Consider the following 112060-nt stretch of genomic DNA (forward strand, 5'->3'; position numbering starts at 1 on the left):
ACCGCATCGGTCGTGAGGCGCAGATGACCGCGCCCCGGGTCCCCCACGACGAGCACGCCGTCGGCGACGATGAGCGGACCATAGCGCTTCATTCCGCGGACGGCGCCTCACCGAGCGCATCCGGGCCCTCTGTCACCAGCAGGTGGAACTGCGCGGCGTCGAGGATCCGGATGCCGAGTTCCTCGGCCTTCCCGAGCTTCGATCCCGCCCCCGGACCCGCAGCGACGTAGTCGGTCTTCTTCGAGACGCTCGACGCCGCCTTGCCTCCCGCCTGGATGATCGCTTCCTGGGCGCCGTCGCGCGTGTAGCCGTCGAGCGATCCCGTGGCGACGACGGTCAGGCCCTCGAGCACTCCGCCCGCAGCGACGGCGGCGCCGGGACCGGGATGGCCGGGCGTCGCCCACTGCACGCCCGCCGCCGCCCACTGGTCGACGATCTCGACGTGCCAGTCGACGTCGAACCACGCCAACAGCGAGTCGGCGATGATCCCGCCCACTCCCTCGACCGCCGCCAACTCCTCGCGGGATGCCCCGCGGATCGCATCGAGCGACCCGAACCACTGGGCCAGCGCACGCGCGGCGACCGGTCCGACGTGACGGATGTTGAGCGAGACGAGCAGGCGCCAGAGCTCCTTGGTCTTCGCCTTCTCCAACTCGGCCAACAGGGTCACCGCCTGCGAGGACGGCTGCGGCCCCTCGACCCCGGCCTTCTTCTCCGCCGCCGTCGGGTTGCGGCGGAACGGTGCGCGCGTCTTGACGATGCCGTCATCGTCCTGCTTCGGCAGGCCCGTCTCGGCGTCGCGCACGAAGAGTTCGATCGGGACCAGTTGTTCCAGCGACAGGTCGAAGAGCCCGGCCTCGGTCACGAGCGGAGGCACGGCCGGCGAGGTGGGCTGCGTGAGCGCGGCCGCCGTGACCTCGCCGAGCGCCTCGACATCGAGCGCACCGCGCGATCCGATGTGCTCGACCCGACCGCGCACCTGCGCGGGGCACGAGCGAGCGTTCGGGCAGCGCAGGTCGATGTCGCCCTCCTTCATCGCCCGGAGCGTGGTGCCGCACTCGGGGCAGACCTCGGGCATGACGAACTCACGCTCGGAGCCGTCCCGCCGCTCGACGACGGGTCCCAGCACCTCGGGGATCACGTCACCGGCCTTGCGCAGCACGACCGTATCGCCGATCAGCACGCCCTTCGCCTTGACGACGTCCTTGTTGTGCAGAGTGGCCTGCCGCACGACGGAACCGGCCACCTGTGCGGGAGCCATCACCGCGAAGGGCGTGGCACGGCCGGTGCGACCGACCGAGACGACGATATCGAGCAGCTTCGTCTGCACCTCTTCGGGCGGATACTTGTAGGCGATCGCCCACCGGGGCGCACGGCTGGTCGCCCCGAGCTCGTCATGGAGCTCGAGCTCGTCGACCTTGACCACGATGCCGTCGAGCTCGTGCTCGATGTCGTGACGGTGCTCGCCGAAGTACTGAACGAAGTCGGTGACCTCGTCGATGCTCGCGCAGACCTTCGTATGCGGGCTCGTCGGAAGGCCCCAGGTCGAGAGGAGCTCGTACACCTCGCTCTGGGCCGAGACCGGAGGACTCTGCCAGGCGCCGACCCCGTGCACGTAGAGGGCGAGGGATTCGATGCGCAACAGTCCTGCCTCGAGCTCGAGGCCGTCCTTCTTGTCGATCTGCTGACGCAGCCCTCCACTGGCGGCGTTGCGGGGGTTGGCGAACGACGGGAAACGACGAGCCGCCGCCGAGCGCGCCTTCTCCTCGTCGAAGGGCCGCTTCGCACCGGTGCGGGCCTCCCAGCGCGCGAGCGCATCGGCGTACGCGCGTTCGCGGAAAGACGCCTGCGCGGCGTTCAATCGCTCGAACGCGGCCACCGGGATGAAGACCTCGCCGCGCACCTCGACGATCGCGGGATGCCCTTCGCCCTCGAGACGCTCGGGGATCTCCGGCAGCCGCAACGCGTTCTCGGTCACGATCTCGCCGACCCGGCCGTCGCCGCGCGTAGCCGCGGAAGTGAGGACGCCGTTCTCGTAGCGGAGATTGATCGCCAGGCCGTCGATCTTCAGCTCGGTGAGCCACGCGACGTCGCGACCCGCAGACGCGCGCGTCTTCGCCGCCCACTCTCTGAGCTCGTCCAGGGAGAACACGTTGTCGAGACTGAGCATCCGCTCGGCATGCTCGATCGTCGCGAGCCCGGTCGTCTCGGCCGCGCCCACCATCTGCGTGGGGGAATCCTGACCCTGCAGCTCGGGATGCAGACGCTCGAGTTCTTCGAGCCGATGCATCCACCCGTCGTAGGTCGCGTCGTCGACCAGCGAGCTATCGCGACCGTAATAGGCGTCCTTCGCCTCGAGGATGCGGGTGGTCAGCTCCTCGGCCTCGGTACGGGCGTCTTCGAGCGAGATGATGTCGGGCACCCGGCAAGTCTACGAGCGGGCACTGACATTCGGATGTTCCGCTCAGGCGTCGACCGGAACCGCCGAGACCGTCCGGTCGATGGTGAACTGGCCGAGCACGCGCGTACCGACGTAGAGCACCGCGGTCTGCCCGGGGGCCACGCCGTCGAGCGGCACGACCGGCACGACCCGGACACCGTCGGCATCCACGGAAGCGGAAGCCTGGACGGGCTCGGCATGGGCGCGGATCTGCACGTGGCAGTCGAACTCGGATACCGTCGGCGCTGCCCCTGCCCAGCTGAATCTCGCGCCCGAGATCTCGCGGATCGCGAGTGCCTCCTTGGGACCGACGACGACGGTGTTCGACACGGGGCGGACCTCGAGCACGAAGCGCGGCTTGCCGTCCGAGGCCGGGACGCCGAGCTTCAGGCCTCTTCGCTGTCCGACCGTGTAGCCGTGCGCGCCCTCGTGTGACCCGACGACGGCGCCGCTGCGGTCGACGATCTCGCCGGTCGCGGTTCCGACCTTCTCCGCCAGCCAGCCGCGCGTGTCGCCGTCGGGGATGAAGCAGATGTCATGACTGTCGGGTTTCTGGGCGACGCTCAGACCGCGCTCCGCCGCCTCGGCACGCACGAGCGCCTTGGACGGCGTCGTGCCCAACGGGAAGTACGTGTGCGCGAGCTGCTCGGCCGTGAGCACGCCCAGCACGTAGGACTGATCCTTCGCATTGTCGGATGCGCGGTGCAGCTCGAGCCCGCCCTCGCCGTCGACGAGTGTGGCGTAGTGCCCCGTGCAGACCGCATCGAAGCCCAATTCGATGGCCCGCTCCAGCAGAGCCGCGAACTTGATCTTCTCGTTGCAGCGCATGCACGGGTTGGGAGTGCGACCCGCCTGGTACTCCGAGATGAAGTCGTCGATCACGTCGTCGCGGAACCGCTCCGAGAAGTCCCACACGTAGAAGGGGATGCCGAGTCTGTCGGCGGCACGGCGCGCGTCCATCGCGTCTTCGATCGTGCAGCAGCCGCGGCTGCCGGTGCGCAGAGTGCCACCGGCACGCGAGAGCGCGAGATGCACCCCCACGACCTCGTGGCCGGCCTCGACCGCGCGCGCCGCGGCCACGGCGGAGTCCACTCCGCCACTCATCGCCGCCAGGATTCGCATGGATCCAGTCTACGAGCGCGCGGCTGTGCCGGAGCCGGATGCGCGGAGATAGGCGTCTCCGATCACCTCCACGACGGCAGAGACGTCGTCGTCCGTGGAGGTGCGCCCCAGGCTGAATCGCAGGACGCTCCGCGCATCCTGCTCGCTCCGCCCCATCGCGCGCACCACATGCGAGGGCTCCGCGACACCCGCCTGACACGCCGACCCTGTCGAGGCGGCGACGCCCGCGGTGTCGAGCAGGAAGAGCAGGCTCTCCCCCACCGCCCCGGGAAAGAGTACGTGCGCGTTGCCCGGGAGACGATCGACCGGATCGCCGAGCAGGACGGCCTCGGGCACTCGCGCTCGGATGCCGTCGACGAGCCGGTCCCGCAGCGCGGCGAGTCGGATCGCTTCGGCAGGCCGCTCGCGTTCGGCGAGTTCGAGCGCGGTGGCGAAGGCGACGGCGCCCGGGACGTCCTGAGTGCCGGCGCGGAGGCCGCGCTGCTGCGCCCCGCCCCGCAGCAGCGGAGCCATGCGCGCGGTCCGCGCGACGATCAGCGCACCGACGCCGACCGGGGCACCGATCTTGTGTCCGGCGAGGCTGAGCGCCACGAGCCCGGCCCCCGTTCCGGCGTCACCGCGGAGTCGCCGGAACGACAGGGGCAGATGGCCGAGCGCGGCGACGGCATCCAGGTGCAGGGGCACGCCGGCCTCGGCGGCCGCGGAGGCCAGCGCCGCGGCGGAGTTCACCGTGCCCGCCTCGTTGTTCGCGACCAGCGCGGTGGCGAGGGCGGCTCCGGGGAGCACCTCCGCGAAGCGCTCCGGATCGATGCGCGCCGACGGGGTCAGGGCGACGGAGCGCACGACCGCCCCCTCGCTCTGGAGCGACTCCACGGTGTCCATCGTCGCGTGATGCTCGCCGTCGGGCAGGACGATCGCGTCGCGACCCTGAGCGCGGGCGCGCCAGCTCCCCTGGAGCGCGAGATTGATCGACTCGGTCCCGCCCGAGGTGAAGACGATCTCGATCGGGTCGGCGTCGAGCACCCTGGCGACCCGTTCCCGCGATTCCTCGAGGAGCCGCCGGGCGTCCTGTCCGGCGCCGTGCGTCGACGATGCATTGCCGACCGTGTCGCTCGCGGCGAGCCATGCATCACGCGCCTCCGGTCGCAGCGGAGTCGTCGCGGCATGGTCGAGATAGTGCATCTCTCCACTCTCCCTCATTCCGACGGGCGTCGGCGCGCAGATCCCGGTTCTGCTGGTTCGACACCCGAGCACAGCACTCTAGGGTGTATTCATGCCCGAGACCCGAGACTTCGCCGCGCCCGGCGGCACCGCCCTCGACGATCTCGGCGTGCGTCTGCACGACGGGGTCGGCACCCTGCGCGTCTGGTCGCAGAACGCGTCATCCGTCGAACTCGTGGTATTCGACGCGACCGATCTCGATTGGGTGACCGATCAGGTCTTCCTCGAGCGTCTCCCGGGCGGCGTATGGGAGGTCACGACGCCGCTCCTGCAGCCCGGAACCCGCTACGCGATCCGCGTCGGCGGCCCGCACGGCCCCGGCAACACGTTCAACCCGGAGACACTGCTCCTCGATCCCTACTCCCGCGGCCTCGCCCAGGGCGACGGGTACGAGGAATGGCGCTCGGTGGTGATCGTCGACGGCTTCGACTGGGGCGATTCCCGCAAGCCGCGCGTCCCCCTCGACCGGACGATCATCTACGAGGGCCATCTCAAGGGGCTCACCAAGCGCCAGCCCGATGTGCCGCCCGTCCTGCACGGCACCTACGCCGGGCTCGCCCACCCGGTGATGATCGACTACTTCCACACGCTCGGCATCACCTCGATCGAACTCCTCCCCGTCCATGCCTTCGTTCCCGAACCGCGCCTGCTCGAGCGCGGGCTGACGAACTACTGGGGCTACAACACCCTCAACTTCTTCACACCGCACACCGCTTACGCCTCGGAGGACGCCCGCAAGAAGGGGCCGGAAGCGGTCCTGGCGGAGTTCAAGGGAATGGTCCGCCTGCTCCACGAAGCCGGACTCGAAGTCATCCTCGACGTCGTCTACAACCACACGTCCGAGGAGGGCATCGGTGGGCCGCGTTCCAGCCTGCGTGGCCTCGACAACGCCAACTACTACCGGCAGGACGCGAACGGCGTGTACATCGACACGACCGGCTGCGGCAACACCCTGAATACGTCGACCGATGCCGGTGCACGCCTCGTGCTCGACTCCCTGCGCTACTGGGCCGCGGAGATGCAGATCGACGGATTCCGCTTCGACCTCGCGACGTCCATCGCCCGCGGGGTCGACCACACCTACTCCCCCGAGCATCCGCTCTTGACCGCCATCGCGAACGATCCCGTGCTGCGCGACACCAAGCTGATCGCCGAACCCTGGGACGTGGGGCTCGGTGGCTGGCAGACCGGGAATTTCCCGGCCGGATGGCACGAGTGGAACGACCGCTACCGCGACCGCGTTCGCAACTTCTGGCTGAGCGACATCGACTACGCGCGGCGGGCATCGGCGCCGGTCGGCATCGGTGGATTCGCCACGCGTCTCGCCGGGTCTTCGAACACCTTCGACGAGAAGCGGGGGCCCCTCGCGAGCGTCAACTTCGTCACCGCCCACGACGGTTTCACCCTGCACGACCTCGTCTCCTACGACGTCAAGCACAACGAGGCGAACGGCGAGCACAATCGCGACGGTGCCGACACGAACCGCGCCTTCAATCACGGCGTCGAGGGTCCGACGGACGACGCCGCGATCCTCTCCGCCCGACGCAAGGCGATGCGCAATCTCCTCGGGACCCTGCTGCTCTCGGCCGGAATCCCCATGCTCACCGCGGGCGACGAGGTGGGTCGCACGCAGCGGGGCAACAACAACGCGTACGCGCAGGACTCGGCGCTCACGTGGCTGTCCTGGGACTACGAGCCGTGGCAGCTCGACCTGCACGCGCATGTCGCGCGTCTGATCCACCTGCGCTCGCAGAACCCTGCGCTGCGACCGAGCCGCTACGCGCGCCTCGGTGAGCACATTCCGAACGCCTCGGTCATGGAGTGGTTCGACCAGAACGGCGAGACGATGGAGAGTGATCAGTGGGCGGATCCGGGCAACCGGACGCTGCAGTACGTCGCGGCATCCACGCCGGACGCCGAGGACGCGAACCGCATCCTCCTGATCGTGCACGGCACCGAGTCCCCGATCGACGTGCGGTTGCCGGAGGAACTCGAGGGCGCCACGCGCTTCGTCTCGCTGTGGTCCAGCGCGGACGAGCGTCCGTCGGAGGACCGCGAGGTGTTCGCGCCCGGTGACGTCCTTCCCTTCCCCGGCACCTCGATGCGACTTTTCCTGGTCGAATGATGTCGGGTCGCGACGCGCTTGTCCACCCGGTATCGGAGGTCTGACCGGCGCGGTACATTCGGGATGTGTCTGCACGCGTCGGAAGTTCTCCCTCGGCTCTTCGGAGCCCCGCCCAGATTCCGCTGCGTCCCCGCGCGGATGAACCGATCATCGACGGGGTGACCACCGGAAGACTCCCCCTCACGAACACGCAGCCCTCGGTTCCCGGCGGGTTCCCGCCCAAGGCGTTCGCCGGAGAGGTCGTCCCGTTCAGTGTGGTCTCGTTCCGTGAGGGTCACGACATCATCGGCGTCCACCTCCGGCTCACCGCGCCGGACGGCACCGAGAGCCTGCACCGGCTCGCTCCCCGTCAAGACGGCACCGACACCTGGGCGGCGGAGATCGCCCTCGATGCCCAGGGATCGTGGACGTACCGATTCGAGGCTTTCTCCGACGACTTCGCGACGTGGGCGCACGCCGCAGAGCTCAAGGTCGCTGCCGGGGTCGACGTACCTCTGATGGCGACGCTCGGAGCCGAGATCCTCCAGCGCGCGCTGGCGGAGCGCGATCGTCCGGCGGCAGAGCGCAAGCTTCTGACGGCAGCGGCGTCCTCCCTCGCCACGGGGGATGCCGAGACGACCTCTGCACTGTCGACGGATGCCGACCTCGCACGCGTTTTCTCCGATCGCCCCGTCACGACCCTTCGTTCCGCAACGCCGGATCATCGGCTCGTGGTCGACCGCACCGCCGCCGGCGTCGCATCCTGGTACGAGTTCTTCCCCCGCTCCGAAGGCGCCAGGCGCCTGAAGGACGGAACGGTGAAGAGCGGCACCTTCCGCAGCGCGACGAAGCGGTTGTCCGGGGTCGCTGCGATGGGCTTCGATGTGCTCTACCTCGTACCGATCCATCCCATCGGCACGACGAATCGCAAGGGGCGCAACAACACGCTGACCACCGAGCCGGGAGATCCGGGGTCTCCGTACGCCATCGGCGCGGCCGAGGGAGGGCACGACGCCATCCACCCCGAACTCGGCACCGCCGCCGACTTCCGCGCGTTCGTCCGCGCCGCGAAGAAGGAGGGGCTCGAGGTCGCGCTCGATCTCGCCTTCCAGGCGTCTCCCGATCACCCGTGGGTCTCTGCACACCCCGAATGGTTCACCACGCTGCCCGACGGCACGATCGCGTACGCCGAGAACCCGCCGAAGAAGTACCAGGACATCTACCCGCTGAACTTCGACAACGACCCGGCGGGCATCTACGCCGAGATGCTCCGTATCGTGCAGCACTGGGTCGCGCAGGGCGTGAAGATCTTCCGCGTCGACAATCCGCACACCAAGCCCCTGCAGTTCTGGGAGTGGCTCATCGCGACCGTGAACGCTCTGGACCCCGACGTCATCTTCCTGGCCGAGGCGTTCACCCGACCCGCCGTCATGCGCGCGCTCGCCGCCGTGGGCTTCCAGCAGAGCTACAGCTACTTCACGTGGCGCAACACCAAGGCCGAGCTCGAGGAGTTCCTCACCTCGGTGTCGCACGAGACCAGCGACTACATGCGTCCGAACCTCTTCGTGAACACGCACGACATCCTCACCGAGTACCTGCAGTTCGGCGGGCGTGCGGCCTACCGCGTGCGAGCCTGCATTGCCGCGACCGCCGCACCGCTGTGGGGCGTGTACGCCGGTTACGAGCTTCTCGAGAACGTCGCCCGGCCCGGGTCCGAGGAGAACATCGACAACGAGAAGTACGAATACAAGTTCCGCGACTGGGACGGCGCCGAAGCCCGAGGCGAGTCCCTTGCTCCACTCCTGCGCCGGCTGAACGAGATCCGCCGACAGCATCCCGCGCTCCGCCAGCTCCGGAACTTCGACGTGCACTGGAGCGACGACGACCACGTGCTCGTCTACAGCAAGCACCTGGATGCGGCATTCACCGGCACTGACTCCCCCGACACGCTGATCGTCGTCGCCAACGTCGACCCGCACTCCGTCCGCGAGACCACGGTGCACCTCGACACCTCACGCTGGGGTGTTCCCCTCGGCGAGCAGTTCGACGTCGAGGATCTGCTCACGGGAGCGGTCTGGACCTGGTCGGATCACAACTACGTGCGCCTCGACGCCTTCGCCGAGCCCGTGCACATCCTGAAGGTGAGGCACCGCCCATGACTTCCATCGATGACCTGACGGCATCCGCCGAGTGGCAAGCGGTGTCTTCGGGCACCCACCATGACCCGCACGCCGTCCTCGGTGCTCACCCGCGCAAGGATGGTGCCGACCGCACCGTCACGGTGATCCGTGCGCGCCGACCGCTCGCATCGTCCGTCGCGGCCGTCTTCGGTAACGGCCAGCGGCTCGACCTCACGCACGTCGCCCAGGGGATCTGGGAGGCGCAGCACGATGGTCCCCCCGTCCCCTACCGCCTCGCGACGGCATACGGTGACGACGAGGAAACCGTCACCGGCGACCCCTATCGCCACACGCCCACCCTCGGCGACGTCGACATCCATCTGATCGCGGAGGGCCGGCACGAACGACTCTGGCACGTGCTCGGGGCGCACGCCCGCGACATCGACGGAGACGCGGGGGTCGCGTTCGCGGTGTGGGCGCCCAACGCCACCGCCGTGCGCGTGGTCGGCGATCACAACGGATGGAGCGGCGAGTCCCACGCGATGCGCTCCATGGGGGCCAGCGGTGTCTGGGAGCTGTTCGTGCCCGATCTCGAGGTCGGCACCCGCTACAAGTATCAGATCCGCACGCGCTCCGGCGAGTGGATCCTCAAAGCCGACCCGATGGCACAGTGGGCCGAGGTACCGCCGGACACGGCGTCGGTCGTCACGGCATCGTCTTACGGCTGGGGCGACGGTGCATGGATGACCCGGCGCGCCGCCACGCACGCCGTCGCGCAACCACTCTCCGTGTACGAGGTGCACATCGGCTCCTGGCGGGGCGGTCTCGGGTACCGAGACCTCGCCGAGCCGTTGATCGAGCACGTGACGGCGACGGGGTTCACCCACGTCGAATTCATGCCGGTGGCCGAGCATCCGTTCGGCGGGTCCTGGGGCTATCAGGTGAGCGGCTACTACGCGCCCACCAGCCGGTTCGGCACGCCCGACGACCTGCGGTATCTCATCGATCGTCTGCACCAGGCGGGCATCGGTGTGATCATGGACTGGGTCCCCGGTCACTTCCCGAAGGATGCCTTCGCGCTGGCCCGCTTCGACGGCCAGCCCCTCTACGAGCACCCGGACCCGCGTCGTGGCGAGCACCAGGACTGGGGCACCCTCATCTTCGACTACGGGCGCCCGGAGGTGCGGGGGTTCCTCGTGGCCAACGCACTGTACTGGTTCGATGAGTTCCACGTCGACGGCCTGCGAGTCGACGCCGTCGCATCGATGCTCTACCTCGACTACTCGCGCAACGAGGGCGAGTGGGAGCCGAACATCCACGGAGGTCGCGAGAATCTCGAGGCCATCCGGTTCCTGCAGGAGGTCAACGCTACGTCGTACCGCCTGCACCCCGGAATCATGATGATCGCCGAGGAGTCGACGAGCTTCCCCGGGGTGACCGCACCGACCGACCATGCCGGCCTCGGATTCGGGTTCAAGTGGAACATGGGCTGGATGAACGACTCGCTCCAGTACATCGGCCGCGACCCGATGTACCGCGCGCATCACGAGGGCGAGATGACGTTCTCGTTCGTCTACGCCTTCGGCGAGAACTATCTGTTGCCGATCAGCCATGACGAGGTCGTCCACGGCAAGGGCAGCCTCGTGACGAAGATGCCCGGCGATCACTGGCACAAGCTCGCCAACGTGCGCGCCTTCCTCGGCTACATGTGGGGCCACCCCGGAAAGAAACTGCTCTTCATGGGCCAGGAGTTCGGGCAGCTCGGCGAGTGGTCGGAATCACGCGAGTTGGACTGGTGGCTCCTCGACCAGCCGTCGCACGCCCAGCTGCAGGATTTCGTCGCTTCTCTCAACGCCACGTATCGCGTGCAGGCGCCGCTCTGGGCCCGCGACAGCGATGCCGCGTCGTTCTCGCGTCTGGGGGCACCGAGCTGGGATCCGAGCGTGATCGCGTTCGAGCGTCGCGACGCGCACGGCGGTCGCGTCGTCGTCATCAGCAACTTCTCGGGTATCGAGCACGTCGGCTATCGCCTCGAGCTCCCCCGAGAAGGCGTGTGGGAGGAGATCCTCAACACGGATGCCACCACGTTCGGCGGTCGCGGATCGGGGAACCTCGGTGTCGTCGTCGCCCATGCGGAGGACGGCGGTCCAGCGATCACGACGATCACCCTGCCGGCGCTGTCGACGCTGTGGCTCCGTTACCAGGCCGAGCCGCACGTGCCGAGCGTCACGCGCGGCTAGGGGAAAAGTCTCCCCGGGCGACGTTCAGAAGAGGAGCGAGGTCAGTCGGTTCCGCGCCGAGACGACGCGCGGGTCGCCGGCCCCGATGAGGCCGAAGAGCTCCACGAGACGCTCGCGCACGGGTGTGCGCTCGTCCGACGGCAACTGCGCGAAGAGATCGAGGAGTCGACCGAAGGCATCGTCGACGTGCCCGCCCGCGAGATCGAGGTCGGCGACGTCGAACTGCGCGGAGACGTCGAGCGGTGCCGCTGCTGCGGCAGCACGAGCGGTCTGCAGGTCGAGCGACTGCACGCGATCGAGCAACCGCACCTGTCCGAGACCCGCGATAGCGTCCTCATCGCGGGGATTCTCCGCGAGCGCCTTCTCGTACGCGACGATCGCGGCGGCGTAGTCGCCCGCTTCGATCGCGGCGAAGGCTTCGGCGTGGAGCGGCGGCAGTGCGGGTTCCTCGGGAGTCGCGTCCTCCGCGGCCGGCGCGGCGTCGACCGCCAGCGAACCGGTCACGCCGTTCTGCGCGGCGAGCTGAAGCAGCTGCGCGAAGACCGCGCGAACCTGCTCCTCGGGAACGGCGCCGTTGAACATCGGCACGGGCTGTCCGGCGATGAGCGCGACGACCATCGGGATCGACTGCGCACGGAAGCTCTGCGCCAACTGCGGATTCGCATCGACATCGACCTTCGCCAACAACACACGCCCGCCCAGCTCACGGGTGACCTTCTCGATGATGGGGCTGAGCTGTTTGCACGGTCCGCACCACTCGGCCCACAGGTCGACGACGACGGGCACCGTGCGCGAAAGTTCGAGCACCTGCCCGAAGGTCTCGTCGGTCGCATCGATCACGAGATCGGCGAAGGGCGTGCCCGCGGCCGGCGCCGCCGGCCCGCCGGCAGCGGCGGCGGCCGGGCGGTTGCGCAGGCTCGACAGGTCGACGGCACCACGCAGCGCCGCAGGAGACAACTCGGTCACTTGATCACCTCTACGGAAACGAGATCCTGACGCGATGCCAGGAGTTTGATCTGCTCGGTGGATCCCTGCGCGGGAACCGAGAAGAAGAGCTGGAACTCATAGGTCGTCACGACGCCTTTCGCGGACTCCGAGACGCCGGTGAGAGCGTTGGCCTTCGCGTTGTCGCCGAAGCGGATGACCGCGTCGGCGGAGGTCGGCTTGACGGTCTCGGCGTCGGTCAGCGTGATCCCGACGATCGCCCCGCTGTCGAGGGTCGTCATCGAGACGGCCGGGGTATCGGTCGGCGCCATGTCGAAACTGACTTCGGACGTCTCGGCCGCTCCGTTGTCGACGAGGTTCTGTACCACCGTCTGCCGGCTATCGCGGATCGAGGTCGCGAGCTTCTGCGAGAGTTCGTCGAAGAGGCCGTTGGAGGCGCTCTTCTCCCCCGTGTCGACGACGTCCGCGAACGCGGCGGCGAGCTCGCCGGGAGCGATGCTGAGGAAGGCGGAGTCGTCCGGGACGAGCGCGGTGCCGAGCCAGGCGGCGGCGACGTCCGGGAGCACCGCATCCGCCGACATCTCCGCGATATTCGTCACCTTGTAGTTCGACCAGGGATCCTGCTGCGTCATCGTGAGCAGGACGGGTGGGACGGTCTCGTCGTCCGCGCTCTTGGAGAGCAGGAGCGTCGTACGGGGCCACCGATCGGTCGCCTCGGGGAGCACGACCTCCACGTCATCCGTGGGGATCGCGGCGGGAACGGGGGAATCGGCGATCGCGGTGCGCAGCGCATAGTCCGTCGTGCGGGCCGTGAGCGCCGGCCCGTCGAGCCGTGTCTTGGCGAGATCGAGATCGCGGTTCGTGTCGGCCTCGACCAGCGTGGACGAGATCTCGCCGAGGATGCGTTCGGCCTGGGCCTCGGTGACGGCGGGAGGCTTCTGATTCTCGGGGGCAATCACGGTCGGAGTGGGCGACGGGGTCGCCTCGGGAGCGCCCAGTTGCGGCCACGAATCCGACGAGCATCCGGCCGCGAGCACCGCGGTGAGCCCGAGGATCGGTACGACGAGAAGACGGCGACGGCGACGAGCGGGATCTGCGGCCTTCATCGTCGACTTCCCCTCGGTCTTCTCGTCGGTTTTCCCGCCTGCGGGGACGTCGGCCTCATCGACGATCTCGGCATCCTGGACGTCATCGTCAGCGGCCCGCGGCTTCGCCGGGGACGCGCTGCTCTCGATCGCCGCGCGTTCGCCCGCGGGAAGGGAAGCGAGATCGATGGGCTCGGTCACCGGGAGCGGCCCCGGTCCCTTGCGGCGTGGGCCACGACCACGACGCTGGTGACGGATGCCGAGCACGTAGAGGATCAGCCCCACCAGCAGCAGCACACCGCCGCCCACCATGAGCGGTCCCGCGGCCGGGGTGGACGTGTCCAACGGCCAGGACGCCACGATGTCATCGGGCGCGTTCTCGGTCCCGTCGTAGGCGACGAGCACGCTGACGCCCTCGGGGAGACGGAGGTTGTCGAGCGACAGCGAATCGGTATCGCTGAAGGAGTTCAGCCACAGGTCGGATCCGGCCGGGTTACGACCGCCGGCGGCGGGGTCGTCCTCGGCGGTCGGCTCTTCCGTCGCGGCGTCTCCCGAATCGACCGCATCATCCTCGGCGTCAGGCGCGGCGATGTGCTCGACCTGGAAGGATCCGTCGTCGTCGACGGTCACCTGGTTGTAGTCGGAGTCGGCGAGCCATGCCTCCATGTCGGCGGTGCGTCCATAGGCCGAGAAGATCTCTCCGTCACCCTGGATCAGCAGCGTCTGCGCGCCGGGGTGGGCGCGCAGCACATCCCCGTCGAGCAGGATGAACGGCGCAGGCTCTTCGATCTGCACCTTCTCCTGCACCGAATCCGGCCCCATGAAGATGGTGCGCTGAGCGATGCCGGCACCGATCAGGGCCGCGGCCAGGACGAAGGCCACGACGGCCCATACGAAACGCACGAATAGTCTCCTCACGCATCCCGCACGATCGGCCGGGACGCAACACTCGACATTTCAGACTAGCGAAACCACCTGTGTGTTGCCCACAAGGGTGATTCCCAGAGTGAGCGACGGCACGTCGCGCGGGCGGGCCCCTCGTCGATCGGTAGCCTGGCAGCACCCCGACACGAGGAGTCGAGATGAAGATCCACAATCCCTTCCGCACCGCCCTGGTGGCGACGCTCGGAGTGGGCCTCGGCATCCTCCTGATCGGAAGCCTGCAGAACCTCTCGACCGTGCTGCTCTACGTCGGCACCGCGCTTTTCCTCAGCCTCGGTCTCGATCCGGTGGTCGCTTTCCTCGAACGACGGAAGCTCCCGCGCTGGCTCGCGGTGCTCGTGACGATCCTCGGAGTGCTGGGCGTCTTCGCCGGAATCGTTCTGATGGTGCTCCCCATCCTGGTCGACCAGATCAGCCAGCTCGTCCGCCGCATCACCTTGTTCTTGCAGAGCACCTACATCGGAGATGTGAAGGACTGGATCAGTAACGTCTTCCCGGGCCTGCAACCGTCGTTCATCGATGACACGTTCACACGAGCGACCGACTGGCTGCTCGAGAACTGGGGAACGATCACCGAGAGCGTGATCGTCGTCGGTACGTCGATCATCACCGGGCTGTTCGGCGCCTTCATCGTCCTGATCCTCACGGTGTATCTGACGGCATCCACTCCGTCGCTCAAGCGTGCCGTCTACCAGCTCGCACCGGCATCGAAGCGTGAGCGCTTCATCGATCTGGCCGACCAGATCACCGATTCGGTGGGTTACTACGTCATGGGTCAGGTCTCGCTCGGCGTGATAAACGGGGTGCTGAGCACGATCTTCCTCTCGATCATCCAGGCGCCCTTCCCCGCCGTGCTCGCGGTCATCGCGTTCTTCTTCTCGCTCATCCCGCTCGTGGGAACCCTGACCGGCTCCACGCTCATCGTGCTCATCTGCCTGATCCCGGGTCTCGGTTCCCCCGCGACCGCGATCGCGGCCGGCATCTACTACCTGATCTACATGCAGATCGAGGCGTACGTGATCTCTCCGCGCATCATGAGCCGCGCCGTGTCGGTGCCGGGAGCGGTGGTCGTAGTCGCCGCCCTCGCCGGAGGCAGCCTGCTGGGGCTCCTCGGAGCGCTCATCGCGATCCCCGTCGCGGCGAGCATCCTGATCATCTACCGCCAGGTACTCATCCCCCGTATGAACGAGCTCTGACGCCGCTCAGCGCGCGGGTGGCCACTCGGTCGGCAGCGGAAGTGCCGTCGGGTGGACGGCTGCGACGATCTCGGTGAGCACGCGCCGCGTCTGCGACTCCCCCACCCAGAGGTGCTTGCCGCCGTCGACGGCGATCAGCGTCGCATGCGGGATCGACGCGAAACGTTCACGCGCCTCCTCGGGCCGGAGGTAGTCGTCGAACTCGGGGACGAGGATGACGACCGGTCGATCGAACCGGGCCCACGCGGCGACCTCCTCGTCGGTCGCCCGGTGCAGAGGCGGCGAGAGCAGGATGACACCCTCGATATCGTGCTCGCGTCCGTACTTGAGAGCGAGCTCCGTGCCGAAAGACCATCCGAGGAGCCAGGGGCGTGGCAGCCCCCGCTCACGGACGAAGTCCACCGCCGCGGCGACATCGAATTGCTCCGCCGCACCGCCGTCGAACGCCCCTTCGCTCGTGCCACGGGGTGACGTCGTTCCCCGCGTGTTGAACCGAAGAACGGCGAGGTCGGCGAGAGCAGGAAGGCGCGCCGCGGCCTTGCGCAGAATGTGCGAGTCCATGAATCCCCCCGCGGTGGGGAGCGGATGCAGGGTCACGAGCGTCGCGACGGGTTCCGCGGCTTCGGGGAGAGCGAGTTCGCCGACGAGGGTGAGTCCGTCGGCGGTACGCAGCTCTATGTCTTCACGCTGTGCGGGTAGTTCGAGCGGTCCACGGATCTCGATGGTCACGATTGCCTCCAACAGTGTGTGTGCCAGTGCCTGCGCGCGGCGAGGTCAGCGGCATCGCCGAGCACTCCATCGGCCCGCCAAGCCACGAGATGGGCGGTACCCGGTTCGATCGTGCGGGAGCACCCGGGGCATACGTAGGCCTTCTGAGCCTGGATCGCCGATACGGGCTGCACGGTCCACTCCGCACCGCGACGGGTCTCGGTGCGCTTCCACCCCGCGAGGAGGCGTTCGAAGGACTCGTCGGCCTCAGATCGCGGAGGAGGCCGCCTGCGGGAGCGGGGCATCGTGCCTGCTCACCACCAGTGGTTGTTGATCCAGAAGTTGTAGGCGCCGGCCCAGCTGCCGTAACGCCCCGTCGCGTAACCGCTCGCCCAGCGCAGGTTGTCGACCGGATCGTAGCCGTTGCCCGGTACCTTGCTGCAGGGCAGGGCCTGCACGAGGCCGCAGGCACCCGAACTGCTGTTGGTGGCGTTCGGGTTCCAACCGCTCTCGCGCGACACGACGTAATCGACGTAGCCCCAGTCGCCTTCGGCGATGCCGGCGGCAGCCATCCAGTCCGCCGGGGCTCCGCCACCTGTGTAGAAGAGCGGGGCCGCGGGGGCCGTCGCTCCCGAGTTCGAGTCGGAGGCCGTCGTCGGCGTGGGCGTGGGCGTCGGCTTCGGCGTCACGTAGACCTCGAAGGACCCGCGCTCGACCGGAGCGATCTCGGCACCCTCGACCGTGACGGTCAGATTCTGGGTGTCTTCGAGTGCGACGGAGTAGGCGCTGTCCGGCGTCTCCTGCTCGGGCGGATCCGCGAGGGCGACGGCGGTCGGTGCGACCATCGCGGCCGCGAAACCGACGACGGCGAGCGACGCGAACGCTGCGACCACTCCGCGGCGACGCGACCATCGACGAGTACCACGATGCGCGGAATTCGCCGTCGCCACCGGTACCGGCGAGGCGTCACGTCGTGCGGGTGTCATGTCGTTTCGGGAGTTCACGATGGTCGACAGTCTACGCAAGACTGCCTGGGACGGCCATGAGAAGGTCAGCGGACGGCGAGGATCACGTCGATCGTCGCGTCGATCAGGGCGTCCACCTGCTCCTCGCGGTAACCGCCGCGCTGCATACGGAAAGCCGCCGACCGCAGCTGTTCCGCACTCAACGCGTCACCGTCGCGAAGGTAGCGCACGATGCGCGTCGCCACGTGGTCGACCTCGTCGACGCGGTATCCGAAGGTGAGCGCACCCGTGCGGGCGAAACGATGGCGGCGCGGTCGCGCGAGGTGGTCGAGGATCACCTGAGCCTCGTCGCGTGCCTGCTCGACCCAGACGCCGGCGCCCTCGGATCGCACGGCACGGTCACGCTCTCGCGCCGCGAAAGCGTCCTCGACGCGGCTCAGGGCTGCGTCGACGTCACCCACCACGTAGCCACCCTTCACGAGCGGGAACGAGGCTGTGCGCACATCGGCCGCGCCGAGGTCTCCCCCGTGTTCGAACGCTGCGCGAGCCGAAGCGAGAAAGGTGTCGACCGCCGCGGGGTGATAGCCCTTGACGCGCCCGGTGGTGACGGCGAAGGCCGCGCGGGAGGGCTGTTGCTCTTCGGTCTTCTGGTCGTTCATGACAGCACCACCCAGGGAGAGAGGAGGAGGTAGAGGCAGAGGGCGGGGACCGTGGACGGCAGGATGCTGTCGAGCCGATCGAGCAGACCGCCGTGTCCCGGTAGCCAGGAGCTCATGTCCTTGATTCCGAGATCGCGCTTGAGCATCGACTCGCCGAGATCGCCGAGCGTCGCCGACAGCAGGATGGCGGCACCGAACACGAGCCCACCCCACCACGGCAGTTCGAGCAGATAGATCGCGAGCAGCACACCCGCGGTCAGCGAGGCGACGACCGCTCCGGCGAACCCTTCCCAGGTCTTCTTGGGGCTGATCCTCGGAGCCATCGGATGCCGCCCGAAGGCGAGGCCGGCCGCATAGGCGCCGGTGTCGGCCGCGACCGCGATGGCGATGAAGCCGAGCACCCACCACTGGCCGCCCTCCTGCCCGAGCAGGATCAGCGCGACGGCTGCGAGGAACGGAACGTAGACCTGCACGAAACCGCCGATGACGGCATCCGCGAGTACATCACCGTAGGTGCGGCCGTCCTGGGCGAACATCTGCGCGATGAGCCTCCACACGACGACGAACGCCACGGCGAGGAAAAGCACGATCCAGCACAGCCAGATATCTGCGAAATAGCCGGAGAGCACGAGCGCGGCGGCAGCGACCAGCTGCGGGACCACGTCGATGCGGCGCCCCGACGCCCGGAGCGCCCGCGCGAGCTCATAGACCCCGAGCAGGGCAGCGGCCAGGGCGAACGGGACGAAGAGCACCTTGATGAACAGGAGGGAACCGAGAAGGGCCGCTCCGAACGCGAGGCCGATGAGGATCGCGAGCACGAGGTCGCGACCCGTGCGCTGCTTGATCCGCTCGTTGGCCTGGTCGATCTGATCCCGGGCATGCGAGACGTGACTGCCGAACTCGTCGCGCTTCGCGCGCCACTGTTCACGGATCGCATTGTGGTCCGCCGTGTCGATCATGTCGGGAATCACCGCAGCCGGCCCTTCCGGGAGAGGGGGCCGGGGCGGGACGAGCGAGGCGTCGAAGCCGGGAAAGGCCTCGTCCGCCAACGGGATGCCCGAGTCCGGCGTCGTCGCGTCTCGCGCCTCACGGCGGGTCAGCGGCGCACCGTCCTCGGAATCTCGCGTGTCAGACATCCGTCCTCACACCTCGAGGAGTTCTGCCTCTTTGCGCTTGAGCGCGTCGTCGATGAGGTCGACGTGCTGGCGGGTGAGAGCATCGAGCTCCTTCTCGCCACGCGCGATCTCGTCTTCACCGACCTCGCTCTTGAGCGCATCGAGGTCGTCCTTCGCCTTACGGCGGATGCCGCGGACGTGGACCTTCGCGTCCTCGCCCTTCGACTTGACGAGCTTGACGTACTCCTTGCGACGGTCGGCGGTGAGCTCCGGCATCGTCACGCGCACCAGATTGCCGTCGTTCGTCGGGTTCGCCCCGAGATTCGGCATGTCGCGGATGGCCTGCTCGATCGCCTTGAGCGCCGACTTGTCATACGGCGTGATGACGAGGGTGCGCGCCTCCTGGTTGACCATCGAGGCCAGCTGGCCGATCGGGGTCGGCGTTCCGTAGTAGTCGACGAGGACCTTCTGGAAGAGCTGGGGATTTGCGCGACCGGTGCGCACCGTGGAGAAGTCCTCCTTGGCAGCTTCGACCGCCCGGTCCATGCGGGTGGTGGTTTCAGCGAGGACGTCCGCGATCACGGTGACTCCTATCGTCGGGGTGTTCTGCAAATTCTATCGGGCGAAGCCTTCTCCGCCGCGTCACACACTCAGGTCGTGACCAGGGTACCGATCGGCTCCCCGAGGAGGGCGCGCGTCACGTTGCCCGCGGGCTCCATGCCGAAGACGCGCATGTTCATGTTGTTGTCCATGCACAGGCTGAACGCGGTCGAATCGACGACCTTCAGGCCCCGCTGCAGCGCGTCGCTGTAGGTGACTCGCTCGATGCGCTCGGCATCCGCGTGCTTGTTGGGGTCTGCCGTATAGATGGCGTCGACGCCGTTCTTCGCGACGAGGACCTCCTCGGCGCCGATCTCGAGTGCGCGCTGAGCGGCGACCGTGTCGGTCGAGAAGTACGGGAGGCCGGCACCCGCGCCGAAGATCACGACACGGCCCTTCTCGAGGTGGCGCTCCGCCCGGCGAGGGATGTAGGGCTCGGCGACCTGCGTCATGGAGATCGCGGACTGCACACGCGTCGCCGCCCCGGCCTGCTCGAGGAAGTCCTGCAGCGCGAGCGCGTTCATCACGGTTCCGAGCATGCCCATGTAGTCGGCGCGCCCGCGGTCCATGCCGCGCTGGCTCAGTTCGGCACCGCGGAAGAAGTTGCCCCCACCCACGACGATGGCGACCTCGACGCGGTCGACCGCTGCGGCGATGTCCCGTGCGATCTGGCCGACGACATCCGGGTTGACACCCAGCTGACCGGCGCCGAATGCCTCTCCGGACAGCTTGAGAAGGACGCGGCGGCGTCCGGTGCGTTCGGTCATGGGTGTTGTCCTCTCGTCCCGATTCAAGATAGTGCCTTCTGGGCATGAAGAAGGGGTTCGGATCTCACCGATCCGAACCCCTTCGACTCTGCTAAGCGCCGACCTTGAAGCGCGCGAAGTCCGTCACGGTGATACCGGCGTCCTTCGCCACCTGGGCGACGGAGAGCTTGTTGTCCTTGGCGTAGTCCTGCTCCAGCAGGGCGACCTGCTTGATGAACGCGGAGACGCGGCCTTCGACGATCTTGGGCAGAGCCGCTTCGGGCTTTCCCTCGTTGCGCGAGATCTCGGTGACGATCTCCCGCTCCTTCTCGACGGCATCAGCCGGAACGTCCTCACGGGAGAGGTACGACGGGTTGGCGAACGAGATGTGCTGCGCGATGCTGCGAGCGGTGTCCGCGTCGTCACCCGAATAGGCGACGACGACACCGATCTGCGGCGGCAGGTCCTTGCTCGTGCGGTGCAGGTAGACCTCGACGTTGTCGCCGGCGATCGTGCGCACGCGACGAAGCTCGACCTTCTCGCCGATGATCGCAGCCTCTTCCGAGATCAGCTGCTCGACGGACTGACCCGCCGCGTCGGCAGCAAGGGCTGCCTCGACCGAGTCGGCCTTGACCGCTGCGGCAGCGTCGGCGACCTTGTCGGCCAACGCGATGAAGCGGTCGTTCTTGGCGACGAAGTCGGTCTCGCACGCGAGCTCGATCAGCGTCACGGCACCGGCCTGCTCGCGAGCGACGACGAGTCCCTCGCTGGTCGAGCGGTCAGCGCGCTTCGCGTTGCCCTTCGCACCCTTGAGACGCAGGATCTCGGTGGCCTTCTCGACGTCTCCGTCGGCCTCCTCGAGCGCCTTCTTGGTGTCGACCATTCCCGTACCGAGCTGCTCACGCAGCGCCTTGAGGTCAGCGATGGTGAAGTTGGCCATGTGTGGTGGCTCCTTGCTTCGTGATGTGTGTGGTGGTCGCGGGATTACTTGGCGTCTGCGGCCTCGGCGGCGGCGACCTCAGCGGTCTCCTCACCGGAAGCGGCGGCGATCGCCTCGTCGTGAGCCTCGGCACCGGCCGCGTCGGCAGCGGTCTCGTCGGCAGCGGGCGTCTCGACGACTGCGGCCTCGTCGGCAGCGGTCTCGACGGCGGCGGCGTCGGCGGACTCCTGCACCGGAGCCTCGAGGAGCTCGCGCTCCCAGTCGGCGAGCGGCTCGGCGTCACCCGTCTCGGGGTTGTGCTTCTGCTGCAGGCCCTCGGCCGCGGCGTCGGCGATGATACGCGTCAGCAGCGAGACCGAACGGATCGCGTCATCGTTGCCGGGGATCGGGTACTGGAAGTCGTCCGGGTCGGCGTTCGTGTCGAGGATACCGATCACGGGGATGCCGAGCTTCTTGGCCTCATCGATCGCGAGGTGCTCGCGCTTGGCGTCGACGACCCAGATGGCCGACGGCGTCTTGGTGAGGTTGCGGATTCCACCGAGCGACTTGTGCAGCTTGTCGAGCTCGCGCTTCTTGAGCAGGAGCTCCTTCTTCGTGAAGCCGCTGTTCGCAGGGGTCTCGTAGTCGAGTTCCTCGAGCTCCTTCATACGCGCGAGGCGCTTGGAGATCGTCTGGAAGTTCGTGAGGAGCCCACCGAGCCAGCGCTGGTTGACGAACGGCTGGCCGACGCGGGTGGCCTGCTCGGCGAGGATCTCCTGTGCCTGCTTCTTGGTGCCGACGAAGAGGATCGTGCCGCCGTGGGCGACGGTCTCCTTGACGAAGTCGTAGGCCTTGTCGATGTAGCCGAGCGACTGCTGCAGGTCGATGATGTGGATGCCGCTGCGCTCGGTGAGGATGAAGCGCTTCACCTTCGGGTTCCACCGACGGGTCTGGTGTCCGAAGTGCACGCCGCTGTCGAGCAGCTGGCGGATGGTGACCACAGCCATGGTCGTCTCCTTGTTCTGGCGCGGTGCGCCGTTGAGGTTTTCGCCGATCGTTCGATCGGACTTCCTGGTGCCCGGCGCACACCCGCCTTCCGAGGAAGGACCTGTGGGAGTGGATGCCACGACCGGAGTCGCTCTGGGCACGCGTAGTCACCCCGATTTCGAGGTGCCCGTCCAGCATACAGGACAACGACCACCGGTCCTGCTCTCCACAGACGACACCGTCGAGCACTTCTCCCCCGCCTCCGGGCCGGGAACTCGCCCCTGCACCTCGGTCGCCGCAGCGACCCGCAGACTCTCGGGATGACCACGCCCCGAGGCATCGTTCTGATCGCCGCTCTCCTCGTCGCTCTCGCAGTCGGTGGGTCCAATCCTGCGATCGCCGCCGGTGGGGCCGGCTCCTCCGTCCAGCCGGACTCGTCGGAGAACGAGGCCGCCTGGCGCTGGCCCATCGACGGGCCCCGATCCGTGACAGCGCCGTACCGAGCACCCGCTCACGCCTATGGGGCCGGCCATCGCGGCATCGACATCGCCGGCGTCGTGGAACAGGAGGTGCGAGCACCCGCGGACGGCATCGTGGCCTTCCGGGGAACCGTCGTCGACCGTCCGCTGCTCACGATCGACCACGGCTCCGGATACGTGTCGACCTTCGAGCCGCTCGATTCATCCCTGAGTCCCGGCGATACCGTCACAGCGGGAGACGTCGTGGGGGTCGTCGCGCAGGGTGGGCACAGCGTGGTCGGGACGCTGCACGTGGGTGTGCGTCTCGACGGTGTGTACCTCAATCCGCTCCTGCTGTTCGGCACACCGCCCAGAGCAATCCTTCTGCCGTGCTGCGCCGGTTCGTGACGACCGCTCAGGCGCGCGGGTGCGCGAGTCGGTAGGTGGCGCTCAGCCGCTCGGCGGAGACATGCGTGTAGATCTGCGTGGTCCCGAGGCTGGCGTGGCCGAGGATCTCCTGCACGGCGCGCAGGTCGGCGCCGCCGTCGAGGAGATGAGTCGCCGCCGTGTGTCGGAGTGCATGCGGACCGACCGTCGTCGTCCCCACGAGGGGTCCGAGCACGTCCGCTACCAGTGAGTAGACCGCGCGCGGCCCGATGCGGCCCCCACGGCTGCCGAGGAAGACGGCGGGGCCGGCAGCATCACTCCGGGCGACGAGCGCCGGCCGCGCGCGCCGCAGGTACGCGTTCAACGCCTCACGGGCCGGCACCCCGAAGGGCACGACGCGCTCCTTGGCGCCTTTGCCGAGCACGCGAGCGGTGCGGCGATCGACGTCGAGATCGTCGATGTCGAGTCCGCAGAGCTCGGAGACGCGGATGCCCGCGCCGTAGAGCGTCTCGAGGATCGCATGGTCTCGAAGAGCGATCGGGTCTGATCCCGCGTTGGCGCGGATGCGGTGCTGCTCCAGAAGCGAACTCATCGCGTCTTTCGAGGCGACGACCGGCAGGCTGCGACCGCGCTTCGGAGCGATCAGGCGCAGGCTCGGATCGTGCGCGATGATCTCGTGCTCGGTCGCCCAGGCGAAGAGCGATCGTGCGGCGGCGGCGCGGCGCGCCAATGTCGACCGCGCGTCTCCTCGCTGAGTCGCATTCCACAACCAGTCTCGGAGCACGTCGAGATCGACATCGTCGATCGCGATGTCTCCTGCCGACGCCGTCAGATCACGCAGGTCCGAGCGGTAGGCGCGCACGGTGGCCGCCGATAGCCGGCGCACCCGCTCGAGGTACTCCGTGAAGGCCTGAACGGCGGCGGCGAGCTGCATGGCTCCAGCATGCACCGCATGCCGGTGCAGGCGATCGCACCTCGCCGTCGCCGACCGATCACCGGGTCGCCGCGCGCACCCATCCCGCATCCGACCGTTTCAGGACGCCCTCCAGTTCGAGCAGACCGAGCAGCGCTCGCACCCGGTCGGGGTCGAGACCGCTGCGCCGACAGATCTCCATGGCGTCGAGAGGCCTTCGCGACCCCAGCGCGTCGAGCAATCGGGTGTGATCGGGATCCGTGGGGCGGGAGGCCGACGCCTCCCGCGCGTCGTCGCCCCAGAGTTCGCGGACCTCTGCCGCGCTGGTCACACAGCGCGCGTCGTACTCTCGGAGAAGGCGATGGCACCCGGCTGAGGCCGCTGAGGTCACCGGGCCAGGGACGGCTCCGAGTGGTCTCCCCAGCGCCGCCGCATGGCCCGCCGTGTTGAGGGATCCACTCCGCCACCCTGCTTCGATGACGATGGTCGCCTGACTCAGTGCCGCGATCAGGCGGTTGCGCGCCAGGAAGCGCCACTTCGTCGGTGCGGCACCGCACGGCAACTCGCTGACGACCGCTCCGTGCGCGACGATTCGCGTGAAGAGCTCCTGATGCCCGGAGGGGTAGGCGCGATCCACACCGCCTGCGAGGAACGCGATGGTCGGTCCACCCACTCCGAGAGCCGCCCGATGTGCGACGCCGTCGATGCCGTATGCGCCACCCGAGACGACCGTGGCGCCACCCGCAGCCAGATCCCCGGCGATCTCGGCGGCCACGTGCTCCCCGTACCCGGTCGCGGCGCGGGCACCGACGATGGCCACCCGCGGGGTCGCCGTCAGCAGTCGGGTGTCACCGCGGACCCACAGGGCCGGGGGCGCGTGGTCCCCCAGGTCGTCCAGCGATCCCGGCCACTCCGGGTCGCCGGGGATCACCAGGCGTGCACCGACCTGGTGCGCACCGCACAACGCGTCGACCAACGCTCGGGTCTGCGCACGCGGCTGCCAGCGCGCCCTCCCTTCCGCCAACGCTCGACGCGCCCGTACGGAGCCCTCCACTCGGCCATCCGCCACACTCGGCGCGTCGAGTGCCAGCTCCAGGGCAGCGACGGCACCGAGTTCACGGATGAGCGCGCCCGCGACACCGTCGCCCGGTTCCGCGAGCACCGACCAGGCCGCGCGGGCGATCGCCTCCGTCGACGGTCCGGTCTCACCGGATCGCAGGGCGGACGCTGCGCGTGCGACCTCCGGGTCGTCGATCATCGCGCGAGTCACGGCGTCATCCCTCTCTTGAGCAGCAATGCCCGACCGACCTCGTCCTGTCGAGGACGTTCGAGTCCGGCGAGGTCGGCCATCGTCCACGCCAGCCGCAACACTCTGTCGTAGCCGCGCAGGGTCAGCGCTCCCCGCTCGAGTGCGCGATCGAGCGGCTCGCGATCCGCGGCGTCCAGTCGGAACTCGCCCTGCCGGAGCCACGTGCCGGGGATGTCGGCGTTCCGCGACCACGGCGTTCCCGTCCATCTCGCGGCCGCACGGCCCCGCGCATCGGCGACGCGTCGTCGAGCGTCCGCCGTGGAGAGCTCGGCGCGGCCACCCGCCGTCGCGCGCGCAGCGGCCACGCGCGCGACACGCAGTTCGATGTCGACACGGTCGCGCAGCGGCCCGGAGAGACGGGTCGCATATCGCCTGATCGCCTGCGCCGGACATGTGCATTCCGCGCCCCGCACTCCATAGTTGCCGCACGGACAGGGATTCGTCGCGAGCAGGAGTTGGAAGCGCGCGGGGAACCGTGCGGTGAACCCCGAGCGGATGACCTCGATCGCGCCGGACTCCAGCGGCTGGCGAAGCGCGTCCAGAGCCACCCTGGTGAACTCGGCTGCCTCGTCGAGGAACAGCACGCCGCGGTGCGCGCGCACGATCGCACCGGGGCGTGCGCCCCGCGATCCGCCGCCGACCAGCGCGGCGACGGATGCGCTGTGATGCGGTGCCTCGATCGGAGGAGTCCGGTCGAGGGAGACCACCCGGTCCCCCATCAACGAGCGGATCGAGGCGACCTCGAGGGCTTCGCCTTCGGTGAGCGGTGGGAGGATTCCGGGCAGACGTCGCGCGAGCATCGTCTTGCCGGCGCCGGGGGGACCGCTGAGGAGCATGTGATGTCCGCCCGCTGCGGCGACCACGAGCGCTTCGACCGCCGACTCCTGACCCACGATGTCCGCGAGGTCCAGCGACTCGCTCAGCTCCTCTCCTCCCGTCGGGGTCTCCCCGACGGGAGTATCGGGGATCTCGACGTCGGCCCCGTGCCACACCGCCACCTCCGCGAGCGAGCTGGCCCCGCGCACCTCGATCCCGGTCACCAATCGTGCTTCGGCGGTGTTGGCCTGCGGCACGATCACCCGCTCGAACCCTGCCCTCGCCGCCGCGAACACGGCGGGGAGAACTCCGGCCACCGGCCGGACACGACCGTCGAGACCGAGCTCGCCGATGTGCACGGTGCTGCGGATCGATCGCGGTGAGATCGCATCCCCCGCAGCGAGCGTGGCGACGGCGACCGCGAGATCGAAGCCCGATCCGTGCTTCGGGAGGCTGGCCGGCGACAGGTTCACCGTCATCCTCCGCCGCGGCAGGTCGAGTCCGGAGTTCTTGCAGGCGTTGTGCACGCGTTGCACCGCCTCGCCGAGCGACTTGTCGGGGAGTCCGATGATCTTGAAGTCCGGCGTCTGGTTCGACAGGTCCGCCTCGACCTCGACCATGTGCCCGTCAACTCCGGTGATGGCGACCGCCCAGGTGCGCGTGGTGCTCATACGAGATCCGCCACGTGCTCGAGCGACCCGGCCGCCGGGTCAGGACCCACGATCCCCACCACGTCGAGGCGGATGCGACGCCCCCGCGCTTCAGAGGGGTGCGCGACGGCCCATGCATGGGCGAGCCCCCACATCCGCCGCTTCTTGCGTGCGTCGATCGCTTCGAACGGATGACCGTACCCGATCGTCCGACGCGTCTTCACCTCGACGAAGACGAGATCCTCGCCCTGGAGCGCCACGATGTCGATCTCACCTTGCGCGCAACGCCAATTGCGCTCCAGGAGTGTGTACCCGGCGCCGACGAGATGTCGCGCCGCCCGTTCTTCCCCGGCTCTGCCGAGGTCATCCTTCGCTGCCATTCCGCCAGCATGCCGATCGGGGCGCCTGCGGAGCGGGGCGTTCTCCGGACATCCACCGCACGGCGAAAAGCCGGCGCTCAGAGGTCAGTCGTGCAGGAGAGGTGCGGTTTTCGATTTACTCGCCGTCGAGCGAGAGTTCCTGGGGAATTTCGAACTCCCGACGCTGCAGCTCCTCGACGTTGACGTCCTTGAAGGTCAGCACACGCACGGCCTTCACGAATCGATCGGCGCGGTAGATGTCCCACACCCACACATCGCTCATCGAGATCTCGAAGTAGAAGTCGTGCTCGGTGTCGCGCCGCACGACGTTGACATCGTTCGCCAGGTAGAACCGACGCTCGGTCTCGACGACGTACTGGAACTGCGAGACGACGTCTCGGTACTCGCGGAACAGCGCGAGCTCGAGCTCGCGGTCGTAGTCGTCGAAGGCTTCCTCATCCATGGTGCTTCCATCCTAGGGTCGCAATGGCCCACGTGCGGCACCGCACCCGGCGCTCAGAACAGAGCGGGAGCATCGGTGATCGCCCACGAGGCGCGATGCAGCGGGGAGAGACCGAGCGTGCGGATCGCGTCTCGGTGCTCGGTGCTGGCATATCCCTTGTTGCGATCCCACTGGTACTGGGGGTACTCGGCATGCATTTCGGCCATGTGCGCGTCACGAGCGACCTTCGCGATCACGGATGCGGCCGAGACCGATGCGCAGTCCCGATCGCCCTTGATCACGGGGCGCACGTCGAGTGCGGAATGATGCACGGCCGAGAGATAGTCATGGTTGCCATCGAGCAGCACGACCGCGCCCACGGTCGACGTTCCCTGCGCGACGACGGCATCGACTGCACGCGAGGCGGCCAGACCCAACGCCCGGATGATGCCGACCTCGTCGACCTCCGCGGCGCTCGCCCATCCGACCGACGAGGCGCGCACCCACGCCGTCGCCCGCTCCGCGACGTCGGGCCGACGTCGCTCGGTGACGAGCTTGGAGTCGCGGAGCCCCTCGGGCACACGGCGTCGCGCGCCGGCGGCATCCATCACCGCCGCACCCACCGCTACCGGTCCTGCGAGCGCTCCGCGACCGACCTCGTCGAGCGAGATGATCAGGGAACAGTCGCCGAGGATGCGCCGCTCGAGCGCGAGGGTCGGGGAAACCACCGTCATTCGTCGTCCGGAACGCTGTCGAAGGCCTGGTGGTGTCCGTCTATCGCACCGATCCGACCGAAGGGCCAGGTCGTCAGGAAGGCCTTCCCCACGACGTTCGACAGGGGGACGAAACCACCACTGGGAAGCTCCTGATGCGCTCTCGAGTCCCGCGATCGAGTGCGATTGTCGCCGAGGAGCCACAGTGAGTCCTCGGGCACGACGACGTCGAAAGGCTCGTTCGAGGCCGCGGTGTTGCCGTCGGGGAGGTTCAGGTAGTCGAGCTCGTCGATCGGAGCACCGTTGATCGTGATCTGACCGAGCGCATTGCAGCACACCACATGATCGCCGGGGAGACCGATGATGCGCTTGACGAGATGGTCCTGCGAATCGGAGGCGGAGATGCCGATGAATGTCAGCACGCCGTCGATCGCCTGCACGAGCGGCGGGGATGCCGGCGGCTGCGGCTGATCGCCGAGCCATCCGCCCGGGTCCTGGAAGACGACCACGTCACCGCGCTCGTACCCCGTCCACCGAGGTGTGAGCTCATCGACGAGGATCCGGTCGTTGACCATGAGCGTTCGCTCCATGGATGCCGACGGGATGTAGAACGAGCGGACGATGAAGGTCTTCACCACGAACGATACGAGCGCGGCGATCAGAATGATGATGAGCACGTCGCGCAGGAAGACCAGAAGTCCACGGCGCCGCCTCGTGCCCGTGGCGGGCGCGGCGGAGGGTTCAGAGGTCATCGGCTTCCTTCGTCAGTCGTGCGTGCCATCGAGCGGCAGTAACAAGGTTCGCATACGGCGGAGAAAACACAGCACCCCAGGACATCGTGTCCTGGGGTGCTGTGGAGATGCGACGACTCAGCGGTCGCGCTTCTCCTTGATCTTCGCCTTCTTGCCACGCAGCTGGCGCAGGTAGTAGAGCTTCGCGCGACGGACGTCACCGCGGGTGACGACCTCGATGTGGTCGATCACCGGCGAGTGCACCGGGAAAGTACGCTCGACGCCGACCTGGAAGCTGATCTTGCGGACCGTGAAGGTCTCACGCACGCCGTCGCCCGAGCGGCCGATGACGACACCCTGGAAGACCTGGATACGCGAGCGGCTGCCCTCGGTGATGTTGACGTGCACCTTGACGGTGTCACCGGGGAAGAAGTCCGGAATGTCCGAACGGAGGGAGGCCGCGTCTACGGCGTCGAGGATCTGCATGATCGTCTCTTTCTGCACTCGCCTCAGGTCGCATGCATGGTGGAAGGAACAAGAATGGGTGTGCACCGTACGGGGCCGAAGCATCCGCGGGTTCCCCTGAGGCAGAACCGGTCACGGCACAAACATCCATTCTGCCATGAATGAACGCAGCCGCCAAAACACGCGTCTCAGGCGAGCGGGTCCTTCTCCTGCACGATGATGACCTCGCGCGGGCGGGGCTCCGGCGCCGAGTCGTCGGATGCCGGGAACGAGGACCAGGCGATCGTCTCGCGGAACCGCGCTCCGTTCTCCTTCGCCTCCTTCCAGAGCTGCCAGCCCTGCAACCAGACGAGGGCGAGGCCGACGATCACCGCGGCGGTCAGCAACCACGGGAAGGCCCTGGGGATGAAACATCCGACCGCGATGGTGAGTCCGTGCCAGAGTGTGAACCCTGCCACGTCCCACCACGACACGGCACGGTCGGTGCGCACCGACGGGCGCGAGCGGGTGAGGAGCGTGAGCAGGAGCTGCCCGAGGAACACCGAGGGAATCGCGATGAAAAGCACCCAGAGGATGGCCCATCCTCCCTGGAACACGCCCCATCCGACGAGGAGCCACAGGGGCAGGAGGAAGGCCGCCGGCAGGAGCCAGCGGAAGAACGCCCGTCGCAACCACATGCTCCGATGGTATGCCGATGGGCGGCGCCTCGCAGGGCTGTTCGCTCTGAGCGCGGGAAAGCCGCATCCGCCCGGATCGGGGAGAATGGACGAGGACGAGAGGACTCCCCCGAATGATCGAACTGCGCACCCCTGCCGAGATCGACGAGATGCGCGCCGCCGGCCGCTTCGTCGCGGAGACACTGGCCACATTGCGCGCCGATACGAAGGTCGGGACCAACCTCCTCGCCATCGATCGTCGCGCCCATGACCTGATCCGTCAGCGCGGTGCAGAGTCCTGCTATATCGACTACCACCCCTCCTTCGGTGCGAGCCCCTTCGGGAAGGTCATCTGCACTTCGGTGAACGACGCAGTGCTTCACGGCCTCCCCCATGACTACACGTTGCGCGACGGCGACCTCGTCTCGCTCGACTTCGCCGTATCCGTAGACGGGTGGGTGGCCGACTCCGCCGTGTCGTTCGTGGTCGGCGCCCCGCGCGACGAGGACCTCCGGTTGATCGACACGACCGAGCGCGCATTGGATGCCGCGATCGCCGCGGCCGTCGTCGGCAACCGGATCGGCGACATCTCGGCGTCCATCGCGGCCGTCGCCCATCGCGAGGGGTACTCGATCAACACCGACTTCGGCGGGCACGGAGTGGGACGCACAATGCACGGTGATCCCCATGTGGCGAACGACGGTCGCGCCGGCCGCGGATTCCCGCTCCGGGACGGACTCGTGCTCGCGCTCGAGCCCTGGTTCCTCGCGACGACCGACGAGCTGGTGACCGACCCCGACGGCTGGACTCTGCGCAGCGCCGATGGTTCGCGCGGCGCGCACTCGGAGCACACCGTCGCGATCACCGCGGAAGGCCCCATCGTGCTGACCGACCGATCGTTCCTCGGGGTCGACTGAGCATTCCCGGCGGTTACGCGATTCGGCGGTATCTGTAGACCTCGGTGAGCTGCGGGAGTTCCAGCTCCGTCTGCCCACTCGTGTCAGGGTCTTCGTCGAGGACTCTGTCGATCGCCGCGAGCATCGCGGCCTTCGTTCGGCCGTCGGCGACGAGGAGGCTGCTGACGGTGCCCCACCGGCGCAGGTAGTCGTCGCGGGTGATCTCTTCGGACCATGCGACCACCGCACGCGAGTCGAACTCGAAACCGGGAAGATCCTCGGCGGCGCTCCCGGTCGTCTGGTCGTTCTCCCCCACAGCCGGATGAGCGATGCGGTGCGCAGCGCGGTCCCAGGCGCAGGTGGGATCGGAGTGGTTCCAGACCAGCCCGAGGACGCCGCCGGGCGCGAGGACGCGAGCGATCTCCGCGCACGCCGCCTCGGGCTCGAACCAATGGAACGCCTGCGCCACCGTGACCGCGTCGACCGAGGCATCAGAGAGGGGGATGCTCTCGGCCGTGCCGAGATGCGCGGCCACATCGACCAGCTTCGCCCGCAGCACGTCGAGCATCGGCTCGGACGGCTCGACCGCCTGGACGTAGGTCGCGCGACCGACCAGGAGTTCGGTGAACTTGCCGGTTCCGGCAGCGAGATCCAGCGCGGTACCGACCTGCTCCGGCAGGATCAGGTCGGCGGCGGCATCCGGAAAACCCGGTCGATAGCGGTCGTACTCCACCCCGATGGTCTGAAAGGAATCCGCGAGCGTTCGATCCACCATCCTCGGACGCTATCACCGAAAGGATCGAGCTTCACCGCCCCCTCAGTCGGCGTCGTCGACGAGCAGGTCGGGTCGACGCGCACGGGTGCGCTCGAACTGCTGCTCACGGCGCCACTGCGCGATGCGCGCATGGTTGCCGCTGAGCAGCACCTCCGGAACGGCGCGCTCTCGCCAGACCGCCGGCTTCGTGTACGAGGGGTACTCCAGCAGCCCGTCCTCGTGCGATTCCTCCACAAGGCTCTCGGGATTCCCGACGACACCCGGCACCAGGCGTCCGACGGCCTCGATCATCGCCATCGTCGCCACCTCGCCACCGTTGAGCACGTAGTCGCCGAGACTGATCAGACGCACCTCGCCGAGGGCAGCGGCGTACTCGAAGACCCGCTCGTCGATGCCCTCGTACCGGCCACAGCCGAAGACGAGGTGTTCGCGCGTCGCGAGATCGCGCGCGGTCGCCTGCGTGAAGACCTCACCGGCCGGCGACGGGAAGATGATCGTCGGACGTTCGGTTGCGCCGGCGACCTCATCGAGCGCGAGCCCCCAGGGCTCCGGCTTCATGACCATTCCGGCGCCGCCGCCATACGGGGTGTCATCGACCGTGCGGTGGCGGTCCGACGTCCAGCCGCGGAGGTCGTGGACGTTCAGGTCGAGGATGCCCGCGTCGCGCGCCTTGCCGAGCAGGGAGAGCGTGAGACCGTCGAAGTACGACGGGAAGATGGAGAGGACGTCGATGCGCACGGGAGTGACCTCTCAGCGGCTACTCGGCCACCGGGGAATCCTCGGCGGCCACCGAGTCGTCGGATGCGGCTGATTCGTCGTCGGCATCCGGGAGCTCCTCGAAGAGCCCCGGCGGCGGGGTGACGATCACTCGTCCCGCGGGGACATCGACGGTCGGAACGATCGCCGAGACGAACGGCACCATGATCTCCGTGTCGCCGGATCTGACGATGAGGAGATCCTGCGCAGGAAAATGCTCGATGCGCTGGACGCGACCGACCACGGCGCCGTCGCGAACGACATCGAGGCCGACGAGCTGGTGGTCGAACCATGCGTCGTCCTCGGTCTCGTCGACGTCTTGGTCGATCCAGAGGATGGCCCGCACGAGGCCTTCCGCGGCGGTGCGGTCGTCGACATCGTCGAAGAAGGCGACCGGATTGCCGTTCATCACCCGGTACTCGCGAACCGTGATGGTCTTGCCGTGCCACGGAGACGCCTCGGGCACCTGCAGAGTGAACTCGGCTCCCGTGACGAAGCGACGCTCCGGGTTGTCGGTGTACAGCTCGAGCTTGAGCCCGCCCTTGAGGCCATGGGCCTTCACGAGGCGCCCCACTCGGAGCTGGTTCTTGCCCTGTGGGGTGTCCTGCGGCACCACGTCAGTCGTCCGCGACATCGACGCGCACGCGACGGCCGTCGGCCAGGGCGGCGACGAGCGTACGGAGCGCCTTCGCGGTGCGGCCGCCGCGCCCGATCACGCGTCCACGGTCATCGGGATGCACACGCACCTCGAGGAGATCGCCTCGCGGCGACGTGGATCCGGTGATACGCACATCCTCCGGGTGATCGACGATCCCCTTGACGATGTGTTCGAGCGCGGCGGCGAGCACGACGGATTACTCTGCGTCGGCGGCGGGAGCCTCGGCGGCCTCCGCGTCGGCGGCGGCGGCGGGAGCCTCCTCAGCGGGAGCCTCCACCTTCTTCTCCGCCTTGGGCTTGACGACGGACTTCTTCGAGGAGTCGACCTCGAAAGCGGCCTTCGGCTCGGCGACCTTGAGGGTCGACTTCGCGTCGGCATCGCCCTTGAACTTGCCCCAGTCACCCGTGATCTTGAGGATCGCGGCGACCTGCTCGGTCGGCTGCGCGCCGACGGAGAGCCAGTACTGCGCACGCTCGGAGTCGACCTCGATGAACGAGGGCTCCTCGGTGGGGTGGTACTTGCCGATCTCCTCGATCACGCGACCATCGCGCTTGGTGCGCGAGTCGGCGACGACGATGCGGTAGTACGGCGCACGGATCTTGCCCAGGCGCTTGAGACGAATCTTGACAGCCACGATTCTCCTGAATTGTGTGGAAGGAAACGAACTGGTCGCCTGGAGAGTGGGGTGCACATCCGGCGGAAGCTCAAAGAGGAGGACGGAAGCTGGATAGAGGGTCGAGCATGCCGTCCGACCTTCTATTCTGCCAGATGCCGGGCCCGGGCGCGAAACGTGACGACTCGGGCTGTGCCGTGTCGCGTCGGCCGCGTGCCAGAATGTGCACGTGACGCTCGAGTTCGCCCCTTCAGCCCGCTCCACCGTCGGCTTGGAGTGGGAGATCATGCTCGCCGATCCGGCGTCCGGTGATCTGGCCGGACGAGCGCCCGAGCTCCTCGCCGTGCTCGAGGAACAGAGTGCCAGCGAGCGCCATACCGTCACCGGCGAGCTCCTCACCAACACGATCGAAGTGACGAGCGGGGTGGGCGATTCCGTCGCTCACGCCGTCGACGACATCGCTCGGGCGATCGCCGCGGTGCGCGAGGCCACCGACCCGATCGGGATCGAGTTGCTGTCGGCCGGTAGCCACCCGTTCGCGCAATGGTACGACCAGCAGGTCACCGACAAGACGCGCTACCACACGCTGATCGAACGTACGCAGTGGTGGGGCCGCAACATGATGATCTGGGGCATTCACGTCCACGTCGGCGTCGACGATCATCGCAAGGTGTTCCCGATCATCAACGCGCTCACCGCATACCTCCCTCACCTGCAGGCGCTGGCGGCGTCGAGTCCGTTCTGGGCCGGTGAGCGCACCGGATACGCCTCGAATCGCGCGCTGGTGTTCCAGCAGCTGCCGACCGCCGGGCTCCCCTGGCCCCTGCACGATTGGGCGCAGTTCGAGTCCTACATGGACGATATGGTGCGCACCGGCGTCATGAAGGACGCCTCGGAGGTCCGATGGGACATCCGTCCCGCACCCCGCTGGGGCACGATCGAGGTGCGCGCCTGCGACGGGATGTCGACGTTGCCCGAACTCGCCGCCGTCGCCTCACTCGTGCAGGTCCTCGTCGAGCACTTTTCGCGAGAACTCGACGAGGGACGCGCACTCCCCACCCTGCCGTCGTGGTTCCACCGCGAGAACAAGTGGCGCGCGGCCCGCTACGGACTGGACGCGCGGGTGATCGTCGACCAGTCCGGCACGCAGCGCGACGTGCGCGACCATCTCGCTGAGACCCTCGACGAGCTCGGGCCCGTGGCACGAGCTCTCGGGTGCGAACGGGAGTTCGCCAGCGTCGGTGCGATCCTGCGCGACGGAGCCAGTTATGCGCGGCAGGTGGCGGTGGCCGACGCCGCGGAGGGCGACCTCGGGGAGGTCGTGCAGCATCTCATCCGTGAGTTCCGGTCCGGCCCGGAGGCCTCGACGCACGAAGGCTGAGCCTCAGTCCTCCGCCAGACGGCGCGCGAGTCCCTCGTCGAGGACGACATCGGTGATCAGATCCGCGGCGATCGCCGCCCGGACGCTGGCGAGCTTGGGGATGCCGGACACCACGCAGACCCGTCGGGGTACGCGTCGCAGGCGATCGAGCGTCGGACCGGTCGCCCGCGCATTGAGGCGGATGTCCTTCCAGGAGCCATCGGCTCGGAAGAAGACGGTCGCCACGTCGCCGATCGCGTGGTCCTCCCGCAGGCTCCGGTAGTCGTCGCGTCCGAGGTAACCGCCGACGTACACGCGGCTCGGCACCTCGGCCGCGGGCGATCCGAGGCTGAAGACGGCGATGTCCATCTTGGACTGCAGATCAAGCACGCGTCGCGTGCTCCGCTCCCGCCACATCGCCTCGCGCGTCGCCGGGTCGTCGAAGAACGCCGGGACCGGGAACTGCTGAACCTGCGCACCGAAGGCGCTGCCGAAGCGCTGCAGGATGTCGCTCGAGTACTCGACGCCGCTGGTCTGGGTGTTGCCCGCGCCGTTCAACTGCACGAATGTCGTGTTGTGCGTCTCCTTCTGCGTGAGACCCCGACTGACCGCGCTGATGGTCGACCCCCACGCCACGCCGATGATCATGTTGGAGTCCACGAACTGCGACAGCAGACGCCCCGCGGTCAACGCCACCCGCTCGAGACGCTCGACCTCGCTGACGATCTCGGGCATGGGCACGACGTGCGCCACGACCCGATGGCGATCGCGGATCCGCTGCTCGAGCATCCCGAGGCGCTCGAGCGGCGAGTTGATGCGGATGTCCACCAATCCGCTCTCGCGTGCGTAGCTCAGAAGCCGAGAGACCGACGAGCGGGAAGTGCCGAGCTCGCGCGCGATCACCTCCATCGTCTTGTCCTGCATGTAATAGAGCTGGGCCGCGGTGAGCGCGGCGACCAGCCTTCCGTCACGCGGATGTGCACTGTGATCAGCCAAGACCGCCTCCTTGCCCTCGATCCTTGCACATATGTGCACTGGGCTTGCGCGCAGCGGACGAGAGGTCGATGCTGGGGGGCAAGCAAGGAAGCGAGCTCGAGAATGATCGAATCGACACACTCATCGGCCGAGCGCGACGACGTACGCGCGCTCCGCGAATCCGGACGTACGACGGTGCTGCTGATCGGCGGCGGCATCAACGGAATTTCGACATTCCGTGACCTCGCCCTCCAGGGCGTCGATGTCGTGCTGGTCGAACGCGGCGACTTCGCCTCCGGGGCATCGTCGGCGTCCAGCCACATGATCCACGGCGGCATCCGCTATCTCGAGAACGGCGAGTTCCGCCTCGTGCGCGAATCCGTCGAAGAGCGCAACGGCCTCCTGCGCATCGCTCCGCATTACGTGAAGCCGCTGCAGACGACGATCCCGATCTACTCGACGTTCTCGGGCATCCTCTCGGCGCCGTTGCGTTTCCTGACGCACAAAAGCGGCAAGCCTCAGGAGCGCGGAGCGTTCCTGATCAAGATCGGTCTGACGATCTACGACACGTTCTCCCGCGACGGCGGCAGCGTTCCGCGCCACCGCTTCCTCGGCCGCAAGCGCTCGCTGGCCGAGCTGCCCGCGCTCGACCCGAACATCAAGTACACCGCCACGTACTACGACGCGTCTATGCACGACCCCGAGCGCCTCGCCCTCGATGTCCTGCAGGACGGACGGTCGGCGCACCCCGGCGCGCACGCACTCAACTACATCGAGGCGATCGCCCGAGACGGCGAGAACATCGTGCTGCGCGACCGCGAGAGCGGCACGGAGTTCTCGGTCAAGGCCGACGTGGTCGTCAACACCTCCGGCCCCTGGACCGACCTCACCAACGACGCCCTCGGCACCGACACGCGATTCATGGGCGGCACCAAGGGGTCGCACATCGTGCTCGACCACCCGGAGCTGCTCGCCGCCACGCGTGGGCGCGAGATCTTCTTCGAGCACTCCGACGGCCGCATCGTGCTGATCTACCCCCTCAAGGGCAAGGTCCTCGTCGGAACGACCGACATCGATGCGGATCCCCGTGAGGCCGCCGTCTGCACCGAGGAGGAGGTCGACTACTTCTTCGACCTGATCCACCACGTCTTCCCGCAGATCGCGGTCGACCGCGAGCAGATCGTCTACCGGTTCTCCGGCATCCGCCCGCTCCCCCGCCACGAGGACACCGCGCCCGGTTTCGTCTCGCGCGACTACCGGATCGAGGTCGACGAGAAGGGTGCTGTCCCGCTCGTGAGCCTGGTCGGCGGCAAGTGGACGACCTTCCGTGCCCTCGGCGAATCGCTCTCCGACGTCGTGCTCGGCCTGCTGAACCGCACCCGCACGGTCTCGACCGTCGGCCGCGCCATCGGCGGTGGCCGCGACTTCCCCCGCACCGAGAAGGCGAAGCGCATCTGGATGCAGGAGAACCTTCCCGGCGCCGGAGACCGTGCCGAGAAGCTTCTCGCCCGTTACGGCACCCGCGCCGCACAGGTCTGGGAGTACGTCGAGCAGGGAACGGACGCCCCGCTCGCCGGCGGCGACCTCTCCACGCGCGAGCTCGAGTGGATGGTGCAGAACGAGCTCGTCGCGCGCCTGCAGGACGTCATCCTGCGTCGCACCAGCATCGCGTTCACCGGTCATGCCGATGCCGAGGTTCTCGATGAGATCGCCGACGCGCTCGCTCCGCTACTGGACTGGGACCGTTCGAGGCACGATGCTGAACTCGAACAGACCCGCCAGCTGCTGAACGAGCGGCATGGCCTCGACATCTCGTCCCGCACCCGCGGCTGACGAGACGGAACCGTCGCCTCCCCGCGACGTAACCCAAGAAGTGTCACGGCAGGGATGGCGTGACACGTAAGAAAGGTCAAAGAAGACATGCCTGATGTCAATCTCGGTCTCTATTTCCTGTCGGAGTTCGTCGGCACGGCGATGCTGGTCCTCCTCGGATGCGGTGTCGTCGCCAACGTCGCCCTCGCGAAGAACAAGGGCTTCGGCGGCGGCTTCCTGATGGTCAACTGGGGATGGGGCCTCGCGGTGTTCGCGGGTGTCATCGTCTCGGCGTACTCGGGTGCGATCCTCAACCCGGCCGTGGGTATCGGTCTGGCGATCGCCGGCAAGATCACCTTCACGATGTTCCTCGTCGCCACCGCCGCAGAACTGCTCGGTGCGATCCTCGGTGCGATCGTCGTCTGGCTCGCCTACAAGCAGCACTTCGATGAGGAGCCGGAGGCCGCCAACAAGCTCGGCGTCTTCTCGACCGGCCCCGCGATCCGCTCTTACGGCTGGAACCTCGTCACGGAGATCATCGGTACGTTCGTCCTCGTGTTCGTGATCTTCGGATTCGCCGACTACGGCGACATCGAGGTCGGCGTGCCCGGAGGCCTCGGACCGCTCACCGCGCTGCCCGTCGCGCTGCTCGTCGTCGCCATCGGCGCCTCGCTCGGTGGACCGACCGGCTACGCGATCAACCCGGCGCGTGACCTCGGGCCCCGCATCGCCCACGCGATCCTTCCGATCAAGGGCAAGGGCTCGAGCGACTGGAGCTACTCGTGGGTGCCGGTCGTCGGACCGCTCATCGGTGGCGCGATCGCGGCTTTCGCCGCTCCCGCACTCCTCGGCCTCGCAGCCTGACGCCACCCGAATCCCACTTCAAAGGAGAACACACCATGGCTGACTACATCCTCGCCATCGATCAGGGAACCACATCGAGCCGCGCGATCATCTTCGACAAGAAGGGCAGCATCATCGCGACGGGCCAGAAGGAGCACGAGCAGATCCTGCCGAAGGCCGGCTGGGTGGAGCACGACGCCTCGGAGATCTGGCGCAACGTGCAGGAGGTCATCGGCCTCGCACTGAGCCGCGCCGACCTCACCCGTCACGACATCGCGGCGGTGGGCATCACCAATCAGCGCGAAACGGCCGTCGTCTGGGACAAGACCACCGGCAAGCCCGCCTACAACGCGATTGTCTGGCAGGACACCCGCACGCAGGCCATCGTCGACCGGCTCGCGGCCGACGGCGGAGTCGAGCGCTTCAAGCCGATCGTGGGGCTCCCCCTGGCGACGTATTTCTCGGGCACGAAGATCGCGTGGATCCTCGAGAACGTCGAGGGCGCTCGCGCGAAGGCCGAGGCCGGGGACCTCATCTTCGGCACCACCGACAGCTGGGTGCTGTGGAACCTCACCGGCGGCGTCGATGGCGGAGTGCACGTGACCGATGTCACGAACGCCTCGCGCACGATGTTCATGGACCTCGAGACGCTCGAGTGGCGCGACGACATCCTCGAGGCGTTCGGCGTGCCGCGCTCGATGATGCCGGAGATCCGCTCCTCTTCCGAGGTGTACGGTGCGGCGGAGGACTCCTCGCTGCTGCGTGAGACGCCGATCGCCGGCATCCTGGGTGACCAGCAGGCCGCGACCTTCGGACAGGCGGCGTTCCAGACCGGTGAGAGCAAGAACACCTACGGAACCGGCTGCTTCCTCATCTTCAACACCGGCGAGGAGATCGTCCACTCGAAGAACGGTCTGCTCACCACCGTCGGTTACAAGCTCGGCGACGCTCCGACCCACTACGCGCTCGAGGGTTCGATCGCCGTCACCGGATCGCTCATCCAGTGGCTGCGCGACCAGCTCGGCATCATCTCCTCGGCCCCGGAGGTCGAGGAGCTGGCGGAGAAGGTCGAGGACAACGGCGGCGTGTACATCGTCCCGGCGTTCTCGGGCCTGTTCGCACCGTACTGGCGATCGGATGCTCGTGGAGCGATCGTGGGCCTCACCCGCTACGCGAACAAGAACCACATCGCACGCGCCGCCCTGGAGGCCGTGGCCTTCCAGACCCGCGACGTACTCGACGCGGTGAACGCCGACGCCGGCGTCGACCTCACGGAGCTCAAGGTCGACGGCGGCATGGTCGCCAACGACGCTCTGATGCAGTTCCAGGCCGATGTCCTGGGTGTGCCGGTGGTCCGACCGGTCGTCGCGGAGACGACCGCCCTCGGTGCCGCCTACGCCGCCGGTCTCGCCGTCGGGTTCTGGAGTGGCCTGGACGACCTGTCCGCCAACTGGCAGGAAGACCGTCGCTGGGAGCCCTCCATGGAGAGCGACGAGCGCGACCGTCAGCTGCGCCTGTGGCGCAAGGCCGTCACCAAGTCGATGGACTGGGTCGACGAGGACGTCAAGTAACGACCGATCACCGCGAGGGGCGGGTCCGGAGGGAACTCCGGGCCCGCCCCTTCGCTGCTCTCAGACGGATGCCTCCCGATCGAGCGCCGTCAGCAACGCACGCGCGACACGCCGAGGCGAGCCGAGATCCCAGGCGACGTACTCCGTCCGCCGCGGGCCATCGACGACCTTGACCGTGCTCACCACGGTCGCGCTCGCGGGAACCGCCCCCGGGGCGAGGAGCGCGACCGCGAGTCCCTCGGCGACCAGATCGAGCATGACTCCGGCCGTGTCGACTTCGAACGCGACGTCGCGATCGACTCCCGCCGCGCGGAAGGCGACGTCGCTCTGGGCACGCCCCGACGTCCCGGCCGGGAAGTCCACGAAAGTGTCCGTCGCGAGCTCTCGGAGGCTCACTTCCGTGCGCGCCGCGAGTCGGTGCCCCCGCGGAAGCACCAGGACGTGATGATCCACGGCGATCTGCCGGTATCCGACTCCGCGGGGCTCGATCCCGGGATGCAGCCCGAGCAGCGCGACATCGAGATCACCGCGCCGGATCTTCGCGACGAGATCGTCGCTGTTCCCCATCTCCATCTCGACTCGCACGGCGGGGTGCGCGGCTCTAAAGGACGCGAGGAGGTGCGGGACGCGGACAGCGGTGACCGTCGGGATGAGCCCGATCCGCACGGTGCCCTCCAGATGATCGGGCTCGGCAACCACCGCATCGACGGCCTGCTGTGCAGAAGCGAGTGCGCGGCGTGCCGGTGCGAGGAATGCATCCCCTGCCTCGGTCACCCGGACACCCCGGCTCGACCGCGTGAACAGTCGCTGTCCGAGCTCCCTCTCCAGTGCAGCGATCTGATGACTCAGCGCGGACTGGGTGACGAAGCAACGCTCAGCGGCTCGGGTGAAGCTGAGCGTCGCGGCCACCTCGACCACATAGCGCATCTGCTGGAGCTCCATCCTTACATGATCTCATGTCATGGGTCGCATGGGCAGAATGCCTTGGACTCATACTCGCCCCGCGCTCATGCTGGGAGCATGGCCCGTCTGCGCATCCTGCTCCTCACCGCTCTCGCACCGATGGCCTGGGGGTCGACCTACCTCGTCACGACGGAGATGCTGCCACCGGGGCATCCGCTCTTCGCCGGACTCGTCCGGTCCCTGCCCGCCGGCGCCCTCGCGATCCTGCTCTCGCGCAGACTCCCCCGTGGCGCCTGGTGGGGAAAGGCGGTGGTGCTCGGCGCACTCAACATCGGTGCGTTCTTCCCCCTGCTCTTCCTCGCCGCCGAGCGCCTTCCGGGAGGGGTCGCTGCGGCGGTGGCTGGCGCTCAACCGCTGATCGTGCTCACGCTGGGTGCGCTCGTCCTGCGCGAACGCATCCGTCCGCTCGCCGCGGCCGCGGCGCTCGGAGGCGCGGTGGGCGTGGCGCTCATCGTTCTCGGGCCATCGGCGGGGCTCGATGCCTGGGGAGTCCTGGCGGCACTCGGCGGCGTGACGGCGACCGGCGCCGGGATGATCCTGACGAAACGCTGGGGACGACCGGAGGGTGTGGGTCCGATCACCTACGCGGGCTGGCAGCTCGGCACCGGAGGCCTCGTCCTCCTGCCGCTCGCGCTCCTGATCGAGGGGAAGCCACCGGTGATCGACGCGACGGCCGCGCTCGGCTACACCTGGCTCGCGACGGCGGGGGGCCTTTTCGCCTACACGCTGTGGTTCGGAGGCATCCAGAAACTGCCGGTGATCGCGCCCGGACTGCTCGCGTTGCTCTCCCCGGTCGTGGCTACGCTCCTGGGCGTCCTCGTCGTCGGCGAGTCCTTCACCGCCATCCAGGGTGTCGGGATCGCGGTCGTCCTCGCCGCCTTGGTCGGCGGACAGCTCGCAGCGACGCCCGCGCGGGCCGTCAGCTCTTGCCGAAGAGCTTCTGGATCTCGGCGAGATCTGCTTCGCTCGGCGCCTTCGCGCCGCCGCCCAGACCGAAGCCCGAACCGGTCGGCTGCGCGCTAGCGATCGCTCCGGAGTTCTCGGCCGCGCGCTTGGCCGGGTTGCCCGAGCGCGATCCGCTCGCCGACTTGCCCTTCTTGCCGCGCTTGGATGATGCGCCGGGCCGTCCCATTCCGGGAACCGGGCCCATGCCGGGGATGTTCGGGGTGCCGCCGCGGGCGACCGTCTTCATCATCTTCGCCGCCTGTTCGAAACGGGCGACGAGCTGGTTCACGTCGGTGACCGTCATGCCCGAACCCCGGGCGATGCGCAGACGACGCGAGCCGTTGAGCACCTTGGGATTGCGGCGCTCGCCCGGCGTCATCGACCGGATGATCGCTTCGGTCCGATCGATCTCGCGCTCGTCGAAGTCGTCGAGCTGCTGCTTCATCTGGCCCATGCCGGGAAGCATCCCCAGCATCTTCTTCATCGAGCCCATCTTCTTCATCTGCTGAAGCTGCTCGAGGAAGTCTTCGAGGGTGAACTGCTCGGTCGCGAGCTTCTCGGCGACCTTCATCGCCTCTTCCTCGTCGAACGCCTGCTGCGCCTGTTCGATCAGCGTGAGGATGTCACCGAGGTCGAGGATACGGCTCGCCATACGATCCGGGTAGAAGGGCTCGAGGTCCTCCAGGCGCTCACCCGTGGAGGCGAAGATGATCGGGCGACCGGTGATCGACGCGACCGAGAGCGCGGCTCCACCGCGCGCATCGCCGTCGAGCTTCGAGAGCACGACACCGGTGAAATCAACGCCCTCCTGGAAGGCCTTCGCCGTGTTGACGGCATCCTGACCGATCATCGCGTCGATCACGAACAGCACCTCGTCGGGCTGGACCGCGGCACGGATGTCGGCCGCCTGCTTCATGAGCTCGGCGTCGACGCCGAGTCGTCCGGCGGTGTCGATGATCACGACGTCGTGCTGTTGGCGGCGCGCGTGCTCGACGCCGTCGCGCGAGACCTTGACCGGATCGCCGACGCCGTTACCCGGTTCGGGGGCGTAGACGGTGGCTCCGGCCTGCTCTGCGACGACCTGCAGCTGGTTGACGGCGTTCGGACGCTGGAGGTCCGCAGCCACGAGCAGAGGCGTGTGCCCCTCGCCCTCGAGCTGCTTGGCGAGCTTTCCGGCGAAGGTCGTCTTTCCCGAACCCTGGAGACCGGCGAGCATGATCACGGTGGGAGCCGTCTTCGCGAACTGCAGACGACGCTGCTCGCCGCCGAGGATCTGCACGAGCTCCTCGTTGACGATCTGGACGACCTGCTGGGCGGGGTTCAGCGCCTTGTTGACCTCGTCGCCGAGCGCGCGCTCGCGCACCTTCGCCGTGAAGTCTTTGACGACCGCGAGTGCGACGTCGGCGTCGAGGAGTGCGCGGCGGATCTCGCGCACGGTGCCATCGACATCGCTCGCGGTGAGTTTTCCCTTCGTGCGCAGATTGCGGAAGGTCTCGGTGAGCCGATCGGAGAGCGTGCCAAACGTAGCCATGGTGCTCCGATTCTACGCGAGTCGATCGACTCGGATCGTCTGCTCGGCTCGGCTCTTCGAATCAGCGGGACCAGCGGAGGTCACCGATGACGTCGAGCGCATCGCGGAGGACGTTCTCCGGTGCCGCGCGGCCTGCCCCCTGCTCCGCCCATACCCTCAGCGACGAGAGCACCGCGGCGGCGTGGGCCGCGCCGAGGATGTCGGCACGGATCTCATCGATCCCCGAGGTGCGGGCGGCCTGCGCGATCGCCGCGCCCAGCCGCGCCTGGCGCACACCCGCATCGCGCGGGAGCTCGTCTTCGAGGCCCATCGCCGCGACGTTCCGCAGTGCGAGGGCCAGCGGGTCGGGCGCGAACTCCCGCACCGCTGCGAGCAGGATGGCGCGCACATCCGCGTCGCTCGCGTCACGATCGAGGACGTCGAGAGCGTCGGATGCCTCTGCGATGCGCGTGTCGAGGCCCGACCAGAGCACGTCGCTCTTCGACGCGAAATAGTTGAAGAAGCTCGACCTGCTCACCCCTGCCCGCCGGGTGATCTCGGCGATGGAGGTCGACTCGTATCCCTGCTCGAGGAAGAGTTCGCAGGCGGCCTCGGCGAGGGTCTCGCGAGACGACGCCTTCGGGCGTCCGGCACGACCGGTGGACTTCATGCCTTCACGGTACCGCGCTGCGCCGATGTACCGCCGCGCGCACGACGAGGCGTATTGTTGGACGCACTACAACAATGACTCGACGGGAGATCGGATGCTCGACATCGTGACGGCCGGACTCGCTCCGGACCTCGTCCCCTATGCCCAAGGATGGGAGCTTCAGCGCCGCATCCACACCGACGTGGTCGACGGCACGCGCCCCGACACGCTCATCCTGCTCGAGCACGAGGCCGTATACACCGCCGGCAAGCGGACCGAGCCGCACGAACGCCCCGCCGACGGAACGCCCGTGATCGACGTCGACCGCGGCGGAAAGATCACTTGGCACGGGCCGGGGCAGCTCGTCGGATACCCCATCGTCCGACTCGAGGAGCCGCTCGACGTCGTCGCCCACGTGCGGCGCCTGGAGCGTCTGCTGATCGACGTCCTCGGACCGCTCGGCGTCGACGGCCACCAGGTCGAGGGCAGGAGCGGGGTCTGGGTCCGCCGCCCGCTGTCCGAGGACAAGGTCGCTGCGATCGGCGTACGTGTGCAGCAGGGCGTGACGATGCACGGGTTCGCAATCAACTGCGACAACTCCCTCGCCGGCTTCCGCGACATCATCCCGTGCGGCATCACCGACGCCGGCGTCACCACCATCAGCGAGATCGTCGGGGCGGACGTCTCCCCCACCGATGTCCTCGCCTCCGTGATCCGCACCTTCGCCACCGAATACTCAGGAGTCGCCGCATGACCGCCGTCCCCGAGGGGCGCAAGCTCCTCCGCCTCGAAGTACGAAACGCCGAGACGCCGATCGAACGCAAGCCCGAATGGATCCGCACCAAGGCGAAGATGGGCCCGGAGTACACGGCCCTGCAATCGCTCGTGAAGAGCGAAGACCTGCACACCGTGTGCCAAGAGGCCGGCTGCCCCAACATCTTCGAGTGCTGGGAGGACCGGGAGGCCACCTTCCTCATCGGGGGCTCGCAGTGCACGCGACGTTGCGACTTCTGCCAGATCGACACCGGCAAGCCCGCCGACTACGACATCGACGAGCCGCGTCGCGTCGCCGAGAGCGTGGTTCGGATGAACCTCCGCTACGCGACGGTGACCAGCGTCGCGCGTGACGATCTGCCGGACACGGGAGCCTGGCTCAACGCGGAGACCGTCCGCAAGATCCACGAACTCAACCCGAACACCGGGGTCGAGCTGCTGGCCAACGAGCACAACGCCGATCCGGCGTTCCTGGGTCAGATCTTCGATGCGCGCCCCGAGGTCTTCGCGCACAACGTCGAGACCGTGCCGCGTATCTTCAAGCGCATCCGCCCGGCGTTCCGCTACGAGCGCTCGCTCGACGTGATCACGCAGGCGCGAGACGCCGGCCTCATCACCAAGTCGAACCTCATCCTGGGCATGGGTGAGGAACCGGAAGAGGTCGTCCAGGCGCTACAGGATCTGCACGACGCCGGGTGCGACATCATCACCATCACGCAGTACCTGCGCCCGTCGCCACGCCATCTCCCGGTCGCGCGCTGGGTGAAGCCGGCGGAGTTCGTCGAGTTCAAGGACGAGGCCGAGCGCATCGGTTTCCTCGGCGTGCTGGCCGGGCCTCTCGTGCGATCGTCGTACCGTGCGGGCCGACTGTGGGCGCAGTCGATGGTGTCGAAGGGACGAGAGATCCCGGCGCACCTCGCCCATATCGCCGACAGCGCGGATCTGGGGTTCGCCCAGGCCGTCTGAGCAGAAGACCGTCGCGTCAGTCGGCGCTCATCACCGACTGCACGCCGCCGTCGGAACCGAGGTTCACCAGGAGGACGTCATCGGTGGTGCCGGCGTCGAGCGCGTACTCCAGCACCGCGAACGGCTCGGATCCACCGTGCTCGTCCGCGAGGATCGTCATGCTCATGAGCCGGAGAGAACGGATGATGTCGACGGCCGCATCGCCCGAGACGTCGACGAGGACATCGGGCAGATCGTCACCGTAGGCCTCCTGCTGCTGCAGGATGTACTCGGTGACCTCGCTCGTGCGGTCGTCGACCTCCGACAGCATCCCGCGACGTGCCGTGTCATCGACGTTCTCGAGCCCGGCGATCAACGAGGCGGCGATATCGAGCGCCTCGGACGACACGTCGTCCTGATCGGGCGCGGTCAGGTCGACGGTGACGCTCTGGTCGCCGAGTTCGACCGTCTCCGACCAGAAGATCGATCCGTCCGGCCCTGAGGAGAGGAGCCCGAAGTAGTCGTGTTCGATCGCCATACCGCTATGAAACCAGCCTCATGCTCGCGACGGTAGTCCCGTCGTCATCCGACAAGTGATTGCACGAACACGTGCGGGGTGAATCCGGTCAGGTCGTCGATGCCTTCGCCCTGGCCAAGGAGCTTCACGGGGATGCCGGTGCGCTCCTGAACCGCCAGAACGAAACCGCCCTTGGCGGAGCCGTCGAGCTTCGTGAGCACGAGTCCCGTGACCCCCGCATGCTGCAGGAAGGACTCCGCCTGCATCACACCGTTCTGACCGGTCGTCGCGTCGAGCACCAGCAGCACCTCGCTGATCGGCGCCTGCTTCTCGACCACACGCCGGATCTTGCCGAGCTCGTCCATCAGACCGCCCTTGGTATGCAGACGGCCGGCCGTGTCGATGATCGCGATCTCGATGCCCTCCCGCTGGGCGTACTCGATGGTCTGGAAGGCGACGGATGCCGGGTCCTGGCCCTCCTGCTGGGGCCGGACGATAGCCGCTCCCCCGCGCTGAGCCCAGGTGGCGAGCTGGTCGACGGCCGCCGCGCGGAAGGTGTCGGCGGCGCCCACGACGACGCTGCGCTGGAATCCGCGCAGGAACTTCGTGAACTTGCCGATCGTGGTCGTCTTCCCGACACCGTTCACGCCCACCACGAGCACCACAGCGGGGCGCTCGGTGAGCTTGAGCGTCGTGTCGAACTTCGCGAAGTGCTCCTCGAGGGTCTCGCGCAGCATCCGCTGGAGGTCCTTAGGGTCGGTCGTGCGGAACCGCTCGACCTTCGCCCGGAGCTCTTCGACGATCCGCTCGCTGATGTCGGGACCGAAGTCCGCCGTGATCAGCGCGGTCTCGAGGTCGTCCCAGGTCGTCTCATCGATCGTGGGCTTGACGAACATGCCGCGCAGTGCGCGACCGAGGGACCAGGACTTCTCCGCCATCCCCCCAGCCTACGGGTCGGGAGGCATCGCAGAGTCCGCCGCCGCCCCGGCGATTCGCGCCGAGAGCTCAGCTCGCCGCGGACGCGCGATCACCCACGCGCTGCCCGACCACCGCGGAGACCCCGTCCTGACGCATCGACACGCCGTACAGCGCGTCGGCGATCTCCATCGTGCGCTTCTGGTGCGTGATCACCAGCAGCTGCGAGGTCTCCCGCAACTGCTCGAACACCGTGAGAAGTCGTCCAAGGTTCGCGTCGTCGAGCGCGGCCTCGACCTCGTCGAGGATGTAGAAGGGACTCGGACGAGCCTTGAAGATCGCCACGAGCAGAGCGACGGCTGCGAGTGAGCGCTCTCCACCCGAGAGCAGGGAGAGTCGTTCGATCTTCTTCCCGACCGGGCGCACGGCGACCTCGATCCCGGTCGTGAGCATGTTCTCGGGATCAGTGAGCGAGATGCTCCCCGTACCGCCGGGGAACAGCAGCGGGAAGACCTCGCCGAACGCCTGCTGGGTATCCGCGAACGCGCTCGCGAAGATGGTCTGCATCCGCTCGTCGAGGTCGGCGATGATCGTCATCAGGTCTTGACGGGTCTGCGTGAGATCCGCGAGCTGTTCGGTGAGGAACGCGTGACGCTGTTCCAGCGCGGCGAACTCCTCGAGCGCGAGGGGATTCACCCGGCCGAGTTGTGCGAGCTTGCGTTCGGCGTCGGCCAGTCGTCGCTGCTGGATGCGGCGGTCGAACGGGATGGTCAGGTCGACGTCGATCTCGTGGTCGTCCGAGACCTCGGCGATGTCGCGTGGAACGGGCTGATCGGGGCCGTACTCGGCGACGAGGATGTCTTCGTCGAGCGCGAGCTCGGAGGCAACGCGTTCGAGCAGCCCGGTCAGGTGGAGCTTCTTCTCGTGGATCTGCAGTTCGAGGCCGTGCACGCTCTCGGTGAGCCCGGCCAGGCGTTCCCGCAGTGAGGACTCCTGTGCCCGCAGTGCGGTGAGCTCCTGATTCTGGGCCGCCCGAGCCGTCTCGGCCTCCGCCAACGCCACGCGCGCCTCGGTGACCGAGCGGTCGAGCGAGTCGAGAACGCGCGGCAGCTCTTCGGCGACACCGGCGGCCGCCTCACGCTGCGCGCGGCGGATCACGGCACGGCGGGCGGATTCGGCCGCTGCGTCGCGCTCCTGCTCGCGCTGACGTTCCAGGGCGGTCACCCGCGACTGCGCAGCGCGTACGCGCTCACGGAGCGTCTCGACTTCGAGCCGCGCCCGCACCTCGCCCTCGCGCGCCGACTCCAACGCCTCCAGCAGCCCGTCACGAGCCGAGGCATCGAGTACGGGACGTGGAGCGGAGACGGCATCGTCGAGTGCGGCCCTCGCGGACTCCGCCTTGGCCTCGGCATCCGCCACCGCAGACTGCGCCTGTGCGAGACCGGTCTCGAGACGCTCGCACTCGGCGACCGCGGCCTCATGGCGCACCGTGATGCGGTTCACCTGCTCGGCATGCGTGGCCAGCGCCGCGTCAAGCTCGCGAAGGGCACGCAGGGCGTCCTTCGACTGGCGCCGTGTCGTCTCGACGGCCTCGTTCGCCTCTTCCCGTGCCTCCCGGAGCGAATCCACGATGACCTGCACCTCCGCGAGCCGCTCGGTGGCGGCGTCGCGCTCGGCCGCGAGCTCGAGGCGTGAGCGTTCGCCTCCCGACCCGGTACGCAGACTGTGGGCGGTGACGACGTCTCCGCCCACGGTGACGATCGTGGTCGATTCGTCGTCGAGCGCATCCAGCGCGGTGCGCGCCGCGCGGGCGGCATCGAGATCGTCGGCGATGAGGACATGAGAGAGGATGCCGAGCACTCCCGCGGGCGCATCGACCGCGGAGACGGCCGGGGTGACCCCACTCAACTGCGGGAGTTCGACCGAGCGTCGGGCGGTCTCTGCCGCGACGAAGTCGACCACTCCTCTCCGCTGATCGGCCGCTTCGGCAGCCAGCGCGAACGCATCGGCGGCTGTATCGACGAGCACGCCCTCGGCGAGGGGTCCGAGCACGGCAGCGACTGCGGCCTCGAAGCCCGATCGGACCTGGACCGCGTCGCCGACGAGCCCCCGGATACCCGGGCCGCCCGCCTTCACGATCTCGGCGGAACCTCCCGACAGAGCCAGCGCGCTCCCGAGAGCCGCCGCCTTGGCCGTCAACGAGTCGACCTCGCGCTCGGCGGCGTGCAGCCGCTCTCGCAGAGTCTCGCGCTCTGCCTCCGCCGCGGTCGCCGCACGCTGCGCGCTCTCGTACGCCGCGGAGTACTCGGCCGCAGAGCCTTCGGGCGCCTCGGCATCCTCGATGTTCTCGAGCGCCTCGGCCGCTTCCCGTCGCCGTTCGTTGGCGGCCTCCAGCGCATTCTCCTGCCGGAGCACCGCCCCGCGTACGGCCGCCAGCGCGGAGGCGGCCGCGTCAGCGGTGCCGCGCAGCTCCGAGAGGCGCATGTCGTACTCGGACACCAGAGCGCTCTGCTCCGCGATGTCGACGTCGAGGGTGTCGAGCTCGGCGCGTGCGTTCACGACCTCGCGGCTGGCCGCGACGGCCGCGTCCTGGGCATCGCCGAGGCCGGCCGAGATCTCGGTGATGTCGTCCTTGGCCTCGTCGATCGTCGCCTGCGTCACGGTGACCGCGGTCACCGCGGCATCATCGTCCTCGGTGCCGAGAAGAGCGAGGCGCTGATTGGCGAGCGTGTAGAGACCGCGCATGCGCTCCTGCACCTGCTCCAGCCCGAACGCGACGCTGCGCGCCTGATCGACGGCGACGGAGTTCTGATCCTGTTCGAGCCGGTGGATGCTCGCCCGCACGGTCTCGGCCTGGTCCGAGAGCACGAGGCGCTCGGTGTGTCGTTCGTTCTCCGTGCGCGTGTGGTCGGCCAGGGCGGTGCGCAGGGCCACGACATCGTCTGCGAAGATGCGCGCCTTCGCGTCACGCACGACGGCGGCGATCGACTGCGCTTCACGGGCGATCTCGGCCTGACGGCCGAGCGGCTTGAGCTGGCGGCGTATCTCCCCCGCGAGATCGCTCAGACGCGTCAGGTTCGTCTCCATCGCGTCGAGCTTGCGGACCGTCTTCTCCTTGCGCCGACGGTGCTTGAGGATGCCGGCGGCCTCTTCGATGAACCCGCGCCGATCCTCGGGTGACGCCTGCAGGACGGTGTCGAGGCGCCCCTGCCCGACGATCACGTGCATCTCACGACCGAGTCCGGAATCGCTGAGCAGCTCCTGCAGGTCGAGGAGCCGGCAGCTGTCGCCGTTGATGGCGTACTCGCTCGATCCGTTGCGGAAGAGCGTGCGACTGATCGTCACCTCGGCATACTCGATCGGGAGCGCACCGTCGCTGTTGTCGATGGTCAGCTGAACCTCGGCACGTCCCAGGGGGCCACGCGTCGACGTGCCCGCGAAGATGACGTCCTCCATCTTCCCGCCGCGGAGGGTCTTCGCGCCTTGCTCCCCCATCACCCAGGCGAGAGCGTCGACGACATTCGACTTACCGGAACCGTTCGGACCGACGATGCACGTCACACCGGGTTCGAAGACGAAACTCGTCGGTTGCGCGAACGACTTGAAGCCCTTGAGGGTCAGGCTCTTCAGATGCATCGGGGCACCGCTCGTTCGGGGAGAATCACGCCCATACGTTACCGGAAACACGGGATTCCGCCGGGAGAGCGCGCGGAAAGAACCGGAGAACGACACGCGCGACACGCCGTGAAACTGGGAAAATGCTTGACTCGACGTCCGGAGGTTCGCTAGCTTAGGCCACCGACGCCTCAAGAAGGGAGGTTACCGATGATGAACATTCAGCTCTCCGCACAGACCAACGGTCTGGTCGCGCACGCTTCCACTGCGCTGCGCCTCGCGTACTCGGTAACCGATCTCGGCGTCGATGGCATCGCTGTCTCCTAGAACAGCACCCGCCCTCGACTGATCCTCTCGGCGGATCCGTCCGCGCCGACCGCCCTGTGCGCCGCCGCCGATCGTCATCGATCCGCGACTCACGCCTCTCGGCATCCGCTTCTCGCGCTCTCTGCGCGTCCGTCCGTCCGGTCATCCGGTCGTCGACGCCGCGCTCTCCGCATTCTGCACACCCCTTTCGAAGGAAACCACCGTGAACATCACGCTGTCCCGCAACATCACCCACCCACCGGATACTCAGGACCGGACGGTCCTGCATATCCCCGAACCCGACGAACTTCGCGCGCTGTCGCTGGGCGATCGCCTGTCACTGCGGATCGGCCTCTGGCTGCTCCGCCGGGCGCAACGACCCCGCCGGCCGAAGCGCGAGTTCGCTCCGGCTGCGCCGCTGTTCCTCCACGAACTGCACCGTAGCCCACAGGAGAGCGCGGCGATCCTCGCGTACCACCTCCAGCGCCAGATGCATTGAGAAGGAGAATCTGATGAGCATCCCCCTCAGCGCCGGCGCGACGCTGCATCCGCTCGTGGTTCCGACCCGAGCGGATGCAGCGGACGCGGGCGAGTTCCGTGAACTCGCCCGCGTCCGCAACCTCGTCTACCGCGAACTCACCGGACGCGACGAGCAGGATCTGTCGCCGGCCGAGCTCCTCCCCCGATTGCGATCTCGTGAAGAGCAGACGACGCTCGTGTGGGCCGTTCGGCTCTCCGACGAGATCATCGGGCGCGTCGTCGTCGATCTCCCTCACGAGGCGGGGTCACGTGTGGCGATCGCGACCATCGAGCTACGCCCGCTCGCCTGGGGGCGCGGCATCGGGCGGGCGATCCTCCCTCACGTCGAGGAGGCGGCGCGTGCACACGGTCGCAGTGTCATCCAGAACTGGACGGAGCAACCCACCGCTGACGGCGCTCGCCTCGAATCGCCTACTGGGTACGGCAGCGTCCCGAACGACCACGTCGCCCGCTTCCTCACCCGCAGCGGCTTCGCGCTCGAGCAGGTGTACAGGATCAGCCTGCTCGACCTCGATGACCTCGCCCGCGCGCGGAGCGACGACCTCCTCGCCGAGGCGGAGGCCGCATCGAGCGGCTACCGGATCGTGCGCTGGACGCTGCCCACACCGGCCGAGCACCTCGACGGCTACGCCTGGTTGAAGTCGCGCATGTCGACGGATGCCCCGTCGGCCGACCTCGACGCCGATGAGGAGGCATGGGACGCGGCGCGCGTGCGCCGCATGGAGCGACGACAGGCCGAAGCCGGTCACACTCTTCAGGTCACCGCCGCCCAGCACATCGTCACGGGCGAACTCGCCGCGTTCACCGAGCTCGGCACAGGTACGGGCGGATCGACCACCACGATCCAGCACGACACGCTGGTGCTGCGCGAGCACCGCGGGCATCGGCTCGGGCTGCGGGTGAAATGCGCAGCGCTTCAGAGCTGGAGCGGTATCGCACCGACATCCGTCCGAGTCATCACCTACAACGCCGAAGAGAATCGGCCGATGCTCGCCATCAACGAAGCGATCGGCTTCACCGCGTGCGCCTACGAGGGCGCTTGGAAGAAGGAACTGACATGACCGCCCCGACGACGATCATCCCCCTCGCCGTTCCCCCGACGCTCGACGACGCCGACGCCGCGGGGTTCCTCGCCTACGGCGAGCTCGGACACCGGGTGTGCGACGAGATGGTCGGACTGCCCGATCTCGCACCGACGGCCGCGCAGATGCTACCCGCGTGGCAGGACACGACCGACACACTGCACACGGGCTTCCTCGCCCGACGCGGCGACCGCATCGTCGGTGCCGTCACCGTCGACTACGCCCAGGAGGCTGGGGCGCGGGCAGCCGAACTCGATCTGCTCGTGCCGCAGGAGCACTGGGGAGAGGGTGTCGAGACCGCGCTCCTGGATCGCGCGGAGCGAGAAGCGCACGCGAGCGGACGCGACATCCTCCAGATCTGGAGCCTGCACCGCCCGATCGAGGCTGATCGGATGCTGGTCCCGAAGACCGGGTGGGGACGAGTACCCGCGATCGCACTGACGGACCTTCTCGAGGCGCACGGCTACCGACTCGAGCAGGTCGAACGCAACAGCGAACTCGATCTCACCGCCAACCCGGCGCCGCTGCGCACCGCTCTGGAACAGGCCGAGAGCCGTGCCGGTTCCGACTACCGCCGCATCGAGTGGAACCTGCCGACCCCGTCGGAACTGCGTGAGGGCTATGCCGAAGTGCTCGCACGGTTGGTGACCGATGCGCCCAGCGGCGACATGGAGTTCGACGCCGAGGAGTGGGATGCCGCACGCGTCGCACGGCGTGATGCCCGCCTCACGAGCGCCGGCCAGATGGTCTCCGTCGCCGCGGTGGAACACGTGCCGACCGGCGCGATCGTCGCCTACAACGAGCTGCTCATCGGTGAGGACCGCACGGGCGTGACGCATCAGTTCGGTACACTCGTCGCTCGCGAGCACCGCGGGCATCGGCTCGGCACCATCGTCAAGTGCGCGAACCTGCTGCGGTGGCGCGAACTCGCGCCGGCCTCGACGCGCGTCTCGACCTTCAACGCCGAGGAGAACCGGCCGATGCTCGACATCAACGAGGCGATCGGTTTCGTGCCGGTGTCGTATGCCGGGGCGTGGCAGAAGAAGCTCTGAGTGCGGCCCGCCGGGTCAACGACGCCGCTGGCAGCGCGGGCAGTAGTGCGACGAGCGGTTCATGAAGGCCTCGCGTCGAATCGGTCCGCCGCAGCGCGGGCACGGCTTGCCCTGCCGCCCGTAGGCGTTCAACGAGTGGGCGAAGTAACCCGCCTGACCGTTGACGTTGACGTACTGCGCATCGAAACTCGTGCCGCCCTCGGCGAGGGCCTTGGCGAGCACGGATCGAACCTCGCCGAGCAGCCGGCGCACGGCCTGCGTCGACAATCGGTCGGCCGGGGTCTCGGGGTGGATGCGCGCGGCCCACAACGCCTCGTCGGCGTAGATGTTGCCGATGCCGCTGACGACCGTCTGGTCGAGGAGGACCCGTTTGATCGCGCTGCCGCGTTTTGCCAGAGCCGAGCGGAAGATCACGTCGTCGAAGAACGGATCGATCGGGTCGCGTGCGATGTGCAGCACCTGGGACGGCACGGCGCTCGAGCCGTCAGCGACGAGTGCGTCGACGGCGAGCGACCCGAATGTGCGCTGGTCGGCGAACACGACCGCCAGTTCGCCGTGCGTCGGATGCTCGATGTGCAGACGAATGCGCTCGTGACGCTCGGCCGAGGCGTCCGGGGCGCGCAGGAGCATCTGGCCGCTCATCCCGAGATGCGCGACCAAAGCGGAATCATCGGACTCGAGTGGCAGCCACAGGAACTTGCCGCGCCGCGAGGCGGTCATGACCCGGCGTCCCTCGAGACGACGCACGAAATCCGCAGCGCCGGCAGGATGCCGGGTGAGTGCGCGCTCGTCGAACACGCTGACACCCGTGATGATCGCGCCGGTCATGGCGGGAGCGAGCCCCGCTCGGACGACCTCGACCTCGGGAAGCTCAGGCACGTTCGCTGAGGAAGCGCCAGGCGCTGAGCGCCGCAGCCATCTCGGCCGTCTTCTTGCTGCTGCCCAGGCCGTTCATCCGTACATCACCGACGACGACCGTCGCCGTGAAGCGCCGGTCGTGATCCGGGCCGCTGGCGACCACGCCGTAGACGGGCGGCGTCGCACCGATGCGCGCTGCGAGCTCTTGCAGGCTCGTCTTCGGGTCCATCGCCGCGCCGTAGCGCTCGGGGTCGTCGAGCAGCGGTCGGGTCAGTCTCAACACGAGTTCGGTCGCCGCATCCGGACCCGCCGAAAGGTAGGTCGCGCCGATGACGGCTTCCATGGTGTCGGCGAGGATCGAGTCCTTGTCGCGACCGCCGGTCTGCTCTTCGCCGCGCCCCAACAGCAGGTGGCTGCCGAGGTCGATCCCTCGCGCCACCTCGGCCAGCGCCACCGTCGACACGACGCTCGCTCGGCGCTTGGCCAGCTGCCCCTCATCGAGTTCGGGGTGCGTCGTGAACAGCATCACGGTCACCGCCTGCCCGAGCACCGAGTCCCCGAGGAACTCGAGACGCTCGTTGTGCGGGATGCCGCCGTGCTCGTAGGCGTAGGAACGATGAGTGAGCGCCAACTCCAGAAGCTCCGCGTCGATATCGACGCGGAGCTTGGCTGGGAGAGGTCGCTTCGCCTCAGGGACCTCCGTCACGATGACTCGCGACTCAGACGTCAGCGACCTTGCGGCCCTTGTACTCGAGGAACAGCTCGGTGCCCTGCGAGTCGGTGACGACCTTCGCCTGGTGCGGACGGCTGTAGACGACCTTGCCGTTCTCGATCGTCTTCACGAGGGCGACGGGCGCCGCCTTCCACTGCGCGCGGCGCGAGCGGGTGTTCGAACGGGAAACCTTGCGCTTCGGGGGGTTACCAGCCATGACTAGCTCTCTTCTTTCTCGGCGGCGCGGCTCTGTGCCGTTCCGTCTTGGTCTGTGATCTGCTGGAGCGCACTCCATCGAGGATCGATGGGAGCGGCCTGCTCCGTTCCGGTGCTCGCGGTCAGCCTTTCGCCCGTTTCCGGGTCGAGACCCAGGCAACCCGGCTGACACACCGGCTGAAATGGAAGCGCCAAAACGGTCGCATCCCTGACGAGAGTTTCAAGATCCACGTGGTCGTCTTGAACCTCGAAGTCAGTTTCTTCCTCACCAGGATACGCGAAAAGCTCCTGGAACTCGACTTCGACGGGCCGAGCGATGTCGGTGAGGCATCGACCGCACACGCCGACGTACTCGGCGTCGGCCGCTCCGGAGACGAGAATCCCCTCGTGCACGGACTCCAGGCGCACGTCGAGGTCGAGGGTCGAGCCCTTCTCGAAGGAGACGATCCCCTCGCCCCACTGCTCGGGAAGCGTCACCGCGAAGGTATGCTCGCGCATCTCCCCCGGCCGCCGGACGATGTCGCGGACGGGCAGGATGAAGGGGCCGTTCAGTCGGGATCGCACCCGACAATGCTACCGGCCCTCACCCAGGCGGGGCTGGGCGAACGCTCCGTTTCAGATCCCGCGGGCGCCCGTGTCGAGGAACTCCGCCACCGCCGGCGGGACGAACGGGGAGATGTCGCCTCCGAGCGAGGCCACCTGACGGACGAGAGAACTCGACACCAGCGCGTGAGCGGGATCGGGCAGGAGGAACACGGTCTCGATGTCGGCGAGGTGACGGTTCACGATCGCCATCGGCGACTCGTAGGCCACGTCGATCTGAGAACGGATGCCTTTGACGAGAACTCCCGCATTCACGTCGCGCGCGTAGTCGACGAGCAGACCCATGCTCCAGGAACCGATGATGATGTTGCCGGGCATCCCGTCGTCGGCGATCGACCGCTCCAGCAACGACATGCGCTGCGCGATCGGGAGCATCGCCTCCTTGCCGGGGTTGTGCACGACGAGCACGTGGAGCTCGTCGAACAGGGTCGCGGCCCGCCGGATCACGTCGAGGTGTCCGAGCGTGGGCGGATCGAAGGAACCGGGGACGACGGCGATCCTGCTGCTCATGCCCACCAGCCTAGGGCACCTCTTCGATGAGCTCGCCGGAGCCGACGGCGAACTCAGTTCTTCGCGAGCGCGGCTCTGTCTTCGTCGCTCACACGCCGGAGGATCGCATCGCGCAGACCCGCGTGTCGCACGAGGTCAGGATCCGACGCGAGGATCTCCTCGCCCAGCTCGCGAGCGCGCACGATGAGGCCCGCGTCCTTCACGACGCGGAGGAGCTTGAGCGACGAGCGCACACCCGCCTGGGCGGCGCCGAGTACGTCGCCCTCGCCGCGCAGCTCGAGATCGACCTCGGCCAGCGCGAAGCCGTCGAGCGTAGCTGCGACGGCGTCGACGCGCTCTCGGGCGACGGAACCGGACTCGGCCTCCGTCACCAGGAGGCAGAGCCCCGGGACGCCGCCGCGACCGACTCGTCCACGCAGTTGATGGAGCTGGGACACGCCGAAGCGATCGGCGTCGAGCACGATCATCGTCGACGCGTTCGGAACGTCCACACCGACTTCGATCACGGTCGTCGCGAGCAGCAGATCGATCTCGCCGCGCGCGAACGCCTGCATGACCGCATCCTTCTCGTCGGACGGCATCCGTCCGTGCAGGACCGCACGTCGCAACCCGCCGAGTGTGGGATGGGTCGCGAGCGCCTCATCGAGCTGCACGACGCCCCAGCGCGGGCCGTTCGCACCTTCCGAGGCGACCGCCGGCTGCTCCCCCGCCTCGCCGGTCTTCTTCGCCGTGTCGATGGCCGCGCACACCGCGAAGACCTGGCGCCCCTGGGCGATCTCCTCCGCCGCGCGTTCCCAGACCCGGTTGAACCACCCGGGATGCTCGGCGAGCGGAGCGACGAACGACTCGATCCCCGCTCGTCCCGCCGGCATCGTCCGGATGACGGATGTGTCGAGGTCGCCGAAGACCGTCATCGCGACCGTGCGCGGAATCGGCGTCGCGGTGAGCACGAGTGCGTGCGGGCTCGAGCCCTTCGCCCGCAGTGCCTCGCGCTGCTCGACGCCGAAGCGGTGCTGCTCATCGACGACCACGAGCCCCAGGTCGGCGAACGTGGTCTTCTCGCCGAGGAGTGCATGGGTGCCGACCACGATCAACGCCTGGCCGGAGGCGACCCGCAGCGCGGCCTTGCGTCGCTCGGCAGCCGGCATCTGGCCGGTGAGGAGAGTCGGCATCACCAGCGGTGCCAGTTCGCGACCGAGCATCTTGGTGATCGAACGCAGATGCTGCCCGGCGAGCACCTCGGTCGGGGCGATGAGCGCCGCCTGTCCACCGCTCTCGGCGACCTGGAGCATCGCCCTCAGGGCGACGAGCGTCTTCCCCGAACCGACCTCGCCCTGCACCAGCCGGTTCATCGGCCACGCGCCGACCAGATCTTCGGCGACCTGAGCGCCGACCGTCTGCTGGTCGGGCGTGAGCGTATAGGGCAGCGCAGCGTCGAAGCGCTCGAGCAGCCCTCCCGGGGATGCGGCGCGCGGAGTCGCCGAGAGCGCGCGCACCGCGTCGCGCTGCTGGAGCAGAGCCGTCTGCAGAGTCAGCGCCTCGTGCATGCGCAGTGTGCGCACGGCAGGATCGATGTCGTTCTTGGTGCGGGGGCGATGGATGAGTTCGATGGCCTCGCGCGCGGTGAGGAGTTCCTCGCGGGATCGCACGGATTCCGGGAGCGGATCGGGCACGTCGACGAGCGCATCGATCACCCGACCGACGAATCTCGCGATCTGCCAGGTCTGCACCGTCGACGTCGCCGGGTAGATCGGAATCGGCACCGAAGCGCGGGCATCCGCACTGCGTCGAGCGGAATCCTCGTCATCGAACAACTCGTATTCGGGGTGCGCGAACTGGGTCACGCCGTTGAACTCGCCGACCTTGCCGGAGAACACGCCTCGCCGACCCACCGCGAGATCGTTCGAGCGCCACTCCGCCTGCCCGATGTTCTTCGCGAAGAACGTCAGCGACATCCGGCCGATGCCGTCGCCGATCACGACGTCCACCATCGCACCGTTGCGGTTGCGCATGCGACGGAAGCTCGATGAGAGCACCTCGGCGACGATCGTCACCGTCTCGCCGAGCGGCAGCTCGCGGATCGGAGTCAGCTCGCCCGGATCGGCATAGCGTCGCGGATAGTGCGAGAGAAGATCGCCCACCGTGCGCATCGAGAACGCTCGATCGAGCGTCTTCGCGGTCGTCGTACCCAACGCGTCGTCGAGCGACGAATCCAGGGTGAGCGACATGCATCGAGTCTAGGGAACGCCACCGACACCCGCGTCACTCGGGCTGTCGTATCGTGAACGGGTGACGAGGATCATCGCCGGTACGGCCGGAGGAACGCGCCTGGAGGTGCCGGATGCGGGCACCCGCCCGACGAGCGATCGGGTGCGCGAGTCGCTCTTCGGAGCGCTCGAGTCGTTCGGCGCCATCGATGAGGCCCGGGTGCTCGATCTGTACGCCGGTTCCGGCGCCTTGGGCCTGGAGTCGCTCAGCCGTGGTGCTCGGAGCGCCGATCTGGTCGAACGGGGGCGCGCCGCCGCGTCGATCGTGCGCAGGAACTCGGCGGCCGTCGCACGCGCCGGCGGAGTCGCCGTGGCCCGCGTGCACGAGAGCGCCGTGCATCCGTTCCTCCTGCGTTCGCAGGGCCCGTTCGACCTGGTCTTCACCGACCCGCCCTATGACCTCGACGACGAGGCGATGACGGCGGATCTCGTCGCGCTCGCGCCGCTGCTCTCCCCCGACGCACTGGTCGTTGTCGAGCGCGCACGCCGGTCGACCGCGCCGGATCTCGACGCCGCGGGGCTCGAGCTCGTGCGCGAGAAGACATACGGCGACACCACCGTGTGGTGGGCGCAGCCCCGCGAGGAACTGATCGATGATCAGCCCGCGGCGGAGTCCCAGTCGCGGTAGGGATCCCAGCCGCTGATGTCCACGGGCTCCCCGTCGCACAGCACCGCGCCATCGGATCGCTCGACCACGCGTCCGATCACACGGAAACCCGGGGCGAGCATCCCCTCGGGGAACGTGGCCAGCAGCGCGTGGTCCTCGCCTCCGGCCAGGGCGCGACGCGCATCCGGACCGAGCGCATGCCCGTCGAGGGCGAGGGTGACGCCGGAGGCATCCGCCAGGCGACCGGCGTCGAGCGCGAGCCCGTCGGACACGTCCATCATCGCGGTCGCACCCGCCACGGCGGCCATCGGTCCGAGACCGATCGGCGGCGACGGTCGCAGCTGGGCGGCGACCGCGGCCGCCTCACCGTCGCCGAGCCTCGACGGATCGACGGGGGCGGGCGTCTCGCCGTCGCGGAAACGGCCGAACAGCACCGCCAGCCCGAGGGCCGCCAGGCCCAGCTCGCCGGCGATCGCGACGGACTCGCCCGGTCGGGCACCCGAGCGTGTGACGGCAGGGCGCCCCTCGAGGTCTCCGAGGGCGGTGACCGCGACGGTCAGCACATCCGAGACCGTCAGATCGCCGCCGACCACGGCGCAGCCCGGCGCGAGCGCCGCACACGCTTCGCGGAAGCCGTCGGCCAGCCGCTCGACGAACGACAGCCGCAGATCGCGGGGAACGGCGAGGGCCACCAGCAGTGCCGTCGGACGAGCTCCCATCGCGGCGACGTCGGCGAGGTTGACCGCGGCCGCCTTCCAACCGAGGTCGTAGCCGGAGGTCCAGGCGAGACGGAAGTCCGGACCGTGCACGAGGGTGTCGGTCGTCGCGACCACCGAACCCGATGGGACGGAGATCACCGCCGCGTCGTCTCCGGGACCGAGGATCGTGTGCGACCCGGGCGGTGTGCGCGACAGGATGGCCCGCAGGATGCTCCCCTCCGAGAGCTCACCGAGCAGGGGGTCGTGGTTCTCGGGTCGGGAGGGCATGAACTCAAAGGTAGCCTGGAAGCATGCCCCTCTTCCGTCGCCTCGCTGCTGCCGTCGCGGTCACCGGAGCCTTTGCGGTCGCCCTCGCCGGATGCTCGACGACGATCCACCTCGAGCCCGCAGACGACGCGAACAACCCGGCCTGCGCGAATGTGTCGGTGCTGTTGCCCGAGAACGTCGCCGGCTTCGACCGCGTGTGGACGGATGCCCAGGCCACCGGAGCCTGGGGAGATCCGACGATCGTGCTCCGATGCGGCGTCGCCCCGCCCGCGCCGTCGGATCTCGTCTGCACCACGATCGGCAGCGTGGACTGGCTCGTGCTCGACCAGGAGGAGGAGCGTCAACGCCTGGTCACCTACGGGCGCGACCCCGCCGTCGAGGTCATCATCCGACGCGGTGCCGAGATCGACTTCCGCACGGTCGTCGAGAAGCTGTCCGCCAGCATCCAGCCCGGACTCGAGCGGGCGACCGCGAGCTGCACCGATCGCGTGGAGTCCCCCGCCGGCTGAGCGTGATCTCCTAGACTCGCGGCATGAATCCGCAGCCCGCGAACCGCACCGCCGTCATCGCCGCCGTCCTGGTGGGCGTCGGCGCTCTCCTCAGCTCCCTCGCCGGCTACCTCTTCGTGCTCGGCGGCGTGCCGAACGTCCCGAGGGTCTGGATCCTGCCCGATCCGATCGGGTGGGGCTTCGGCCGCGGAGGCTCTCCGCTCCCGGTTCTGGGCATGCTCCTGGCTCTCGTCGTGCTGAGCGGTCTGACCTGGCTGTTCGTGAGACTGATCGTCCGCGGAGCTCTTCCCGGACGCGGCGCCGCAGTCTTCTTCGGCACCTGGGGTGCCGTGATGATCGCGTCCGCGGCCGCCGGTCTCGTCCGGGCACCGGCAGACGCTTCCGCAGCAGCAGTACCCGCCGCAGTACCCGGGCACTCACCTGCACCCCGGCCAGCCTCATCCGCCGACAGCGGGCTGAGGCATCGCCCGTCGCCGATCAGCGACGCAAGCCCGCCTCGATGAGCTCCGAAATCAGGTCGCCGTAGCTGAGACCGGAGGCCACCCAGCACTTCGGGAACATCGAGATCGGGGTGAATCCCGGCATCGTGTTGAGCTCGTTGACGACCAGATCGCCCTCCGGAGTGAGGAACATGTCGACGCGTGCGAGCCCGCGACCGTCGACGGCCTCGAACGCGCTCACACCCGCGCTCTGGATCGCCGCGATCTCGGCATCCGTGAGCACGGCGGGGCACACGACGTCGACGCCGTCTCCCCCGAGGTACTTGCCCTCGAAGTCGTAGAAGCCGCGCGAGGTCAACACGATCTCGCCGGGCAGGGATGCGCGCACGCCCTCCGCGCCCTCGAGCACGGCCACTTCGATCTCGCGTCCGCTGACACCGGTCTCGATCAGCACTTTGTCGTCCTCGGCGAAAGCGATCGCGAGCGCCGCGTCGAGCTCCTCCGGCGCCTCCACCTTCGACACACCGACACTGGAGCCCGCGCGCGCGGGCTTGACGAACAGCGGCAAGCCCAGTTCGGCGGCCTGAGCGCGCACCGCGGCGGCATCCTGCTCCCACGCCCGGCGCCGCACCGTGACCCAGGGCGCCACGACGATGCCGGCGGCCTGCAGCGCGATCTTCATGAAGTGCTTGTCCATGCACAGCGCCGAGTCGAGCACACCGCCACCCGCGTACGGCACCTCGAGCGTGTCGAAGTACCCCTGGATCGTGCCGTCCTCTCCGTGCGGGCCGTGGAGGATCGGGAGCACCACGTCGATCTCGCCCAGACCGTCGATCGTTCCGTCGACGCGGACGACGCGCAGCGTGCGATCTCCTCCGGGTTCGGGCCACAGCACGCGGGTGCCGTTGTCGACGACCTCCGGGAGATGTGCGGCATCGAGGGGGAATTTGGCCGGGTCGTCGTCCTCCAGAACGAAGGCACCCTCACGGGTGATTCCGACCGGGATCACGTCGTAGCGACCTCGATCAATCGCGCCCAGCACTCCGCCCGCCGTTGCGGAACTGATCGAATGCTCGCTGGAGCGCCCTCCGAACAGCACCACCACCGTCTGCTTGTCCATGGTTGGTCCTCTCCCCCTGCGGGGTGTCGTCGTCCGTCGTCAGGTGGGGTGCGATGTCGCGCGGGCTCATTTTGCCGTCGAGCACCATCTTCACCTGTTCGACGATGGGCATGTGCACCTCGGACTCGCGCGCGAGCTGCAGGATCGGCGCGACGGACGCGAGTCCCTCGGCCGTCTGCTGCATCTGCTTGACGACGTCCTGGAAGCTGTACCCCTGGCCGAGCAGGCGCCCGGCCGTGTTGTTGCGGCTCAGCGGCGACTGGCAGGTGGCGATCAGATCGCCCAGACCGGCCAGGCCCTGAAGGGTCTCGGGGTGCGCACCGTTCGCCACCGCGAAGTCGGTCATCTCGACCAGACCGCGGGTGATGATCGACGCCTTCGTGTTCTCGCCGTAGCCGACGCCGTCGACGATCCCGATCGCGACCGCGATGAGGTTCTTGAGCACACCGCCGAACTCGGTTCCGATCACATCGGTGTTCACGAAGGTGCGGAAGTAGTCGTTGCGCGCCGCGCGGGCGACCGTCTCGGCCGTCTCCTGGCTGCGCGACGAGATGACGGCGGCGGTCGGCTGCTCCCGAGCGATCTCGAGCGCGAGGTTGGGCCCCGAAGCCACGGCCACACGATCGGGATCGCAGCGGAGTTCCTGTTGGATGACCTGACTCATGCGCAGCCCGGTGCCCCGCTCGACACCCTTCATGAGGCTGACGATCCTGGCGTCCGATCCGGCGAGCAACGGCCGCAGGGCCTTCAGGTTCTCTCGCAGCGACTGGCTGGGCACCGACAGGTAGACCTGGTCGACGCCCTCGAGCGCCGTCGCGAGCTCATGCGACGCCGCCATCGACCGCGGAAGGTTGATGCCGGGGAGGTATCGCGAGTTGCGCTTGGCCTCGTTGATCTCCTGCGCCAGTTCTGCACGGCGCGCCCACATGGTGACCTGGGCGCCGCCGTCGGCGAGGATCTTGCCGAAGGTCGTTCCCCAGCTGCCGGCGCCGATCACGGCGACGCGCGGCCCCTGGTTCATCGTTCGCTTAGGAGTCAAGACGCCCCGTCTCCTTCTGACCGTGCGTCGACGGGTTCCACCGCTCGGTAGGCGCCTTCTCGTCGCGCAACTCCTCGAGCAGGCCGGTGATCGCGTTCATCAACCGCGTCGTGGCCTCGTTCAGTGCGGCCTGGTCACCGCCCCGTCCCTGAAGGTCGGAGACGTCGACGGGGTCTCCGACGATCACGTCCACGGGCTTGCGGAGCGGCCACAGGCTCAGCCCCTTCTGGTACCGCCCCATGATCTCCTGGGTACCCCACTGGGCCATCGGGATCAGCGGGATGCCATCGGTCAGCGCGAGGCGGACCGCGCCGGATTTCCCGCGCATGGGCCACAGGTCGGGGTCACGGGTGAGCGTGCCCTCCGGGTAGACGATGACACCACGACCGTGCTCCACCAGCTCCTTCGATTGCAGCATCGTCTGCTTCGCCGCCGTCGCCGAGGAGGTCCGCGCTACGGGGATCATCCCCGTCCGACGCAGGATCCACCCGAGGACTGGCACCCGGAAGAGGCTCTCCTTCGCCATGAACCTCGGAGCGCGGCCGATCCGCCACACGGCGACCGCCACGATCAGCGGATCGAACTCCGAGTAGTGATTCGGCGCGAGCACGTATGCACCCTCACGCGGCAGCTTCTCCGGATTCCGCACCCGGATCTTGGTGATCAGGGACATCAGCGGAAGCACGATCGCTGCGACCGGCCAGAAGATGCTGGGCCGCGTCGTCTCCGGCGACCTGTTGCGCATCGGCGTCACCGGAGGACGTCGAAGTCCGCGCCGAGCGCGTCGAGCTTCGCGAGGAACTTCTCGTAGCCGCGGCTGAGGATGTCGACGCCCGAGACCTTGGACTCACCGGAGGCGGTGAGCGCCGCGATCACGTGGCTGTACCCGCCCCGGAGGTCGGGGACGACGATGTCGGCACCGTGCAGTGGGGTCGGCCCCGTGATGACGGCCGCCTGCTCCAGGTCGCGACGCGGAACGCGGCGCGGGCCGGCCTGCAGTCCTCGCGGGTGGACCACGATGTCGGCGCCCATCTTCACCAGCGCCTCGGTGAAGCCCATGCGGTTCTCGTACACGGTCTCGTGCACGACCGATCGACCGTTGGCCTGCGTGAGGGCGACCACGAGCGGCTGCTGCCAGTCGGTCATGAAACCGGGGTGGACATCGGTCTCGACGACTACGGGACGCAGCTCGCCCTCGCGGCGGAAGAGGATGCCGTCCTCCTGGATGTCGAACCATCCGCCGGCCTTGCGGAAGACGTTGAGGAAGGTGAGCATCTCCTGCTGCTTGGCACCGCCGACGAAGATCTCGCCGTCGGTGGCCAGAGCGGCGGAGGCCCAGGAGGCTGCCTCGTTTCGGTCGAAGATCGACCGGTGGTCGTAGCCACGGAGCTTCTCGACTCCCTCGATCACGATCACCCGGTTGGGCTCGTACGAGATGATCGCGCCCATCTTCTGCAGGACCGCGATGAGATCCATGATCTCCGGCTCGATCGCCGCGTTGCGCAGCTCCGTCACGCCCTCGGCGCGGACGGCCGTCAGGAGGACCTGCTCGGTCGCGCCGACGCTCGGGTACGGGAGGTGGATGTTCGCGCCGTGCAGGCGCCCGTTCGGGGTCGACAGACGGATGCCGCTGGGGAGCTTCTCGACGACGGCGCCGAACTTGCGAAGCGCGTCGAGGTGGAAGTCGATGGGGCGATCACCGATGCGGCAGCCACCGAGGTCGGGGATGAACGCCTGACCGAGGCGGTGCAGGAGCGGACCGCAGAAGAGGATCGGGATGCGCGACGCGCCGGCATGGGCATCGATCTCCTCGAAATGGGCGGACTCGACGTCGCTCGGGTCGAACACGAGGGCCCCGGGCTCGTCGCCCTCGGACACGCGCACGCCGTGCACTTCGAGGAGCGATCGCACGACCGCGACGTCGCTGATGGCCGGCACGTCGCGGAGGGTGCTGACGGTCTCACCGAGGAGGGAGGCGACCATCGCCTTGGTGGCGAGGTTCTTCGCCCCCTTGACGTCGACGCGGCCGCGCAGCGGGCGTCCGCCTCGAATCGCGAGGACGTCTCCGGTGAGTGCGGGGACTCCGTCCGGAAGAGCGTCGCGCACGGGTGTCGTCATTCGGAGCCTCACTTCAGTTCACTGTGTTCGGGGCGGGTGCCCCTCAGCCACCCGCCCCCACCGTGTTACTGAACGGGAAGGGTTCGGGGCCGCCACGACTCGCGACGGGCCTCGAACTGCGCGATCTTGTCTTCGTTGCGCAGCGTGAGCCCGATGTCGTCGAGCCCTTCGAGGAGCCGCCATCTAGTGTAATCGTCGATACCGATCTCGGCCTGGATGTCACCGATCGACGCGGTGCGCGCCTCGAGGTCCACAGTCATCCGAACCCCGGGATTCCGCTCGATCTCGGCCCAGAAACGCTCGAGATCCTCTTCGGAGATCGTCGCGGCGAGCAAGCCCTGCTTGCCCGAGTTGCCACGGAAGATGTCGGCGAAGCGCGGGCTGAGCACGACTTTGAACCCGAAGTCCCGCAGCGCCCAGACCGCGTGCTCACGGCTCGAACCGGTACCGAAATCGGGTCCGGCCAGCAGCACCGAAGCGCCCTGATACGACGTCTTGTTGAGCACGAACTCGGGGTCCTGCCGCCAGCCGTGGAACAGCGCATCCTCGAAGCCGGTCTTCGTCACCCGCTTGAGGAACACGGCGGGGATGATCTGGTCGGTATCGACGTTCGAGCGCTTCAGAGGGGCCGCGATGCCGGTGTGGGTGATGAACTTCTCCATGATCAGATCTCCAGATCGCTCGGACTCGACAGTGTTCCGCGGATGGCCGTGGCCGCCGCGACAAGGGGCGATACGAGATGCGTACGCCCGCCCTTGCCCTGTCTGCCCTCGAAGTTGCGGTTCGACGTCGATGCGCAGCGCTCCCCCGGTGCCAGCTGGTCGGGGTTCATGCCGAGGCACATCGAGCACCCGGCGAAGCGCCACTCGGCGCCGAAGTCCTTGATGATCCGGTCGAGCCCTTCGGCCTCGGCCTCGAGGCGCACACGCGCGGATCCGGGGACCACCATCACGCGCACCCCGTCGGCCTTCTTCTTGCCCTCGATGATCGACGCGAAGGCGCGCAGATCCTCGATCCGGCTGTTCGTGCACGAGCCCATGAAAACGGCATCCACCGGCACCTCCTTGAGAGGCGTTCCGGGCGTGAGGTCCATGTACTCGAGGGCGCGTTCTGCGGCGGCGCGCTCGTTCGGATCGGTGATCGCGGTGGGATCAGGCACCGCCGCCGAGAGCGAACTGCCCTGTCCGGGGTTGGTGCCCCACGTCACGAACGGCTCGAGGTCGTCGGCGTCGATGAACACCTCGGCGTCGAAGGCGGCCCCCTCGTCGGAGGGCAGCGTTCGCCAGTACGCGACGGCGTCCTCCCAGTCCTGGCCCTTCGGCGCGTGCGGCCGCCCCTCGAGGTAGTCGAAGGTGGTCTGGTCGGGCGCGACCATTCCGGCGCGGGCACCCGCCTCGATCGACATGTTGCAGATCGTCATGCGCCCCTCCATCGAGAGGGCGCGGATCGCGCTGCCGCGGTACTCGAGCACGTAGCCCTGGCCGCCGCCGGTGCCGATCTTCGCGATCACGGCCAGGATGATGTCCTTGGCGGTGACGCCCGGTCGCAGCGTTCCGTCGACGTTGATCGCCATCGTCTTGAACGGCTTCAGGGGCAGCGTCTGGGTCGCCATGACGTGCTCGACCTCGCTCGTGCCGATCCCGAAGGCCATGGCCCCGAAAGCACCGTGGGTCGAGGTGTGCGAGTCGCCGCAGACGACCGTGATGCCCGGCATGGTGAGTCCGAGCTGCGGCCCGACCACGTGCACGATCCCCTGCTCCGCGTCTCCCAGGGAGTGCAGGCGGACGCCGAACTCGGCGGCGTTGCGACGCAGCGTCTCGATCTGCGTGCGGCTGGTGAGATCGGCGATCGGTTTATCGATCTCCCACGTCGGCGTGTTGTGGTCCTCCGTGGCGATCGTGAGGTCGAGGCGACGCAGCGGTCGCCCTTCCGAGCGCAGGCCGTCGAAGGCCTGCGGACTGGTGACCTCGTGCACGAGGTGCAGGTCGATGTAGATCAGATCCGGCTCGCCGTTCTCGCCCTTGACGACCAGGTGGTCGTCCCAGACCTTCTCGGCCAGGGTTCTCGGGCGTGAGGAATCGACGTCGACAGCGGGGGTGTTCATGGCTCTTCTCCTGAAGCTGGCGGTTCGGCCCACGATGGACTCCGCGACGAGGAGGGGCTCAGAACGAGGTCTCGTCGCGGCCGCTAAGAAGGAGCACGATCCGCATGACGTCAGGTTACCACCGCTTCGGCGCCCGATGACGCGCCGTGACACTCTACTGTTCACCCGAATCATCGAGAGGCATCGCATGACCGCCGACAACGCCCGCTTCGCGACTCGTGCCGTGCACGCCGCGCGGACGCGAGACACCGCCTCCGCGCGCGCGACACCGATCTACCTGACCGCCGGTTTCGAATTCGACGACTTCGACCAGGCCGCCGATCACTTCGGCACCGGCGCCGGCTTCGGTTACACCCGCACGGGCAATCCGACCGTCCGGGCCGTGGAGCGGCAGATCGCGGCACTCGAGTCCGGGGCGGACGCCCTGCTCGTCGCGAGCGGTCAGGCGGCGGTCGTGACCGCCCTTCTGACCGTCGCCGGCGCCGGCGACCACATCGTCTCGTCGACGCACATCTACGAGGGCAGTCGCGGCCTCTTCCTCGACAACCTCTCCCGTCTGGGGATCGAGACGACCTTCGTCGACGACATCGCCGATCCGGATGCCTGGCGTGCCGCCATCCGTCCGAACACCCGGGCCCTGTTCGCCGAGTCGATCGCGAACGCCCGCAATGACATCCTCGACATCACCGCGGTCGGTGCGGTCGCCGACGAGTCCGCGATCTCGTTGATCGTCGACAACACCCTCGCGACACCGTTCCTCGTACGTCCGCTCGAGCACGGGGCGGCGGTCGTGGTGCACTCGGCCTCGAAGTTCCTGGCCGGGCACGGCTCGGTGCTCGGCGGCGTGATCGTCGATGACGGCCGCTTCGATCCGGCGTCCGCCGGGCACAATGCGCCCCACCTCGTCCTCCCGGGCAGGAACGGCGAGCCGAGTGTCGCCGCACGGCACGGCGGGAGCGCGCGGATCGCGTATGCCCGAGAGACCGTAGCTCCTCGATTCGGCGCCTCGCCCTCCCCTCTCAACGCCTTCCTCATCGGCCAGGGCGTCGAAACGCTCGGGCTGCGGGTCGAACGCCAGTCGCGCAACGCCCAAGCCGTCGCCGAGTGGCTGTCGGCGCATCCTGACGTCGAGAGCGTGGACTACGCCGGTCTCCCCTCGCATCCCGACCACGCGACGGCTGCGCGCTACCTCGAGGGCGGGTTCGGCTCCATCTTCACCGCCACCCTTCGTGGTGGCCTCCCGGCCGCACGCGACTTCATCGAGAACGTCGACGTCTTCACCCACATGACGCACATCGGCGACGTCCGCTCCTTGGTGCTGCATCCGGGCACGACCAGCCACTCCCGCCGTACCGAGGAGGAGCGCCTCGCCCTCGGCGTGCGCCCGGGCACTGTTCGGCTTTCGATCGGCATCGAAGACATCGACGACCTCCTCGGCGATCTGTCGCGCGTACTCGAGACCGCGCGGGAGGTCGTCGCATGAGCCGCCCGCAGCACTTCGGCTGGTTCCTCGCGCGCGGCTTCGGGCCGCAGGGATGGGGCTACCCCTCTCTCGACTGGGATTACAACTGGACCCGCCCCGAGATCTACCAGGAGGCCGCCCGCACACTCGAGCAGGCCGGATTCGATCTGGTCATCATCGAGGACAGCCCCTCCCTCGGTTCGCCCTCGACCATCGAGTCGCGCGTGCGCCACGCCTTCGGCGGGCCCAAGCACGACCCTCTGCTGCTCGCTCCCTACCTGTTCCAGGCGACGAAGCACCTCGGAGTGGTGCCCACGGTGAACCCCGCGGCGTCCCTGCCGTTCACGTCCGCCCGCCAGTTCGCGACGCTCCAGCATCTGAGCGGACATCGACTCGGCCTGAACGTCGTCACCGACACCGGGAGCGCCCGCCACTTCTCCGGCGCGGCGCAGCTCGGGCACGACGAAGCGTACGACCGCGCAGAGGAGTGGCTCGACGGCATCCGCGCGCTCTGGCGCAGCTGGGACGACGGAGCCCTCGTGCTCGATCGTGACACAGACGTCTATGCCGACGGCTCGAAGCTGCGCCCGGTAGAGCACCGCGGCCGCTACTACTCCTTCGACGGGCCGCTCAACGCGATTCCCTTCACCGACGGCGAGCCGGCGATCGTCTCGCCGGGCGGATCCGGCCGCGGCCTCGGCTTCGCGGGCGCGAACTCCGACGTGCAGCTCGCACTCGCGCCGCTGAACGAGCAGTCGGTGCGGGCCTATCGCAAGAAGATCCACGACGCGGCGATCGAACGCGGACGCCGCCCGGAGGACATCAAGATCCTCTTCGCCATCCAGCCGGTCATCGTCTCCTCGCCCGAAGAGGCGGACCGGATCGTGGCTGCCTCGGCCCATCCCGACGACGCCGCCCTCGAGCAGATCGCGCGCAAGCAGTCGAGCGACCTCGAGACCGATCTCACCGGACTCGACCTCGACCGTCCGCTCGATCCCTCGATCTTCGGCGCGCACGTATCCCGCGGAAGCATCCAGCGCCTGATCGGCGACCGCGGCGAGGACGCACCTCTGCGCGCGCACCTCGCCGCCCTCGCCCGCACCGGACGCATCAGCGATCGGAGCGGATTCGTGGGGACGGCAGAGGAGTTCGCCGACCTGATCGAGGAACTCGGCGAGTGGGGCAACGACGGCGTCCTGCTCTGGGGCGATTTCCACCCGGTGACCCTGCACCGCACGCTCGACGAGCTGGTGCCGATCCTCCGGCGGCGCGGCATCCTGCGCCGCGAGTACGCCGACGGCGGGCTGCAAGCGAACCTGCGGGCGTTCTGATCCCGGTCGGCGGGAACTACCAGCTTATCGAGCCCGGGATCCCCTTGAACGGCCCCACGACGGCGGAGGTGACCCACCCGCCGTAGAAACCACCCGGCTGCGGGACGACGACCTCTCCGCCGACCGTGCATTCGTCCATGGGCCCGGCGTACACGGCGACGCGATCCACGAGGACCTCGAAGCCCGGAGTCGGCTGCGGGTAGTTCCATGCCGCACCTGCGCGCAGGATCCCCCCTCCGCGGACGTCGAGATACCGAGCCGCGCCCTTGAACTCGCAGAACGACGACCCCGGCGCGTCGGTGAGCGCGCCCGGTACGAAGTCCGCGATCGGGACGTAGTAGACCGGCGGGTGACTCGTCTCGAGCACTCTCATCGCCTGGTGCGTGTCCGCGATCAGCTCGCCGCCCAACCGGATCGTGACGCGATCCGTTACGGCCTCCACCCGAGGCGGCCGCGGGTAGTCCCACACCGATTCCTGGCCGGGCGCGGGAGTGATCGGGAGCGGTCTGCGCATCTCTTCACTGTACGTCGCTGGCCTCCGCGCGGCACGCGGTGTTGACTGATCACATGAACGCGACGCCGATGTTCCCCCTCGGTTCGGTGCTGTTCCCGTACACCCCGCTCCCGCTGCGCGTGTTCGAGACCCGGTACCTCACCATGATCGGGAGGCTCCTCGACGAAGAGGACCCGGAGTTCGGCGTCGTTCTGATCGAGCGGGGTGCCGAGGCAGGCGGGGGTGATCAGCGCAGTCGCGTCGGAACCCTGGCGCGGCTCGTCAGCGTGTCCGCCGAAACCGAGGTGCTGCATGCACTCGCCGTCGGCACGGAACGCTTCCTGGTCGAGCGGTGGCTCGACGACGACCCGCACCCGCAGGCCCAGCTGACCCCGCTCCCGGATCTGGAGTGGCACGACGGATTGGCTCCCCTGCTCGCCGAGGGCGAGGCGATCGTGCGGCGCGTGCTCGCGCGAGCACCCGAAGCGCGCTGGGACCCGAACACCGAACTCTCCGATGATCCCCTCGCCGCGTCCTGGCAACTCGCCGCGATCGCCCCGCTCGGCGAGTACGATCGCTATTCGCTTCTGCAGTCGGAATCGGTCGGGGCACTGCTCCGTCAGACGATCGACGCCACCCTCGATGCCGAGATCCTCTGGTCGGCGGAGTGATCCGGTCCCGAGTCGCGTCTTCCCGGGATCACTCCGCGGGCGGTGCCATCTTCTGAGTCCGCTTCTCGCGCGAGGCCGCGATCAGGCTCGCGACGGTCGCCACGGTCATCGACACCAGGATGACCCCGAGCGAGACCATGTTGTCGATGTCGGGCACCCACTCCACGTGCTCACCGCCGTTGATGAATGGCAGCTCGTTGACATGCAGGGCGTGCAGGATCAGCTTGATGCCGATGAACCCGAGGATCACCGCGATGCCGTAGTGGAGGTAACGCAGACGGTCGAGCAGGTCGCCGAGCAGGAAGTACAGCTGACGCAGACCCATGAGCGCGAAGATGTTCGCCGAGAAGACGAGGAACCCGTTCGTCGTGATCTCGAAGATCGCGGGGATCGAATCGATCGCGAAGATGAGGTCGGTCACGCCGATCGTGATGAACACGATGATCATCGGAGTCCACATGCGCTTGCCGTCGACCGTGGTGCGGATCTTGGATCCGTCGTACGTCTCACTGATGTCGATCCGGCGGCGCAGCAGGCGCACGATGAAGTTCTCGCGCTGCACCTCGCCGTCGTGGTCGCCCTCGGGCATCGCCTGGCGGATCGCCGTCCACACGAGGAAGGCGCCGAAGATGTAGAAGATCGGGGAGAAGTTCTCGATGATCGTGACGCCGACGAGGATGAAGGCACCGCGCAGGAGCAGCGCGATGATGATCCCCACCATGAGGACCTGCTGCTGCAGACGCCTCGGCACGGCGAACTGGGCCATGATCAGCACGAAGACGAACAGGTTGTCGACCGAGAGGCTGTACTCCAGTGCCCACCCGGTGATGAAGTCGCCGGCGTTCTGCCATCCGCCGACGTTGCCCAGGAGGAGGGCGAACAGCAGGGCGAGTCCGACGTAGAAGACGACCCAGAGGGTCGACTCCTTCGTGGAGGGGATGTGCGGCCGGAGCCGGATGAGCAGGAGGTCGCCGATGAGGATGACCGTGAGCACGATCATCGAGGTGATCTCGAACCAGAGAGGGATATCCACGGGGAACGACAGCTTTCGCGAAGGGTCTAGAAGGATCGAGAGTCTCTCCCCCGCACACGGTGCGTCGCGCGCCCGGAGCAGCGGCCTTGGTGCTCGTGATGACGTTACGCGCGGATCCGGGATACTCCCCCTCGCAGACGCAATGCTATCGGAGCGCCGACGATATCGGCGCGCGGGAGATTCTGAGACGATGGGGCGTCCCTCGACACTCTCCGGGTGAGAGACACCGAACGGAATCAGGATGCCTACGCAGACGAGTGATCAGAGATGGGCGGCCCGGGCCGCGGCGGGCGACGAGAGCGCCTTCCGCGAGCTGTACCGCGCACATGTCCGGCCCGTGTACTGGATCGCCTACGGCATCCTCGCCTCCCCCGCGGATGCCGAGGACATCGCCCAGGAGACCTTCCTGGTCGCCTGGCGCAAACTCCCCGCGCTCGACCTCCAGGGCGAGTCGATCCTGCCGTGGCTCGCGACGATCTGCCGCTTCCAGGCGGCGAATCGCCTGCGGCAACGGCGGCGGGATCAGGCGCACACCTCCGACGCGCTCGATGATTCCCTCCCCGACACGGTGAACGTCGAGGAGCAGGTCATCACGGCGGCGCTCGCGGCTCGAATCGCCGATGAGGTGGGAAACCTCAGCGAGATCGATCGCGAGATCTTCCGCCTCTGCGCCACCGAGGGATACGCCTACCAGGCGGCCGCGGAGGAACTGGGCGTGAGTCACGCCGTCGTTCGGAACCGTCTCTCCCGAGTGCGCACCCAGTTGCGGGGCGCCGTCCAGGAAGTGAGAGACGCATGAACGACCAGACCACCCCGGAAGAGCTGCCCGAGCTGTCGGATGAGGCGGTCACGCGCATCGAGACCGCCGTGTTCGCTCAGATCGCCGAGGAGCGCGCTCCCGGCCCTGCTCCGCAGGTGGCGCCCGCGCGTGCCGGTGCGCGGCGCCGCCGCTGGCTGACCGGTGTCGGCGTCGCCGCTGCCTTCGCGGTCGGCGTGCTGGTGACGCCCCCGATCCTCGGGGTCGTCGGTTCGGGAGGGGCCTCGAGCACGGCCGATGGCGTCAGCTCCCCCGCCGTCGATGCCCCCATCCCGGGTGTCGCGATGCCCGAGCAGGGTGTCGCCGGCGATCGCAGTGCGAGCCTCGACAGCGCGGCGGAGTCGAGTTCGCTCGCGAGCGGCGACGTCTCCGCGGCCGACCGAGAGATCATCGCGAACGCGAACGCCACGCTCGAGGTGGAGGACATCGCGGATGCCGCGGACGCCATCGCCGCGCTCGCCGAGGGGCACGGCGGATACGTCGAGAGCACCGAGGTCGGCAAGGCCCTGGCCGTCGACGGCACGACGGAGCCCGCTCCGGCGGACTCGGGGTACGGCTGGATCAGCATCCGCGTACCGTCCGCGGACCTGTCGGCGGTCATCGCCGAGCTCGACGAGTCCGGGGAGGTGCTGTCGTCGTCGATCTCCCGTCAGGACGTCACCGACGTCGCCGTGGATCTCCGGGCGCGCGTCGACGCGACGAAGGCCTCGGTGCAGCGGCTCACCGAGCTCATGGCGCAGACGGGATCGGTATCGGAGCTCATCGAGGCCGAGGTCGCGCTGACCGACCGCCAGGCGCAGCTCGAGTCCTACGAGCAGCAGCTCGCAGCCCTCGACGACCAGGTCGCGATGTCGAGCCTCCAGGTGCAACTGACCCGGACCGCCACGACGACGACCGCCGATCCCGCAGGGTTCGGCGACGGGCTGTGGGCGGGATGGAACGGACTCATCGTCTCGCTCAACGCTCTCGTGATCGCCGTCGGCTTCCTCCTCCCCTGGGCCGCGATCGCCGGCGTCGTGGTGCTCGTGATCTGGCTCATCCGGCGGACCCGCCGGATGCGACGAGACGCTGCGAGGGCCGCGGCATCCGACGTCGAGGACTGACCCACGCCGATGCGCGAAGGGGTGCTCGCATCCTCGGCGCGTGCCCCTTCGGGCGTTTCTCCGCAAGTGACGGCAGGGGCACGTGGGCGATCGCGTCGCGGCGCTAGAGTCGTCGGCATGACTCGCGCCGCCGCCGACACGACGCCCCGCACCGTCCCCGCCGGACGAGACCTCACGCTCGACCTCGCACGCGTGGCGTGCGTGCTCCTCGTGGTCTTCGTACACATCCTGTTCACCGGCGTCGGGCGGGTCTCCGACGGATCTCTGGTGATCGAGAAGACCGTCGAGCTGCAGCCCTGGTTCGTCGCCGGCACGTGGATCGTCAACATCATGCCGCTGTTCTTCGTGGTCGGCGGATACGCGGCGCGCGCGGGATGGCGCTCCGCGCTCGCCCGAGGTGAGACGGCCGATGGCTTCGTGCGCGTGCGGCTCGCCCGCCTCGCGCGCCCCGCGCTCCCGGTCTTCGTGTTCTTCACGGCCGCCCTGGGCATCACACGGCTGATCGACCTCGACCCCGCTTTCGTGGACTCGATCGCGATCGGCGTCGGCTCACCGCTGTGGTTCCTCGCGGCATATCTGATCGCTCAGGCGTGCGCTCCGTTCATGATGCGTCTGCACGAGCGGTACGGCATGCGCGTGCTCGTCGTGCTGCTGCTCGCCGGCTTCGCGGTCGATGCCTTCCGGTTCCTGCTCATCGGCGAGGTACTGGGCATCGATCGAGTGCCGCCGACGGGGTACGGCTTCGGCCAGGAGATCTTCGGAATCCCGAACATCGTCTTCGTCTGGCTGTTCGCTCAGCAGGTGGGTTTCTTCCTGTACGACGGCTGGTTCGCACGGCGCGGATGGGGGCAGCTCGCGGCGCTCTTCGTGGCGGGCTACGGCGTGCTCTGGGCGCTCGTCGCGGTAGCGGGATATCCCGCGAGCATGCTCACCAACCAGTGGCCTCCGACCGTGCCGATGGCGCTGCTGGCGATCGTGCAGGCCGCGGGGCTGACGCTCCTGCACCGGCCGTTGACGGCTCTCATGCGCACGCGACCGGCGCAGGGCGCGGTCTTCCTGATCGGTTCCCGCCTGATGACGATCTACCTCTGGCACTTCCCGGTGATCCTCGTACTCGTCGGGATCGAGCTGATGCTGCCCCTGCCGATGCCCACCCCCGGAAGCGCCGAATGGTGGTGGACGCGTCCCGTGTTCTTCGCCATCGTCCTCGGCGCCGTGTGGCTGGCATCGCTGTGGCTCGTTCGGTTCGAGAAGGCTCCACGGCAGACGCCCGCGCGCTTCCCCTCCACGACAGCAACGCTCGTCGCGGTGCTCGTGTTCGTCTCCCCGGTGATCGGCATCACGATGTACGGGCTCGATTTCCCGCTTGCCGCGGCAGCTCTGGTGGCGACGACGATCGCGCTGTGGTTGACCGGTGCGAAGCGCGCGACCTGAGAACAGACTCCGACATACGAAGAAGGCCCCCGGAGAACCGGGGGCCTTCTGTTGTTGTGTGACCCCAGCGGGATTCGAACCCGCGTTACCGCCGTGAGAGGGCGGCGTACTAGGCCGCTATACGATGGGGCCGTCTGCGTTTCGTTTCCGTCGCGCGACAACCGTTCAAGTATGCCACGGCATTTCTCACGACGCCAAATCGAGGCCCCGGCGTCGCGTCGCCCGGGCGTGGCGCGCGGAAAGTCAAGGGTTTGCACGCTGCGGGGAGAGGGAGTTGACTCGACCCATGCGCGTGACCAAGTTCGAACATGCCAGCCTCCGCATCGACCAGAACGGTGAGACCCTCCTCATCGATCCGGGCTCCTTCACGACGCCGCTGAGCGACCTCGGCGGTGTCGTCGCAGTGGTGCTCACCCACGAGCACCCCGACCATTGGACGCCGGAGCATCTCGACCGCATCCTGCGGACTGCACCCGGCATCCCGATCTTCGGCCCTGCCGGTGTCGCTCGCGCGGCCGAGGGCTACGAGATCACCGTCGTCTCCCCCGGCGAGACTCGCACGGTCGGGGAGTTCACGCTGCGCTTCTTCGGCGGAACGCACGAGATCATCCACTCGTCGATCCCGGTGATCGACAACGTCGGCGTCCTCGTGAACGACGAGTTCTACTACCCCGGCGACTCCTACGCCGTGCCGGAGGGTGTCGAGATCGGCACTCTCGCCGCTCCTCTGGGCGCGCCGTGGCTCAAGATCGGCGAGGCGATCGACTACGTCCTCGCGGTGAAGCCCCGCCGGGCTTTCGGTACGCACGACATGACGCTCTCGGTGGCGGGAAAGACCATGCACCGCCAGCGCCTGGAGTGGGCGACTCAGCAGGGCGGCGGCGAGTTCCTCGTTCTCGAGCCCGGAGAATCGCTCGACATCTGATGTCGACGGCACCCAGGCTTCTGCCCCATCCGACCGAGCGCCTGCGGTTCCGGGAGATGGTCGACGACGATCTCGACCGCGTCGCGGCGATGCTCGGCGACCCCGAGGTCATGACCTACTACCCGGCGCCGAAGACGCGGGCGGAGAGCGCCGACTGGATTGCACGGATGCGCACTCGCTACGCCGAGGACGGCCACGGGCTGTGGATCGTCGAAACCCATGACGGCGAGTTCGTCGGAGACTGCGGACTCACCTGGCAGTCGGTGAACGATGAGTCCGTCCTCGAGGTCGGGTACCACGTGCGACGGGAGATGCAACGACGGGGCTTCGCCACCGAGGCCGCGCATGCGTGCGTCGAGCTCGCACGACAGCGCTACGCGCCGATCGTGCTGACGGCGATCATCCATCCCGAGAACCGCGCCTCGCGCGGCGTCGCTGAGAACCTGGGGATGACCCACATCGACGACGACCGCGCGCATCCGTGGATCGTGCGTACCGTGATGGGGATGGCGCTCGAACCGCGAACTCCCTAGCTCTGCGCCGCCCGCACGCGGATCTCCCGGGCGAGGTGATCGCGCTGCTCGATCACGAGTCGGCGTAGCGCTGCAGGCGCCTCCGTGTTACCCGTCAGCCAGGCGTCGGCCGCGTCGGTGGTGTCCGACGAGGGGAAAAGCCCGAGCACGAGGCGTCGCGCGAGCTCGATGCTGCGGTCCCGCCACGCGTCGCGGATGCGGCGGAAATACTCCGCGTCGTATTCCGCGATGAGATCACGGCGTCCGCCGGCACGGAACCCGCCGATCTCGGCGTCGAGGTGGTCGTTGCTGAGCGAGAGGTCGTTCCACGCCGACTCCCAGGCAGCGGCGCGCACGTCGGGTTCCGGGCGGGAGGCCAGCGCGCGACGCGCAGCCGTCCGTCCGCTTCCGGTGTCATCGCGCTCGAGCTCGGCGGCGATCTCCTCGGCGTCGGAGTGCCCGGTGGTCGCCAGCGCGGTCAGAAGATTCCAGCGGAGGTCGGGGTCGACGACGAGGCCACCGGGCACGTGCCCGCTGAGCAGTTCCCGCACCTGCGCCGCATGATGGTCGTCGTATGCGGATGCCGCGGCGAACGCGCGCGCCCACGAGAGCTGTCCGTCGCTGCCGGCATCCGCGTCCCACAGCGCGATGAGCGACGCCGCCAGCCACGACCTCTGCTCGGCGTCGCGGTGCGCGTCCGCGACGAAGTGGCGGATCGCGAACGCCGCGTTCGCGAGGACGCCGGTGAGGAGCCCGCTGTTGGATTCGAGCGGTGCATGCGTGCGCACGATGCCGAGATATCGCCGGGGGTCGAGATCGCCGTCGCGGGTGGCGTTCCACAGCGACGACCAGACGAGTGCGCGTGCGAGCGGGTCGTCGATCGCCGACAGCGACTCCTCGACGGTGATGAGTGAGCGCTCGTCCAGGCGCGCTTTGGCATAGGTGAGGTCGTCGTCGTTCAGCAGCACGAGATCCGCCTCGGGAACGATGACCGAGGTGCGCTCCTCGCTGATGTCGACGGCGATCTGCTCGCGACGCACGAGCCGCTCCCCCTCACGGACGTACAATCCGATGCGCAGGCGGTGCGGACGCGGGTCGGTCTGCACCAGCGTGCGGGTTGCGGCATCCGCATCGTCCGCCTCCTCCAGCCACAGCGTCGACATGCCCGTCGTCTCGAGCCACGCCCGGGACCACGCGCCCATGTCACGACCGGAGACGGCGCTCAGCTGCACGAGCAGGTCGTCCAGCGTCGTATTGCCGAACGCGTGGGCGGCGAAGTAACGGCGGGCTCCTTCGAAGAACGCGTCCTCACCCACGAACGCCACGAGCTGCTTGAGGACGGACGCGCCCTTCGCATATGTGATGCCGTCGAAGTTGAGCTTGGCGGCCTCGAGATCCGTGATGTCGGCGACGATCGGATGCGTGGTCGGCAGCTGATCCTGCTGGTAGGCCCAGGCCTTGCGCCGGGCCGCGAACGTCACCCAGGCGTCCGTGTACCGGGTCACCGCGGCCGAGGCGTGCGCACCCATGTAGTCGGCGAAGGACTCCTTGAGCCACAGGTCGTCCCACCAGCGCATCGTCACGAGGTCGCCGAACCACATGTGCGCCATCTCGTGGAGGATCGTGTTCGCACGCGCCGCGCGCTGGGCATCGGTCGCCGCGCCGCGAGAGAGATACGCCTCGGTGAAGGTGACCAGCCCCGGGTTCTCCATCGCGCCGAGGTTGTACTCGGGCACGAAGATCTGGTCGTACTTGCCCCACGGATACGGGTATGCGAACGCCTCCGCGAAGAAATCCAGCCCCTGACGGGTGACCTCGAGGATCTCCTCCGCCTCCAGGTACTGCGCGAGGGACCGGCGGGCGAACACCCCGAACGCGATGTGCTGTTCCCCGCCTTGCCACTCGGCATCCACGCGGGCGTACGGGCCGGCGGCGACCGAGGTGATGTAGCTCGAGATCGGCAGGGTCGGAGCGAACTCGACGCGCTGGATGCCGACGCCCGCCTCCGTGCGCGCGGGGGCCTGGTTCGAGAGAACCTCCCAACCGGCGGGCGCATCGACGACGAACGTGTACGACGCCTTGATGTCGGGCTGCTCGAAGCAGGCCATGACGCGGCGCGAGTCCGCCGGCTCGTACTGCGTGTACAGGTAGGTCTCCCCATCGGCGGGGTCGTGGAACCGGTGCAGTCCCTCCCCCGAACGGCTGTAGGCACCGACGGCGTCGACGACGACCGTGTTCGAGGCGGCGAGACCGCGCAGAGCGATGCGGGCGCCGTCGTACTCGACGTCGACCTCCTCACCGTTGATCACGACATGGTCGACGGACTCTCCGACGAAGTCGAGCCAGGTCTCGGTCGCCGTGGCGTCGAACTCGAGCGTCGTCACGGTGCGGAAGCCCGTCCGGGCGCGCTCCGGGGCGCCCGCGAGATCGAGCTCGACACGGATCCGGTGCGCGGTGATCACGGCGGATCGCGCCGCGGTCTCGTCACGGGTGAGGTTGGCGGTTTCCATCCGTCCATCCTCCCATCCGCGCCGTCACCATGCGGGCCATCTCGTCGCGTTGTTGCGGAATGCAACAGTCAGGCGTAGCGTTGCATCAAGCAACAGGAGGACGAGATGGACACGAACCGGCAGCACGACAGCATGAGCGTGCTCCGCTCCCTCGTCGCGATCACCCGTCGCGGCCTCGCCGACGCACGCGACGAGGAGACCCGCCTCTCGATGACCGAGCAGTCGATCATGATGGCGATCGCCGAGCAGCCCGGCATCCGCTCCACCGATATCGCTCGCATGTTCCGCCTCAACCGATCCACCGTCTCCCGCCAGCTCGCGGCACTGATCCGTCTCGGACTGGTCCGCGAGACGCCGAGCGACACCGGACGCGGACGCCCGCTCGAGCTCACGGAGGACGGCGCATCCGCCTTCCACCGCGCACTCACCTCGCTCCAGCGGATCGTCGAGGCGCACCTCGCCCCGTGGTCCGACGACGAGGTCGCCCGCTTCGCGCACGATCTCGAGAGATTCGACCGCACCGCCGACGCGTCCTGACCCGGACGCGTCGTCCCGAGACCGGCCCACGAGGCCGGAGAAGAAGGAAGAGAAATGAAGAACATCACCGTCCTGGGCACCGGCGTCCTCGGATCGCAGATCGCGTTCCAGACCGCCTTCCATGGATTCGACGTCACCGCCTACGACATCGACGATGCGGCCCTCGAACGGGCCGGCGAACGATTCCGCGGGCTGGCCTCGCGGTACGTCGCTGATGCGGTGGAGGGCGCGGCCGACGGTGGAGCGGACGCGGCCGTCCCGCGCATCCGCCTGACCACCGATCTGGAGGATGCCGTCGCCGCAGCCGACCTCGTGATCGAGGCCGTCCCGGAGAACCTCGAGCTCAAGCAGGGGATCTACCGGCGCATGGCGGATGCCGCGCCGGCATCGACGATCTTCGCGACGAACTCGTCGACCCTTCTCCCGAGCGCCCTCGCCGGCGCCACGGGCCGCCCCGATCGCTTCCTCGCCCTGCACTTCGCGAACGAGATCTGGTCGCACAACACCGCCGAGGTGATGGGCACTCCCGCCACCGACCCCGCGGTGTACGCCGAGGTCGTCGGGTTCGCACGCCAGATCGGAATGGTGCCGATCGAGATCAAGAAGGAGAAGGCGGGCTACCTCCTCAATTCCCTCCTCGTGCCGTTCCTGCAGGCGGCCGGCGAACTGCTCGTCGACGGCATCGCGGAGCCCGAAGCGATCGACGCCACCTGGCGCATCGGCACCGGAGCACCCGCCGGCCCCTTCGAGATCTACGACATCGTCGGACTCACCACCGCCTACAACATCTCGCGGATGGGCGACGCGAAGCAGCAGGCTTTCGCCGACCTCATCAAGGAGCGCTACATCGATCAGGGCAAGCTCGGCGTGGCGACCGGCGAGGGCTTCTACACCTACCCTCGCGAGAGCTGATCAGCGACGCCGTCTCGTGTCGCCCAGGAGACGCCGGATCGCGGTCTCCGGGGCGACCGAGAGGTCGAGCGTCTTTCCGCGCGAATAGAGCTTAAACACCCGTGGATCGATGTAACTGCTGCGGGCGACCGCGACCGTGTTGCCGAGCGCGGATGCCGTGGCCTGCACAGCGAGGCGCTCGGCGCGCTCACGATCCCGGCGCGAGTCGAGCGGGCCGATGCGCGCGAGGGCGTCGGCCGCGAGGATCGTGCCGTGGAGGGTGCGGAAGTCCTTGGCCGTGAACACGTCGCCCGTGACGTCCTTGAGGTAGCGGTTCACCTCGGCGGGCGTGATCTTGACGCGCCGACGACCGCGTCGGTACGCGAGGAGCGGCGCCCTGTCGGGTCCCGCAGCCAGGTCGTCGAGGACGGCGGCGAGCACGTCGTCGGTGATCTCGATCGCCGCGGTCTGGCCGCTCTTCGCCGGGAACGAGAGCGACACGACACTCCCCTCCACGTGCACATCACGGCGGCGCAGCGTCGTCAGACCGCGACTCCCGTGACGCACGAGATAGCGCTCCGATCCGATCCGGAGTGCGCCGTCATCGAGCAGCCGGAACGCGGTGGCCAGCACCTTCTCTCGCGACAGGGTCTCGTGCTGCAATGCTCGCGTGACCCGACCGCGCGCATGCGGGAGGGCTTCGGCGAGGGCCAGCGCGCGCCCGAACTTGTGACGATCGCGCTTGACCCGCCAGAGCGGGTGATACAGGTACTGCTTGCGCCCCGCGCCGTCGACGCCGACGGCCTGGATGTGCGCGAGCGGGTCTGCGGCGATCCAGACGTCCGTCCAGGCCGGCGGGATCACGAGGTCCTGGATGCGCTCCCGATCGGCCTCCTGCACCGCGTCTCCGGCCTTGTCGACGTACCGGAAGCCCTTTCCCGATCGGATCCTGCGAAAGCCGAGGTCTTCACCGGGGATCACGCGCACGAGAGCTGCCATGCGAGCACTCTGCCCGCCCGGCATCCGATCAGAGAAGGGGCTGGCCACGCTCGCGTGCGCTCTGCTAGGTGCGCAGACGTGGGGAGGAATGCCCATCGGATTGTCGCGCGCTGCGGGTTTCTGCCATCATCGCCAGCATGGGCCTGTCACTCGATGAATTCCGTTCGTATCTCCTGAACGCGCAGGCGCGCCAGTCGTTGGGCATCCAGCTCTCGGATGCCGAGGCCCAGCAGGTCGTCGCCGATCCCCAGGCCAGCCAGAGCTGGTACGGGTACTGGCAGTCGATCAGCCAGCCCGCGCCTCCAGCGCCGGAAGCCGCGGCACCGACCTCGACAGCCGCACACGAGGCGGCCCCCGCGCCTTCTTCCACGCCCGACGGGTATACCGGCGCACCGGTCGGCGGCTTCGCCGCGGCTCCCCCGCCCGCCGCCCCGCCCGCGGATCAGGCACCGGCCTTCGCCGCAACCACGGATCCGTACGCAGCGACCGCGCCCTTCGGAACACCGGGAGGGGAAGCCCCCGCCCGGAAGAAGCGCACCGGACTGTGGGTCGCCCTGTCGATCGTCGGCGCCCTGCTGATCGCGACGATCATCATCGTCGTGATCGCGTTCACGACCGCGCGCCACTGGACCAAGACCGATGTCGCCGAGAAGCCCGAGACGTTCCACACCGAGGAGTACGAGACGGGCCTCTACAACGTCGCCGATGACGGCGTGAGCCCGTGCACGGTCAACCAGGACTGGACCGACTGCATCGGCCTCATGGAAGCCCAGTACGCCGGCGCCTGCGCCGATGTCGAACTGACGGGCACGGCGACGCTGCTCTGCACGCAGCACCGCACCGAGATCGACCGCATGCGCGGTCTCGACCAGGAGGGCATGTACGTCTCGTCGCTCGGCTCCTTCGGCCACCTGACGAAGACCGCCGAGACCGCGACCCGCGAGGTGTCGAACGACGACTACGAGCCCGCCGTCACCCACGAGGCCGTCTGCTACCTCGAGTTCATCGGGGAGTGCGAGTAGGCCCTCCGGGGCCCGCTGCCCGCGGGCAAAGCAAGAGGCCCGGGTTCCGCATCTCGCGGAATTCCGGGCCTCTTCGACGTGCTGGGGTACCTGGACTCGAACCAAGAACAACGGAACCAGAAACCGCCGTGTTGCCAATTACACCATACCCCAAGGGCGAAACCGGAGCCTCGCACCGAGAGTCAAGCCTACCGGACGGATCGGGAAGCGCCAAATGGAGGGGCTCCCTCCGCGCGTGTCGCGCCCTCGTGCGATCGCCCCGAACGCAGAGAGGAGGATCACCGGGAACGGGGTCCTCCTCTCTGCGTTCGGCGGGGGTCTCAGCCCGCGAGCGTCCCCGACAACAGACGCAGGCGACGCAGCGTCTCGTCCTTGCCGATCAGCTCCATCGACTCGAACAGAGGCGGTGACACGCGGCGACCGGTGATCGCGACGCGCGGCGGGCCGTAAGCGACCCGGGGCTTGAGTTCGAGGTTCTCGACGAGCGCCGTCGCCAGAGCATCCTGGATCTTCTCCGGCGTGAACTCGGTGACGGGCTCGAGAGCGGCGACGCAGGCGTCGAGCACCTCGCCGGCGTTCGCCGGCAGCCCCTTGAGCGCGTCGGCCTCGTAGGCGATGTCTTCGGTGAAGAGGAAGCCGAGCATGCCGGGCACCTCCCCCAGCAACTGCACGCGCTCCTGCACGAGCGGGGCTGCGCGGAACGCGAGCACGAGTTGTTCGTGGGTCGGCTCGTCGAAGAGTCCGGCCGCGGCGAGATACGGGATCGTGCGCTCGGCGAAGTCCTTCACGTCGAGCATGCGGATGTGGTCGCCGTTGATCGACTCGGCCTTCTTCTGGTCGAAGCGGGCCGGGTTCGGGTTGACGTTCTCGATGTCGAACGCGGCGATGAACTCGTCGAGAGAGAACACGTCGCGATCGTGACCGATCGACCAGCCGAGCAGGGCGAGGTAGTTCAGGAGACCCTCGTGGATGAAGCCGCGCTCGCGGTGCAGGAACAGGTCGGCCTGCGGGTCGCGCTTCGACAGCTTCTTGTTACCCGTCTCCCCCAGCACGAGCGGCATGTGGGCGAAGCGCGGCACGAACGTCGTGACGCCCGCGTCGATGAGCGCGGCGTACAGGGCGAGCTGACGAGCGGTCGAGGGCATGAGGTCTTCGCCGCGCAGCACGTGCGTGATGCCCATGAGCGCGTCGTCGACCGGGTTCACGAACGTGTAGAGCGGGATGCCGTTCGGGCGCACCACGACGAAGTCGGGGAAAGAACCCGCGGGGAAGGTGACCTCTCCGCGGATGAGGTCGACGTACGTGAGGTCCTCGTCCGGCACCTGCAGGCGCAGAGCGGGCTGGCGCCCCTCGGCGCGGAACGCGGCCTTCTGCTCCTCGGACAGGGTGCGGTCGTAGTTGTCGTAGCCGAGCTGCTTCGCACGACCGTTGGCCTCATTACGGGCGTCGATCTCCTCGGCGGTCGAGTAGCTCTCGTAGAGGGCACCCGAAGCGATGAGCTTGTCGATGACGCCGCGGTAGATGTCGTGGCGCTGCGACTGGCGGTACGGCTCGTGCGGTCCGCCGACCTCGACCCCCTCGTCCCAGTCGATCTTCAGCCAGGTGAGCGCGTCGACGAGCTGTCGGAAGCTCTCCTCGCTGTCGCGCGCCGCGTCGGTGTCTTCGATGCGGAAGACGAGCTTGCCGCCGTTGTGGCGCGCGTAGGCCCAGTTGTAGAGAGCGGTGCGGACCATGCCGACGTGCGGCAGGCCGGTGGGCGACGGGCAGAAGCGGACGCGCACGTCGGCACCGCTGGCGGTCGTGGTGAGGGGGTGAGGAGTAGCCATAGCCCTTCGATTCTAGAGCGCGCGCCCCACCGCCAACGCCGCGCTGTGGCGAAGGCGCAACCCGCCTCCCTCGGAATGCGCGGCACACGTTTCGTCGAATCCGACACGGAAGCGCCCCCGATCCACGGGGTCGAGCGCACGGTAGAACAACCCCGCCGAGGCGACGCCACCCTCCGCAGATCTCCAGAGGGTCGCCGGTGCGACATCCCACGTCCAGTCCTGTTCGACGATCGAGAGGTCGCGCCAGCCGGCGTCCGTCAGCATCGCCGAGAAGCCGTCCGCGGTGCGCGCGAAGTCCTTCTCCTCCGGCAGCCGGTCGCCCGGCGCCGGCGTCACACCCGCACGCTCGCACACCTCGATCCAGAACCAGGACGGAGAAGACGTCCAGATGGTCGCGGCCAGCATGCCGTCCTGCGCCACCACTCGACGCATCTCTCCCGCGGACACCCGCGGATCATCGACGTGGTTGAGCACGAAGTTCGCCGTCACCGCATCGAAGGACGCACTCTCGAATGGCAGGTCGGGGAGAGCCGCAGCGACGATCGACAATCCCGGCCGGGCGCGATCGGCGACCTCGCGCATCGTCGGCTCGGGCTCGCAGCCCATCGCCCTCCACCCTGCTCCTGCAGCTCGATCGAGAAGCTCCCCCGTTCCCGCGCCGACGTCGAGGAGAGAGCGCCCCCGCGCGGGGCCGAGCGCGGCGAACAGAGCATCGAGCGTGCCCGCGCAGAGCGAGGCGTACGAGGTCGCGTAGGCCTCCCCGACTCCCGCCCACGACTTCACGATCGCGGCATCCGGGCCAGTGGCGACAGGACGACGATCACGAGAACCAGCACGGATGCCGCGATCCCGAGTCCCGCGTACTGGAAGTTCGACAGGATCACCCCGGCGAGAACGGCGCCCGCCGCCGCGCACAGACTCATGAGCGAGTCGCTTCGCCCCTGACGCCGGGTGCGGAGTTCGGGCGCGCTGGATTCGGTCAGCAGTGCGGCGCCGGCGACGGTCGCCGCGCTCCAGCCGAGACCGAGGAGGATCAACGCCACCATCACACCCCAGGCCCGATCGTTCGCGAAGATCGCGAAGATCAACGATCCCCCGAGCAGCACCTGGCCGAACAGCACCGTCTGCAGCCGCCCCCAGCGGTCGGCGAGGATGCCGAAGACCGGCGACAGCGCGTACATGCCGGCGACGTGGAGTGCGATCGTGATCCCCACGAGCTGGGAGACATCGGCCGCGGCGGCCGCCGCATCATGCCCGGCGTGCATGCTGTGCGCCATGTGGGACAGATGGATCGGGGTCATCGCCATCACGGAGGCCATCACGACGTGCGAACCCGCGATCGCGAACATCGCGTAGCGCGCGACGACGGGGCGGTCGGCGACCGGGACTCTCGCGGCCTCCGCCGCGACGGTCGCGATGCGCTGCGCCGCCAGCAGTGGATCGGGGCGCAGCGCGACGAGGTAGAGCACGAGAGCCGCCGACTGCGCGACGAACGAGAAGACGTACGACCCGGTCTGCGGCGGCATCCCGATCGCGGCGCCGACGATCTCCCCCGGCCCGAGCAGCAGCGGGCCGGCGACGCCGCCGATCGTCGTCGCCCAGACGACGATCGACAGGTCACGGCCACGATGGGCAGGAGCAGCGAGATCGGTCGCCGCGAAGCGCGACTGCAGGTTGCCCGCGTTGCCCGCACCGATCAGGATGATGCCGGCGAGCAGCAGGGGGAAGACGCGCAGCGACGCCGCAAGGATGACGACAGCGATGCCGACGAGCGCGAAGAGGTTGCCGAGCGTCAGCGCCCTTCGACGGCCGACGCGAGCGGCGAGACGCGCGAGCGGGATCGCGCAGAGCGCCGCGCCGAGCGTGACCGACGCCGTGGCGAGCCCTGAGAGCGCGTCGTCACCCGAGATGTCGGCGGCCAGGAGTGCACCGAGCGATACCGTCGCGCCGAAGGCGATCCCTCCGAGAACCTGCCCGAGGGAGAGGACGAGGACCGTGCGCCGCTGCACCGCCGACTGCTGCGCGGCGGTGAGGGCCGGCGCGCTCATGCCGCGGGAACGGCGTCGCGCACGGCGCTGCGCAGGATGCCCAGACCGGTGATCTCGACCTCGACCGTGTCACCGGCCGTGAAGGTGCCCACGCCCGCGGGCGTTCCGGTGAGGATCACATCGCCCGGGAGCAGCGTGAAGACGGCCGACGCGTAGGCGATGATCTCCTCGACGGAATGGATCATGTCGGTCAGCGGCGCCTTCTGGCGGACCTCTCCGTTGACGCGCGTCTCGATCGTCGCCTCGGACGGGTCGAAGTCCGTGTTGATCGTCGGGCCGAGCGGGCAGAAGGTGTCGAAGCCCTTCGCCCGCGCCCACTGGCCGTCCTTGCGCTGCAGGTCGCGGGCCGTCACGTCGTTGCCGATCGTGTATCCGAGCACGTAGTCGAGGGCATCCGCGGCCGCGACGTTCTTCGCGACCTTGCCGATCACGACAGCGAGCTCGCCCTCGTACTCGGTCTGCTCCGAGATCGTCGGACGGACGATCGTGTCGCCCGGGCCGATCACGGCGGTGTTCGGCTTGAGGAAGAGCAGCGGCTCCTCCGGGGCCTCACCGCCCATCTCAGCGGCGTGGTCGTGGTAGTTCTTGCCGACGCAGACGATCTTCGATCGCGGGATCACCGGGGCGAGGATGACGGCGTCGGCGATCGGCACACGGTCACCGGTCGGCTCGTACCCGGCGAAGAGCGGGTCGCCCGAGAGGACGACGAGATCGGTCTCATCGACGATCCCGAAGAGGATGGCGTCGTCATGGCTGAATCGGGCGATCTTCATGACTCCAGCCTATCCAGCGGCTCCGACGACGAGACCCCGCCCCACCGGTTCGGCGGAGCGGGGTCTCGTGTCGTGGGAGCGGTCAGGCGTCGAGGCGCAGCAGCCAGCCGTGGCGGTCCTCGCGGCGCCCGTACTGGATGTCGGTGAGCTCTTCGCGAAGGGACAGCGCGAGCTCTCCGATCGGCTGCGGCTCGTCGAAACCCTCACCGACGAGGGCGCCGATCGGGGTGACGACCGCGGCCGTGCCGCATGCGAAGACCTCGGTGATGTCGCCCGAGGCGACGCCCTCGCGCCACTCGTCGATCGAGATCGCGCGACGTTCGACCGTGTACCCGCGGTCTTCGGCGAGCTGCAGCAGCGAGTCACGCGTGATGCCGTCGAGGATGCTGTCGGACTCGGGAGTGACGATGCGGCCGTCCTTGAAGACGAACACGACGTTCATGCCGCCGAGCTCCTCGACGTCGTTCTTCTCGTTGAGGAAGACGACCTGATCGCAGCCCTTCGAGCTCGCCAGTGCCTGCGGCAGGAGGCTCGACGCGTAGTTGCCACCGGTCTTCGCCTTGCCCGTGCCACCGCGACCCGCGCGGGAGTGCTTCTCGGAGAGCCAGATGCGTACGGGCTTCACGCCTCCGGTGAAGTACGCGCCCGCAGGACTCGCGATGACGTAGTACGCCACCTTCTGCGCAGCGCGCACCCCGAGGAACGCCTCCTTGGCGAACATGAACGGCCGCAGGTAGAGGCTCTGATCGGCGCCGGACGGCACCCAGCGTCCGTCGACTGCGATGAGCTGACGCAGCGACTCGACGAAGTACTCGGTCGGCAGCTCCGGAAGCGCGAGGCGCCGCGCGCTGGCCTGCAGGCGAGCGGCGTTGCGGTCGGGACGGAAGGTGTGGATCGACCCGTCGGCGTGGCGGTAAGCCTTGATGCCCTCGAAGATCTCCTGGCCGTAGTGCAGCACGGATGCCGCAGGATCGAGCGGGATCGGGCCGTAGGGCTGCACACGCGGTCGGTGCCAACCGCCCTTGAGCGACCAGCAGATGTCGACCATGTGGTCGGTGAAGACGACGCCGAAGCCGGGGTTCTCCAGCACTTCGGCGACTCGTGCGGGCGATGCCGCGGCGAGGTTCCTGGTCACAGCGAAATCGAGCGGAGCCACTGCTGCCTGTGCGTCGATGGTCGTCATGGTGATGTTCCGTTCTGAGGGGTGTACGCGTCCTCGCGCGGTTCCAGCCTACGCCTGCGGATCAGAGGCGTGCGGCGATCGCGGAGCCGATCTCGGCGGTGGTGCGCGCGCCGTCACGGCTCGCGATGTCCGCCTCGACCGCCGCGCTGACGCGTGCGGATTCGGCCGTGAGGCCGAGGTGGTCGAGCAGCAGCGCGATCGAGAGGATCGCAGCGGTCGGATCGGCCTTCTGCTGCCCCGCGATGTCGGGCGCCGAACCGTGCACCGGCTCGAACATCGACGGGAAGGCGCCCGAGGGATTGATGTTCCCCGAGGCGGCGAGTCCGATTCCGCCGGTGACGGCACCGGCGAGATCGGTGAGGATGTCACCGAAGAGGTTGTCGGTGACGATGACGTCGAAACGCGCGGGATCCGTCACGAGGAAGATCGTGGCGGCATCGACGTGGAGGTAGTCGACCGCGACATCGGGATGCTGGGCCGCGACCTCGTTCACGACCCGCTGCCAGATGGCGCCGGCGTGCACGAGAACGTTCGTCTTGTGCACGAGCGTGAGCTTCTTGCGACGACGCTCCGCGAGCTCGAACGCGTAGCGGACCACGCGCTCGACACCGAACGCCGTGTTCACCGAGGTCTCGTTCGCGACTTCGTGCGGGGTGCCCCGACGGATCGCTCCCCCGTTGCCGACGTACGGCCCCTCGGTGCCCTCGCGCACGACGACGAAGTCGATGTCGCCCGGGTTCGCCAGCGGACCCGCCGCACCCGTGAAGAGCTTGGAGGGTCGCAGGTTCACGTAGTGGTCGAGCGTGAAGCGGAGCTTGAGCAGCAGGCCGCGCTCGATGTTCGCGTCCTTGAGCCGCGGGTCGCCCGGCGTTCCGCCCACCGCGCCGAGCAGGATCGCGTCGTGCGCGGAGATCGCAGCGAGGTCGTCGTCGGTGAGCGTATCGCCGGTCTCGAGGAACCGTGCGGCTCCGAGTGCGAAACGGGTCTTGTCGAACGTCACGTCCGTCTCGGCGGTGACCGCGTCAAGCACCTTCTCGGCTTCGGCGATGACCTCGGGACCGATGCCGTCACCCGGGATGACGGCCAGCTTCACGACACGCGACATGACACTCCTTGCTTCGGGAACCGAGCCGCGAGTCGGTGTCGACGGCTCGGTTCCCCCAGCGTACTGGTCAGCGCGGGGTGCGCGTACGCAGTGTGACGGCGGCGATCACGCCCGCGACCACGACGAGTCCCGCGCCGATGAGCGAGGTGATGAAGACACCCGATCCGAACGCGTCCGCTGCGGCCCGCCACAGCTCGTCGCCCAGCGCGCCCGAGAGCTCGCTCGACGCGGTATAGGCACCGGCGAGGGTCTCGCGCGCGGCATCCGCCGTCTCGGCGGGCAGCCCCGCCGGAAGCACGATCGCGGCCCGGTAGAACGCGGTGATGATGCCGCCCAGCACCGCGGTACCCAGCACCGCGCCGAGCTCGTACGCGGTCTCCGAGACAGCGCTGGCCGCGCCCGCCTTCTCGGCCGGCGCGCTCGAGAGGATCAGCTCGTTGGAGATCGTCTCCGCAGCGCCGATGCCGATGCCGAGCACCACGAAGGCGATGATCAGCGGAGCGACACCGTGCTCATGGGTCGTGAACGCCACGACCAGGTACCCCGCCACCGAGAACGCCAGACCGATCGGCACGACGAGGTGCGGTGCCACGCGCCGCGAGATCGGCACGACGCCGAGTCCGGCGACGATCATCACGGCCATGCCGGGCACGAGGGCCAGACCGGCCATCATCGGCGACAGGCCGAGCACGAGCTGCAGATGCTGCGACACGAAGTACAGGAAGCCGACGAGCGCGACGACGCTGAGCAGGTTCACCAGGATCGCCCCCGAGAAGGTTCCCCGCCGGAAGAGAGCCATGTCGAGCATCGGGATATCCGCGCGGAGCTGGCGACGCACGAAGAGCACACCCATCACGATGCCGAGCAGCGCCCATGCACCGGCGGCGACCGAGGGCCCGTCGACCGCGAAGGACTTGATCGCGTAGACGACCGGGATCATCGCGGCCATCGACAGGGCGATGCTGAGCAGATCGATGCGTCCGGGGTGGGGGTCGCGGCTTTCGGGAACGAGCAGTGGGGCGGCGATGAGCAGCGGGATGAGCACCGGCACGGCGATGAGGAACACCGAGCCCCAGCTGAAGTGCTCGAGCAGGAATCCGCCGACGATGGGGCCGAGCGCGGATCCGGCGGAGAACGCGGACGCCCAGACGGCGATCGCGAGACGTCGCTGATCGCGGTTCACGAAGATCGACCGCAGCAGGGAGAGGGTCGAGGGCATGAGCATCGCGCCGAAGAATCCCAGCAGCGCACGGGCGGCGATGAGCAGGCCGGCGGTCGGGGCGAACGCCGCGAGCACCGAGACGGCGGCGAATCCGCTCGCACCGATCAGCAGCATCCGTCGACGACCGAATCGGTCGCCCAAGGTCCCCATCGTCACGAGGAGTCCGGCGAGCACGAGTGGATAGACATCGATGATCCACAACTGCTCGGCCCCCGAGGGCGCGAGCGCGATGGAGATCTCGGGCAGTGCGAAGCTCAGCACCGTATTGTCGACCGAAACCAGCAGCACGGGGAGCATCAGCACGATGAGCGCGGCCCATCCGCGGGCTCCGACGCGGGGGGCATCCGTTCCTGCCGTCGGGATCGACGCGGTCCGGGTCATGTCACACCTCTCACTTTCTGCGGCGGCATTACTAAACCGTCCGGCTGGTATAGTAACAGAACCGACCCTGATCGACGACTGAGCAGAGGACACGATGCCCCGACCGCCCCTCGCCCGCGAGCGCGTGCTCGACGCCTTCGAAGAGCTCGTCCTCGCCGAGGGCGAGCGCGCCGCGACCATCGAGGCGACCGCCAAGGCCGCCGGCGTCTCGAAGGGCGGACTGCTCTACCACTTCGGCTCGAAGGACGAACTCGTCGCCGGACTCCTGCAGCGCCTGGACGAGTTGACGACCGCCGACCTCGCTCGTATGGACTCCGCCGACGAAGACCCCGTCTCGTACTACGTCCGCACATCCGTCATGGAGGACGACGCTCTCGATCGTGCACTGCTCACTGCCTCACGGCTCGCCCAGGGCGGCTCGGTCGCCGCTGCGGACGCCCTTCGGGACTCGCGCCGACGCTGGGAGGACACCATCCGCCCGCACGTGCGCGACCAGGCGGGCCTCGATCTCGTCATGCTGCTCGGCGACGGCCTCTACTTCAACAACTCGCTCGACGTGAACGGCTCCGAGCATCTCGTCCCCCGCCCGGACGAACTCTCCGCACTGATCGCGCTCGTTCTCCGCGCGACGGCGCCATGATCGGAACCCCGTCGACGACGAAGGGCGAGGCGCTCGCGCGCCCCGCCCTCGAACACCCCGCCCTCGAACACCCCGTCGTGATCAGATGTCGGTGATCTCGATCTGACGGAAGAGGTCGGCGTCGATCGCATCGCGCACGTCGTCGAGCAGTTCGTCGGAGACCGGCGAGTCCAGCGTCAGAACGCTCAGCGCCTGGGCTCCGGCGGCCTCGCGGGCGATCTGCATACCCGCGATGTTGATGCCGGCCTCGCCGAACTTCTGCCCGTAGACCGCGACGATTCCGGGACGGTCGGTGTAGAGCATCACGACGTGGTGCTTCTCGATCGGGAGTTCGAGCGCGTGGTCGTTGATGCCGACCAGCTTCTCGGCCTGCTTCGGGCCGGTGAGCGTGCCCGACACCGAGAGCTGGGAACCGTCGGAGAGAGCACCCGTGAGCGTGATGACGTTGCGGTACTCGGCGCTGACGTCGTCCTTGAGCAGACGCACCGCGATGCCACGCTGCTCGGCGAGCAGCGGGGCGTTGACGTACGAGACCGTCTCGCTCACGATGTTCGTGAAAACGCCCTTGAGAGCCGCGAGCTTGAGGACGCTGACGTCGTAGTCGTTCAGCTCGCCGTGCACCTCGACGTCGAGGCTCGTGAGCGGCGATGTCGCGAGAGCGGCGAAGATCTGGCCGAGCTTCTCGACGAGCGAGATGCCGGGGCGCACGTACGGGTCGATGACACCACCGGCGACGTTGACCGCGTCGGGCACCAGGTCGCCGCCGAGCGCGAGGCGCACCGAGCGGGCGACCGAGACACCGGCCTTCTCCTGCGCCTCCTCGGTGCTGGCGCCGAGGTGGGGGGTGACGACGACGTTCGGGAGGTCGAGGAGCGCATGGGCGCTCCCGCCCTCGACCGGGGGCTCGGACGTGAAGACGTCGAGACCGGCGCCGGCGATCTCACCCGCGACGAGAGCCTCGCGCAGAGCATCCTCGTCGATGAGTCCACCGCGCGCGACGTTCACGACGAAGGCGGTCGGCTTCATGGCTGCGAACTGCTCCGCACCGATCATTCCCGTGGTCTCGGGCGTCTTCGGCATGTGGATCGTGAGGAAGTCCGCTTCGGCGACGAGCTCGTCGAGTGAGAGGAGCTGCACACCGAGCTGCTGCGCACGCGCCGAGGTGACGTAGGGGTCGTAGGCGACGACGCGCATGTCGAAAGCGGCGAGACGTGCGGCGACCAGCGCGCCGATGCGGCCGAGGCCGACGATTCCGACCGTCTTCTCGAAGAGCTCCGCTCCGGTGAAGGCGCTCCGCTTCCAGGCGCCGGACGACAGCGAGGCGTGCGCGGCGGGGATGCGGCGCGCGAGGCTGAGGATGTGGCCGACGGTGAGCTCGGCGGCCGAGACGATGTTGGAGGTCGGCGCATTGACGACCATGACGCCGGCCGCGGTCGCGGCCTTGATGTCGACGTTGTCGAGTCCGACGCCCGCACGAGCGACCACCTTCAGCTTCGGCGCGTGCGTCAGTGCCTCTTCATCGATCTGCGTCGCCGAGCGCACGAGCACGGCATCCGCCTCCGACAGCGCCGAGAACAGCGCCTCGCGATCGGTGCCGTCGACATTGCGGACATCGAAGTCCGGGCCCAGGGCCTCGATCGTGGCAGGAGAGAGAACTTCGGCGATGAGCACTACGGGCTTCGGCACAGTGGATCCTTCGGGGCAACACAATAGGGGCCGATGCGCCGCACGCCTTCGGGGGCGCGATCTCCTCCACTGTACCCGAGGGGATCGCTCGGCTTTACCGTGTGACGCCCGTCAGGCGGCGATGAGCCCGAGGCTCAACGACAGGACGCAGAGCCAGAAGACCGCAACGATCCCGAGCCCGGCGAGCAGCGCCAGCGCGAGTTCGCCCGCGGGGCGCCGACGTCCGATCGCGTAGGCGAACACGAAGACGATCGCGGGGAACACGACGCCGAACAGAAGCGTGATCCAGCCTCCGCCGGTCAGCCCGCCCTGCGCCATCCGGATCAGATGGGCGACGGCGTTCCACACCGCGTAGGCATAGAACAGCCCGGCCAGCCCGAGGATGAGCCCGCTGACCCAGCGGGGCGAGGTGCGCGCATCGTCGATGTTCTGCTCGGCACTCATGCTCCGATCACCCCCACGGTCACGAACGGCCACGGCACGAGGAGCACGACACCCAGCAGGAGGAGGGAGGCCCTCACCCACGATGCCCGCCCACGGGTGAGCACCCACGTGGCCAGGAACCACAGCGCGGGTGCGGCGACCGCCAGCACGAACCACGGGAGGAACATCTCGTCGGCGACGAAGAAGTTCGCGAGCGGCTTGAGCCGAAGGCCACCGACCACCCAGCCGATCGAATACAGGAGGTACACACCGCCGACGACACCCGTGGTGAGCAGCATCGCCGTACTCAGCGGGGCGCGCTCCTCGCCCTCTTCCGCTCGGTCGTGGCTCGTCTCGACGGAGTCGTCCACCGGAACGGCCGTGCGATCCTCGACCACGGGGGCAGGGTTTCCGTCGGCGATCTTCTCGCGCTTCACCGGGGCAGGGCGCGCGAGCGACGCGTCGTCATCCCCGTCCCAGTTCAGGGCGTCATCGGAATCGGAGGTCATGTCTCCAGCGTAGGACACCCCGTCCACTATGATCGGCGTCACGATCGAGGAGGGGACCATCGTGGCCGAGCAGCGCACAACGGATGCCGAGGGTGTCGAACCGCCCGCGAACTGGAAGCCGACCCCCGAGGCGAAGACGAAGGCCACCCGCTTCCGCTGGATCGCCGGAGCGCTGTGGTTGCTCGCGATCGTCGGTGAGGCCGTCGGCATCTTCTGGGTGCTCCGTCAGCGCGTGTTCGTCGGCGAGGACGGCACGTTCGTCCGCGACCCCGACACCGGACTTCTCGAGGAGCAAGGCGTCACGGCGCAGTTCCCGCAGTGGGCGTTCATCGCGCTGATCGTGCTGCTCGTCGTCATCGCCGCCCTCTCGATCACCGGGTCGCTGCTCTGGAAGAAGGCCAACCGCCTGGATCCGGCACCCAAGTCCGACACCGCACGCTTCTTCGTGCAGAACCAGCTCGGCGCGATCATCGCCGTCGTGGCGTTCCTCCCCCTGATCATCCTGGTCTTCCTCAACAAGGACATGGACAAGGGCCAGAAGACGACGGCGGGCATCGTCGGCATCGTGCTCGCGGCGATCGCGGTGTTCATCGGAATCGACTTCGACCCGCCCTCCGTCGAGCAGTACACGGCCGATCAGTCCGCGGTGATTCAGCTGCTCGGCCAGGACGAAGTCGTCTGGGTCGACGGCGGGGCCGTCTATCACGTGTGCGACGAGGTCCCGGCGATTCAGACGGGCAGCGAGATCCGCACCGGTACCACCGCCGAAGCCGTCGAAGCGGGCAAGATCCGCCTGACCCTCCAGTTCGGTTCCGAGCTGCGCGCCTGCGGTCTCCCGGTCCCGGAGAACGATGAGGAGATCACCGCGGCTCTTCGCGCGATCCAGGCCGGCCAGGTCGACACCGTGCTGCCCGCACCGGTCTGGGCGGAATCCGTCGAGCCGCCGCTCGTGGTCGAAGACGCCCCGGCGAGCTGATCGCCGGTTCGTCACTCAGTCGGCGTCGAGAGCGTCGACCAAACGCTCCTGCGCCGATGAGAGGTGGATGCCGAGAACGGCGGTGGCCCGCTCGGCGTCACCGGCGGCCAGAGCGTCGAGGATCTCGGCGTGCTGGGCGGCGATGACGCTGGCATCGAGCAGTCGGCGACCCTGCACCTGCGCCATGCACATCCGCACCTCGTCGAGCACGCTGCGGTACATCCGGCCCGTGCGAACACTGCCGAGAGCATCGATGAGCGCCGTATGGAACCGCAGATCGGGATCGACGGTGGCCGGGTCGGGCCCCGCCGGCATCGCCAGGATCTCGGCGTTCGCGGCGATCGCCACGGCCGGCGCGGTACGCGTAGCGGCCAGCTCGCGCAAGGCCGCGCTCTCGAGCCGCGCCCGGGTGCGGTAGACGTCGCGCACGGTCTCCGGGTCGATCGCCACGACGCGGGCGCTGCGGTGCGCGGTGCGTTCGAGGAGACCCGCAGCGACGAGTTGCTCGATCGCCGCCTTCGCACTCGGCCGCGCGACCGCGTACTCCTCGGACACGAACGCTTCGGTGAGGGCCGATCGGGAGCGCAGCTCACCGCTCAGGATGCGATCCCGCAGCCGTGAGGTGACGGCGTCGACGACGCCGACGACACCGAGCGGGGCCTGTGTGGGACTGTTCACCCCCTCAGACTAGCGAGATCGACGACATCGGTACACTTGTCAGACAATATTCCGTCAGCGCCGAGGAGCCCCCCGTGTCGATCACTCTCGCCGAACCACTCGATCCGACGATCCTCGGGCCCACGACCGAGGTGCACGCCCGCTCGATCGATCGGTTCGCGCGCGCGCACGACGCCTCGCACTACCTGCTCGTGCCGGATGCCGTACTCTCCCCCACCGATGCCGCGGGAGTCGCACGGGTGTTCGACGCCGTTCGAGCAGCGGGGCGATCGCTCACCTTCCGCTCCGGCGGCACGAGCCTGTCGGGGCAGGGAGTGAGTGGCGACATCCTCGTCGACACGCGCAGCGGATTCCGCGACATCAGCGTCGAGGACGACGGCGCCTCGGTGCGCGTCGGCCCCGGCGCCACCGTGCGTCAGGTGAACACGCGCCTGGTGCGCCACGGCCGCAAACTCGGCCCCGACCCCGCCAGCGAGATCGCCTGCACGATCGGCGGTGTCGTCGCCAACAACTCCAGCGGAATGGCCTGCGGCATCGTCGAGAACTCCTACCGGACCGTGGAGTCGCTCCTTCTCGTCCTGCCGAGCGGCACCATCCTCGACACAGCCCTGCCCGATGCCGATGAGCGCCTGCGCGCCTCCGATCCCGACCTCGCCGTCGGCCTCCTGACCCTCCGCGCACAGTTGCTCTCCTCGCCCGAGAACGTCGCTTTCGTGCGCCGCCAGTTCTCGATGAAGAACACGATGGGCTACGGCATCAACGCGCTCCTCGACTTCGACACCCCGGTACGCATTCTCGAGCACCTCGTGATCGGCTCCGAGGGCACACTCGCCTTCGTCGCCGAAGCGCGCTTCCGCACCATCCCGATCCGCCCGGCGATCGCCACCGGCCTGCTCGTGTTCACCACGCTGTCCGATGCGATGGCCGCCCTTCCCGGACTCGCCGATCTCGGGCTCGCCACGATCGAACTCCTCGATGCCGCATCGCTGCGAGTCGCGCAGGGGCTCGGCGACGTGCCCGCGGCGATCGCCGACATCGATGTCGACCAGCATGCCGCTCTCCTCGTCGAGGTCCATGCCGGCAGCGCCGAGGAGCTGGCGGTCGGCGGCGCGACCGCGCTGGCGCACTTCGCCGATCTCCCCCTCGCGACCGAGGCGGCGCTCACGACCGACGCCTCGGAGCGCGCAGCACTGTGGCACGTGCGCAAGGGCCTCTACACGGCCGTCGCCGGAGCGCGGCCGTCCGGCACCACCGCACTGCTCGAAGACATCGTCGTGCCGGTCGACCGCCTCCTCGTGACCTGCGAGCGCCTCATCGAGCTGTTCGCCGCCCACGACTACGAGGGCTCGGTGATCTTCGGTCACGCCAAGGACGGCAACGTGCACTTCCTGCTCAACGAACGCTTCGACGACCCCGACAGCGTCGCGCGCTACCGTCGCTTCACCGACGACCTCGTCGAGCTCGTGCTCGGCCAAGGCGGCTCGCTGAAGGCGGAGCACGGGACGGGGCGCATCATGGCGCCGTTCGTCCGTCGCCAGTACGGCGACGAACTCACCGACATGATGTGGTCGATCAAGCGCCTCTTCGATCCCGCCGGCATCCTCAATCCGGGCGTCGTGCTCTCCGACGACCCCGACTCGTATCTCCGCGACCTCAAGCGCGTGCCGACGGTCGAGAAGGAGGTCGACCGGTGCGTGGAATGCGGCTACTGCGAGCCGACGTGCCCGAGTAAGAGCATCACCCTCACCCCGCGCCAGCGCATCGTGCTCCGGCGCGACATGGCCTGGGCTGAGGAGCAGGGAGACACCGCGCTTCTCGAGGATCTGCGCGCCGACTACGACTACGACGGAGTGCAGACCTGCGCGGTCGACGGGATGTGCGCAGTGGCGTGCCCCGTCGACATCAACACCGGAGATCTCGTCCGCCGCCTGCGCGCCGAGGAATCGTCGAAGATCGAGGACGGCCTCTGGGATGCCGCGGCGAAGGGCTGGGGTGCCGTGACGCGCGTCGGCGGCGCGGCGCTGACCGTCGCCGCCGCTCTGCCTGCCCCGATCGTGACCGGCGCCACCCGGGTCGGACGAGCCATCCTCGGATCCGACACCGTCCCCCTCTACGACGGTGGACTCCCCCGCGGCGGCACGAAGGCCCCATCGGCTCGGAATCCCGCCGACGCCCGTGTCGTGTTCTTCGGGGCGTGCATCGGCACGATGTTCGGCGCGGAAGGGCACGGAGAGGGGTCGAGGAACGCGGTCCGCGCCCTTCTCGATCGGGCCGGGATCGCCGTGGTCGTCCCTGAAGACGCCGGGGGGATGTGCTGCGGCACGCCCTGGAAGTCGAAGGGCCACCTCGCCGGCTACGACCGCATGACGACGCGCGTGCTGTCGAGTCTCTGGGAGGCGAGCCGTTTCGGCGAACTCCCGGTCGTGTGCGACGCGGCCTCCTGCACCGAGGGGCTTCACACGATGCTCGCGAAGTCCGTCGCCGAGCATCCGGAGTACGCCGGCCTCGTCATCGAGGACGCCACGACCTACATCGCTCGGGAAGTGCTCCCCCGCGTCACCGTCCGGGCCAAGCTCGACAGCGTGGCGGTGCATCCGACCTGCTCGACGACCGCGCTCGGAGCGACGGGAGCGCTGACCGAGATCGCCGCGGCCGTCGCCTCGGACGTGTTCGTGCCCGACGGCTGGGGATGCTGCGCCTTCGCCGGAGATCGGGGGATGCTGCACCCCGAACTCACCGCGAGCGCGACGGCGGTCGAATCGGACGAGGTGCGTGCGGCCGATGCCGAGCGGGGCGGCTTCGACGCGTTCGTCTCGGCGAACCGCACGTGCGAGATCGGCATGACCCGCGCCACGGGACAGCCGTACCGTCACGTCGTCGAGGTGCTCGAAGAGCTCACCCGCCCCTGACCGTCATCGGACGCGAAAGAGCGGGCGCCCCTTCCGGGACGCCCGCTCTTCACGATCGGTCGATCAGCGCGCGGCGCTGCCGTCGATGTAGTCCTCGTCCTGCTGCTTCCACGCGAAGAGCGAACGCAGTTCCTTGCCGGTGACCTCGATCGGGTGCTGCTCCTCCTTGGCGCGCAGCGCCAGGAACTCCTCGGCGCCGTTGTCCTGGTCGTCGATGAAACGCTTCGCGAACGCGCCCGACTGGATGTCGGCGAGCACGCCCTTCATGCTCTCCTTGACGCGCTCGTCGATGACGCGCGGACCCGAGACGTAGTCACCGAACTCAGCGGTGTCGGAGATCGACCAGCGCTGCTTGGCGATGCCGCCCTCCCACATGAGGTCGACGATGAGCTTGAGCTCGTGGAGCACCTCGAAGTACGCGATCTGGGGCTGGTACCCCGCCTCGGTCAGCGTCTCGAAGCCGGCCTGCACCAGGTGGCTGACGCCACCGCAGAGCACGGCCTGCTCGCCGAACAGGTCGGTCTCGGTCTCTTCGGTGAAAGTCGTCTTGATGACGCCGGCACGGGTACCGCCGATGGCCTTCGCGTAGGAGAGTGCGAGGTCCCAGGCCTTGCCCGAGGCGTCGCGCTCGACGGCGATGATGTCGGGGATGCCGCGACCGGCCACGAACTCGCGACGGACGGTGTGGCCCGGCGCCTTCGGGGCGACGAGGATCACGTCGACACCCTCGGGAGCGTCGATGTAGCCGAAACGGATGTTGAAGCCGTGCGCGAAGGCGAGGGTCTTGCCGGCGGTCAGGTTCGGCGCGATCGACTCGCTGTAGATCGTGCGCTGGTGCTGGTCCGGCGCGAGGATCATGATGACGTCGGCCCACTCGGTGGCGTCGGCGACGGTCTTGACCGCGAAGCCGGCCTCTTCGGCCTTGGGAGCGGACTTGGAGCCCTCCTTGAGGGCGATGGCGACCTCGACGCCCGAGTCGCGCAGGTTCTGCGCGTGGGCGTGGCCCTGCGAGCCGTATCCGACGATGGCGACCTTCTTGCCCTGGATCAGGGACAGGTCGGCGTCGGCGTCGTAGAAGATCTCGGTGCTCACTGTGTGTTTCTCCTTGTTCGTGGCGTTTCTTCTCGCTCCGTGCCGGGCGGCGGTGGAGCGGCTGGATGGGGTGGTCTGGGTCAACCGCGCAGGACGCGTTCGGTGATGCTCTTGCCGCCGCGGCCGATGGCGAGGAGCCCCGACTGCGCAATCTCCTTGATGCCGAAGGGCTCGAGTGCGCGGAGCATCGCGTCGACCTTGCCCTTGTCGCCCGTGACCTCGATCACGAGCGCGTCGGCGGCGTAGTCGACCACCGAGGCGCGGAAGAGGTTCACGACCTCGATCACGTTCGAGCGACTGGCGTTGTCGGTGCGCACCTTCACGAGCATGTGCTCGCGCTGCACCGAGGTGGCGAAGTCGAGCTCGACGATCTTGATCACGTTGATCAGCTTGTTGAGCTGCTTGGTGACCTGCTCGAGCGGCAGCTCGTCGACGTCGACCACGACCGTGATGCGCGAGATGCCGGGCACCTCGGTCACGCCGACGGCGAGCGAGTGGATGTTGAATCCGCGCCGGGCGAAGAGCCCTGCGACGCGGGTGAGGAGGCCGGGTGTGTCCTCGACCAGGAGGCTCAGCACGTGGGTCGACATGGTCAGTCCTCCTCGTCGAATGCGGGCGCGTGCTCGCGGGCGTACTGGACGTAGCTGTTGCTGACGCCCTGGGGCACCATCGGCCACACCATGGAATCGGCGCTGACGACGAAGTCGATCACGACGGGGCGATCGTTCGTCTCGAGCGCGAGCTGGATCGCCGCATCGACCTCGTCCTCCTTCTCGACGCGGATCGCGAGGCACCCATAGGCCTCGGCGAGCTTCACGAAATCGGGGATACGGATCGTGCCGTGCCCGGTGTTCAGGTCGGTGTTCGAGTGGCGCCCGTCGTAGAAGAGGGTCTGCCACTGGCGCACCATGCCCAGCGACGAGTTGTTGATGATCGCGACCTTGATCGGGATGTTGTTGATCGCACAGGTCGCGAGCTCCTGATTGGTCATCTGGAAGCATCCGTCGCCGTCGATCGCCCATACGACACGCTCGGGTTCGGCGACCTTGGCCCCCATGGCAGCGGGAACGGAGTACCCCATCGTCCCGGCACCACCGGAGTTGAGCCAGGCGTTGGGGCGCTCGTACTTGATGAACTGCGCCGCCCACATCTGGTGCTGTCCGACGCCGGCCGCGTAGATGCCCTCGGGGCCGGTCAGTTCCCCGATGCGCTGGATCACGTGCTGAGGCGCGAGCAGCCCATCGGTCGGCGGCGTGTAGCCGAGCGGGAACTCGTTGCGGAGTCCGTCGAGGTACGACCACCACTCCTCGGTGTCGGGCTTCGCGCTGCCGATCGCGCCGCGATAAGCGGCCTCGAGGTCGACGAGCACGTCGCGAACGTCGCCGACGATCGGTACGTCCGCGATGCGGATCTTCGAGATCTCGGCGGGGTCGATGTCGACGTGCACGACCTTCGCGTTCGGCGCGAAGAGTGCGGCCTTACCGGTCACACGGTCATCGAAGCGAGCGCCGAGCGAGATCAGCAGATCGGCCTCCTGCAGCGCGAGCACGGCCGGGACCGTGCCGTGCATGCCGGGCATGCCCAGGTGCTGCGGGTGCGAGTCGGGGAACGCGCCGCGCGCCATGAGCGTGGTCACGACGGGCGCGCCGGTCGCCTCGGCGAGTGCGAGCAGCTCGGCGGACGCGCGTCCGCGGATCACGCCACCACCGACGTAGAGGACGGGCTTCTTGGCCTCGGCGAGCAGGGCGGCCGCGGCTTGGATCTGCTTGCCGTGCGCCTTGGTGACGGGGCGGTAGCCGGGCAGATCGACCTTGGGGGGCCAGACGAACGGCGCGATCGCCTGCTGCGCGTCCTTCGTGATGTCCACCAGGACGGGGCCGGGGCGGCCGGTCGATGCCACCTCGTATGCGGCGGCGATCGCGCCGGGGATGTCGGCGGCATCCTTCACGAGGAAGGAGTGCTTCGTGATCGGCATCGTGATTCCCACGATGTCGGCCTCCTGGAAGGCATCCGTTCCCATCAGCGTCGAGAACACCTGTCCGGTGATCGCCAGCAGCGGCACCGAGTCCATGTAGGCGTCGGCGATCGCGGTGACGAGGTTCGTGGCTCCGGGGCCGGACGTCGCGATGCAGACCCCCACCTTGCCGGAGGCGGATGCATAGCCCTCGGCCGCGTGACCGGCGCCCTGCTCGTGACGCACGAGGATGTGACGCAGGTCGGACGCATCCATGAGCGGGTCGTACACGGGCAGGATCGCGCCGCCGGGAAGGCCGAAGACATCGGTGATCCCGAGCAGCTCGAGCGAACGGACGACGGCCTCGGCGCCGGTGATCTCGGGGGCGTTGGATTGACGGGCGGGCGGCCTCGGCACAGCCGAGACGGAGTCAGCAGTCATGACTTTCCTTCTGGTGATCTGTAAGGCATCGGATGCCGGAGACGACGATGCTGCGTGCCGAACGAGTCGGGATCAGCCCGTCGTCGCGCCTTCGGCGGCGGACCGCACGAGACGTGAGTACTTGGCAAGAACGCCACGGGTATAGCGCGGGGGAAGCGGCTCCCAGCCAGAGCGGCGGGAGGCGAGCTCCGCCTCGTCGACGAGTAGGTCGAGAGAGCGAGCTGCGATATCGACCCGTATCAGATCACCATCGCGCACGAAGGCGATAGGACCTGCGTCCACCGCTTCGGGTGCTATGTGGCCGATGCACAGGCCGGTTGTGCCGCCTGAGAATCGTCCGTCCGTCAAGAGTAGTACATCTTTTCCGAGTCCCGCGCCCTTGATGGCCGCGGTGATCGCGAGCATCTCGCGCATGCCCGGCCCGCCCTTGGGACCCTCGTAGCGGATCACCACGACGTCGCCGGCGTTGATCTCGCCGTTCGCCAGGGCATCCATCGCTCCGCGCTCGCGTTCGAACACGCGCGCCGGGCCTTCGAACACGTCGGCGTCGAAACCCGCGGACTTCACGACCGCACCTTCCGGGGCGAACGAACCGTGCAGGATCGTGATGCCGCCGGACGCGTGGATGGGGTTGTCGAAGGTGTGGATGACCTCGCCGTCGACGGGATCGGGGTCGAGGTCGCGGAGGTTCTCGGCCACCGTCTTGCCGGTGACCGTGAGCGCGTCACCGTGGATGAGCCCCTCGTCGAGCATCGCCTTCATGATCACGGGAATGCCACCGTGCCGGTCGACGTCGTTCATCACGTACTTGCCGAACGGCTTCATATCGGCCACGTGCGGCGTCTTGCTGCCGATGCGGTTGAAGTCGTGCAGGCTCAGGTCGATCTCGGCCTCGCGAGCGATCGCCAGCAGGTGCAGCACGACGTTGGTCGAACCCCCGAGCGCCATCGCGAGAGCGATCGCGTTCTCGAACGACTCCTTCGTCAGGATGTCCTTGGTGGTGATCCCCTGGCGCAGCAGATTGACCACGGCCTCGCCGGAACGGTGGGCGAAGTAATCGCGGCGACGGTCGGCCGAGGGCGGCGCTGCGGAGCCGGGAAGGCTGAGTCCCAGCGCCTCGGCCACCGAGGCCATCGTGTTGGCGGTGTACATGCCGCCGCAGGCACCCTCTCCGGGAGCGAAAGCGCACTCGATGCGCTTCAGGTCCTCCTCCGTCATCCGACCCGCACGACAGGCGCCGACGCCCTCGAACGAGTCGATGATCGTGATGTCCTTCTCGGTACCGTCGGAGAGCTTCACCCAGCCCGGAGCGATGGAGCCGGCGTAGAGGAACACACTCGACAGCCCCAGGCGCGCACTCGCCATGAGCATGCCCGGGATGGACTTGTCGCAGCCCGCGAGCAGCACGGTTCCGTCGAGGCGCTCGGCCATGATGACCGTCTCGACCGAGTCGGCGATGACCTCGCGCGACACGAGCGAGAAGTGCATGCCCTCGTGGCCCATCGAGATGCCGTCCGAGACGGAGATGGTGCCGAACTGCAGCGGGTAGCCGCCGCCCGAGTGCACGCCTTCTTTCGCCCCCTGCGCGAGCCGGTCGAGGCTCAGATTGCAGGGCGTGATCTCGTTCCAGCTCGAAGCGATGCCGATCTGCGGCTTCTCCCAGTCCTCGTCGCCCATGCCGACGGCGCGCAGCATACCGCGTGACGTGGTGGCTTCGATGCCGTCGGTGACGACGCGACTGCGGGGCTTGATGTCGATGGACGCGCTGGCAGGATCGTGCGGAGACATGCAGGCAGTCTATTCCCGCCGGGCGGCGCGCTCGTCCGCCAGCGCGCCGAGAAGACGCGCCACATCGACGGGGCCGTCGACACGCAGCGCCGCTGCGCTCTCCCCCGGGCCGACGCGCACGCCGAGATCGCCCGGCTGCAGCACTCGCATGGCGTCTTCGTCGGTGACGTCGTCGCCGGCGAAGAGGATGCCGGTCGCGTGGAAGCGCTCGCGGAGCACTCCGATCGCGGCATCCTTGCCCTCTGTCCGCGACGAGAACTCGAGCACGCGGTGCCCTGCGCGGCGGCGCCAGTGCGGGAACCGCTCGGCAACGAGCGCGTCGATCTCGGCGAAGACCTTCTCCTCGGTCTCGCGATCCGCGCGACGCGTGTGCACGCCCATGCCGAAGGTCTTCGGCTCGAACTCGGCGCCCTCGTAGCGGTCGATGATCGGACGAGCGGCCGCCCACAGCTCTTCGCGGGCCCCCTCCTCGGTGGCGTCGCCGGTGGGCGCGCCCTCGCCCTCGCCGGGGAACCAGTACTGCGCACCGTGCGATCCCGCGAGTGCGACCGGCGAGTCGTCCTCGTGCTCGGTGATGATGCGGAGATCGTGCAGGCTGCGCCCGGAGACGAACGAGACGATCGTGTCGGGCAGGGCGGTCAGGCGGCGGATCTGCTCAACGGTCTCCGGCAGCGCGCGAGCCGCCATGGGATCGGGCACGAGCGGCGAGGCGACGCCGTCGAAGTCGAGGGCGACGACGAGGCGCTCGGTACGCGCGAGCGCGCTCAGTTCGGGCGAGGCGGTTCCGGGGGTCCAGGGGCGCGTCATGGGTGTCTCCAGTCGGGGCGGGCGGGAAGATGCGGGGGCGGCTCAGCGGCGTGCGTCGTCGAGTGCCGAGAGGAACGACGACGACCAGGCGTTCACGTCGTTCTCGAGCACACGGCGGCGGAGCGAGCGCATGCGCTTGCCCTGTTCGGCCGGTGTCATCTCGACCGCGGTCATGATCGCTGCCTTGACGCCCTCGATGTCGTGCGGGTTGACGCGCACCGCCTGGCGGAGTTCGTCGGCGGCGCCGGTGAACTCGCTGAGAACGAGCACCCCCCGGTTGTCGACGCGCGTGGCGACGTACTCCTTCGCGACCAGGTTCATGCCGTCGCGCAATGCGGTGACGAGCATGACATCGGCCGCGAGGTACAGCGCGACCATCTCCTCGCGGGGATACCCCTGGTGCAGATAGCGGATCGCGGTGTGGCCCATGGTGTCGTTGTCGCCGTTGATGCGCCCGACCGCCAGCTCGATCTCGTCGCGCAGGTGCACGTAGGCGTCGACGCGCTCGCGACTCGGGCTCGCGACTTGCACGAGCGTGACGTCGTCGACGCTCAGGCGCCCCTCGGCCAGGAGTTCGCCGTAGGCCTTGATCCGGTGACGGATGCCCTTGGTGTAGTCGAGGCGATCGACACCGAGCAGGATTCGCTTCGGGTTGCCGAGGCTCGCACGGATCTCTGCGGCCCTGGCCTGGACCGCGGGGTTCGCGGCGAGATCCAGATAGGGGGCGGTGTCGATCGAGATCGGGAAGGCGCGGGCGACGGCCGTCCGGATGGAGCCGTCGTCCTGCGGGATCGCGATGTTCGCGCCCTTGACCTCGTGGCGCAGGCGACGCCGCACCGCGGTGAGGAAGTAGGTGGCGTCCTGTGCGCGCTGGAAACCGATCACGTCGGCGCCGAGGAGGCCCTGCAGCACCTGGTCGCGCCAGGGCAGCTGCGCGTAGAGGCCGTGCGCCGGGAACGGGATGTGGTGGAAGTAGCCGATCGTGACGTCCGGGCGAAGCTCGCGCACCATCTGCGGCACGAGCTGCAGTTGGTAGTCGTGCACCCACACAGTGCCGCCCTCCGCGACGGCGGCGGCGGCGGCCTCGGCGAAGCGGCGGTTGACGACGACATAGGCGTCCCACCATTCGCGATGGAACTGCGGGGGCGCGATGACGTCGTGGTAGAGCGGCCAGATGGTGTCGTTGGCGAAGCCTTCGTAGTACTCCGCGACCTCCTGTGCGCTCAACGACACCGGGATGAGGTGGATGCCGTCGGCGTCGAAGGGGTCGCGCTCGACATCGGGCTGACCCACCCAGCCGACCCACGCGCCGTGGGTGCTGCGCATCATCGGTTCGAGAGCCGCGACGAGACCGCCGGGCGACGTACGCCAGGTCTCCTCCCCATCGGGGCCTTCGACCCGATCGACGGGAAGACGGTTGGCGACGACGACGAACTCTGCAGCGGCCAAGATGGCTCCTCACACCAGGGGGTACCCCCAGGCTATCGAGGTTCGCGACCCCGGTTCACCGCGTCACGCCGCGACGATGACGTTCTGCGCACGCGTGCGGCTGAGCACCCAGTTGACGAGACCTGCCGCGAACGCGATGCCGGCTGCGACGATCGGCAGCACGAGCGCCGCCGAGGTGCCGACGTTCTCGGCGAGCTCGCCCGCTACGGCCGCACCGATGGACTGGCCGACGACGATTCCCGAGCCGAGCATCGTCATGACCGTCGCCGAGCGTCCGAGCGGGCTTCGCGCGGCGCCGAAGCTGTACTGCGTCACGAGCGTCGGGCCGATGCCGACCCCCATGATGCCGAGCGCGAGCGTCATCATCGCGGGAGAGTCCACGATTCCGAGCAACAGCGAGCCGGCGAAGAGGATGCCCGAGAAGACCAGCCACCGGGCGCGGAGCGAGAAGCGGACCGGAAGCCACGCGACGCCCAGTGCCAGAACGGCCGAGCCGACACCCATCACACCGTAGAGCAGACCCGCCTGTTCGGAGGCGCCGCGGTCCGCCATGAACGACGTCAGCGAGGTGAGCATCGTGCCGAAGAACATGCCGACGCCGAGGATGCCGATCACCACGATGAGGAGCTGCGGTCGGAAGAGTTCCGACACCGCCGAGGGCGCCGCGCCATCGGCCCCGCGCACGACGGCGACGTGTCGACCGCTCGGGTGGAGCGCGAACGCGCCGACGAAGACGAGCGTCAGGATCGCCGCGCCCACGAGAGGAGCCCACGGAGCGATGAGCGACGCCAGGATGCCGACGATGAACGGTCCGAAGACGAACACCGTCTCGTCGGCGGCCGACTCGTAGGCCATGGTGCCCGAGACCGTACGGGCCCGGCGCGCCTCCGGCATCCGCTCGCTGATCATCGTGACCAGCCGCGCGCGCGACAGCGGGGAGACCTGCGGGGCCGTCGCTCCGATTCCGGCGGCGGCCAGGAGGACGAGTCCGTCGATGGCGTCGCCGTAGACGACGAGGGTGAACACGACCATCATCGTGCCGTTCGCGATCGCGAGCAGCAGCAGCACGGTCCTCTGGCCGTAACGATCCGCGGCGGCGCCGAGGAGCGGGCCGAAACACGCGGTGCCGAGGCCGACCGCGGCGGAGGTCAGCCCTCCGAGCGACAGCGACCCGCGCGCCGAGACGACGACGGTCAGCACGCCGACCACCATCATCGCGAAGGGCAGCCTCGCGATGAACGCGATGAGGAAGTAGGGGAAGCCGGCGAGACGGAAGAGGCTCGGCTCGGCGGAGGTGTGTGTCTGGGTCATGGCTCTCGCGCGCCCGCGGACGCGGTGGTCGGGTGCCGCCGCTGTCCGTCGGAGTGCCGACGGCCGGTAGATACACGGTTCTACGGTCGCAGACGAGCCGCGACTGACACCCATGATAGCGAGTGCCGATCCGACGGGGCTGTATGCCCGGCATCCGCCGTTCGTGTCAATCCCCCGCGCCGACCGGGAGACGGGCGGTAGCGTAGGTGCATGCGCTATCTGTTCAGCACGGGCCTGTTCGGAGCGATCACCACCGGTGTCTCGCTTCTCCGAGGCAGTCGCGACACCAAGATCACATGGCGAGCCGCGCTTGCGTGGATCAGCTGGGCCATCACCTTCGCCCTCGCGATCGGTGCCGTGCGCGACACCCGCCGCTTCGACCGGGGCCTCGAGGTCGCCCTGGATTCGCCGCTCGCGCCCGCGCAGGCGAAGCGCGCCGACCGCGACGCGAAGCAGGCAGAGAAGGCGGCGGCGCAGAAGCGCAAGCGCCGCCGCTCCTCCTGAGCCCGCGCGTCACCGGGTGAGGATCAGCGCCTCACCCTGACCGCCGCCGCCGCAGAGGCCGACGGCTGCTGTGCCGGAGCCGCGACGCGCCAGTTCGTGCGCGAGGTGCACGACCAGGCGGTTTCCCGATGCGCCGATCGGATGCCCGATCGCGATCCCACCCCCATGGATGTTGACGAGCGCGGGATCCAGACCGAGTTCGACCTGCGAACGCGCGACCACGGCGCCGAACGCCTCGTTGATCTCGACCAGATCGAGATCGGACGGCGATATCCCCTGCTTCTCGCACGCGCGTTCGATCGCGCGCGCCGGCTGCGCCTGCAGGGAGTTGTCCGGTCCGGCCGTCTGGCCGCTGGCACCCACCGTGACGAGGATCGGCCATCCCTTCTCTGCGGCGAGCGCGCGCGTCGTGACGATGACGGCGGAGGCTCCGTCGGAGATCTGCGAGGAGTTGCCCGCCGTGATCGTGCCGCCCTCCGCGAAGGCGGCACGGAGTCCTGCGAGCGACTCGACCGTGGTGTCGGGGCGGACTCCCTCGTCCTCGGTGACGAGCAGGGGTTCCCCTCGACGCTGAGGCACCGATACCGGGACGATCTCGTCGTCGAACACTCCTCCGGCCTGCGCGGCGGCCGCGCGTTGATGCGAGAGAGCGGCGACGGCGTCCTGAGCCTCGCGTGTGAGCTCGTATCGGGCATTGTGCCGTTCGGTGGATGCACCCATGCTCTCGCGGTCGTAGGCGTCGGTGAGCCCATCGTAGGCCATATGGTCGAGCACCTCGACGCTGCCGTAGGTCCATCCGTCGCGTGATCCCATGAGCAGGTGCGGGGCGCGTGTCATCGACTCCATGCCGGCGGCGACGACCACTTGGGCGTCTCCCGTGCGGATCATGCGAGCGGCGTCGATGATCGCGGTGAGGCCGGAGAGGCACACCTTGTTGACCGTGTGCGCGGGCACGTTCCAGCCGATGCCCGCCCCGATGGCCGCCTGGCGTGCGGCGTTCTGCCCGGATCCTGCCGAGAGGACCTGCCCGGCGATGACGGCGTCGATGTCCTCCGAGGGGACGGAAGCCTGCTCGAGCGCTCCGCGGATCGCGAAGGCGCCCAGCTGCGGGGCGGTGAACGCCGCGAGCTGACCTTTGAGGCGGCCCTGCGGGGTGCGGGCGGCGGAGACGATGACGATATCGGTGTCGAGCATGTCCTTCAGCCTCTCAGACCGGTGAGCGCAGGTGACAGTGTCAGTGGGGGCTCGGTGGCGGCGACGACCTCGTCGACGGTGACCCCGGGTGCCGTCTCGACGAGCACGAGGCCCGCGTCGGTGACGTCGATCACGGCGAGATCGGTGATGATGCGGTCGACGACCCCCCGGCCGGTGAGCGGCAGGGAGCACTGATCGACGATCTTGGCGGAACCGTCCTTCGCGACGTGCTCCATGAGCACGATGACGCGTGCGGCGCCGTGGACGAGGTCCATCGCCCCACCGGGCCCCTTGACCATCTTCCCCGGGATCATCCAGTTCGCCAGGTCTCCGGTGGCCGACACCTGCATGGCGCCGAGGATCGCGGCGTCGATCTTCCCTCCGCGGATCATGCCGAAACTCGTCGCCGAGTCGAAGAACGCCGATCCCGCGAGCACGGTGACCGTCTCCTTCCCCGCGTTGATGAGGTCGGGGTCCACGGCATCCTCGGTCGGGTAGGGGCCGACGCCGAGGATGCCGTTCTCGGATTGCAGCACCACGGTGACGCCCGTCGGCACGAAATTCGGGACGAGGGTCGGCAGTCCGATGCCGAGGTTCACGTACGAGCCGTCCTCGAGCTCGGCGGCGGCACGGGCGGCCATCTGGTCTCGGGTGAGCGCCATGTCAGGCTCCTTCCGTGGCGACGGTGCGTCGCTCGATGCGCTTGGGGATGTCGGTTCCGACCTCGACGACACGGTGCACGTACACGCCGGGCAGGTGCACGCTGTCGGGGTCGAGTTCGCCCGGTTCGACGAGGCGCTCGACCTCCGCGATGCAGACACGGCCCGCCATCGCGGCGAGCGGGTTGAAGTTTCGGGCGGCCTTGGTGAACAAGAGATTGCCGTGGCGGTCTCCGACGGCCGCGTGCACGAGGGCGAAGTCGGTGGTGATCGCCTCCTCGAGCACGTACTCGCGGGCGTACTCCCCTTCTCCGAACGTGCGCACGTCCTTGGCGGGCGAGGCGACGGCGATCGTGCCGTCGGATGCGTATTTGCGCGGCAGACCGCCGTCGGCCACCTGCGTGCCGACACCCGTCTGCGTGAAGAAGGCGGCGATCCCCGACCCACCGGCACGCAGCTTCTCGGCGAGGGTTCCCTGCGGGGTGAGCTCGAGCTCGAGCTCGCCGGTGAGGAACTGACGCTCGAACTCCTTGTTCTCGCCCACGTACGACGACGTCATCTTGCGAATGCGGTGCGCTCCGAGCAGGA

The 112060-nt window shown here is 68.4% G+C and carries 108 protein-coding genes and 2 tRNA genes (2 of these 110 running past the window's edge); 34 read left to right on the plus strand and 76 right to left on the minus strand.

What is annotated here, in order from left to right; genetic code table 11:
* The 4 genes in view from ACIPVN_RS02810 to ACIPVN_RS02825 are tightly spaced (at most 42 nt apart) and all read right to left on the minus strand, a layout consistent with a single transcriptional unit that may run on beyond the window.
* Positions 1-92 carry the start of a hypothetical protein gene (locus tag ACIPVN_RS02810; protein ID WP_400439156.1) on the minus strand. Its footprint begins 379 nt before the window's first position, so the window shows 92 of its 471 coding nt (coding positions 1-92); its start codon is at positions 90-92; the stop codon falls past the left edge of the window.
* The gene (gene ligA, locus ACIPVN_RS02815) at positions 89-2422 is read right to left on the minus strand and encodes an NAD-dependent DNA ligase LigA (protein WP_400439159.1); all 2334 of its coding nucleotides are present in this window, start codon (positions 2420-2422) and stop codon (positions 89-91) included. Before ligA ends, ACIPVN_RS02810 begins: the two co-directional genes overlap by 4 nt.
* A 42-nt stretch (positions 2423-2464) precedes the next feature.
* The gene (gene mnmA / locus ACIPVN_RS02820; RefSeq protein ID WP_400439161.1) at positions 2465-3562 is read right to left on the minus strand and encodes a tRNA 2-thiouridine(34) synthase MnmA; all 1098 of its coding nucleotides are present in this window, start codon (positions 3560-3562) and stop codon (positions 2465-2467) included.
* A 9-nt stretch (positions 3563-3571) separates the two neighbouring features.
* Positions 3572-4744, minus strand: coding sequence for a cysteine desulfurase family protein (locus ACIPVN_RS02825; RefSeq protein WP_400439165.1), 1173 nt, complete (start codon positions 4742-4744; stop codon positions 3572-3574).
* A gap of 91 nt (positions 4745-4835) precedes the next feature.
* Here ACIPVN_RS02825 and glgX point away from each other — a divergent pair, with 91 nt between their 5' ends.
* From glgX to glgB, 3 genes are all read left to right on the plus strand, one after another.
* Positions 4836-6908, plus strand: a complete 2073-nt coding sequence (gene glgX / locus ACIPVN_RS02830; RefSeq protein WP_400439168.1) for a glycogen debranching protein GlgX — start codon at positions 4836-4838, stop codon at positions 6906-6908.
* Between the two features lie 158 nt (positions 6909-7066).
* A complete protein-coding gene (locus tag ACIPVN_RS02835; protein ID WP_400439171.1) occupies positions 7067-9046 on the plus strand; it encodes an alpha-1,4-glucan--maltose-1-phosphate maltosyltransferase in 1980 nt (659 codons plus the stop codon).
* Entirely contained in the window at positions 9043-11247 is a 2205-nt protein-coding gene (glgB, locus tag ACIPVN_RS02840) for a 1,4-alpha-glucan branching protein GlgB (RefSeq protein ID WP_400439174.1), read from the plus strand. Before ACIPVN_RS02835 ends, glgB begins: the two co-directional genes overlap by 4 nt.
* Before the next feature lie 24 nt (positions 11248-11271).
* Here the strand turns inward: glgB and ACIPVN_RS02845 are convergent, their stop codons facing one another.
* Together ACIPVN_RS02845 and ACIPVN_RS02850 are read right to left on the minus strand one after the other, a co-directional pair.
* The gene (locus tag ACIPVN_RS02845) at positions 11272-12213 is read right to left on the minus strand and encodes a tetratricopeptide repeat protein (protein ID WP_400439176.1); all 942 of its coding nucleotides are present in this window, start codon (positions 12211-12213) and stop codon (positions 11272-11274) included.
* The gene (locus tag ACIPVN_RS02850; protein ID WP_400439179.1) at positions 12210-14180 is read right to left on the minus strand and encodes a glycosyl transferase; all 1971 of its coding nucleotides are present in this window, start codon (positions 14178-14180) and stop codon (positions 12210-12212) included. The genes ACIPVN_RS02845 and ACIPVN_RS02850 overlap by 4 nt, the downstream gene beginning before the upstream one ends.
* A gap of 179 nt (positions 14181-14359) precedes the next feature.
* Here ACIPVN_RS02850 and ACIPVN_RS02855 point away from each other — a divergent pair, with 179 nt between their 5' ends.
* The gene (locus ACIPVN_RS02855) at positions 14360-15415 is read left to right on the plus strand and encodes an AI-2E family transporter (protein ID WP_400439181.1); all 1056 of its coding nucleotides are present in this window, start codon (positions 14360-14362) and stop codon (positions 15413-15415) included.
* Between the two features lie 6 nt (positions 15416-15421).
* Here ACIPVN_RS02855 and ACIPVN_RS02860 read toward each other — a convergent pair whose 3' ends face one another.
* From ACIPVN_RS02860 to rpsB, 9 genes are all read right to left on the minus strand, one after another.
* The gene (locus tag ACIPVN_RS02860) at positions 15422-16138 is read right to left on the minus strand and encodes an alpha/beta hydrolase (protein WP_400443291.1); all 717 of its coding nucleotides are present in this window, start codon (positions 16136-16138) and stop codon (positions 15422-15424) included.
* A gap of 2 nt (positions 16139-16140) precedes the next feature.
* A complete protein-coding gene (locus ACIPVN_RS02865) occupies positions 16141-16428 on the minus strand; it encodes a hypothetical protein (protein ID WP_400439184.1) in 288 nt (95 codons plus the stop codon).
* Between the two features lie 9 nt (positions 16429-16437).
* Positions 16438-17127 carry a transglycosylase SLT domain-containing protein gene (locus ACIPVN_RS02870; RefSeq protein ID WP_400439187.1) on the minus strand — a complete coding sequence of 230 codons (690 nt, stop codon included), beginning with the start codon at positions 17125-17127 and terminating at the stop codon, positions 16438-16440.
* A 47-nt stretch (positions 17128-17174) separates the two neighbouring features.
* Positions 17175-17747 (minus strand): DivIVA domain-containing protein, encoded by a 573-nt coding sequence (locus ACIPVN_RS02875; RefSeq protein WP_400439189.1) that lies wholly within the window; start codon positions 17745-17747, stop codon positions 17175-17177.
* Positions 17744-18883, minus strand: a complete 1140-nt coding sequence (locus ACIPVN_RS02880; protein WP_400439192.1) for a phosphatidate cytidylyltransferase — start codon at positions 18881-18883, stop codon at positions 17744-17746. The genes ACIPVN_RS02875 and ACIPVN_RS02880 overlap by 4 nt, the downstream gene beginning before the upstream one ends.
* A 6-nt stretch (positions 18884-18889) precedes the next feature.
* Positions 18890-19444, minus strand: a complete 555-nt coding sequence (frr, locus tag ACIPVN_RS02885; protein ID WP_247622583.1) for a ribosome recycling factor — start codon at positions 19442-19444, stop codon at positions 18890-18892.
* Between the two features lie 68 nt (positions 19445-19512).
* Positions 19513-20229 (minus strand): UMP kinase, encoded by a 717-nt coding sequence (pyrH, locus tag ACIPVN_RS02890; protein ID WP_247622584.1) that lies wholly within the window; start codon positions 20227-20229, stop codon positions 19513-19515.
* Between the two features lie 91 nt (positions 20230-20320).
* Positions 20321-21148 (minus strand): translation elongation factor Ts, encoded by an 828-nt coding sequence (gene tsf, locus ACIPVN_RS02895; RefSeq protein WP_247622585.1) that lies wholly within the window; start codon positions 21146-21148, stop codon positions 20321-20323.
* A 44-nt stretch (positions 21149-21192) separates the two neighbouring features.
* The gene (rpsB, locus tag ACIPVN_RS02900) at positions 21193-22134 is read right to left on the minus strand and encodes a 30S ribosomal protein S2 (protein ID WP_400439196.1); all 942 of its coding nucleotides are present in this window, start codon (positions 22132-22134) and stop codon (positions 21193-21195) included.
* 300 nt (positions 22135-22434) lie between these two features.
* Here rpsB and ACIPVN_RS02905 point away from each other — a divergent pair, with 300 nt between their 5' ends.
* Complete coding sequence (locus tag ACIPVN_RS02905; RefSeq protein WP_400439198.1) at positions 22435-22980, plus strand: murein hydrolase activator EnvC family protein; 546 nt, start codon at positions 22435-22437, stop codon at positions 22978-22980.
* Positions 22981-22987: 7 nt separating this feature from the next.
* Here the strand turns inward: ACIPVN_RS02905 and ACIPVN_RS02910 are convergent, their stop codons facing one another.
* From ACIPVN_RS02910 to ACIPVN_RS02950, 9 genes are all read right to left on the minus strand, one after another.
* A complete protein-coding gene (locus ACIPVN_RS02910; protein ID WP_400439200.1) occupies positions 22988-23893 on the minus strand; it encodes a tyrosine-type recombinase/integrase in 906 nt (301 codons plus the stop codon).
* A 58-nt stretch (positions 23894-23951) separates the two neighbouring features.
* A complete protein-coding gene (dprA, locus tag ACIPVN_RS02915; RefSeq protein WP_400443293.1) occupies positions 23952-25130 on the minus strand; it encodes a DNA-processing protein DprA in 1179 nt (392 codons plus the stop codon).
* An 8-nt stretch (positions 25131-25138) separates the two neighbouring features.
* Positions 25139-26668 carry a YifB family Mg chelatase-like AAA ATPase gene (locus ACIPVN_RS02920; RefSeq protein ID WP_400439203.1) on the minus strand — a complete coding sequence of 510 codons (1530 nt, stop codon included), beginning with the start codon at positions 26666-26668 and terminating at the stop codon, positions 25139-25141.
* Positions 26665-27027: a YraN family protein gene (locus tag ACIPVN_RS02925; protein ID WP_400439206.1), complete on the minus strand. Its 363-nt coding sequence runs from the start codon at positions 27025-27027 to the stop codon at positions 26665-26667. Before ACIPVN_RS02925 ends, ACIPVN_RS02920 begins: the two co-directional genes overlap by 4 nt.
* Positions 27028-27142: 115 nt before the next feature.
* A complete protein-coding gene (locus ACIPVN_RS02930) occupies positions 27143-27469 on the minus strand; it encodes a DUF2469 family protein (RefSeq protein ID WP_400439210.1) in 327 nt (108 codons plus the stop codon).
* Between the two features lie 53 nt (positions 27470-27522).
* Complete coding sequence (locus ACIPVN_RS02935) at positions 27523-28182, minus strand: ribonuclease HII (RefSeq protein ID WP_400439213.1); 660 nt, start codon at positions 28180-28182, stop codon at positions 27523-27525.
* Positions 28179-28913 (minus strand): signal peptidase I, encoded by a 735-nt coding sequence (gene lepB / locus ACIPVN_RS02940; protein WP_400439216.1) that lies wholly within the window; start codon positions 28911-28913, stop codon positions 28179-28181. Before lepB ends, ACIPVN_RS02935 begins: the two co-directional genes overlap by 4 nt.
* A gap of 117 nt (positions 28914-29030) precedes the next feature.
* On the minus strand, positions 29031-29378 hold the full coding sequence (gene rplS / locus ACIPVN_RS02945) for a 50S ribosomal protein L19 (RefSeq protein WP_247622595.1): 348 nt from the start codon (positions 29376-29378) through the stop codon (positions 29031-29033).
* A gap of 167 nt (positions 29379-29545) precedes the next feature.
* Positions 29546-30034: an MFS transporter permease gene (locus tag ACIPVN_RS02950; RefSeq protein WP_400439219.1), complete on the minus strand. Its 489-nt coding sequence runs from the start codon at positions 30032-30034 to the stop codon at positions 29546-29548.
* A gap of 113 nt (positions 30035-30147) precedes the next feature.
* Here ACIPVN_RS02950 and map point away from each other — a divergent pair, with 113 nt between their 5' ends.
* Positions 30148-30930, plus strand: a complete 783-nt coding sequence (gene map / locus ACIPVN_RS02955; protein WP_400439221.1) for a type I methionyl aminopeptidase — start codon at positions 30148-30150, stop codon at positions 30928-30930.
* A 13-nt stretch (positions 30931-30943) separates the two neighbouring features.
* On the opposite strand, the gene ACIPVN_RS02960 is transcribed toward map, so the two are convergent.
* The 5 genes from ACIPVN_RS02960 to rpsP are packed head-to-tail and all read right to left on the minus strand — an operon-like array spanning position 30944 to position 33732.
* Positions 30944-31684 (minus strand): class I SAM-dependent methyltransferase, encoded by a 741-nt coding sequence (locus ACIPVN_RS02960; protein WP_400439223.1) that lies wholly within the window; start codon positions 31682-31684, stop codon positions 30944-30946.
* A 42-nt stretch (positions 31685-31726) separates the two neighbouring features.
* A complete protein-coding gene (trmD, locus tag ACIPVN_RS02965) occupies positions 31727-32422 on the minus strand; it encodes a tRNA (guanosine(37)-N1)-methyltransferase TrmD (protein WP_400439226.1) in 696 nt (231 codons plus the stop codon).
* A 19-nt stretch (positions 32423-32441) separates the two neighbouring features.
* On the minus strand, positions 32442-33074 hold the full coding sequence (rimM, locus tag ACIPVN_RS02970; RefSeq protein ID WP_400439229.1) for a ribosome maturation factor RimM: 633 nt from the start codon (positions 33072-33074) through the stop codon (positions 32442-32444).
* Positions 33058-33288 carry an RNA-binding protein gene (locus tag ACIPVN_RS02975; RefSeq protein WP_400439232.1) on the minus strand — a complete coding sequence of 77 codons (231 nt, stop codon included), beginning with the start codon at positions 33286-33288 and terminating at the stop codon, positions 33058-33060. The genes rimM and ACIPVN_RS02975 overlap by 17 nt, the downstream gene beginning before the upstream one ends.
* Positions 33289-33294: 6 nt before the next feature.
* Positions 33295-33732, minus strand: coding sequence for a 30S ribosomal protein S16 (gene rpsP, locus ACIPVN_RS02980; protein ID WP_400439235.1), 438 nt, complete (start codon positions 33730-33732; stop codon positions 33295-33297).
* A gap of 208 nt (positions 33733-33940) precedes the next feature.
* Here rpsP and ACIPVN_RS02985 point away from each other — a divergent pair, with 208 nt between their 5' ends.
* Entirely contained in the window at positions 33941-35092 is a 1152-nt protein-coding gene (locus tag ACIPVN_RS02985; protein ID WP_400439238.1) for a glutamate--cysteine ligase, read from the plus strand.
* 3 nt (positions 35093-35095) lie between these two features.
* Here ACIPVN_RS02985 and ACIPVN_RS02990 read toward each other — a convergent pair whose 3' ends face one another.
* Positions 35096-36067, minus strand: a complete 972-nt coding sequence (locus ACIPVN_RS02990) for a sugar-binding transcriptional regulator (protein WP_400439241.1) — start codon at positions 36065-36067, stop codon at positions 35096-35098.
* Between the two features lie 102 nt (positions 36068-36169).
* Here ACIPVN_RS02990 and ACIPVN_RS02995 point away from each other — a divergent pair, with 102 nt between their 5' ends.
* The 3 genes from ACIPVN_RS02995 to glpK all read left to right on the plus strand — a co-directional run bounded on the left by ACIPVN_RS02995 (position 36170) and on the right by glpK (position 40272).
* Positions 36170-37879: a glycerol-3-phosphate dehydrogenase/oxidase gene (locus tag ACIPVN_RS02995; RefSeq protein WP_400439244.1), complete on the plus strand. Its 1710-nt coding sequence runs from the start codon at positions 36170-36172 to the stop codon at positions 37877-37879.
* Between the two features lie 87 nt (positions 37880-37966).
* On the plus strand, positions 37967-38722 hold the full coding sequence (locus ACIPVN_RS03000) for an MIP/aquaporin family protein (RefSeq protein ID WP_247622605.1): 756 nt from the start codon (positions 37967-37969) through the stop codon (positions 38720-38722).
* Positions 38723-38757: 35 nt separating this feature from the next.
* The gene (glpK, locus tag ACIPVN_RS03005; protein WP_400439249.1) at positions 38758-40272 is read left to right on the plus strand and encodes a glycerol kinase GlpK; all 1515 of its coding nucleotides are present in this window, start codon (positions 38758-38760) and stop codon (positions 40270-40272) included.
* A gap of 60 nt (positions 40273-40332) precedes the next feature.
* On the opposite strand, the gene ACIPVN_RS03010 is transcribed toward glpK, so the two are convergent.
* Positions 40333-41214: a LysR substrate-binding domain-containing protein gene (locus tag ACIPVN_RS03010; RefSeq protein WP_400439252.1), complete on the minus strand. Its 882-nt coding sequence runs from the start codon at positions 41212-41214 to the stop codon at positions 40333-40335.
* 78 nt (positions 41215-41292) lie between these two features.
* On the opposite strand from ACIPVN_RS03010, the gene ACIPVN_RS03015 reads away from it, so the two are divergent.
* Positions 41293-42258: an EamA family transporter gene (locus tag ACIPVN_RS03015; RefSeq protein WP_400439254.1), complete on the plus strand. Its 966-nt coding sequence runs from the start codon at positions 41293-41295 to the stop codon at positions 42256-42258.
* On the opposite strand, the gene ffh is transcribed toward ACIPVN_RS03015, so the two are convergent.
* The gene (gene ffh, locus ACIPVN_RS03020) at positions 42155-43711 is read right to left on the minus strand and encodes a signal recognition particle protein (RefSeq protein ID WP_400439257.1); all 1557 of its coding nucleotides are present in this window, start codon (positions 43709-43711) and stop codon (positions 42155-42157) included. The two genes, ACIPVN_RS03015 and ffh, sit on opposite strands and share 104 nt — an antisense overlap.
* Positions 43712-43772: 61 nt before the next feature.
* On the minus strand, positions 43773-44360 hold the full coding sequence (locus tag ACIPVN_RS03025) for a TetR/AcrR family transcriptional regulator (RefSeq protein ID WP_400439259.1): 588 nt from the start codon (positions 44358-44360) through the stop codon (positions 43773-43775).
* 94 nt (positions 44361-44454) lie between these two features.
* On the opposite strand from ACIPVN_RS03025, the gene lipB reads away from it, so the two are divergent.
* Both lipB and lipA read left to right on the plus strand, forming a co-directional pair.
* The gene (lipB, locus tag ACIPVN_RS03030; RefSeq protein ID WP_400443294.1) at positions 44455-45093 is read left to right on the plus strand and encodes a lipoyl(octanoyl) transferase LipB; all 639 of its coding nucleotides are present in this window, start codon (positions 44455-44457) and stop codon (positions 45091-45093) included.
* Complete coding sequence (gene lipA / locus ACIPVN_RS03035; RefSeq protein ID WP_400439262.1) at positions 45090-46079, plus strand: lipoyl synthase; 990 nt, start codon at positions 45090-45092, stop codon at positions 46077-46079. Before lipB ends, lipA begins: the two co-directional genes overlap by 4 nt.
* A 16-nt stretch (positions 46080-46095) precedes the next feature.
* Here lipA and ACIPVN_RS03040 read toward each other — a convergent pair whose 3' ends face one another.
* The 3 genes from ACIPVN_RS03040 to smc form a co-directional block, all read right to left on the minus strand.
* Complete coding sequence (locus tag ACIPVN_RS03040; RefSeq protein WP_400439265.1) at positions 46096-46596, minus strand: DUF2004 domain-containing protein; 501 nt, start codon at positions 46594-46596, stop codon at positions 46096-46098.
* A gap of 44 nt (positions 46597-46640) precedes the next feature.
* Positions 46641-47513 (minus strand): signal recognition particle-docking protein FtsY, encoded by an 873-nt coding sequence (gene ftsY / locus ACIPVN_RS03045; RefSeq protein WP_400439268.1) that lies wholly within the window; start codon positions 47511-47513, stop codon positions 46641-46643.
* Between the two features lie 67 nt (positions 47514-47580).
* Positions 47581-51126, minus strand: a complete 3546-nt coding sequence (gene smc / locus ACIPVN_RS03050; RefSeq protein WP_400439271.1) for a chromosome segregation protein SMC — start codon at positions 51124-51126, stop codon at positions 47581-47583.
* 508 nt (positions 51127-51634) lie between these two features.
* On the opposite strand from smc, the gene ACIPVN_RS03055 reads away from it, so the two are divergent.
* The 3 genes from ACIPVN_RS03055 to ACIPVN_RS03065 are packed head-to-tail and all read left to right on the plus strand — an operon-like array spanning position 51635 to position 54085.
* On the plus strand, positions 51635-51910 hold the full coding sequence (locus ACIPVN_RS03055; protein WP_400439274.1) for a hypothetical protein: 276 nt from the start codon (positions 51635-51637) through the stop codon (positions 51908-51910).
* A gap of 13 nt (positions 51911-51923) precedes the next feature.
* Entirely contained in the window at positions 51924-53012 is a 1089-nt protein-coding gene (locus tag ACIPVN_RS03060) for a GNAT family N-acetyltransferase (protein ID WP_400439277.1), read from the plus strand.
* The gene (locus ACIPVN_RS03065) at positions 53009-54085 is read left to right on the plus strand and encodes a GNAT family N-acetyltransferase (protein WP_400439280.1); all 1077 of its coding nucleotides are present in this window, start codon (positions 53009-53011) and stop codon (positions 54083-54085) included. The genes ACIPVN_RS03060 and ACIPVN_RS03065 overlap by 4 nt, the downstream gene beginning before the upstream one ends.
* A 15-nt stretch (positions 54086-54100) precedes the next feature.
* Here ACIPVN_RS03065 and mutM read toward each other — a convergent pair whose 3' ends face one another.
* From mutM to ACIPVN_RS03095, 6 genes are all read right to left on the minus strand, one after another.
* Complete coding sequence (mutM, locus tag ACIPVN_RS03070; protein ID WP_400439283.1) at positions 54101-54964, minus strand: bifunctional DNA-formamidopyrimidine glycosylase/DNA-(apurinic or apyrimidinic site) lyase; 864 nt, start codon at positions 54962-54964, stop codon at positions 54101-54103.
* Positions 54957-55649 carry a ribonuclease III gene (gene rnc, locus ACIPVN_RS03075; protein WP_400439286.1) on the minus strand — a complete coding sequence of 231 codons (693 nt, stop codon included), beginning with the start codon at positions 55647-55649 and terminating at the stop codon, positions 54957-54959. The genes mutM and rnc overlap by 8 nt, the downstream gene beginning before the upstream one ends.
* Before the next feature lie 13 nt (positions 55650-55662).
* Positions 55663-55872 (minus strand): 50S ribosomal protein L32, encoded by a 210-nt coding sequence (rpmF, locus tag ACIPVN_RS03080; protein WP_247622624.1) that lies wholly within the window; start codon positions 55870-55872, stop codon positions 55663-55665.
* 2 nt (positions 55873-55874) lie between these two features.
* Positions 55875-56423, minus strand: coding sequence for a YceD family protein (locus ACIPVN_RS03085; protein WP_400443295.1), 549 nt, complete (start codon positions 56421-56423; stop codon positions 55875-55877).
* A 63-nt stretch (positions 56424-56486) separates the two neighbouring features.
* A complete protein-coding gene (coaD, locus tag ACIPVN_RS03090) occupies positions 56487-56984 on the minus strand; it encodes a pantetheine-phosphate adenylyltransferase (RefSeq protein WP_400439290.1) in 498 nt (165 codons plus the stop codon).
* A gap of 53 nt (positions 56985-57037) precedes the next feature.
* Positions 57038-59212 carry an ATP-dependent DNA helicase RecG gene (locus tag ACIPVN_RS03095; protein ID WP_400439293.1) on the minus strand — a complete coding sequence of 725 codons (2175 nt, stop codon included), beginning with the start codon at positions 59210-59212 and terminating at the stop codon, positions 57038-57040.
* A 61-nt stretch (positions 59213-59273) separates the two neighbouring features.
* Between ACIPVN_RS03095 and rsmD the strand changes: the two genes are divergently transcribed.
* Entirely contained in the window at positions 59274-59879 is a 606-nt protein-coding gene (gene rsmD / locus ACIPVN_RS03100) for a 16S rRNA (guanine(966)-N(2))-methyltransferase RsmD (RefSeq protein ID WP_400439296.1), read from the plus strand.
* Here rsmD and thiL read toward each other — a convergent pair.
* Complete coding sequence (gene thiL / locus ACIPVN_RS03105; RefSeq protein ID WP_400439299.1) at positions 59849-60844, minus strand: thiamine-phosphate kinase; 996 nt, start codon at positions 60842-60844, stop codon at positions 59849-59851. The two genes, rsmD and thiL, sit on opposite strands and share 31 nt — an antisense overlap.
* 23 nt (positions 60845-60867) lie before the next feature.
* On the opposite strand from thiL, the gene ACIPVN_RS03110 reads away from it, so the two are divergent.
* Entirely contained in the window at positions 60868-61353 is a 486-nt protein-coding gene (locus tag ACIPVN_RS03110) for a DUF3515 family protein (RefSeq protein WP_400439302.1), read from the plus strand.
* A gap of 23 nt (positions 61354-61376) precedes the next feature.
* A complete protein-coding gene (locus tag ACIPVN_RS03115) occupies positions 61377-61856 on the plus strand; it encodes a hypothetical protein (protein ID WP_400439305.1) in 480 nt (159 codons plus the stop codon).
* Here the strand turns inward: ACIPVN_RS03115 and ACIPVN_RS03120 are convergent.
* From ACIPVN_RS03120 to leuC, 6 genes are all read right to left on the minus strand, one after another.
* Positions 61831-62913 carry a D-alanine--D-alanine ligase family protein gene (locus ACIPVN_RS03120; protein WP_400439308.1) on the minus strand — a complete coding sequence of 361 codons (1083 nt, stop codon included), beginning with the start codon at positions 62911-62913 and terminating at the stop codon, positions 61831-61833. The two genes, ACIPVN_RS03115 and ACIPVN_RS03120, sit on opposite strands and share 26 nt — an antisense overlap.
* A complete protein-coding gene (locus ACIPVN_RS03125) occupies positions 62819-63934 on the minus strand; it encodes an NAD(P)H-dependent glycerol-3-phosphate dehydrogenase (protein ID WP_400443296.1) in 1116 nt (371 codons plus the stop codon). The genes ACIPVN_RS03120 and ACIPVN_RS03125 overlap by 95 nt, the downstream gene beginning before the upstream one ends.
* A 7-nt stretch (positions 63935-63941) precedes the next feature.
* Complete coding sequence (locus ACIPVN_RS03130; RefSeq protein ID WP_400439311.1) at positions 63942-64697, minus strand: lysophospholipid acyltransferase family protein; 756 nt, start codon at positions 64695-64697, stop codon at positions 63942-63944.
* 5 nt (positions 64698-64702) lie between these two features.
* Entirely contained in the window at positions 64703-66070 is a 1368-nt protein-coding gene (murA, locus tag ACIPVN_RS03135) for a UDP-N-acetylglucosamine 1-carboxyvinyltransferase (protein WP_247622634.1), read from the minus strand.
* A 65-nt stretch (positions 66071-66135) separates the two neighbouring features.
* The gene (leuD, locus tag ACIPVN_RS03140; protein ID WP_400439315.1) at positions 66136-66732 is read right to left on the minus strand and encodes a 3-isopropylmalate dehydratase small subunit; all 597 of its coding nucleotides are present in this window, start codon (positions 66730-66732) and stop codon (positions 66136-66138) included.
* 2 nt (positions 66733-66734) lie between these two features.
* Complete coding sequence (leuC, locus tag ACIPVN_RS03145) at positions 66735-68174, minus strand: 3-isopropylmalate dehydratase large subunit (protein WP_400439318.1); 1440 nt, start codon at positions 68172-68174, stop codon at positions 66735-66737.
* A 187-nt stretch (positions 68175-68361) separates the two neighbouring features.
* Between leuC and ACIPVN_RS03150 the strand changes: the two genes are divergently transcribed.
* Both ACIPVN_RS03150 and ACIPVN_RS03155 read left to right on the plus strand, forming a co-directional pair.
* Complete coding sequence (locus ACIPVN_RS03150; RefSeq protein ID WP_400439321.1) at positions 68362-69657, plus strand: O-acetylhomoserine aminocarboxypropyltransferase/cysteine synthase family protein; 1296 nt, start codon at positions 68362-68364, stop codon at positions 69655-69657.
* Positions 69654-70967 carry an LLM class flavin-dependent oxidoreductase gene (locus ACIPVN_RS03155; protein WP_400439324.1) on the plus strand — a complete coding sequence of 438 codons (1314 nt, stop codon included), beginning with the start codon at positions 69654-69656 and terminating at the stop codon, positions 70965-70967. The genes ACIPVN_RS03150 and ACIPVN_RS03155 overlap by 4 nt, the downstream gene beginning before the upstream one ends.
* A gap of 16 nt (positions 70968-70983) precedes the next feature.
* Here the strand turns inward: ACIPVN_RS03155 and ACIPVN_RS03160 are convergent, their stop codons facing one another.
* A complete protein-coding gene (locus ACIPVN_RS03160) occupies positions 70984-71481 on the minus strand; it encodes a DUF427 domain-containing protein (protein ID WP_400439327.1) in 498 nt (165 codons plus the stop codon).
* Positions 71482-71534: 53 nt separating this feature from the next.
* Here ACIPVN_RS03160 and ACIPVN_RS03165 point away from each other — a divergent pair, with 53 nt between their 5' ends.
* Positions 71535-72131 (plus strand): LON peptidase substrate-binding domain-containing protein, encoded by a 597-nt coding sequence (locus ACIPVN_RS03165; RefSeq protein ID WP_400439330.1) that lies wholly within the window; start codon positions 71535-71537, stop codon positions 72129-72131.
* Positions 72132-72159: 28 nt separating this feature from the next.
* On the opposite strand, the gene ACIPVN_RS03170 is transcribed toward ACIPVN_RS03165, so the two are convergent.
* Positions 72160-73164, minus strand: a complete 1005-nt coding sequence (locus ACIPVN_RS03170) for a TerC/Alx family metal homeostasis membrane protein (protein WP_400439333.1) — start codon at positions 73162-73164, stop codon at positions 72160-72162.
* Between the two features lie 241 nt (positions 73165-73405).
* On the opposite strand from ACIPVN_RS03170, the gene ACIPVN_RS03175 reads away from it, so the two are divergent.
* The 3 genes from ACIPVN_RS03175 to ACIPVN_RS03185 all read left to right on the plus strand — a co-directional run bounded on the left by ACIPVN_RS03175 (position 73406) and on the right by ACIPVN_RS03185 (position 76518).
* Positions 73406-73963 carry an RNA polymerase sigma factor gene (locus tag ACIPVN_RS03175; RefSeq protein ID WP_400439336.1) on the plus strand — a complete coding sequence of 186 codons (558 nt, stop codon included), beginning with the start codon at positions 73406-73408 and terminating at the stop codon, positions 73961-73963.
* A complete protein-coding gene (locus tag ACIPVN_RS03180; protein ID WP_400439339.1) occupies positions 73960-75084 on the plus strand; it encodes a DUF4349 domain-containing protein in 1125 nt (374 codons plus the stop codon). The genes ACIPVN_RS03175 and ACIPVN_RS03180 overlap by 4 nt, the downstream gene beginning before the upstream one ends.
* Before the next feature lie 117 nt (positions 75085-75201).
* Complete coding sequence (locus ACIPVN_RS03185; RefSeq protein ID WP_400439342.1) at positions 75202-76518, plus strand: acyltransferase; 1317 nt, start codon at positions 75202-75204, stop codon at positions 76516-76518.
* 59 nt (positions 76519-76577) lie between these two features.
* Here ACIPVN_RS03185 and ACIPVN_RS03190 read toward each other — a convergent pair.
* Positions 76578-76650: transfer RNA gene (locus ACIPVN_RS03190), tRNA-Glu, on the minus strand.
* 154 nt (positions 76651-76804) lie between these two features.
* On the opposite strand from ACIPVN_RS03190, the gene ACIPVN_RS03195 reads away from it, so the two are divergent.
* Positions 76805-77443, plus strand: coding sequence for an MBL fold metallo-hydrolase (locus ACIPVN_RS03195; protein WP_400439344.1), 639 nt, complete (start codon positions 76805-76807; stop codon positions 77441-77443).
* Positions 77443-77976 (plus strand): GNAT family N-acetyltransferase, encoded by a 534-nt coding sequence (locus tag ACIPVN_RS03200; protein ID WP_400439347.1) that lies wholly within the window; start codon positions 77443-77445, stop codon positions 77974-77976. Before ACIPVN_RS03195 ends, ACIPVN_RS03200 begins: the two co-directional genes overlap by 1 nt.
* On the opposite strand, the gene pepN is transcribed toward ACIPVN_RS03200, so the two are convergent.
* Complete coding sequence (gene pepN, locus ACIPVN_RS03205; protein WP_400439349.1) at positions 77973-80465, minus strand: aminopeptidase N; 2493 nt, start codon at positions 80463-80465, stop codon at positions 77973-77975. The genes ACIPVN_RS03200 and pepN overlap by 4 nt on opposite strands.
* 105 nt (positions 80466-80570) lie before the next feature.
* On the opposite strand from pepN, the gene ACIPVN_RS03210 reads away from it, so the two are divergent.
* Together ACIPVN_RS03210 and ACIPVN_RS03215 are read left to right on the plus strand one after the other, a co-directional pair.
* Positions 80571-81002: a MarR family winged helix-turn-helix transcriptional regulator gene (locus ACIPVN_RS03210; protein WP_400439352.1), complete on the plus strand. Its 432-nt coding sequence runs from the start codon at positions 80571-80573 to the stop codon at positions 81000-81002.
* Between the two features lie 54 nt (positions 81003-81056).
* On the plus strand, positions 81057-81914 hold the full coding sequence (locus tag ACIPVN_RS03215; RefSeq protein ID WP_400439355.1) for a 3-hydroxyacyl-CoA dehydrogenase: 858 nt from the start codon (positions 81057-81059) through the stop codon (positions 81912-81914).
* Here the strand turns inward: ACIPVN_RS03215 and ACIPVN_RS03220 are convergent, their stop codons facing one another.
* Positions 81915-82892 carry a DNA topoisomerase IB gene (locus tag ACIPVN_RS03220; protein WP_400439358.1) on the minus strand — a complete coding sequence of 326 codons (978 nt, stop codon included), beginning with the start codon at positions 82890-82892 and terminating at the stop codon, positions 81915-81917.
* A gap of 137 nt (positions 82893-83029) precedes the next feature.
* Between ACIPVN_RS03220 and ACIPVN_RS03225 the strand changes: the two genes are divergently transcribed.
* A complete protein-coding gene (locus tag ACIPVN_RS03225) occupies positions 83030-83914 on the plus strand; it encodes a hypothetical protein (RefSeq protein ID WP_400439361.1) in 885 nt (294 codons plus the stop codon).
* Positions 83915-83995: 81 nt separating this feature from the next.
* On the opposite strand, the gene ACIPVN_RS03230 is transcribed toward ACIPVN_RS03225, so the two are convergent.
* From ACIPVN_RS03230 to ACIPVN_RS03265, 8 genes are all read right to left on the minus strand, one after another.
* A tRNA-Gln gene (locus ACIPVN_RS03230) sits at positions 83996-84067 on the minus strand.
* A 167-nt stretch (positions 84068-84234) separates the two neighbouring features.
* Complete coding sequence (gene gltX, locus ACIPVN_RS03235) at positions 84235-85740, minus strand: glutamate--tRNA ligase (RefSeq protein WP_400439364.1); 1506 nt, start codon at positions 85738-85740, stop codon at positions 84235-84237.
* A gap of 12 nt (positions 85741-85752) precedes the next feature.
* On the minus strand, positions 85753-86523 hold the full coding sequence (locus ACIPVN_RS03240) for a class I SAM-dependent methyltransferase (protein WP_400439367.1): 771 nt from the start codon (positions 86521-86523) through the stop codon (positions 85753-85755).
* The gene (locus ACIPVN_RS03245; protein ID WP_400439370.1) at positions 86520-87788 is read right to left on the minus strand and encodes an MFS transporter; all 1269 of its coding nucleotides are present in this window, start codon (positions 87786-87788) and stop codon (positions 86520-86522) included. The genes ACIPVN_RS03240 and ACIPVN_RS03245 overlap by 4 nt, the downstream gene beginning before the upstream one ends.
* Entirely contained in the window at positions 87785-88561 is a 777-nt protein-coding gene (locus ACIPVN_RS03250; RefSeq protein WP_400439373.1) for a fumarylacetoacetate hydrolase family protein, read from the minus strand. The genes ACIPVN_RS03245 and ACIPVN_RS03250 overlap by 4 nt, the downstream gene beginning before the upstream one ends.
* Before the next feature lie 82 nt (positions 88562-88643).
* Positions 88644-89744, minus strand: coding sequence for a branched-chain amino acid aminotransferase (locus ACIPVN_RS03255; protein ID WP_400439377.1), 1101 nt, complete (start codon positions 89742-89744; stop codon positions 88644-88646).
* A gap of 61 nt (positions 89745-89805) precedes the next feature.
* Positions 89806-90849, minus strand: a complete 1044-nt coding sequence (locus ACIPVN_RS03260) for a 3-isopropylmalate dehydrogenase (RefSeq protein WP_400439380.1) — start codon at positions 90847-90849, stop codon at positions 89806-89808.
* Positions 90850-90916: 67 nt separating this feature from the next.
* Positions 90917-92452 carry an MFS transporter gene (locus tag ACIPVN_RS03265; protein WP_400439383.1) on the minus strand — a complete coding sequence of 512 codons (1536 nt, stop codon included), beginning with the start codon at positions 92450-92452 and terminating at the stop codon, positions 90917-90919.
* A 94-nt stretch (positions 92453-92546) separates the two neighbouring features.
* Between ACIPVN_RS03265 and ACIPVN_RS03270 the strand changes: the two genes are divergently transcribed.
* Complete coding sequence (locus ACIPVN_RS03270; protein WP_400439386.1) at positions 92547-93092, plus strand: TetR/AcrR family transcriptional regulator; 546 nt, start codon at positions 92547-92549, stop codon at positions 93090-93092.
* A gap of 81 nt (positions 93093-93173) precedes the next feature.
* On the opposite strand, the gene serA is transcribed toward ACIPVN_RS03270, so the two are convergent.
* The 3 genes from serA to ACIPVN_RS03285 all read right to left on the minus strand — a co-directional run bounded on the left by serA (position 93174) and on the right by ACIPVN_RS03285 (position 95710).
* A complete protein-coding gene (gene serA, locus ACIPVN_RS03275) occupies positions 93174-94778 on the minus strand; it encodes a phosphoglycerate dehydrogenase (RefSeq protein WP_400439389.1) in 1605 nt (534 codons plus the stop codon).
* Positions 94779-94889: 111 nt separating this feature from the next.
* Positions 94890-95222 (minus strand): hypothetical protein, encoded by a 333-nt coding sequence (locus ACIPVN_RS03280; RefSeq protein WP_400439391.1) that lies wholly within the window; start codon positions 95220-95222, stop codon positions 94890-94892.
* Positions 95219-95710 carry a hypothetical protein gene (locus tag ACIPVN_RS03285; protein WP_400439394.1) on the minus strand — a complete coding sequence of 164 codons (492 nt, stop codon included), beginning with the start codon at positions 95708-95710 and terminating at the stop codon, positions 95219-95221. Before ACIPVN_RS03285 ends, ACIPVN_RS03280 begins: the two co-directional genes overlap by 4 nt.
* A gap of 28 nt (positions 95711-95738) precedes the next feature.
* Between ACIPVN_RS03285 and ACIPVN_RS03290 the strand changes: the two genes are divergently transcribed.
* A complete protein-coding gene (locus ACIPVN_RS03290; RefSeq protein ID WP_400439397.1) occupies positions 95739-96686 on the plus strand; it encodes a hypothetical protein in 948 nt (315 codons plus the stop codon).
* Between the two features lie 15 nt (positions 96687-96701).
* On the opposite strand, the gene ACIPVN_RS03295 is transcribed toward ACIPVN_RS03290, so the two are convergent.
* Positions 96702-97364, minus strand: a complete 663-nt coding sequence (locus ACIPVN_RS03295; protein WP_400439399.1) for a GntR family transcriptional regulator — start codon at positions 97362-97364, stop codon at positions 96702-96704.
* 74 nt (positions 97365-97438) lie between these two features.
* Between ACIPVN_RS03295 and ACIPVN_RS03300 the strand changes: the two genes are divergently transcribed.
* Positions 97439-100273, plus strand: a complete 2835-nt coding sequence (locus tag ACIPVN_RS03300) for an FAD-binding and (Fe-S)-binding domain-containing protein (RefSeq protein WP_400439402.1) — start codon at positions 97439-97441, stop codon at positions 100271-100273.
* Between the two features lie 63 nt (positions 100274-100336).
* On the opposite strand, the gene ilvC is transcribed toward ACIPVN_RS03300, so the two are convergent.
* The 7 genes from ilvC to ACIPVN_RS03335 form a co-directional block, all read right to left on the minus strand.
* Positions 100337-101365: a ketol-acid reductoisomerase gene (ilvC, locus tag ACIPVN_RS03305; RefSeq protein ID WP_400439404.1), complete on the minus strand. Its 1029-nt coding sequence runs from the start codon at positions 101363-101365 to the stop codon at positions 100337-100339.
* 80 nt (positions 101366-101445) lie between these two features.
* Positions 101446-101955 carry an acetolactate synthase small subunit gene (ilvN, locus tag ACIPVN_RS03310; RefSeq protein ID WP_400439407.1) on the minus strand — a complete coding sequence of 170 codons (510 nt, stop codon included), beginning with the start codon at positions 101953-101955 and terminating at the stop codon, positions 101446-101448.
* A 2-nt stretch (positions 101956-101957) separates the two neighbouring features.
* Positions 101958-103760, minus strand: coding sequence for an acetolactate synthase large subunit (locus tag ACIPVN_RS03315; protein WP_400439410.1), 1803 nt, complete (start codon positions 103758-103760; stop codon positions 101958-101960).
* 72 nt (positions 103761-103832) lie between these two features.
* Complete coding sequence (ilvD, locus tag ACIPVN_RS03320) at positions 103833-105548, minus strand: dihydroxy-acid dehydratase (protein ID WP_400439413.1); 1716 nt, start codon at positions 105546-105548, stop codon at positions 103833-103835.
* Positions 105549-105557: 9 nt separating this feature from the next.
* Positions 105558-106355, minus strand: coding sequence for a trehalose-phosphatase (gene otsB / locus ACIPVN_RS03325; RefSeq protein WP_400439416.1), 798 nt, complete (start codon positions 106353-106355; stop codon positions 105558-105560).
* 42 nt (positions 106356-106397) lie between these two features.
* Positions 106398-107804, minus strand: a complete 1407-nt coding sequence (locus ACIPVN_RS03330; RefSeq protein ID WP_400439419.1) for a trehalose-6-phosphate synthase — start codon at positions 107802-107804, stop codon at positions 106398-106400.
* Between the two features lie 63 nt (positions 107805-107867).
* Positions 107868-109115 (minus strand): MFS transporter, encoded by a 1248-nt coding sequence (locus ACIPVN_RS03335; RefSeq protein ID WP_400439422.1) that lies wholly within the window; start codon positions 109113-109115, stop codon positions 107868-107870.
* Between the two features lie 210 nt (positions 109116-109325).
* Between ACIPVN_RS03335 and ACIPVN_RS03340 the strand changes: the two genes are divergently transcribed.
* Complete coding sequence (locus tag ACIPVN_RS03340) at positions 109326-109619, plus strand: hypothetical protein (protein WP_400439425.1); 294 nt, start codon at positions 109326-109328, stop codon at positions 109617-109619.
* Between the two features lie 9 nt (positions 109620-109628).
* Here ACIPVN_RS03340 and ACIPVN_RS03345 read toward each other — a convergent pair whose 3' ends face one another.
* The 3 genes in view from ACIPVN_RS03345 to ACIPVN_RS03355 are tightly spaced (at most 5 nt apart) and all read right to left on the minus strand, a layout consistent with a single transcriptional unit that may run on beyond the window.
* Entirely contained in the window at positions 109629-110813 is a 1185-nt protein-coding gene (locus tag ACIPVN_RS03345) for an acetyl-CoA C-acetyltransferase (protein ID WP_400439428.1), read from the minus strand.
* Positions 110814-110818: 5 nt separating this feature from the next.
* Positions 110819-111475, minus strand: a complete 657-nt coding sequence (locus tag ACIPVN_RS03350; RefSeq protein WP_400439430.1) for a 3-oxoacid CoA-transferase subunit B — start codon at positions 111473-111475, stop codon at positions 110819-110821.
* A 1-nt stretch (position 111476) separates the two neighbouring features.
* Positions 111477-112060, minus strand: the 3' portion of a protein-coding gene (locus tag ACIPVN_RS03355; protein WP_400439433.1) for a CoA transferase subunit A. 190 nt of this gene lie beyond the right edge of the window; only the last 584 of its 774 coding nucleotides appear in the window; its start codon lies off the right edge, out of view; the stop codon is at positions 111477-111479.

Origin of the sequence: Microbacterium sp. NPDC090003 (assembly GCF_044748385.1) — a bacterium.
GTDB lineage: Bacteria > Actinomycetota > Actinomycetes > Actinomycetales > Microbacteriaceae > Microbacterium.

What these genes read in the sequence shown, in the direction of transcription:
- mnmA (WP_400439161.1), bottom strand. Translation starts at nt 3,562, where the DNA reads ATGCGAATCCTGGCGGCGATGAGTGGCGGAGTGGACTCCGCCGTGGCC.
- ACIPVN_RS02825 (WP_400439165.1), bottom strand. Translation starts at nt 4,744, where the DNA reads ATGCACTATCTCGACCATGCCGCGACGACTCCGCTGCGACCGGAGGCG.
- glgX (WP_400439168.1), top strand. Translation starts at nt 4,836, where the DNA reads ATGCCCGAGACCCGAGACTTCGCCGCGCCCGGCGGCACCGCCCTCGAC.
- glgB (WP_400439174.1), top strand. Translation starts at nt 9,043, where the DNA reads ATGACTTCCATCGATGACCTGACGGCATCCGCCGAGTGGCAAGCGGTG.
- ACIPVN_RS02855 (WP_400439181.1), top strand. Translation starts at nt 14,360, where the DNA reads ATGAAGATCCACAATCCCTTCCGCACCGCCCTGGTGGCGACGCTCGGA.
- ACIPVN_RS02865 (WP_400439184.1), bottom strand. Translation starts at nt 16,428, where the DNA reads ATGCCCCGCTCCCGCAGGCGGCCTCCTCCGCGATCTGAGGCCGACGAG.
- ACIPVN_RS02875 (WP_400439189.1), bottom strand. Translation starts at nt 17,747, where the DNA reads ATGAACGACCAGAAGACCGAAGAGCAACAGCCCTCCCGCGCGGCCTTC.
- ACIPVN_RS02880 (WP_400439192.1), bottom strand. Translation starts at nt 18,883, where the DNA reads ATGTCTGACACGCGAGATTCCGAGGACGGTGCGCCGCTGACCCGCCGT.
- pyrH (WP_247622584.1), bottom strand. Translation starts at nt 20,229, where the DNA reads ATGACCGAACGCACCGGACGCCGCCGCGTCCTTCTCAAGCTGTCCGGA.
- tsf (WP_247622585.1), bottom strand. Translation starts at nt 21,148, where the DNA reads ATGGCCAACTTCACCATCGCTGACCTCAAGGCGCTGCGTGAGCAGCTC.
- rpsB (WP_400439196.1), bottom strand. Translation starts at nt 22,134, where the DNA reads ATGGCTGTGGTCACCATCCGCCAGCTGCTCGACAGCGGCGTGCACTTC.
- ACIPVN_RS02905 (WP_400439198.1), top strand. Translation starts at nt 22,435, where the DNA reads ATGACCACGCCCCGAGGCATCGTTCTGATCGCCGCTCTCCTCGTCGCT.
- ACIPVN_RS02910 (WP_400439200.1), bottom strand. Translation starts at nt 23,893, where the DNA reads ATGCAGCTCGCCGCCGCCGTTCAGGCCTTCACGGAGTACCTCGAGCGG.
- dprA (WP_400443293.1), bottom strand. Translation starts at nt 25,130, where the DNA reads ATGATCGACGACCCGGAGGTCGCACGCGCAGCGTCCGCCCTGCGATCC.
- ACIPVN_RS02920 (WP_400439203.1), bottom strand. Translation starts at nt 26,668, where the DNA reads ATGAGCACCACGCGCACCTGGGCGGTCGCCATCACCGGAGTTGACGGG.
- ACIPVN_RS02925 (WP_400439206.1), bottom strand. Translation starts at nt 27,027, where the DNA reads ATGGCAGCGAAGGATGACCTCGGCAGAGCCGGGGAAGAACGGGCGGCG.
- ACIPVN_RS02930 (WP_400439210.1), bottom strand. Translation starts at nt 27,469, where the DNA reads ATGGATGAGGAAGCCTTCGACGACTACGACCGCGAGCTCGAGCTCGCG.
- ACIPVN_RS02935 (WP_400439213.1), bottom strand. Translation starts at nt 28,182, where the DNA reads ATGACGGTGGTTTCCCCGACCCTCGCGCTCGAGCGGCGCATCCTCGGC.
- lepB (WP_400439216.1), bottom strand. Translation starts at nt 28,913, where the DNA reads ATGACCTCTGAACCCTCCGCCGCGCCCGCCACGGGCACGAGGCGGCGC.
- rplS (WP_247622595.1), bottom strand. Translation starts at nt 29,378, where the DNA reads ATGCAGATCCTCGACGCCGTAGACGCGGCCTCCCTCCGTTCGGACATT.
- ACIPVN_RS02950 (WP_400439219.1), bottom strand. Translation starts at nt 30,034, where the DNA reads ATGTGGTTGCGACGGGCGTTCTTCCGCTGGCTCCTGCCGGCGGCCTTC.
- map (WP_400439221.1), top strand. Translation starts at nt 30,148, where the DNA reads ATGATCGAACTGCGCACCCCTGCCGAGATCGACGAGATGCGCGCCGCC.
- ACIPVN_RS02960 (WP_400439223.1), bottom strand. Translation starts at nt 31,684, where the DNA reads ATGGTGGATCGAACGCTCGCGGATTCCTTTCAGACCATCGGGGTGGAG.
- rimM (WP_400439229.1), bottom strand. Translation starts at nt 33,074, where the DNA reads ATGTCGCGGACGACTGACGTGGTGCCGCAGGACACCCCACAGGGCAAG.
- ACIPVN_RS02995 (WP_400439244.1), top strand. Translation starts at nt 36,170, where the DNA reads ATGATCGAATCGACACACTCATCGGCCGAGCGCGACGACGTACGCGCG.
- ACIPVN_RS03000 (WP_247622605.1), top strand. Translation starts at nt 37,967, where the DNA reads ATGCCTGATGTCAATCTCGGTCTCTATTTCCTGTCGGAGTTCGTCGGC.
- glpK (WP_400439249.1), top strand. Translation starts at nt 38,758, where the DNA reads ATGGCTGACTACATCCTCGCCATCGATCAGGGAACCACATCGAGCCGC.
- ACIPVN_RS03010 (WP_400439252.1), bottom strand. Translation starts at nt 41,214, where the DNA reads ATGGAGCTCCAGCAGATGCGCTATGTGGTCGAGGTGGCCGCGACGCTC.
- ACIPVN_RS03015 (WP_400439254.1), top strand. Translation starts at nt 41,293, where the DNA reads ATGGCCCGTCTGCGCATCCTGCTCCTCACCGCTCTCGCACCGATGGCC.
- ffh (WP_400439257.1), bottom strand. Translation starts at nt 43,711, where the DNA reads ATGGCTACGTTTGGCACGCTCTCCGATCGGCTCACCGAGACCTTCCGC.
- ACIPVN_RS03025 (WP_400439259.1), bottom strand. Translation starts at nt 44,360, where the DNA reads ATGAAGTCCACCGGTCGTGCCGGACGCCCGAAGGCGTCGTCTCGCGAG.
- lipB (WP_400443294.1), top strand. Translation starts at nt 44,455, where the DNA reads ATGCTCGACATCGTGACGGCCGGACTCGCTCCGGACCTCGTCCCCTAT.
- lipA (WP_400439262.1), top strand. Translation starts at nt 45,090, where the DNA reads ATGACCGCCGTCCCCGAGGGGCGCAAGCTCCTCCGCCTCGAAGTACGA.
- ACIPVN_RS03040 (WP_400439265.1), bottom strand. Translation starts at nt 46,596, where the DNA reads ATGGCGATCGAACACGACTACTTCGGGCTCCTCTCCTCAGGGCCGGAC.
- ftsY (WP_400439268.1), bottom strand. Translation starts at nt 47,513, where the DNA reads ATGGCGGAGAAGTCCTGGTCCCTCGGTCGCGCACTGCGCGGCATGTTC.
- smc (WP_400439271.1), bottom strand. Translation starts at nt 51,126, where the DNA reads ATGCATCTGAAGAGCCTGACCCTCAAGGGCTTCAAGTCGTTCGCGCAA.
- ACIPVN_RS03060 (WP_400439277.1), top strand. Translation starts at nt 51,924, where the DNA reads ATGAGCATCCCCCTCAGCGCCGGCGCGACGCTGCATCCGCTCGTGGTT.
- ACIPVN_RS03065 (WP_400439280.1), top strand. Translation starts at nt 53,009, where the DNA reads ATGACCGCCCCGACGACGATCATCCCCCTCGCCGTTCCCCCGACGCTC.
- rpmF (WP_247622624.1), bottom strand. Translation starts at nt 55,872, where the DNA reads ATGGCTGGTAACCCCCCGAAGCGCAAGGTTTCCCGTTCGAACACCCGC.
- coaD (WP_400439290.1), bottom strand. Translation starts at nt 56,984, where the DNA reads ATGAGCAGCAGGATCGCCGTCGTCCCCGGTTCCTTCGATCCGCCCACG.
- ACIPVN_RS03095 (WP_400439293.1), bottom strand. Translation starts at nt 59,212, where the DNA reads ATGTCGCTCACCCTGGATTCGTCGCTCGACGACGCGTTGGGTACGACG.
- thiL (WP_400439299.1), bottom strand. Translation starts at nt 60,844, where the DNA reads ATGCCCTCCCGACCCGAGAACCACGACCCCCTGCTCGGTGAGCTCTCG.
- ACIPVN_RS03110 (WP_400439302.1), top strand. Translation starts at nt 60,868, where the DNA reads ATGCCCCTCTTCCGTCGCCTCGCTGCTGCCGTCGCGGTCACCGGAGCC.
- ACIPVN_RS03115 (WP_400439305.1), top strand. Translation starts at nt 61,377, where the DNA reads ATGAATCCGCAGCCCGCGAACCGCACCGCCGTCATCGCCGCCGTCCTG.
- ACIPVN_RS03120 (WP_400439308.1), bottom strand. Translation starts at nt 62,913, where the DNA reads ATGGACAAGCAGACGGTGGTGGTGCTGTTCGGAGGGCGCTCCAGCGAG.
- ACIPVN_RS03125 (WP_400443296.1), bottom strand. Translation starts at nt 63,934, where the DNA reads ATGAACCAGGGGCCGCGCGTCGCCGTGATCGGCGCCGGCAGCTGGGGA.
- ACIPVN_RS03130 (WP_400439311.1), bottom strand. Translation starts at nt 64,697, where the DNA reads ATGCGCAACAGGTCGCCGGAGACGACGCGGCCCAGCATCTTCTGGCCG.
- murA (WP_247622634.1), bottom strand. Translation starts at nt 66,070, where the DNA reads ATGACGACACCCGTGCGCGACGCTCTTCCGGACGGAGTCCCCGCACTC.
- leuD (WP_400439315.1), bottom strand. Translation starts at nt 66,732, where the DNA reads ATGGAGAAGTTCATCACCCACACCGGCATCGCGGCCCCTCTGAAGCGC.
- leuC (WP_400439318.1), bottom strand. Translation starts at nt 68,174, where the DNA reads ATGAACACCCCCGCTGTCGACGTCGATTCCTCACGCCCGAGAACCCTG.
- ACIPVN_RS03150 (WP_400439321.1), top strand. Translation starts at nt 68,362, where the DNA reads ATGACCGCCGACAACGCCCGCTTCGCGACTCGTGCCGTGCACGCCGCG.
- ACIPVN_RS03155 (WP_400439324.1), top strand. Translation starts at nt 69,654, where the DNA reads ATGAGCCGCCCGCAGCACTTCGGCTGGTTCCTCGCGCGCGGCTTCGGG.
- ACIPVN_RS03160 (WP_400439327.1), bottom strand. Translation starts at nt 71,481, where the DNA reads ATGCGCAGACCGCTCCCGATCACTCCCGCGCCCGGCCAGGAATCGGTG.
- ACIPVN_RS03165 (WP_400439330.1), top strand. Translation starts at nt 71,535, where the DNA reads ATGAACGCGACGCCGATGTTCCCCCTCGGTTCGGTGCTGTTCCCGTAC.
- ACIPVN_RS03175 (WP_400439336.1), top strand. Translation starts at nt 73,406, where the DNA reads ATGCCTACGCAGACGAGTGATCAGAGATGGGCGGCCCGGGCCGCGGCG.
- ACIPVN_RS03180 (WP_400439339.1), top strand. Translation starts at nt 73,960, where the DNA reads ATGAACGACCAGACCACCCCGGAAGAGCTGCCCGAGCTGTCGGATGAG.
- ACIPVN_RS03185 (WP_400439342.1), top strand. Translation starts at nt 75,202, where the DNA reads ATGACTCGCGCCGCCGCCGACACGACGCCCCGCACCGTCCCCGCCGGA.
- ACIPVN_RS03195 (WP_400439344.1), top strand. Translation starts at nt 76,805, where the DNA reads ATGCGCGTGACCAAGTTCGAACATGCCAGCCTCCGCATCGACCAGAAC.
- ACIPVN_RS03200 (WP_400439347.1), top strand. Translation starts at nt 77,443, where the DNA reads ATGTCGACGGCACCCAGGCTTCTGCCCCATCCGACCGAGCGCCTGCGG.
- pepN (WP_400439349.1), bottom strand. Translation starts at nt 80,465, where the DNA reads ATGGAAACCGCCAACCTCACCCGTGACGAGACCGCGGCGCGATCCGCC.
- ACIPVN_RS03210 (WP_400439352.1), top strand. Translation starts at nt 80,571, where the DNA reads ATGGACACGAACCGGCAGCACGACAGCATGAGCGTGCTCCGCTCCCTC.
- ACIPVN_RS03215 (WP_400439355.1), top strand. Translation starts at nt 81,057, where the DNA reads ATGAAGAACATCACCGTCCTGGGCACCGGCGTCCTCGGATCGCAGATC.
- ACIPVN_RS03220 (WP_400439358.1), bottom strand. Translation starts at nt 82,892, where the DNA reads ATGGCAGCTCTCGTGCGCGTGATCCCCGGTGAAGACCTCGGCTTTCGC.
- ACIPVN_RS03225 (WP_400439361.1), top strand. Translation starts at nt 83,030, where the DNA reads ATGGGCCTGTCACTCGATGAATTCCGTTCGTATCTCCTGAACGCGCAG.
- gltX (WP_400439364.1), bottom strand. Translation starts at nt 85,740, where the DNA reads ATGGCTACTCCTCACCCCCTCACCACGACCGCCAGCGGTGCCGACGTG.
- ACIPVN_RS03245 (WP_400439370.1), bottom strand. Translation starts at nt 87,788, where the DNA reads ATGAGCGCGCCGGCCCTCACCGCCGCGCAGCAGTCGGCGGTGCAGCGG.
- ACIPVN_RS03250 (WP_400439373.1), bottom strand. Translation starts at nt 88,561, where the DNA reads ATGAAGATCGCCCGATTCAGCCATGACGACGCCATCCTCTTCGGGATC.
- ACIPVN_RS03255 (WP_400439377.1), bottom strand. Translation starts at nt 89,744, where the DNA reads ATGACGACCATCGACGCACAGGCAGCAGTGGCTCCGCTCGATTTCGCT.
- ACIPVN_RS03260 (WP_400439380.1), bottom strand. Translation starts at nt 90,849, where the DNA reads ATGTCGCGTGTCGTGAAGCTGGCCGTCATCCCGGGTGACGGCATCGGT.
- ACIPVN_RS03265 (WP_400439383.1), bottom strand. Translation starts at nt 92,452, where the DNA reads ATGACCCGGACCGCGTCGATCCCGACGGCAGGAACGGATGCCCCCCGC.
- ACIPVN_RS03270 (WP_400439386.1), top strand. Translation starts at nt 92,547, where the DNA reads ATGCCCCGACCGCCCCTCGCCCGCGAGCGCGTGCTCGACGCCTTCGAA.
- ACIPVN_RS03280 (WP_400439391.1), bottom strand. Translation starts at nt 95,222, where the DNA reads ATGAGTGCCGAGCAGAACATCGACGATGCGCGCACCTCGCCCCGCTGG.
- ACIPVN_RS03285 (WP_400439394.1), bottom strand. Translation starts at nt 95,710, where the DNA reads ATGACCTCCGATTCCGATGACGCCCTGAACTGGGACGGGGATGACGAC.
- ACIPVN_RS03290 (WP_400439397.1), top strand. Translation starts at nt 95,739, where the DNA reads ATGATCGGCGTCACGATCGAGGAGGGGACCATCGTGGCCGAGCAGCGC.
- ilvN (WP_400439407.1), bottom strand. Translation starts at nt 101,955, where the DNA reads ATGTCGACCCACGTGCTGAGCCTCCTGGTCGAGGACACACCCGGCCTC.
- ACIPVN_RS03315 (WP_400439410.1), bottom strand. Translation starts at nt 103,760, where the DNA reads ATGACTGCTGACTCCGTCTCGGCTGTGCCGAGGCCGCCCGCCCGTCAA.
- ilvD (WP_400439413.1), bottom strand. Translation starts at nt 105,548, where the DNA reads ATGTCTCCGCACGATCCTGCCAGCGCGTCCATCGACATCAAGCCCCGC.
- otsB (WP_400439416.1), bottom strand. Translation starts at nt 106,355, where the DNA reads ATGACGCGCCCCTGGACCCCCGGAACCGCCTCGCCCGAACTGAGCGCG.
- ACIPVN_RS03335 (WP_400439422.1), bottom strand. Translation starts at nt 109,115, where the DNA reads ATGACCCAGACACACACCTCCGCCGAGCCGAGCCTCTTCCGTCTCGCC.
- ACIPVN_RS03340 (WP_400439425.1), top strand. Translation starts at nt 109,326, where the DNA reads ATGCGCTATCTGTTCAGCACGGGCCTGTTCGGAGCGATCACCACCGGT.
- ACIPVN_RS03345 (WP_400439428.1), bottom strand. Translation starts at nt 110,813, where the DNA reads ATGCTCGACACCGATATCGTCATCGTCTCCGCCGCCCGCACCCCGCAG.
- ACIPVN_RS03350 (WP_400439430.1), bottom strand. Translation starts at nt 111,475, where the DNA reads ATGGCGCTCACCCGAGACCAGATGGCCGCCCGTGCCGCCGCCGAGCTC.